Source organism: Pseudomonas sp. 3MA1 (genome assembly GCF_029237275.1).
Taxonomy (GTDB): domain Bacteria; phylum Pseudomonadota; class Gammaproteobacteria; order Pseudomonadales; family Pseudomonadaceae; genus Aquipseudomonas; species Aquipseudomonas fluorescens_AP.
Genome location: NZ_JAACFX010000010.1, coordinates 56,625 through 168,095, shown reverse-complemented (window position 1 = coordinate 168,095; position 111,471 = coordinate 56,625). Strand labels below are relative to the sequence as shown.

At 64.7% G+C, this 111,471-nt stretch carries 106 protein-coding genes and 1 pseudogene (2 of these 107 running past the window's edge); 72 read left to right on the top strand and 35 right to left on the bottom strand.

Features of this window, described 5'->3' with window-relative positions; genetic code table 11:
- Positions 1-1,003: the 3' portion of an iron ABC transporter permease gene (locus tag GWQ44_RS24595; RefSeq protein ID WP_275928451.1), read on the top strand. It extends 602 nt beyond the left edge of the window; only the last 1,003 of its 1,605 coding nucleotides appear in the window; the start codon falls outside the window, past its left edge; its stop codon occupies positions 1,001-1,003.
- Positions 1,000-2,061, top strand: coding sequence for an ABC transporter ATP-binding protein (locus GWQ44_RS24590; protein WP_275928450.1), 1,062 nt, complete (start codon positions 1,000-1,002; stop codon positions 2,059-2,061). Before GWQ44_RS24595 ends, GWQ44_RS24590 begins: the two co-directional genes overlap by 4 nt.
- Before the next feature lie 37 nt (positions 2,062-2,098).
- Here GWQ44_RS24590 and GWQ44_RS24585 read toward each other — a convergent pair whose 3' ends face one another.
- Positions 2,099-3,025 (bottom strand): tyrosine-type recombinase/integrase, encoded by a 927-nt coding sequence (locus GWQ44_RS24585; RefSeq protein ID WP_042940820.1) that lies wholly within the window; start codon positions 3,023-3,025, stop codon positions 2,099-2,101.
- A gap of 460 nt (positions 3,026-3,485) precedes the next feature.
- Here GWQ44_RS24585 and arnB point away from each other — a divergent pair, with 460 nt between their 5' ends.
- The 11 genes from arnB to GWQ44_RS24530 all read left to right on the top strand — a co-directional run bounded on the left by arnB (position 3,486) and on the right by GWQ44_RS24530 (position 15,380).
- Entirely contained in the window at positions 3,486-4,625 is a 1,140-nt protein-coding gene (arnB, locus tag GWQ44_RS24580) for a UDP-4-amino-4-deoxy-L-arabinose aminotransferase (protein WP_016964248.1), read from the top strand.
- A gap of 5 nt (positions 4,626-4,630) precedes the next feature.
- Positions 4,631-5,650: an undecaprenyl-phosphate 4-deoxy-4-formamido-L-arabinose transferase gene (gene arnC, locus GWQ44_RS24575; protein ID WP_047304458.1), complete on the top strand. Its 1,020-nt coding sequence runs from the start codon at positions 4,631-4,633 to the stop codon at positions 5,648-5,650.
- On the top strand, positions 5,647-7,653 hold the full coding sequence (arnA, locus tag GWQ44_RS24570; protein WP_016964213.1) for a bifunctional UDP-4-amino-4-deoxy-L-arabinose formyltransferase/UDP-glucuronic acid oxidase ArnA: 2,007 nt from the start codon (positions 5,647-5,649) through the stop codon (positions 7,651-7,653). Before arnC ends, arnA begins: the two co-directional genes overlap by 4 nt.
- Complete coding sequence (gene arnD / locus GWQ44_RS24565) at positions 7,653-8,537, top strand: 4-deoxy-4-formamido-L-arabinose-phosphoundecaprenol deformylase (protein ID WP_016964214.1); 885 nt, start codon at positions 7,653-7,655, stop codon at positions 8,535-8,537. Before arnA ends, arnD begins: the two co-directional genes overlap by 1 nt.
- On the top strand, positions 8,534-10,183 hold the full coding sequence (arnT, locus tag GWQ44_RS24560) for a lipid IV(A) 4-amino-4-deoxy-L-arabinosyltransferase (RefSeq protein WP_275928449.1): 1,650 nt from the start codon (positions 8,534-8,536) through the stop codon (positions 10,181-10,183). Before arnD ends, arnT begins: the two co-directional genes overlap by 4 nt.
- Positions 10,180-10,524 carry a 4-amino-4-deoxy-L-arabinose-phosphoundecaprenol flippase subunit ArnE gene (gene arnE, locus GWQ44_RS24555; RefSeq protein ID WP_016964216.1) on the top strand — a complete coding sequence of 115 codons (345 nt, stop codon included), beginning with the start codon at positions 10,180-10,182 and terminating at the stop codon, positions 10,522-10,524. The genes arnT and arnE overlap by 4 nt, the downstream gene beginning before the upstream one ends.
- Positions 10,521-10,934, top strand: a complete 414-nt coding sequence (gene arnF, locus GWQ44_RS24550; RefSeq protein WP_016964217.1) for a 4-amino-4-deoxy-L-arabinose-phosphoundecaprenol flippase subunit ArnF — start codon at positions 10,521-10,523, stop codon at positions 10,932-10,934. Before arnE ends, arnF begins: the two co-directional genes overlap by 4 nt.
- Positions 10,931-12,295, top strand: coding sequence for a UDP-glucose/GDP-mannose dehydrogenase family protein (locus tag GWQ44_RS24545; RefSeq protein ID WP_047304460.1), 1,365 nt, complete (start codon positions 10,931-10,933; stop codon positions 12,293-12,295). The genes arnF and GWQ44_RS24545 overlap by 4 nt, the downstream gene beginning before the upstream one ends.
- A complete protein-coding gene (locus GWQ44_RS24540; RefSeq protein ID WP_275928448.1) occupies positions 12,296-13,921 on the top strand; it encodes a glycosyltransferase family 39 protein in 1,626 nt (541 codons plus the stop codon). It begins immediately after the preceding gene.
- Between the two features lie 42 nt (positions 13,922-13,963).
- Entirely contained in the window at positions 13,964-14,479 is a 516-nt protein-coding gene (locus tag GWQ44_RS24535) for a GNAT family N-acetyltransferase (protein WP_275928447.1), read from the top strand.
- A 196-nt stretch (positions 14,480-14,675) separates the two neighbouring features.
- Entirely contained in the window at positions 14,676-15,380 is a 705-nt protein-coding gene (locus GWQ44_RS24530) for an HPP family protein (RefSeq protein ID WP_275928446.1), read from the top strand.
- A gap of 107 nt (positions 15,381-15,487) precedes the next feature.
- Here GWQ44_RS24530 and GWQ44_RS24525 read toward each other — a convergent pair whose 3' ends face one another.
- The 8 genes from GWQ44_RS24525 to GWQ44_RS24490 form a co-directional block, all read right to left on the bottom strand.
- Entirely contained in the window at positions 15,488-16,351 is an 864-nt protein-coding gene (locus tag GWQ44_RS24525) for a LysR family transcriptional regulator (RefSeq protein WP_275928445.1), read from the bottom strand.
- Positions 16,352-16,410: 59 nt separating this feature from the next.
- A complete protein-coding gene (gene astA, locus GWQ44_RS24520; RefSeq protein WP_275928444.1) occupies positions 16,411-17,445 on the bottom strand; it encodes an arginine N-succinyltransferase in 1,035 nt (344 codons plus the stop codon).
- Entirely contained in the window at positions 17,442-18,380 is a 939-nt protein-coding gene (locus GWQ44_RS24515) for an arginine deiminase-related protein (RefSeq protein WP_275928443.1), read from the bottom strand. Before GWQ44_RS24515 ends, astA begins: the two co-directional genes overlap by 4 nt.
- Before the next feature lie 252 nt (positions 18,381-18,632).
- The gene (locus GWQ44_RS24510; RefSeq protein ID WP_011061344.1) at positions 18,633-19,112 is read right to left on the bottom strand and encodes an Lrp/AsnC family transcriptional regulator; all 480 of its coding nucleotides are present in this window, start codon (positions 19,110-19,112) and stop codon (positions 18,633-18,635) included.
- 12 nt (positions 19,113-19,124) lie between these two features.
- Positions 19,125-19,886 (bottom strand): ATP-binding cassette domain-containing protein, encoded by a 762-nt coding sequence (locus GWQ44_RS24505; protein ID WP_016964224.1) that lies wholly within the window; start codon positions 19,884-19,886, stop codon positions 19,125-19,127.
- A gap of 64 nt (positions 19,887-19,950) precedes the next feature.
- Positions 19,951-20,661, bottom strand: coding sequence for an ABC transporter permease (locus GWQ44_RS24500; RefSeq protein WP_047304474.1), 711 nt, complete (start codon positions 20,659-20,661; stop codon positions 19,951-19,953).
- Entirely contained in the window at positions 20,658-21,383 is a 726-nt protein-coding gene (locus GWQ44_RS24495) for an ABC transporter permease (protein WP_047304580.1), read from the bottom strand. Before GWQ44_RS24495 ends, GWQ44_RS24500 begins: the two co-directional genes overlap by 4 nt.
- Positions 21,384-21,456: 73 nt before the next feature.
- Positions 21,457-22,236 (bottom strand): transporter substrate-binding domain-containing protein, encoded by a 780-nt coding sequence (locus GWQ44_RS24490; RefSeq protein WP_275928442.1) that lies wholly within the window; start codon positions 22,234-22,236, stop codon positions 21,457-21,459.
- Positions 22,237-22,696: 460 nt separating this feature from the next.
- Between GWQ44_RS24490 and GWQ44_RS24485 the strand changes: the two genes are divergently transcribed.
- Both GWQ44_RS24485 and GWQ44_RS24480 read left to right on the top strand, forming a co-directional pair.
- Positions 22,697-23,803 (top strand): enoyl-CoA hydratase/isomerase family protein, encoded by a 1,107-nt coding sequence (locus tag GWQ44_RS24485; RefSeq protein WP_275928441.1) that lies wholly within the window; start codon positions 22,697-22,699, stop codon positions 23,801-23,803.
- 3 nt (positions 23,804-23,806) lie between these two features.
- Positions 23,807-24,958, top strand: coding sequence for an acyl-CoA dehydrogenase family protein (locus GWQ44_RS24480; RefSeq protein WP_016964231.1), 1,152 nt, complete (start codon positions 23,807-23,809; stop codon positions 24,956-24,958).
- Between the two features lie 205 nt (positions 24,959-25,163).
- On the opposite strand, the gene GWQ44_RS24475 is transcribed toward GWQ44_RS24480, so the two are convergent.
- The gene (locus GWQ44_RS24475) at positions 25,164-25,571 is read right to left on the bottom strand and encodes a hypothetical protein (protein ID WP_235436997.1); all 408 of its coding nucleotides are present in this window, start codon (positions 25,569-25,571) and stop codon (positions 25,164-25,166) included.
- Between the two features lie 399 nt (positions 25,572-25,970).
- Here GWQ44_RS24475 and GWQ44_RS24470 point away from each other — a divergent pair, with 399 nt between their 5' ends.
- Complete coding sequence (locus GWQ44_RS24470; protein ID WP_275928440.1) at positions 25,971-26,735, top strand: SDR family oxidoreductase; 765 nt, start codon at positions 25,971-25,973, stop codon at positions 26,733-26,735.
- Positions 26,736-26,796: 61 nt separating this feature from the next.
- Here GWQ44_RS24470 and GWQ44_RS24465 read toward each other — a convergent pair whose 3' ends face one another.
- The 7 genes from GWQ44_RS24465 to GWQ44_RS24435 all read right to left on the bottom strand — a co-directional run bounded on the left by GWQ44_RS24465 (position 26,797) and on the right by GWQ44_RS24435 (position 35,185).
- Positions 26,797-27,570, bottom strand: coding sequence for an enoyl-CoA hydratase (locus GWQ44_RS24465; RefSeq protein ID WP_110725593.1), 774 nt, complete (start codon positions 27,568-27,570; stop codon positions 26,797-26,799).
- Between the two features lie 20 nt (positions 27,571-27,590).
- The gene (locus tag GWQ44_RS24460; RefSeq protein ID WP_275928439.1) at positions 27,591-28,718 is read right to left on the bottom strand and encodes an acyl-CoA dehydrogenase; all 1,128 of its coding nucleotides are present in this window, start codon (positions 28,716-28,718) and stop codon (positions 27,591-27,593) included.
- Between the two features lie 12 nt (positions 28,719-28,730).
- Entirely contained in the window at positions 28,731-29,921 is a 1,191-nt protein-coding gene (locus tag GWQ44_RS24455; protein ID WP_275928438.1) for an acetyl-CoA C-acyltransferase, read from the bottom strand.
- Positions 29,922-29,933: 12 nt separating this feature from the next.
- Complete coding sequence (locus GWQ44_RS24450) at positions 29,934-30,695, bottom strand: SDR family NAD(P)-dependent oxidoreductase (RefSeq protein ID WP_275928437.1); 762 nt, start codon at positions 30,693-30,695, stop codon at positions 29,934-29,936.
- A 14-nt stretch (positions 30,696-30,709) separates the two neighbouring features.
- Positions 30,710-32,374, bottom strand: a complete 1,665-nt coding sequence (locus GWQ44_RS24445) for an AMP-binding protein (RefSeq protein WP_103740399.1) — start codon at positions 32,372-32,374, stop codon at positions 30,710-30,712.
- Positions 32,375-32,596: 222 nt separating this feature from the next.
- Positions 32,597-33,613: an AraC family transcriptional regulator gene (locus tag GWQ44_RS24440; protein WP_179601616.1), complete on the bottom strand. Its 1,017-nt coding sequence runs from the start codon at positions 33,611-33,613 to the stop codon at positions 32,597-32,599.
- Positions 33,614-33,883: 270 nt separating this feature from the next.
- A complete protein-coding gene (locus GWQ44_RS24435; RefSeq protein WP_016964241.1) occupies positions 33,884-35,185 on the bottom strand; it encodes an OprD family porin in 1,302 nt (433 codons plus the stop codon).
- Between the two features lie 646 nt (positions 35,186-35,831).
- Here GWQ44_RS24435 and GWQ44_RS24430 point away from each other — a divergent pair.
- The 17 genes from GWQ44_RS24430 to GWQ44_RS24350 all read left to right on the top strand — a co-directional run bounded on the left by GWQ44_RS24430 (position 35,832) and on the right by GWQ44_RS24350 (position 54,181).
- Positions 35,832-37,184 (top strand): UDP-glucose/GDP-mannose dehydrogenase family protein, encoded by a 1,353-nt coding sequence (locus tag GWQ44_RS24430; RefSeq protein WP_275928436.1) that lies wholly within the window; start codon positions 35,832-35,834, stop codon positions 37,182-37,184.
- A complete protein-coding gene (locus GWQ44_RS24425; protein ID WP_016964243.1) occupies positions 37,181-38,200 on the top strand; it encodes an NAD-dependent epimerase in 1,020 nt (339 codons plus the stop codon). The genes GWQ44_RS24430 and GWQ44_RS24425 overlap by 4 nt, the downstream gene beginning before the upstream one ends.
- Before the next feature lie 57 nt (positions 38,201-38,257).
- On the top strand, positions 38,258-39,010 hold the full coding sequence (locus GWQ44_RS24420) for a sugar transferase (RefSeq protein ID WP_016964244.1): 753 nt from the start codon (positions 38,258-38,260) through the stop codon (positions 39,008-39,010).
- Position 39,011: 1 nt separating this feature from the next.
- Positions 39,012-39,656, top strand: coding sequence for a CpsD/CapB family tyrosine-protein kinase (locus GWQ44_RS24415; RefSeq protein WP_275928435.1), 645 nt, complete (start codon positions 39,012-39,014; stop codon positions 39,654-39,656).
- A gap of 22 nt (positions 39,657-39,678) precedes the next feature.
- Complete coding sequence (locus GWQ44_RS24410) at positions 39,679-40,698, top strand: polysaccharide biosynthesis/export family protein (RefSeq protein ID WP_275928434.1); 1,020 nt, start codon at positions 39,679-39,681, stop codon at positions 40,696-40,698.
- Between the two features lie 11 nt (positions 40,699-40,709).
- Positions 40,710-42,302 (top strand): lipopolysaccharide biosynthesis protein, encoded by a 1,593-nt coding sequence (locus tag GWQ44_RS24405; protein WP_275928433.1) that lies wholly within the window; start codon positions 40,710-40,712, stop codon positions 42,300-42,302.
- Positions 42,299-43,414 carry a glycosyltransferase family 4 protein gene (locus GWQ44_RS24400; protein WP_275928432.1) on the top strand — a complete coding sequence of 372 codons (1,116 nt, stop codon included), beginning with the start codon at positions 42,299-42,301 and terminating at the stop codon, positions 43,412-43,414. The genes GWQ44_RS24405 and GWQ44_RS24400 overlap by 4 nt, the downstream gene beginning before the upstream one ends.
- Positions 43,411-44,772 carry an O-antigen ligase family protein gene (locus GWQ44_RS24395; protein WP_275928431.1) on the top strand — a complete coding sequence of 454 codons (1,362 nt, stop codon included), beginning with the start codon at positions 43,411-43,413 and terminating at the stop codon, positions 44,770-44,772. The genes GWQ44_RS24400 and GWQ44_RS24395 overlap by 4 nt, the downstream gene beginning before the upstream one ends.
- Before the next feature lie 27 nt (positions 44,773-44,799).
- Positions 44,800-45,765, top strand: a complete 966-nt coding sequence (locus tag GWQ44_RS24390) for a glycosyltransferase family A protein (protein WP_103740406.1) — start codon at positions 44,800-44,802, stop codon at positions 45,763-45,765.
- Positions 45,758-46,894, top strand: a complete 1,137-nt coding sequence (locus GWQ44_RS24385) for a glycosyltransferase (RefSeq protein ID WP_275928430.1) — start codon at positions 45,758-45,760, stop codon at positions 46,892-46,894. Before GWQ44_RS24390 ends, GWQ44_RS24385 begins: the two co-directional genes overlap by 8 nt.
- 1 nt (position 46,895) lies before the next feature.
- Positions 46,896-47,894 (top strand): polysaccharide deacetylase family protein, encoded by a 999-nt coding sequence (locus tag GWQ44_RS24380; protein ID WP_275928429.1) that lies wholly within the window; start codon positions 46,896-46,898, stop codon positions 47,892-47,894.
- Positions 47,891-49,198: an oligosaccharide flippase family protein gene (locus GWQ44_RS24375; protein ID WP_253128722.1), complete on the top strand. Its 1,308-nt coding sequence runs from the start codon at positions 47,891-47,893 to the stop codon at positions 49,196-49,198. Before GWQ44_RS24380 ends, GWQ44_RS24375 begins: the two co-directional genes overlap by 4 nt.
- Positions 49,198-51,126 carry a hypothetical protein gene (locus tag GWQ44_RS24370; protein WP_275928428.1) on the top strand — a complete coding sequence of 643 codons (1,929 nt, stop codon included), beginning with the start codon at positions 49,198-49,200 and terminating at the stop codon, positions 51,124-51,126. Before GWQ44_RS24375 ends, GWQ44_RS24370 begins: the two co-directional genes overlap by 1 nt.
- Entirely contained in the window at positions 51,123-51,824 is a 702-nt protein-coding gene (locus GWQ44_RS24365; protein WP_047304503.1) for a GNAT family N-acetyltransferase, read from the top strand. The genes GWQ44_RS24370 and GWQ44_RS24365 overlap by 4 nt, the downstream gene beginning before the upstream one ends.
- A complete protein-coding gene (locus tag GWQ44_RS24360) occupies positions 51,821-52,945 on the top strand; it encodes a GNAT family N-acetyltransferase (RefSeq protein WP_275928427.1) in 1,125 nt (374 codons plus the stop codon). The genes GWQ44_RS24365 and GWQ44_RS24360 overlap by 4 nt, the downstream gene beginning before the upstream one ends.
- On the top strand, positions 52,942-53,721 hold the full coding sequence (locus GWQ44_RS24355) for a ChbG/HpnK family deacetylase (RefSeq protein WP_016965461.1): 780 nt from the start codon (positions 52,942-52,944) through the stop codon (positions 53,719-53,721). Before GWQ44_RS24360 ends, GWQ44_RS24355 begins: the two co-directional genes overlap by 4 nt.
- 196 nt (positions 53,722-53,917) lie before the next feature.
- Complete coding sequence (locus GWQ44_RS24350; RefSeq protein ID WP_016965462.1) at positions 53,918-54,181, top strand: DUF2790 domain-containing protein; 264 nt, start codon at positions 53,918-53,920, stop codon at positions 54,179-54,181.
- Between the two features lie 57 nt (positions 54,182-54,238).
- On the opposite strand, the gene GWQ44_RS24345 is transcribed toward GWQ44_RS24350, so the two are convergent.
- Positions 54,239-54,505: a DUF1652 domain-containing protein gene (locus GWQ44_RS24345; RefSeq protein WP_016965463.1), complete on the bottom strand. Its 267-nt coding sequence runs from the start codon at positions 54,503-54,505 to the stop codon at positions 54,239-54,241.
- Between the two features lie 325 nt (positions 54,506-54,830).
- On the opposite strand from GWQ44_RS24345, the gene GWQ44_RS24340 reads away from it, so the two are divergent.
- On the top strand, positions 54,831-55,136 hold the full coding sequence (locus GWQ44_RS24340; RefSeq protein WP_047304508.1) for an NIPSNAP family protein: 306 nt from the start codon (positions 54,831-54,833) through the stop codon (positions 55,134-55,136).
- 99 nt (positions 55,137-55,235) lie between these two features.
- Here the strand turns inward: GWQ44_RS24340 and ilvA are convergent.
- Positions 55,236-56,204 (bottom strand): annotated as a pseudogene (gene ilvA, locus GWQ44_RS24335) (threonine ammonia-lyase, biosynthetic); the annotation flags it as partial.
- A 367-nt stretch (positions 56,205-56,571) separates the two neighbouring features.
- Between ilvA and GWQ44_RS24330 the strand changes: the two are divergent.
- Positions 56,572-56,772 carry a ParD-like family protein gene (locus tag GWQ44_RS24330; RefSeq protein ID WP_047304509.1) on the top strand — a complete coding sequence of 67 codons (201 nt, stop codon included), beginning with the start codon at positions 56,572-56,574 and terminating at the stop codon, positions 56,770-56,772.
- Complete coding sequence (gene map / locus GWQ44_RS24325) at positions 56,769-57,533, top strand: type I methionyl aminopeptidase (protein WP_016964547.1); 765 nt, start codon at positions 56,769-56,771, stop codon at positions 57,531-57,533. Before GWQ44_RS24330 ends, map begins: the two co-directional genes overlap by 4 nt.
- Positions 57,534-57,536: 3 nt before the next feature.
- On the opposite strand, the gene GWQ44_RS24320 is transcribed toward map, so the two are convergent.
- Together GWQ44_RS24320 and GWQ44_RS24315 are read right to left on the bottom strand one after the other, a co-directional pair.
- Positions 57,537-58,478, bottom strand: coding sequence for a magnesium transporter CorA family protein (locus GWQ44_RS24320; RefSeq protein WP_016964546.1), 942 nt, complete (start codon positions 58,476-58,478; stop codon positions 57,537-57,539).
- A 7-nt stretch (positions 58,479-58,485) separates the two neighbouring features.
- Complete coding sequence (locus tag GWQ44_RS24315) at positions 58,486-60,072, bottom strand: RimK family protein (protein WP_275928426.1); 1,587 nt, start codon at positions 60,070-60,072, stop codon at positions 58,486-58,488.
- A 93-nt stretch (positions 60,073-60,165) separates the two neighbouring features.
- On the opposite strand from GWQ44_RS24315, the gene GWQ44_RS24310 reads away from it, so the two are divergent.
- Positions 60,166-61,269: a GNAT family N-acetyltransferase/peptidase C39 family protein gene (locus tag GWQ44_RS24310; protein WP_047304512.1), complete on the top strand. Its 1,104-nt coding sequence runs from the start codon at positions 60,166-60,168 to the stop codon at positions 61,267-61,269.
- Between the two features lie 99 nt (positions 61,270-61,368).
- Here the strand turns inward: GWQ44_RS24310 and GWQ44_RS24305 are convergent, their stop codons facing one another.
- From GWQ44_RS24305 to lpxO, 3 genes are all read right to left on the bottom strand, one after another.
- Positions 61,369-62,520: a PQQ-dependent sugar dehydrogenase gene (locus GWQ44_RS24305; protein WP_275928425.1), complete on the bottom strand. Its 1,152-nt coding sequence runs from the start codon at positions 62,518-62,520 to the stop codon at positions 61,369-61,371.
- Between the two features lie 74 nt (positions 62,521-62,594).
- Positions 62,595-62,975, bottom strand: coding sequence for a hypothetical protein (locus tag GWQ44_RS24300; RefSeq protein WP_047304514.1), 381 nt, complete (start codon positions 62,973-62,975; stop codon positions 62,595-62,597).
- A gap of 258 nt (positions 62,976-63,233) precedes the next feature.
- Positions 63,234-64,133, bottom strand: coding sequence for a lipid A hydroxylase LpxO (gene lpxO / locus GWQ44_RS24295; RefSeq protein ID WP_016965370.1), 900 nt, complete (start codon positions 64,131-64,133; stop codon positions 63,234-63,236).
- A gap of 291 nt (positions 64,134-64,424) precedes the next feature.
- Here lpxO and GWQ44_RS24290 point away from each other — a divergent pair, with 291 nt between their 5' ends.
- From GWQ44_RS24290 to GWQ44_RS24280, 3 genes are all read left to right on the top strand, one after another.
- Positions 64,425-65,228 (top strand): alpha/beta hydrolase, encoded by an 804-nt coding sequence (locus GWQ44_RS24290; RefSeq protein ID WP_345894551.1) that lies wholly within the window; start codon positions 64,425-64,427, stop codon positions 65,226-65,228.
- 249 nt (positions 65,229-65,477) lie between these two features.
- Positions 65,478-67,064: an ABC-F family ATPase gene (locus tag GWQ44_RS24285; protein WP_016965368.1), complete on the top strand. Its 1,587-nt coding sequence runs from the start codon at positions 65,478-65,480 to the stop codon at positions 67,062-67,064.
- A gap of 246 nt (positions 67,065-67,310) precedes the next feature.
- Positions 67,311-68,498, top strand: a complete 1,188-nt coding sequence (locus GWQ44_RS24280; RefSeq protein ID WP_275928423.1) for an MFS transporter — start codon at positions 67,311-67,313, stop codon at positions 68,496-68,498.
- Between the two features lies 1 nt (position 68,499).
- Here the strand turns inward: GWQ44_RS24280 and GWQ44_RS24275 are convergent, their stop codons facing one another.
- Both GWQ44_RS24275 and GWQ44_RS24270 read right to left on the bottom strand, forming a co-directional pair.
- Positions 68,500-69,537 carry a dienelactone hydrolase gene (locus tag GWQ44_RS24275; RefSeq protein WP_275928422.1) on the bottom strand — a complete coding sequence of 346 codons (1,038 nt, stop codon included), beginning with the start codon at positions 69,535-69,537 and terminating at the stop codon, positions 68,500-68,502.
- Between the two features lie 264 nt (positions 69,538-69,801).
- Positions 69,802-70,413 (bottom strand): FMN-dependent NADH-azoreductase, encoded by a 612-nt coding sequence (locus GWQ44_RS24270; protein ID WP_275928421.1) that lies wholly within the window; start codon positions 70,411-70,413, stop codon positions 69,802-69,804.
- 131 nt (positions 70,414-70,544) lie between these two features.
- Between GWQ44_RS24270 and GWQ44_RS24265 the strand changes: the two genes are divergently transcribed.
- Together GWQ44_RS24265 and GWQ44_RS24260 are read left to right on the top strand one after the other, a co-directional pair.
- Positions 70,545-71,453, top strand: a complete 909-nt coding sequence (locus tag GWQ44_RS24265) for a LysR substrate-binding domain-containing protein (RefSeq protein WP_047304517.1) — start codon at positions 70,545-70,547, stop codon at positions 71,451-71,453.
- On the top strand, positions 71,450-71,809 hold the full coding sequence (locus GWQ44_RS24260; protein WP_016968591.1) for an MmcQ/YjbR family DNA-binding protein: 360 nt from the start codon (positions 71,450-71,452) through the stop codon (positions 71,807-71,809). The genes GWQ44_RS24265 and GWQ44_RS24260 overlap by 4 nt, the downstream gene beginning before the upstream one ends.
- Here GWQ44_RS24260 and GWQ44_RS24255 read toward each other — a convergent pair.
- Both GWQ44_RS24255 and GWQ44_RS24250 read right to left on the bottom strand, forming a co-directional pair.
- Positions 71,806-72,228 (bottom strand): DUF1294 domain-containing protein, encoded by a 423-nt coding sequence (locus GWQ44_RS24255; protein ID WP_016968592.1) that lies wholly within the window; start codon positions 72,226-72,228, stop codon positions 71,806-71,808. The two genes, GWQ44_RS24260 and GWQ44_RS24255, sit on opposite strands and share 4 nt — an antisense overlap.
- The gene (locus tag GWQ44_RS24250) at positions 72,225-73,055 is read right to left on the bottom strand and encodes an undecaprenyl-diphosphate phosphatase (RefSeq protein ID WP_016968593.1); all 831 of its coding nucleotides are present in this window, start codon (positions 73,053-73,055) and stop codon (positions 72,225-72,227) included. Before GWQ44_RS24250 ends, GWQ44_RS24255 begins: the two co-directional genes overlap by 4 nt.
- Positions 73,056-73,350: 295 nt before the next feature.
- On the opposite strand from GWQ44_RS24250, the gene GWQ44_RS24245 reads away from it, so the two are divergent.
- From GWQ44_RS24245 to GWQ44_RS24205, 9 genes are all read left to right on the top strand, one after another.
- Positions 73,351-74,985, top strand: a complete 1,635-nt coding sequence (locus GWQ44_RS24245) for a methyl-accepting chemotaxis protein (protein WP_042942318.1) — start codon at positions 73,351-73,353, stop codon at positions 74,983-74,985.
- Between the two features lie 88 nt (positions 74,986-75,073).
- Positions 75,074-75,637, top strand: a complete 564-nt coding sequence (pnuC, locus tag GWQ44_RS24240; RefSeq protein WP_016968595.1) for a nicotinamide riboside transporter PnuC — start codon at positions 75,074-75,076, stop codon at positions 75,635-75,637.
- Positions 75,634-76,158, top strand: a complete 525-nt coding sequence (locus GWQ44_RS24235) for an AAA family ATPase (RefSeq protein ID WP_016968596.1) — start codon at positions 75,634-75,636, stop codon at positions 76,156-76,158. Before pnuC ends, GWQ44_RS24235 begins: the two co-directional genes overlap by 4 nt.
- Before the next feature lie 329 nt (positions 76,159-76,487).
- Positions 76,488-76,931, top strand: a complete 444-nt coding sequence (locus GWQ44_RS24230; protein ID WP_047304520.1) for a hypothetical protein — start codon at positions 76,488-76,490, stop codon at positions 76,929-76,931.
- Between the two features lies 1 nt (position 76,932).
- Complete coding sequence (locus tag GWQ44_RS24225) at positions 76,933-77,511, top strand: hypothetical protein (protein WP_042942316.1); 579 nt, start codon at positions 76,933-76,935, stop codon at positions 77,509-77,511.
- Positions 77,512-77,574: 63 nt separating this feature from the next.
- Positions 77,575-78,564, top strand: a complete 990-nt coding sequence (locus tag GWQ44_RS24220) for a heme utilization protein (RefSeq protein WP_199009988.1) — start codon at positions 77,575-77,577, stop codon at positions 78,562-78,564.
- 63 nt (positions 78,565-78,627) lie between these two features.
- Positions 78,628-79,308 (top strand): C39 family peptidase, encoded by a 681-nt coding sequence (locus GWQ44_RS24215; RefSeq protein WP_016964704.1) that lies wholly within the window; start codon positions 78,628-78,630, stop codon positions 79,306-79,308.
- A 51-nt stretch (positions 79,309-79,359) separates the two neighbouring features.
- The gene (locus GWQ44_RS24210; protein ID WP_047304522.1) at positions 79,360-80,100 is read left to right on the top strand and encodes a hypothetical protein; all 741 of its coding nucleotides are present in this window, start codon (positions 79,360-79,362) and stop codon (positions 80,098-80,100) included.
- 47 nt (positions 80,101-80,147) lie between these two features.
- Entirely contained in the window at positions 80,148-81,449 is a 1,302-nt protein-coding gene (locus GWQ44_RS24205) for a hypothetical protein (RefSeq protein ID WP_275928420.1), read from the top strand.
- A gap of 67 nt (positions 81,450-81,516) precedes the next feature.
- Here the strand turns inward: GWQ44_RS24205 and GWQ44_RS24200 are convergent, their stop codons facing one another.
- Positions 81,517-82,842, bottom strand: coding sequence for a sigma-54 dependent transcriptional regulator (locus GWQ44_RS24200; RefSeq protein ID WP_275928419.1), 1,326 nt, complete (start codon positions 82,840-82,842; stop codon positions 81,517-81,519).
- 354 nt (positions 82,843-83,196) lie between these two features.
- Here GWQ44_RS24200 and GWQ44_RS24195 point away from each other — a divergent pair, with 354 nt between their 5' ends.
- Entirely contained in the window at positions 83,197-83,463 is a 267-nt protein-coding gene (locus GWQ44_RS24195; RefSeq protein ID WP_042941674.1) for a hypothetical protein, read from the top strand.
- Positions 83,464-83,717: 254 nt separating this feature from the next.
- On the opposite strand, the gene paaX is transcribed toward GWQ44_RS24195, so the two are convergent.
- Positions 83,718-84,641: a phenylacetic acid degradation operon negative regulatory protein PaaX gene (gene paaX / locus GWQ44_RS24190; protein WP_047304584.1), complete on the bottom strand. Its 924-nt coding sequence runs from the start codon at positions 84,639-84,641 to the stop codon at positions 83,718-83,720.
- Between the two features lie 82 nt (positions 84,642-84,723).
- A complete protein-coding gene (gene paaY, locus GWQ44_RS24185) occupies positions 84,724-85,317 on the bottom strand; it encodes a phenylacetic acid degradation protein PaaY (protein ID WP_275928418.1) in 594 nt (197 codons plus the stop codon).
- A 387-nt stretch (positions 85,318-85,704) separates the two neighbouring features.
- Here paaY and paaF point away from each other — a divergent pair, with 387 nt between their 5' ends.
- The 15 genes from paaF (at position 85,705) to nhaB (ending at position 101,578) form a co-directional block, all read left to right on the top strand.
- Positions 85,705-86,478, top strand: coding sequence for a 2,3-dehydroadipyl-CoA hydratase PaaF (paaF, locus tag GWQ44_RS24180; protein WP_275928417.1), 774 nt, complete (start codon positions 85,705-85,707; stop codon positions 86,476-86,478).
- A gap of 46 nt (positions 86,479-86,524) precedes the next feature.
- Positions 86,525-87,316: a 2-(1,2-epoxy-1,2-dihydrophenyl)acetyl-CoA isomerase PaaG gene (gene paaG / locus GWQ44_RS24175; protein ID WP_047304527.1), complete on the top strand. Its 792-nt coding sequence runs from the start codon at positions 86,525-86,527 to the stop codon at positions 87,314-87,316.
- 2 nt (positions 87,317-87,318) lie between these two features.
- Positions 87,319-88,845: a 3-hydroxyacyl-CoA dehydrogenase PaaH gene (gene paaH / locus GWQ44_RS24170; RefSeq protein ID WP_275928416.1), complete on the top strand. Its 1,527-nt coding sequence runs from the start codon at positions 87,319-87,321 to the stop codon at positions 88,843-88,845.
- The gene (gene paaI / locus GWQ44_RS24165; RefSeq protein ID WP_275928415.1) at positions 88,832-89,281 is read left to right on the top strand and encodes a hydroxyphenylacetyl-CoA thioesterase PaaI; all 450 of its coding nucleotides are present in this window, start codon (positions 88,832-88,834) and stop codon (positions 89,279-89,281) included. The genes paaH and paaI overlap by 14 nt, the downstream gene beginning before the upstream one ends.
- Entirely contained in the window at positions 89,274-90,479 is a 1,206-nt protein-coding gene (gene pcaF / locus GWQ44_RS24160) for a 3-oxoadipyl-CoA thiolase (protein WP_275928414.1), read from the top strand. Before paaI ends, pcaF begins: the two co-directional genes overlap by 8 nt.
- Positions 90,480-90,559: 80 nt before the next feature.
- Positions 90,560-91,879: a phenylacetate--CoA ligase PaaK gene (gene paaK / locus GWQ44_RS24155; RefSeq protein ID WP_275928413.1), complete on the top strand. Its 1,320-nt coding sequence runs from the start codon at positions 90,560-90,562 to the stop codon at positions 91,877-91,879.
- A 177-nt stretch (positions 91,880-92,056) separates the two neighbouring features.
- On the top strand, positions 92,057-93,046 hold the full coding sequence (gene paaA, locus GWQ44_RS24150) for a 1,2-phenylacetyl-CoA epoxidase subunit PaaA (protein ID WP_016965132.1): 990 nt from the start codon (positions 92,057-92,059) through the stop codon (positions 93,044-93,046).
- Positions 93,047-93,076: 30 nt separating this feature from the next.
- A complete protein-coding gene (paaB, locus tag GWQ44_RS24145; protein ID WP_047304531.1) occupies positions 93,077-93,358 on the top strand; it encodes a 1,2-phenylacetyl-CoA epoxidase subunit PaaB in 282 nt (93 codons plus the stop codon).
- 8 nt (positions 93,359-93,366) lie between these two features.
- Positions 93,367-94,128, top strand: coding sequence for a 1,2-phenylacetyl-CoA epoxidase subunit PaaC (gene paaC / locus GWQ44_RS24140; RefSeq protein WP_275928412.1), 762 nt, complete (start codon positions 93,367-93,369; stop codon positions 94,126-94,128).
- Positions 94,115-94,645: a 1,2-phenylacetyl-CoA epoxidase subunit PaaD gene (gene paaD, locus GWQ44_RS24135; RefSeq protein WP_047304533.1), complete on the top strand. Its 531-nt coding sequence runs from the start codon at positions 94,115-94,117 to the stop codon at positions 94,643-94,645. Before paaC ends, paaD begins: the two co-directional genes overlap by 14 nt.
- 28 nt (positions 94,646-94,673) lie before the next feature.
- Positions 94,674-95,750, top strand: a complete 1,077-nt coding sequence (gene paaE / locus GWQ44_RS24130) for a 1,2-phenylacetyl-CoA epoxidase subunit PaaE (protein WP_103740436.1) — start codon at positions 94,674-94,676, stop codon at positions 95,748-95,750.
- A gap of 50 nt (positions 95,751-95,800) precedes the next feature.
- Positions 95,801-96,109: a DUF485 domain-containing protein gene (locus GWQ44_RS24125; RefSeq protein ID WP_016963258.1), complete on the top strand. Its 309-nt coding sequence runs from the start codon at positions 95,801-95,803 to the stop codon at positions 96,107-96,109.
- Positions 96,106-97,752, top strand: coding sequence for a cation acetate symporter (locus GWQ44_RS24120; protein WP_179601555.1), 1,647 nt, complete (start codon positions 96,106-96,108; stop codon positions 97,750-97,752). Before GWQ44_RS24125 ends, GWQ44_RS24120 begins: the two co-directional genes overlap by 4 nt.
- Before the next feature lie 63 nt (positions 97,753-97,815).
- A complete protein-coding gene (paaZ, locus tag GWQ44_RS24115; RefSeq protein WP_275928411.1) occupies positions 97,816-99,870 on the top strand; it encodes a phenylacetic acid degradation bifunctional protein PaaZ in 2,055 nt (684 codons plus the stop codon).
- 205 nt (positions 99,871-100,075) lie between these two features.
- A complete protein-coding gene (gene nhaB, locus GWQ44_RS24110; RefSeq protein WP_016963256.1) occupies positions 100,076-101,578 on the top strand; it encodes a sodium/proton antiporter NhaB in 1,503 nt (500 codons plus the stop codon).
- A 91-nt stretch (positions 101,579-101,669) separates the two neighbouring features.
- Here nhaB and GWQ44_RS24105 read toward each other — a convergent pair whose 3' ends face one another.
- Genes GWQ44_RS24105 through gnd form a run of 3 tightly spaced genes read right to left on the bottom strand, consistent with a single transcriptional unit; the run spans position 101,670 to position 104,982 of the window.
- Entirely contained in the window at positions 101,670-102,491 is an 822-nt protein-coding gene (locus GWQ44_RS24105) for a Cof-type HAD-IIB family hydrolase (protein ID WP_016963255.1), read from the bottom strand.
- Complete coding sequence (gene zwf, locus GWQ44_RS24100; RefSeq protein WP_275928410.1) at positions 102,488-104,005, bottom strand: glucose-6-phosphate dehydrogenase; 1,518 nt, start codon at positions 104,003-104,005, stop codon at positions 102,488-102,490. The genes GWQ44_RS24105 and zwf overlap by 4 nt, the downstream gene beginning before the upstream one ends.
- The gene (gnd, locus tag GWQ44_RS24095; protein WP_016963253.1) at positions 104,002-104,982 is read right to left on the bottom strand and encodes a phosphogluconate dehydrogenase (NAD(+)-dependent, decarboxylating); all 981 of its coding nucleotides are present in this window, start codon (positions 104,980-104,982) and stop codon (positions 104,002-104,004) included. Before gnd ends, zwf begins: the two co-directional genes overlap by 4 nt.
- Before the next feature lie 409 nt (positions 104,983-105,391).
- On the opposite strand from gnd, the gene GWQ44_RS24090 reads away from it, so the two are divergent.
- The 5 genes from GWQ44_RS24090 (at position 105,392) to GWQ44_RS24070 (ending at position 110,552) form a co-directional block, all read left to right on the top strand.
- Positions 105,392-105,574, top strand: coding sequence for a DUF6026 family protein (locus tag GWQ44_RS24090; RefSeq protein WP_103740442.1), 183 nt, complete (start codon positions 105,392-105,394; stop codon positions 105,572-105,574).
- Positions 105,575-105,803: 229 nt separating this feature from the next.
- Positions 105,804-107,546 carry a phosphoethanolamine transferase CptA gene (locus tag GWQ44_RS24085; protein ID WP_275928409.1) on the top strand — a complete coding sequence of 581 codons (1,743 nt, stop codon included), beginning with the start codon at positions 105,804-105,806 and terminating at the stop codon, positions 107,544-107,546.
- Positions 107,547-107,909: 363 nt separating this feature from the next.
- Entirely contained in the window at positions 107,910-108,134 is a 225-nt protein-coding gene (locus tag GWQ44_RS24080) for a hypothetical protein (RefSeq protein ID WP_016963250.1), read from the top strand.
- 319 nt (positions 108,135-108,453) lie between these two features.
- Complete coding sequence (locus GWQ44_RS24075; protein WP_060839400.1) at positions 108,454-109,128, top strand: heavy metal response regulator transcription factor; 675 nt, start codon at positions 108,454-108,456, stop codon at positions 109,126-109,128.
- Positions 109,125-110,552, top strand: coding sequence for a heavy metal sensor histidine kinase (locus GWQ44_RS24070; protein WP_275928408.1), 1,428 nt, complete (start codon positions 109,125-109,127; stop codon positions 110,550-110,552). Before GWQ44_RS24075 ends, GWQ44_RS24070 begins: the two co-directional genes overlap by 4 nt.
- Here the strand turns inward: GWQ44_RS24070 and chrA are convergent.
- Positions 110,549-111,471 carry the 3' portion of a chromate efflux transporter gene (gene chrA / locus GWQ44_RS24065; protein WP_275928407.1) on the bottom strand. It continues 271 nt past the right edge of the window, so 923 of the gene's 1,194 nt are visible here — the last part of the coding sequence; the start codon falls outside the window, past its right edge — the gene reads right to left on this strand; its stop codon occupies positions 110,549-110,551. The genes GWQ44_RS24070 and chrA overlap by 4 nt on opposite strands.

The following is a 111,471-nucleotide window of genomic DNA, read 5'->3' as shown; positions in this document are numbered from 1 at the left end:
CGGTGGCGCGTTGCTGGTGGGCCTGCACCTGCTGGCGGAGTACGGCCTGTACGCGATGATTCGCTTCGACACCTTCACCACCGCCATCTACGACCAGTTCCAGTCCACCTACAACGGCCCGGCGGCGAACATGCTGGCGGGGGTCCTGGTGGTGTGCTGCCTGCTGCTGCTCAGTGCCGAGTCGGCCTGCCGGGGGCAGGCGCGCTACGCCCGGGTCGGCTCGGGCAGTCCGCGTGCCCAGCCGCTGCAGGTACTCTCCGGCACCGGGCGCTGCGCCGGCCTGTTGCTGGTGGGGTTGAGCAGCGCGCTGGCCCTGGGCGTGCCGCTGCTGACCCTGGGTAACTGGTTGCTGGCCGGCGGCAGCGAAGCCTGGCAAGTCCCGGAACTGCTGCCCAGCCTGGGGCAGACCCTGGAGTTGGCCTGTCTCGGCGCCCTGCTCACCACCTGCGCGGCGTTTCCCCTGGCCTGGTTGTCGATCCGTGCGCCGGGGCGCCTGCTGCGGCTGCTGGAAAGCGCCAATTACATCGCCAGTTCGCTGCCGGGAATCGTCGTCGCCCTGGCCCTGGTGACCGTCACGGTGAGGTACGCCCGGCCGATCTACCAGACCAGCCTCACGGTGCTCCTGGCCTATGGGCTGATGTTCCTGCCCCGGGCCCTGGTCAGCTTGCGGGCCGGTATCGCCCAGGCACCGGTGGAGCTGGAAAACATCGCTCGCAGCCTGGGGCGCACGCCGTTCCAGGCGCTGTGGCGGGTCACCCTGCGCCTGGTGGCCCCTGGGGCGGCGGCCGGGGCGGCCCTGGTGTTCCTGGCCATCAGCAATGAGCTGACCGCCACCCTGCTGCTGGCCCCCAATGGCACCCGGACCCTGGCCAGCGCGTTCTGGGCCCGGACCAGCGAAATCGACTACGCCGCAGCCGCGCCCTATGCCTTGCTCATGATCCTGATCTCACTGCCGTTGACCGGCCTTCTCTACCATCAATCCAGACGCACGGCGGGCCGATGAACAGCCTTGAACTCCAGCAACTGCACAAGTCCTACGGCACGCTGAGCGCGGTGCACGACGTCAGCCTGAACCTGCCCGCCGGCAGCCGCACGGTGATTGTCGGGCCCTCCGGCTCGGGCAAGACCACCTTGCTGCGGATGATCGCCGGTTTCGAATTTCCCGACCGGGGCCGTATCAGCCTCAATGGCCAGGTCCTGGCGGATGAGCAAGGCGCTCTGCCGGCCCATCAGCGCCTGATCGGCTACGTGCCCCAGGACGGCGCCTTGTTCCCGCACATGAACGTGGCGGCCAATATCGGCTTTGGCCTGCCGGGCAAGATGGCGGCCAAACAGACGCGCATCGATGAATTGCTCGACATGGTGGCCCTCGATCGCGCCATGGGCACGCGCTGGCCCCATGAACTGTCCGGCGGCCAGCAGCAACGGGTGGCCCTGGCCCGCGCCCTGGCTCAGCGTCCGCGGCTGATGCTGCTGGACGAGCCCTTCTCGGCCCTCGACACCGGCCTGCGGGCCTCGATGCGCAAGGCCGTGGCCCGCCTGCTGGCGGACGCCGGGATCACCACCATTCTGGTCACCCACGACCAGGCCGAAGCCCTGTCCTTTGCCGACCAGCTGGCGGTGATGCGCCAGGGACGCCTGGTGCAGAGCGGCACCCCGCTGGAGCTGTACCGGCATCCCCGAGATGCCCAGACCGCGCTGTTTCTCGGCGATGCGCTGGTGCTGCCGGCCCGCCTGGAACAGGGCCTGGCCCACTGCGACCTGGGGCCGCTGCCGATTGCCGACCCCGGGCGCCAGGGAGCGGCGCAGATCATGCTGCGCCCCGAGCAACTGCAATGGTCGACCGGCATCGTGCAAAGCGGCGCGGCCCCCGGCTGCTCCGGGGTGGTCAAGGACTGGGATTTTGCCGGCAACCACTGCACCTTGAGCGTCGCCATTACCACCGTCGATGGCCGCCAGCAGCTGCTACCGGTACCGGCCGCCGGCCTGCAGGCCCCGGCGCCCGGCAGCCGGGTCTGGATCAGCATTTCGGGCCAGGCCCACGTGCTACCCGGGAGCTGAACGGGCGACTGCCGGCGCTGCCGTGACCGGGGGCGGCTCACAGGTCGAAGCGATCGATGGCCCGGCGCCGTTCATTGTCGTCGCGCATGTCATAGCTGGCGGTGGTCTGGATATTGGTGTGGTGCGCCAGTTTCTGGGCAATCGACAGGTCGTGTTCCTCGATCACCCGGGTGATGAATGAGCGGCGGAAATCGTGGGGCATGATGCGCACGCCGACCTGGGCGCCGCGCTGCCGGGCGATGTAGTAGATGGCGTGCTTGGTGATGCGCTCGCGGGTGATATGCCCGCCGCGACGGATCCGGTTGAACAGGAAAGGGTCGTCCTCAAGGCCCGCCGGCAAGTCGGCGCGACGCAGGTCCAGCCAGGCCTGGAGCTTGTCGAAGGCCCAGGCCGGGGCGTACTTGATCAGCTGTTTGTTGCCCTTGGCCAGCACCTGCAGGCTGCGCTGGGCGAAGTCCACCTGGGCCAGGTCCAGGTTCACCGATTCGGATTTGCGCATGCCCGAGCCGTAGAGCACGGCAATGATCGCCGCGTCGCGCACGCCCTGGGGACGCGGGTCCGCGGCACACACGGCCATCAGCTCCTGGATCAGCCCGCGCCTGAGGTTGCGCCCGCGGGACAGGCGCGTGCCGCCCATGGCCTTGACCGAGCGCATCTTCAGCAGGTGGTCCTGGCTGATCAGGCTGGCGCGCCAGGCTTCGTTCAGCACTCCGCGCAGAGCATTGACATACAGCGAGGAGGTGCTGGGTGCATAGCCGTCGCGGCGCAGGGTCGCCACCAGGGCCGTGACGTGCTCGGGCTGCAACTGGTGCCAGGGAATGTCCTCCAGGTTGAGGTCTTCATAGCCCAGGCGGTCGGCGGCGTCCTGCAACACGTAGCGCAGGGTGGTTTGGCTGGAGGGGGCCAGGCGCGTCAGGTACAGACTGAGGGGGTTGGCGCTGCGCGGGCCAGGGACGGACGGCATCAGGATCGCCCCCAAGCAGCGGGTTGCACCGGGTAGCACCCAGGACCTGGAAAAAAAAGTCTCTGGTCGCCCTCTTCAACATCCGCCGAAAACCGGCTAAAACAATGGCCCGCACTCAGTTGATCCACAGGCTGGCAAAAAAACTGAACGCTGGCTGTCTGGCTCGCAGAAAAACGGACTTTTACCTTATTTTTCATATTCGTTTCACATTTTTCCGCTTAATCTCAGCCCCCGACGGCTCGCCCTCCGAGTGCAGTTTTTTCTCAGGTTGCAAAGATAACACCTTGATCCGCATTTACTTTTCACAAACATAGTCTTTACTCATGTGCTGCATGGAATGCCCCGCTGGCTCAATGACTGGATGTGCCTTAATGACCGCATGACCTCCCCCGCTTTCCATGAACCGTCCGTTCACTCGCAAGACCCCGTATTTCCGGCATCAGCTAAACCCGAGGTAACCATGAACCAGGCTTTCCTTCCCTTCTCGCGTCCGAGTATTGGCGACGAAGAGATAGCTGCAGTGGAGCAGGTTCTGCGCTCCGGCTGGATCACCACCGGCCCGAAAAACCAGGAACTGGAACAACAGTTCGCCGAACGCGTCGGCGCCCGCCATGCTGTGGCCCTGTCCTCGGCCACCGGCGCCATGCACATCACCCTGCTGGCCCTGGGCATCGGTCCTGGCGACGAGGTGATCACCCCGTCCCAGACCTGGGTTTCCACCGCCAACATGATCTGCCTGCTGGGGGCGACCCCGGTGTTCGTCGATGTCGATCCCGACACCCTGATGAGCGACGCGGCGACCATTGAAGCGGCCATCACCCCACGGACCAAGGCGATCATTCCGGTGCATTACGCCGGCGCCGCCTTCGACCTGGATCCGCTGTATGCCCTGGCGGACAAGCACGGTATCCCGGTGATCGAAGACGCCGCCCACGCCGCCGGCACCACCTACCGCGGACGCGCCATCGGCGCCCGGGGCACGGCGATCTTCTCCTTCCACGCGATCAAGAACATGACCTGCGCCGAGGGCGCGATGTTCGTCAGCGACGACCAGGCCCTGGCCGACCGGGTGCGCATGCTCAAGTTCCACGGCCTGGGTGTCGACGCCTACGACCGCCTGACCCACGGGCGCAAGCCCCAGGCCCAGGTCATCGAGCCCGGCTTCAAGTACAACCTGGCGGACATGAACGCCGCCATCGCCCTGGTGCAACTGCAGCGCCTGGACGAGATCAACGCCAAGCGCGAAGTGCTGGCCAAGGCTTACCTGGAGCGCCTCCAAGGCCTGCCGGTGCAACCCCTGCACCTGCCCCAGTACCCGCAACAGCACGCCTGGCACCTGTTCATCCTGCGCATCGACGCCGAACGCTGCGGCCTGGACCGCGACGCCTTCATGAAGGGCTTGCAGGAGCAGAACATCGGCACCGGCATCCATTTCATCGCGACTCACCTGCATACCTATTACCGACAGCGCTTCCCCGAAGTGCACCTGCCCCATACCGAATGGAACTCGGCGCGGCTATGCTCGATTCCACTGTTTCCGGACATGACCCTCGACGATGTCGAACGGGTTGCCGGTGCCATTGAAAACCTCCTGGACTGAAGCCTTTGAAACCTTACCCAATCCAGTTCGTGTCGATCGTGATTCCGGTCTACAACGAAGAACAGAGCCTGCCTGAGCTGCTGCGTCGCACCGAAGCGGCCTGCCGCCAACTCAAGCACGAGTTTGAAATCGTCCTGGTGGACGACGGCAGCCGCGACCAGTCGGCGAACATCCTGCAAGAAGCCGCCGAACGCGAAGGCAGCCCGGTGGTGGCGGTGATCCTCAACCGCAACTACGGCCAGCACGCGGCGATCATGGCCGGCTTCGAGCAATGCCGTGGCGATGTGGTGATCACCCTCGACGCCGACCTGCAGAACCCGCCGGAAGAAATCCCGCGCCTGGTGGCCCAGGCCGAGCTGGGCTACGACGTGGTCGGCACCGTGCGCAACAACCGCCAGGATTCGGCCTTCCGCCGCTGGCCGTCGAAGCTGATCAACCTCGCCGTGCAGCGCTCCACCGGTGTGGCCATGAGCGACTACGGCTGCATGCTGCGGGCCTACCGCCGGACCATCATCGACGCGATGCTGGCCTGCACCGAGCGCAGCACCTTTATCCCGATCCTGGCAAACAGCTTCGCCCGGCACACCACCGAGGTGCTGGTGGAGCACGCCGAGCGCGAGCACGGCGACTCCAAGTACAGCCCGATGCGCCTGATCAACCTGATGTTCGACTTGATCACCTGCATGACCACCACCCCGCTGCGGCTGCTGAGCATCATCGGTTTCGCCATGGCCGGGGTCGGCGCGCTGTTCGCCCTGATGCTGATTGTCCTGCGCCTGATCTTCGGCGCTACCTGGGCCGGCGACGGCACCTTCGTGCTGTTCGCGGTGCTGTTCGTGTTCACCGGTGGCCAGTTCATCGGCATGGGGCTTCTGGGTGAATACCTGGGACGCATGTACAGCGACGTGCGGGCCCGCCCGCGCTTCTTCATCGAAAAAGTCTTGCGCAGCCAGCCCGCGGCCCCGGCCCCGGTTGTGACTGTCGACGGTTTAACTTCCACTCATACAGATCAGGTTTCGCCATGAGCAATAAAGCTGTTGTCTTCGCCTACCACGATATTGGCTGTGCTGGCATCGAAGCCCTGCTCAACGCAGGTTACGAGATCGCCGCCGTGTTCACCCACGCCGACGATCCCAAGGAAAACACCTTCTACGGCTCCGTGGCCCAGCTCTGCGCCCGCAAAGGCATTGCCGTGCACGCCCCGGAAGATGCCAACCACCCGCTGTGGATCGAGCGCATCGCCAAGCTCAACCCCGACTACCTGTTCTCCTTCTATTACCGCAATATGCTGAGCGAGCCGCTTTTGGCCACCGCCAGCAAGGGCGCGTTCAACCTGCACGGTTCCCTGCTGCCGCGCTACCGTGGCCGCGCACCGGCCAACTGGGTACTGGTCAAGGGCGAAACCGAAACCGGCGTGACCCTGCACCGCATGGTCAAGCGCGCCGATGCCGGCGCCATCATTGCCCAGGAACGCGTGGCCATCGAGCGCAGCGACACCGCCCTGACCCTGCACCACAAACTGCGTGACGCCGCCGCCAGCCTGCTGCGCGACACCCTGCCGGCACTGGCCCAGGGCAAGTTCACCGAAACCGCCCAGGACGAATCCAAGGCCAGCTACTACGGCCGTCGTACCGCCGCTGACGGCAAGATCGAGTGGAAGCGTCCCGCCGAAGAGCTGTTCAACCTGGTCCGCGCAGTGACTCAGCCTTATCCGGGCGCCTTCTGCGCCGTGGGCGAGCACAAGCTGATCGTCTGGAGCGCCGAAGTCGCCAAGGGCAATGAAGGCCAGGCCCCAGGCCGGGTCATCAGCGTCGACCCGCTGCGCATCGCCTGTGGCGAAGACTCGCTGGTGATCACCTCCGGCCAGCGCAACGCCAATGGCCTGTACCTGGGTGGCCCGCAACTGGCTGCCGAACTGGGCCTGGTGGACGGTTCCCTGCTGCGCGGCGCCGAGTCTGGCCGCAAGCCACGTCGCACCCGCGTGCTGATCCTCGGCGTCAACGGCTTTATCGGTAACCACCTGTCCGAGCGCCTGCTGCGTGACGACAAGTACGACGTCTACGGCCTGGACATCGGCTCCGACGCCATCGAGCGCCTGCGCAGCCATCCCAACTTCCACTTCGTCGAAGGCGATATCAGCATCCACTCCGAGTGGATCGAATATCACATCAAGAAGTGCGACGTGGTCCTGCCGCTGGTGGCCATCGCCACCCCGATCGAATACACCCGCAACCCGCTGCGCGTGTTCGAACTGGACTTCGAAGAGAACCTGAAACTGGTTCGCTACTGCGTCAAGTACAACAAGCGCGTGATCTTCCCGTCGACCTCGGAAGTCTATGGCATGTGCCAGGACAAGAACTTCGACGAAGACAGCTCCAACCTGATCGTCGGCCCGATCAACAAGCAACGCTGGATCTACTCGGTGTCCAAGCAGCTGCTGGACCGGGTGATCTGGGCCTACGGCGCCAAGGGCCTGAACTTCACCCTGTTCCGTCCGTTCAACTGGATGGGCCCGCGCCTGGACCGTCTGGACTCGGCCCGTATCGGCAGCTCCCGCGCCATCACCCAGCTGATCCTCAACCTGGTGGAAGGCACGCCGATCCGTCTGTTCGACGGTGGCGAGCAGAAGCGCTGCTTCACTGACATCGCCGACGGCATCGAAGCCCTGGCGCGCATCGTCGACAACGAAAACGACTGCTGCAACGGCCAGATCATCAACATCGGCAACCCGGACAACGAAGCCAGCATCCGTCAGCTGGGCGAAGAACTGCTGCGTCAGTTCGAAGCTCACCCGCTGCGTAGCAACTTCCCGCCGTTCGCCGGTTTCCGCGACGTTGAAAGCAAGGCCTTCTACGGCGCTGGCTACCAGGACGTGGAACACCGCAAGCCGAGCATCGAAAACGCCAAGCGCCTGCTGAACTGGGAGCCGACCGTGGAGATGAGCGAAACCATCGGCAACACCCTGGACTTCTTCCTGCGTGAAGCCATGCTGGAAATCGCCGACCGCTCGAAAGAAGAAGCTCGCTGATGCAGGCAGGTCTGCGCATTGATGTCGATACCTACCGCGGCACCCGGGAGGGGGTGCCACGGCTGCTCGAATCGCTGGACGAAGCCGGGGTCAAGGCCACCTTCTTCTTCAGCGTCGGGCCGGACAACATGGGGCGCCACCTGTGGCGCCTGATCCGTCCGCAGTTCCTCTGGAAAATGCTGCGGTCCAATGCCGCGGGCCTGTACGGCTGGGACATTCTCCTGGCCGGCACGGCCTGGCCGGGTAAACCCATTGGCCGGGACCTGGGGCACTTGATGCGCCAGACCCTGGCCGCCGGCCACGAAGTCGGCCTGCACGCCTGGGATCACCACGGCTGGCAGGCCAACACCGGGCGCTGGAGTCAGGCACAGCTGATCGAACAGATCCGCCGTGGCGTCGACAGCCTCAACGATATTCTCGGGCAAGCGGTGAGCTGCTCGGCGTCCGCCGGTTGGCGCGCCGACGAACGCGTCATCGAAGCCAAGCAACAATTCGGCTTTCGCTACAACAGCGATTGCCGCGGCCAGAGCCTGTTCCAGCCACGCCTGGCGGACGGCAGCCTGGGCGCCCCGCAGATTCCGGTGGACCTGCCGACCTTCGACGAAGTGGTCGGGCCGGTGGTGGCCGCCAAGGATTTCAACCACTACATCCTCGACCGGTTCAGCCCGGACAAGCTCAATGTCTACACCGTGCATGCCGAAGTAGAAGGGATTCTCATGGCCAACGATTTCCGCCAGCTGCTGGCCGATGCCAAGCAGCGCGACATCCACTTCCAGCCCCTGGGCGACATGCTCCCCGCGGACCTTTCCAGCCTGCCCGCAGGCCAGGTGGTGCGTGGCGCGCTGGAAGGCCGCGAAGGCTGGCTGGGAGTGCAAAGCGCATGATCAGACGTTGGGCCCTGCCGCTGCTGTTGATCGCTTTCGGTCTGTTCTACCTGTTGCCCATGGCCACCCATGGCCTGTGGATTCCCGATGAAACCCGCTACGCGCAGATCAGCCAGGAAATGCTCCTGAGCGGCAAATGGGCGTCGCCGCACTTCATGGGCATCCGCTATTTCGAAAAACCGGTGGCCGGCTACTGGATGATCGCCATCGGCCAGGCGCTGTTTGGCGACAACCTGTTCGGCGTGCGCGTGGCCTCGGCCCTGAGCACCGGCCTGAGCGTGGTCCTGGCCTATCTGCTGGCCCGCCGGCTGTGGAGCGATCCGCGCAAGAGCCTGGCCAGCGCCCTGCTCTACATGAGCTTTACCGTGGTCGCGCTGCAGGCCGGCTACGCCAACCTCGATCCGCAGTTCACCTTCTGGGTCAACCTGAGCCTGGTGGCGCTGTGGTTCACCTTCGATTGCCGCAGCGTGCGCGGGCAGCTCATCGCCTGGGTGGTCCTGGGCCTGGCCTGCGGCATGGGTTTCATGACCAAGGGCTTTCTCGCCTGGCTGCTGCCGGTGCTGGTGGCCCTGCCCTACGCCATCTGGCAGAAGCGCCTGCGCTCGCTGCTGATCTATGGCGGCCTCGGTGTGCTGGTGGCGATTCTCATCAGCCTGCCCTGGGCCCTGATGGTGCATGCCCAGGAACCGGACTACTGGCGCTTCTTCTTCTGGCACGAGCACATCCGGCGCTTTGCCGGTGAAGACGCCCAGCACGCCTCGCCCTGGTGGTATTACCTGCCGTTGCTGGTGGGCTTCTCGGTGCCTTGGGTACTGCTGCTGCCGGCCAGCCTTAAACAGGCCTGGGAACAGCGACGCCTGAACAGCAGCGGCTTCCTGCTGCTGTGGCTGGTGCTGCCCCTGGCGTTCTTCAGCCTGAGCAAGGGCAAGCTGCCGGCCTATATCCTGCCGTGCCTGCTGCCCCTGGCCTTGCTGATGGGCCACACCCTGGTGGAGCGCCTGGCCGCCGGCAAGACCCGGCTGCTGGCCTTCAACGGCGTGCTCAACCTGGTGGCTGGCCTGCTGGGGCTGCTGGCCCTGGTGTATTTCCAGATGAAGAAGCCAGTGTACGTGGACGAGCCGCAGCACCTGGTGCTGGTCTATGTCCTGCTGCTGGGCTGGATCCTCAGCAACCTGCTGCAAGCCATGCGGCCGCTGACCCTGTGGGCGGCGCCGGCCCTGGGCAGCTTCCTGCTGGTGGCGCTGGCCCCGGCGGCGCTGCCCAATTCGGTGGTCTACAACAAGATTCCCGACCAGTTCATCATCGATCACGTGGCCGAACTGGGTCAGGCCAAGGCCCTGCTGAGCAACGACCTGGGCGCGGCCTCGGCGCTGGCCTGGCGCCTGCGTCGCCCCGACGTGACCCTGTACAACACCGAAGGCGAAGTGAAATACGGCCTGGGCTACGCGGACACTGCCGCGCGCAAGGTCGACCTGAACCAGGTCCAGCCGTGGATCGAGCAGGCCCGCAAGCAAGGCTCGATCGGCGTGGTGATGCGGGTCAAGAGCAGCGACGAAGTGCATGAAGTCGAGCTGCTGCCCAAGGATGCCAAGCGCTACGAGCAAGGCAATATCGTGATCTTCATCATTCCCCAGAGCCAGCCATGAGCCTGTTGCTGCTACTCCTGGCCTGCGGGCTGACCTGCCTGGGCCAGGTGGCACAGAAGTTCGCCGTGGAAAGCTGGCGCGACCAGCCTTCCAGCGCCCTGCAGAAACTGCGCTCGGGCTGGCTGTGGCTGGCGCTGTTCAGCCTCGGCCTGGGCCTGCTGGTGTGGCTCCTGGTGCTGCAGCGCATGGAGGTCGGCGTGGCCTACCCCATGCTCAGCCTGAATTTCGTGTTCATTACCCTGATCGCCCGTTTCGTCTTTCATGAGGCCATCGACCGCCGCCACTGGCTCGGCGTGGCCCTGGTGATCGGCGGCGTGCTGCTGTTGAGTCGCCACGCATGAGCCGGGTCAAGGGCTTTGCCTTCGCCCTGGGCAGCGTGGCCCTGGTCAGCGGCGCCCAGCTGGGCATGCGCTGGAGCATGACCCGCCTGCCCGCCCCGGATCAGTGGCTGTCGGCCCTGAGCGCCGGCAGCATCGACCTGGCCGCCCTGGCACTGGTGATCGCGGCCATCGGCGCCTACGCGCTGTCGATGCTCTGCTGGCTTTTGGCGCTGCGCGACCTGCCCCTGGGCCGGGCCTATTCGCTGCTCAGCATCAGCTACGCCCTGGTCTACCTGCTGGCCGCCAGCCTGCCGCTGTTCAACGAACCGTTCACGCTTTCCAAAAGCCTCGGGGTGGCCTTGGTCATCCTCGGGGTCATCACCATCAACTCTCGATCTGCACCCGCGACAAGTCCCAGGAATACCCCATGAAAATCAGTGTATTTGGAAGTGGTTACGTCGGCCTCGTACAAGCCGCCGTATTGGCTGAAGTCGGCCACGATGTCATCTGCATGGACATCGACGAGCAAAAGGTCAAGCAGCTGCAACAAGGACACGTGAGCATCTTCGAGCCCGGGCTGGCCAGCCTGGTCAAGGAAAACCTCGAAGCCAAGCGCCTGCACTTCACCAGCGACGAAAAACTCGCGGTGCAACACGGCCAGGTGCTGTTCATCGCCGTGGGCACGCCGTCCAGCGAAGACGGCTCGGCGGACCTGCGCTACGTACTGTCGGTGGGCGATGCGGTGGCACGCCACCGTGAGCAACCGGTGATCCTGGTGGAAAAATCCACCGTACCGGTGGGCACCGGCGACACCTTGAAGGCGCACATCGAAAAGGTCCTGAATGGCCGCCCGCTGCAATTCGATATCGTCTCCAACCCGGAATTCCTCAAGGAAGGCTCGGCCGTCACCGACTGCCGCCGTCCGGACCGGATCATCATCGGCTGCGAGCGCGAAGAAGTGCGCGACGTGATGCGCGACCTGTATGCGCCGTTCAACCGCAACCATGACCGCATCATGTTCATGGACCTGCGCAGCGCCGAGCTGACCAAGTACGCCGCCAACTGCATGCTGGCGACCAAGATCAGCTTCATCAACCAGATCGCCGAGCTGGCCGAGCACCTGGGCGCCGACATCGAATCGGTGCGCCTGGGGATCGGCGCCGATACCCGCATCGGCTACCACTTCATCTACCCGGGCTGCGGCTACGGCGGTTCGTGCTTCCCCAAGGACATGCGCGCGCTGATCCACAGTGCCCAGGAAGCCCATTGCTCCAGCGACCTTTTGCAAGCGGTGGAAGCCATCAACGAACGCCAGAAGCACAAGCTGTTCGAGCGCATCAAGGCTTTCTACAAAGGCGACCTGAAGGGCAAGACCTTTGCCTTGTGGGGCCTGGCCTTCAAGCCCAACACCGACGACATGCGCGACGCCCCGAGCCGGGTGCTGCTCGATGCGCTGTTCGCCGCCGGCGCCGAGGTGCGCGCCTACGACCCGGAAGCCATGCAGGAAACCCAGCGTCTGTACCCGGACGAATCGCGCCTGATGCTCATGGGCACGCCGGAATCGGTGCTCACCGGCGCCGACGCGCTGATCATCTGCACCGAATGGCAGCAGTTCAAGGCACCGGATTTCGACCTGATCCAACAGCGCCTCAAGGCGCCGGTGATCTTCGACGGCCGCAACCTGTACGACGCCGAGCGCCTGGCGCGCAATGGTTTCACCTACTTCCCGATCGGCCGCGGTGAATCGCGCAACCTGCCGATTCCTCACCAGCAGTGGTCCACCGAGGCTTGAATGAACCCGCACTCCAGCTCCCCTTCGAACACACTTTTCTGGCAATCGTTGGGGCTGGGGCTGCTGGCCTTGCTGCTGTTCTGCATCGGCACCGGTCACGATTCGGCCATTGGCTTCGATTCGCGCTTCGTGCTGTTTGCCAAGGAGATGCTGCGCCATGGGCCGGGGTTCTTCCCCACCACCTATGGCCAGCCCTATGCCGACTATTCCAGCGCATCGACTTTGCTGGTCTGGCTGTTCTCACTGCCTTCCGGGCAGGTCAGCAGTTTTACCGCCTGGCTGCCCACGGCCATCGCCTCGGCCGTGATCGTCAGTCTGATCTATCGCCTGTTGGCGCCCTATTCCCGGACCTGGGCCCTGCTCAGCGTCGCCCTGTTGTTGCTCAGCAACACCTTCATCAGCGAAACCCGCGCCGTGTCCCTGGACCAGATGCTCGCCGCGGTGTCCCTGGCGGTGTTCTACCTGGGCTATGCCCATGACCACTTCGGCGCCCGCCGGCACCTGGGCTGGATCTTCCTGCTGCTGGTGCTGGGCTTTGCCATTCGCGGGCCCATCGGCCTGGTGATCCCCACCGGCATGCTGTGCAGCTATTACCTGCTGGGCGGTCAATGGCGCCGCTTGTTCAGCGTCGGTTTCAGCGCGCTGTTGCTGCTGGTGGCCTGCGTCGGCCTGCTGCTGTGGCTGGCCAAGCTCAGCGGTGGCCAGGCCTTTGTCGACGATGTGATCCGCATGCAGTTCATGGGACGCATGGACGGCAGCGAAGGCTCCAGCGACGTCTTCTATTACTTCACCAGCTCCCTGGGCAACTACGCCCTGGCCTATCCCCTGGCGATCCTCGCCTGGGTCGCGGTGCTGCTCAGTCGCCCCGCGGACCAGGGCCCGGGGCTGAAACTGCTGCGCCTGTGCACCGCCGCCGGGCTGATCGTGATGATCGGCCTGTCGATTCCCCAGGCGAAAAAGGCCCGCTACCTGCTGCCGATGCTGCCCATGGCGGCGATCATCGCGGCCTATCCGTTCCACGCCGTTCGCGGGCGCGTCATGGGCTGGCTGCGGGTGCTGATCCAGGGCATCTGGCTGCTGCTGCCCGGGCTGCTGATCGTCGGCTTGCTGGTGCTGCGGCGCAAATTCCCCGAGCAGCTCGATTCTCTGACGCCGATGCTGCTGATCCTTGGGCTGCTGCAACTGCTGTCCCTGGGGCTCTTGTTCAAGCGCCAGTGGCGCGCCGTGGGCCTGGCCTACAGCGCGGTGCTGGCGGTCTGGGCCAGCTACATCGGGGTCTTCGAGCCGGTCGAGCACCGTCTCTATGACACGCGCACCTTCAGCCACGGCGCCATGCAACTGATCGAGGCCGACCCGGCACCGGTGATCCTGCACCGCATGGGCAAGGACGCCAAGGCGATCAAGTTCATGGTCAACCTGGACCGTGACCTGCAGCCGCAGTTCAGCGAAACCCCAGACGCCCTGGCCCAGATCCCCGGCCCGGCCTGGGTGATCCTTGATCAGGGCGACCTGGCCAGCCTGCAGGGCACGCCCCTGGCCGGGCTGACTCCGGTGCTGAGCGGGCGTTTCGACAAGAACGACTTCGTCTTGCTGCACCTGCCCAAGAGCGCCGCTGCGCAGCCCTGAAAGCGTTGCGCAGCCCCCTGCCGGCTCCTTACACTCGCGCCCATGACCATTCAGATCCGCCGGGCGCGGGTGGCCGACGCCGCCTTCCTCCCCGCCATTGAAACCTCGGCTGCCGAACTCTTTCGCAGCGATCCGCAACTGGCCTGGCTGGCCGACGCCGAAGTCGCCGATGCCCAGAGCCAGCGCGACAACATCCGCCGGCACCCGGTGTGGGTGGCGCTGACCGCCGACGGCACCCGCTGCGCCTTTCTCAACGCGCAAATCTGCGAGCGCGAGCTGCATGTGTGGGAAATCTCGGTTGCCACTGGCCACCAGGGCCAAGGCATTGGCAAGCGCCTGTTGCAGGCGGCGCGCGAGTTCGCCCTGGAGCAGCAGCTCACGGCCCTGACCCTGAGCACCTTCCGCGAACTGCCCTGGAACGAACCTTTCTACCAGCGCCAGGGCTTTGTCACCCTGCAGCCGGCCCAACTGAGCCCGCGCCTGCGTCAGGTCCTGGCCGATGAAACCCAACACGGCCTGCCCGCCGCCCGCCGCTGCGCCATGCGCCTGGCCTTGTAGAACCCTGGCGGCTCCTAGCGGCGCTCAACAACAAAATAAATGCACTAAACCAGCATTATTATGAATTTGTCAGCTGCTTGAAGGCTCGGCACACTGTGCCCGTTCCTCCCCCAAATGTTGGAACGTTCAAGGGCTTTCTGGTGATCCAGACAAGCCCTTCTTTTTGCCCGTCGTTTAGCCATGGACCCCGTAGCCGATGCTTGCCCGCTGGAAACCCGCCGCCATCAATACCCGCCCCCTGGAATGGAGCCGCGCCGCCATCGGCATGGCCCTGGGCACCCTGTTCAGCGTCTGGCTCTGCGCCCAGGTGTTCGGCATGCCGGTGGCGCTGCACCTGATCGGTCCGCTGGGGGCCTCGGCGGTGCTGCTGTTTGCCGTGTCTTCCGGCGCCCTGGCCCAGCCCTGGTCGATCCTGGGCGGTTACCTGTGCGCCGCGGTCGTGGCCTTGCTGGTGGCCCATGTGCTGGGGCGCAGCCTGGGCAGCGCCTGCCTGGCGGCGGGCATGGCCCTGGTGCTGATATGCTGGTTGCGTTGCCTGCATCCGCCGGCCGGCGCCCTGGCCCTGACCCTGGTGCTGGCCGATCCGGCCAGCGTGGCGCTGGACTGGCGGGAGCTGGGCCCGGTGATGCTGGCGGCGGCCAGTCTCCTGGGCAGCGCCCTGGTCTACAACAACCTGACGCGGATCCGTTACCCCAAGGGGCCCGGCGATGCCCCGGCGATCCTGCCATCGCCCACCCCGAGCGACAGCCTGGCGATCACCGCCGACGACCTGAAGCAGGCCCTGGCCGAGATGGAGGAATTTTTCGACGTCACACCCGAAGACCTCGAACAGCTGATCCACGCCAGCCAAGTCCACGCCCGCCGCCGCAGCATCGGCCAGGTCCTGTCCTCACGTCCGTGACGCCCCAGCCGCCCATCCCCCTTCGTAGGAGCTGGCTTGCCAGCGAAGGCGTCCTCGGGAGCGTTGCCTGATTGGCGGGCCCATTCGCCCGCAAGGGGCGCCGGAGTTCAGATCATCGGTGACCAGCGCTGGGACCAGTCGTGGTCTTGTTCGATAACCTCGCGCAACACCGCAAAAGCCTGCTGCAGCTCTGTCGAGTCGCGCTCCCGGGCATACAGCAGATAGGTGGGAAAGTTGAATTCCGGGGCCTTTTCCACCCGTTCCAGCACGCCGCTGTCCAGGTAGCTCTGCACCACCCGGGTGCGAAAATAGCCGCTGCCGCCGGCGTCGAGGATGAACTGCAGGGCCAATGGCCCGAGATTGAAGCCCACTGCGGCCCTGGCCTGCTCCGGCAAGGCGGCGTCATGCTGGCGCCGGAAATCCTCGCCCCAATCGATGTAGACATAGGGCTCCGGCCGCCCCGCCAGGCGCACCTGGATCAGCTTTTCCTCCAGCAATTGCTCCACCTGCAAGCCCGGGGAATACAGCGGCTGGAACACCAGCGCCGCATCCAGCACCCCCAGCTCCAGTTGCCGCTGCAAGCTGACGCCTTCGCCGATCTGGGTGCGCAGGGCATGGTTGGGCAACGCCTGGCGCAGGCGCTGCACCCAACTGAGCATCAGCGGGTTGCACAGGCTCGGCTCGCCGCCGATGTGCAACACGTTGCGGTAGCCGTCGAGCAGCGGCAGGTCGCGCTGGGCCGCCTCCCAGGTCTGCACCAGCTGGTTGGCGTAGGCGATGAAGGCCTCGCCGTCGGCGGTGGGCCGGGCGCCGGCGCGGTTGCGCACCAGCAGCTTGCAGTTGAGCTGGCCTTCCAGGTTCTGCACCCGGGCGCTGATGGCGGTCTGGGTCAGGTGCAGGCGCTCGGCGGCGGCGATCAGGCTGCCGCTGCGGACGATTTCCAGGAAGGTGCGCGCCAGATCGATGTCCATGGTGCCTCGCCGGCAAAAAAATCGAGCGCCATTGTAGCGGCGCTCGCTATCCCGCGCTGCTAGGCCGCGGACATTTGCCGCGCCGGCACTGCCAGGCTCACCGCCCGCACTGAGGCCCCGGGCGCAAGCCCCAGAGCCTTGGCGCTCTCGGCGCTGACAATCAGGGTGCCGGCCGCCACCCGCGCCGGCGCTGCGCTGATCCGGCAGTCGGCGAACTGGCGGTTGTGAATCAGGTAGGGCTCGGCCTGTTCCCCCGGCGTGCCGATGCTCAGCTGCAGCACCTGGCTGTCGCGTACCGCGCGGATCTCGCCGGTGGCGCATTCGATCAAGGGCCCGCCATCGAAGATGTCGATGTAGTCCTTGAAGGCGAACCCTTCGGCCTTGAGCATGCCCAGGGCCGGTTCGGTATTGGGGTGCACGCGGCCGATCACCGCCCGCGCCGCTGCCGGCAGCAGGCAGGTGGGCAGCGGGAACTTGGGCATCAGCTCGGCGATGAAGGTCTTGTTGCCAAGTCCGGTGAGATAGTCGGCCTCGGCGAAATCCATCTTGAAGAAGTGCCGCCCCAGCCCCTCCCAGAACGGCGACACGCCGTGCTCGTCGGAATAGCCGCGCATCTCGGCGATCACCTTGTCGCCGAAATGCTCGCGAAACTCGGCCAGGAACAGGAAACGCGCCTTGGACAGCAGCCGACCATTGAGGCCCTGGCGGTGATCGGCATGCAGGAACAGCGAGCACAGCTCCGACTGGCCGGTCATGTCGTTGCCGAGAAACAGGGTCGGCAGTTGCTGGTTGATGCCCAGGGTCTTGGAGGCGGCGACAAACAGCCCCAGGCGGTAGTTGTACCAGGGCTCGCGCAGGCCCACGGCGCCGGCCAGGGCACAGATGCCCACCGCCTCGCCCTGCGCGCTTTCCAGCACGAACAGGTAGTCGGCGTCGGCCCGGGAGGCCTGCCCGGCGAAGGTCCGCTCGGCCCATTGCAGGCGCGAGCGCAAGCGCCCGGCGTCGGCCGGCAAGGTGGTCAGGCCGGCACCGGCGCTGTGGGCCAGGGCCAGCAGCGCCGGCAAGTCGGCTTGGGTGGCGGGACGGACGATCATTGCGAGAGCTCCAGTCGAGGTTGACGTTCGGGCAGGTAGATTTCCGCCAGCATGCAGCGGGCGCTGCCGCCGCCGATGCGTTCGATGGTGTCGATGTTCACCGGCAGGGGCTGCACATGGCGCTCGATCAAGCGGCGTTGCTCGGCGTCCAGGGAGCGCCAGGCACTGCGGGACATCACCAGCAGCGGCTCGCCGGCGCTGTTGTGCACTTCGAGCATATTGCCGGCGAAGGATTCGAGCTGGGCCCAGGTCAAGGGCAGCAGCTGTTTGCCGCTGCTTTCCAGGCGCTGGCGCAAGGCCGCGCGCTCGCCGCCATCGTCCAGGGCCAGCAGGCAGGCCAGGGCCAACTGGCTGCCGACGCTCATCATCACGTTGGTGTGATAGATCGGCACGCCCTGGCGGTCCCGGGCATGAAAGGCGCACAGCTCATAACCCAGGTGCTCCACCAGTTGGTCCAGGGCCCGGGCGTGGGTGCGGGTCGAGTAGCCCGCGTAGCAGATTCGCTGCTGGCGATCCAGGACCATGCTCCCGGTGCCTTCGAGAAACGACTCCTGCTGCTCCAGCGGCGTCAGGTCCAGGGTGCGGGTCACCTGATACTGCGCGTGCAGGTGCGCCAGCACACCCTTGTAGCGTTCCAGTCGGCGGTTGCGCCCCTGCATCGGGTACAGCACCAGCGTGCCATCCGGGTGGCTGCTCCAGCAGTTGTTGGGAAAGATCGAATCCGGGGTATGGGGCGCCGCGCTGTCCTCGTGGACCAGCACCCGGACCCCGTGCTCGCGCAGCGTCGCGACGTAGCCGTCGAACTCCTGCTGGGCCTTGGCCTGCACGTCTTCGGCGGCACCCGGAGGGCGTTGGAAATGATTGTTGTCGGCGGTGTCCTGGTTGAAGGCGAAACGCGTGGGGCGAATCATCAAAACGCTGTCAGTGGTCTGCATGGGGCACGCAATCAATGAGTTTTCAGAGGCGCTCATTGTGATTTTTTGCAGGGGCAAAACCCGGCTGAACGACGGGTTTGCACAGCAGGAAATGGCTGAAAGCACAGGTGGCCCCAGCCGATTTCGCCCCCCTGAACACAGCGGCATGCTGGCCGTAGCAGCTGGCTTGCCAGCGACGGCGTCTAATGGACGGCGCCAGGCTTGCGGAGCGCTTAGCCGGCAAGCCGGCTCCTACGCAGGGCGCTGGCGGGGTTATTCCATGCCGGTCTTGACCATGGCCAGCTCGGGGTGGCTGACCAGTTTGTCGATGTGCAGGTCCGGGTCGTCGAACCAGACTTCGGTCAGTACCCGGTAGTGCTCCATGTCGCGGCAGCGCATGCGCAGGCTGTAGTCGAAGGCGCCGCTGATCAGCCGGCACTCCAGGACCTGGGGACAGGCGCGGACCTTGGCTTCGAAGGCTTTCTGCGCCGCGCGCCCGCTCTGGTTGGACAGCGCCACCAGCACCAGCAGCGACAAGCCCGGGGTGAGTTTCTTTTCATCGAGGATCGCTCCGTAGCCACGGATGACCCCGAGCTGCTCCAGCTTGCGCACCCGTTCCAGGCACGGCCTGGGCGTCAGGTGCACGCGCTCGGAGAGTTTCTGGTAGGTGATGCGCCCTTCGTGGCGCAGAACCTCGATGATCGCCTGGTCGATTCGATCAAGCACGATCGACAAGTCGCGGATGTCCGCCATGGATGCCTTCCTTTACTTCAAACGGCCGGATAGAAACTGCTGTAAACGTTCACTCTGCGGCTGGTCGAGGATGCTCGCGCTACCCTGCTCCTCGACCCGCCCTTGATGCAAGAACATCACCTGACTCGACACCTGCCGGGCAAAGCCCATTTCGTGGGTGACCATGAGCATGGTCCGCCCCTCCTCCGCCAGCGCCTGGATCACCTTGAGCACCTCCCCCACCAGCTCCGGGTCCAGGGCCGAAGTCGGTTCGTCGAACAGCAGAATCTGCGGTTCCACCGCCAGGGCCCGGGCAATCGCCACCCGCTGCTGCTGGCCACCGGAGAGGAACGCCGGGTACTGCTCGGCGACGCGCTGTGGCAGGCCGACCTTGTCCAGGTAGGCCCGGGCACTGGCTTCGGCCGCCTTGCGGCCAATGCCCAGCACCTGACAGGGCGCGAGCATGATGTTCTCCAGCACGCTCAGGTGGCTCCACAGGTTGAAGTGCTGGAACACCATGGCCAGGCGCGTGCGCAGGCGCTGCAACTGGGCCGGGCTGGCCACCTGCATGCCGCCTGGGGCATCGCGGGTGACAATCGCCTCGCCGTCCAGGGCAATGGCCCCGGCATCGGCTCGCTCCAGGAAGTTGATGCAGCGCAGCATGGTGCTCTTGCCCGAGCCACTGGCGCCGATCATGCTCACCACGTCACCGGCCCGGGCTTTCAACGAGACGCCCTTGAGCACTTCGTTGTCACCAAAACGCTTGTAGAGATTTTCAACGGTCAATTTGTACATCGCGGACTCCTGGAACCCCGCCGCGGGCAGCAAGGTTCTGGATAGGAAAAAGAGGAAAGGAGCGTCAGTGAGCCGGGCCGAGAAAGCTCAGCCAGCGCCGCTCCGCCAGGCGGAAGACAGCCACCAGGCCGAAGGACAGCCCCAGGTACAACAGGCCGGCGATGCCGAACGCCTGGAAGGTCAGGAAGGTCGCGGCATTGGCGTCCCGGGCCACCTTGAGGATGTCCGGAATGGTGGCGGTGAAGGCCACCGAGGTGGCGTGCAGCATCAGGATCACTTCGTTGCTGTAGTACGGCAGTGCCCGGCGCAGCGCCGAAGGCAGGATCAGCCGCCGGTACAGGCGCCAACCCCTGAGGCCATAGGCGTGGGCCGCCTCGATCTCGCCGTAGGGAATGCTGCGGATGGCCCCGGCGAAGATCTCCACGGTGTAGGCGCAGGTGTTGAGGGTGAAGGCCAGCAAGGTGCAATTCATGGCGTCGCGGAAGAAGGCTTCCAGCAACGCTTGCTGGCGAATCGCGGCGATCCCGTACAGGCCGCTGTAGCAGATCAGCAGCTGGATATACAAAGGCGTGCCACGAAACACGTAGGTGAACAGCTGCACCGGCCAGCGCAGCGGGGCCCAGTGGGAGGCGCGCATGATCGCCAGGGGCAGCGACAGGACAAAGCCCATGGCCAGGCTGGCCACCAGCAACCACAGGGTCATGGCCAGGCCGGTCAGGCTCTCGCCGTCACTGAACAGAAAGGGACGCCAGTATTCCTGAATCAGCTCGATCATCGCGACAGCCCTCGCACGCCTTGGTTGTAGCGCCGTTCCAGCAGGCGCAGCAGCTGGTTCGAGGCGCTGGTGATCAGCAGGTACAGGGCCGCCGCCAGCAGCAGGAAGTCGAGCATGTTGAAGGTGCTCTTGCCGGCTTCCTGGGCCACCTTGACCAGATCCGAAAGGCCGATGATCGACACCAGGGCCGTGGCCTTGAGCAGCACCAGCCAGTTATTGCCCAGGCTGGGCAAGGCGTAGCGCATCATTTGCGGGAACACCACGTGGCGAAAGCGCTGCCAGCGACCGAGGCCGAAGGCCGCCGCCGCTTCCTGCTGGCCCCTTGGCACGCTGAGCATCGCCCCGCGAAAGGTCTCGGTGAAATAGGCGCCATAGATGAAGCCCAGGGTGATGATCCCGGCGACGAAGGGGTCGATCTCCATGTAGGGCCAGTCCAGCAGCTCGGTCAGGGCCGTGAGCCAGCCCTGCAGGCTGTAGAAGATCAGCAGCATCAGCACCAGGTCCGGCACCCCGCGAATCAGGGTGGTGTAGCAGGTCGCCGGCAGGTTCAAGAGGCGCAGGGGCGAGAGCTTGGCGGCCGCCCCCAGCAGGCCCAGGGCCATGCTCACCAGCAGCGCCAGGGCCGAGAGTTTCAGGGTCACCCAGGTGCCGTGCAGCAACAGCGGGCCGTAGCCTTGCAGGACCGACAGGTCCAGGCCAAAGAGAGTTGTCGAGGTATTCACGCCAATCACCTTGTCGCCACCACCGCCGGACCCGGGACGGATCGCGCCTGTCCCGGGGCCGGCCAAGGGGCGATCAGTTGTTGTAGAGGTCGAGGTCGCCGAAGTACTGGCGCTGGATCTGGGCGTAGATGCCCTTCTCATGCAGGGCCTTGATGGCGCCATTGAGCATGGCCTTGAGCTCGTCCTGGTCCTTGCGCAGACCGATGGCGATCTCCGCCGGCACCAGCGGGTCGCTGATGCCGGCGCTGTTCTCGAAGTCGGCGCCCTGGGGCGATGCGAGGAAGCTCATCTGCGCCTGCAGCTTGTCCTGGATCGAGGCGTCCAGGCGGCCGTAGACCAGGTCGGCGTAGACCTGATCCTGGTTCTGGTAGGCCCGCAGCTTGACCCCGGCCGACCCCAGCTTGGCCCTGGCGTAGGTTTCCTGAATGGTGCCCTGCATGTAGCCCAGGGTCTTGCCCTTGAGGGATTCGCCGGTGGGCTCAAGGCCCGAGCCCTTGCGGGTGACGATGGCGGTCGGGCCGGCGTACAGGCGGTCAGTGAAGTCGATCTGCTTGCGCCGCGCATCGGTGACCGTCATCGAGGATTCGATGGCGTCGAACTTGCCGGCCTTGAGCGCCGGGATCAGGCCGTCGAAGTCGTTGCTGATCCACACGCACTTGAGCTTGAGCTCGGCGCAGATGGCGTTGCCCAGGTCGACGCCAAAGCCTTGTACTCCGCCGTCGGCGGTGCTGGATTCAAAAGGCGGATAGCTTGGATTGACGCCAAAGCGCAGCTCCTTCCATTCCTTGGCGCTGGCGCCCATGGACACGCACGCGATTGCCAGTAACGGCACGGCCAGCCATTTTCTTGTCATCTTCAGAGTCCCGGATTATTTGGATTTATAGCGGTCCGGCGCGAGCGTCGGACCCCACTTGTGACAGGGGCAGAGAGTGGGTGCGGGTTCGCCGCAGTCGGTTTCTTGTTGTTATTGGAAAGGTTCGGCGTGCAGCGCCGGACCCGTTCCTGGTTGCCGCGGTCTACGCTGCAACGGAGCGCCAGAATGCCAACAGCCAGAGCGTCCCAGGTGTCGTAAGGGGCGTCCGAAACAGCGTGGATCGGCTGATAACGGCTATTTCACAGCCGATTCTGTCGTCAGGGCTCTAGACCTTGGCCCAGCGCCGCTGCGCAAGCTCCTGCGGGGATTTTTCATCATGCAAAAATGCACAGTCGACCTGCAGCTTTCTGGGTTGTAATCGGCAAATTTGCACTGTTACGATCCGCCGACGCTCGCGCGCGAGCCTCAGACAAAAAACAATAAAAGCAGGGAGTTAGTGATGACTGCTCAGGTTTCATCCCAGACGACACGGGACCTCGATGCCACCTCGGACGAGGTGCTGGTCGAGGTGCGCAACCACATCGGTCACCTGACCCTCAACCGCCCCGCCGGACTCAACGCCATCACCCTGTCGATGGTGCGTACCTTGCAACGCCAGCTCGATGCCTGGGCCCAGGACCCGCTGATCCATGCGGTGGTCCTGCGCGGCGCCGGTGAAAAGGCCTTCTGCGCCGGCGGCGACATTCGCTCGCTGTACGACAGCTATCAGGGCGGCGATACCCTGCACCAGGCGTTCTTCGTCGAGGAGTACGCCCTGGACCTGACCATCCACCACTACCGCAAGCCGGTGCTGGCCCTGATGGACGGCTTTGTCCTCGGCGGCGGCATGGGCCTGGTGCAGGGCGCCGACCTGCGGGTGGTCACCGAACGCAGCCGCCTGGCCATGCCGGAAGTGGCCATCGGTTACTTCCCGGATGTCGGCGGCAGTTACTTCCTCTCGCGGATACCCGGCGAGCTGGGGATCTACCTGGGCGTCAGCGGCGTGCAGATCCGCGCCGCCGATGCCCTGTACTGCGGCCTGGCCGACTGGCACCTGGACAGCAGCAAGCTGCAACTGCTGGACCAGCGCCTGGATCGCCTGCACTGGAGCGACTCGCCGCTCAAGGACCTGCAGGGCCTGCTGGCCAAGCTGGCGGTGCAGAGCCTGCCCGACGCGCCGCTGGAAGCCCTGCGCCCGGCCATCGATCACTTCTTCGCCCTGCCGGACGTACCGAGCATCGTCGAGCAACTGCGCAGCGTCACGGTGGCCGACAGCCACGAGTGGGCCAAGGCCACCGCCGACCTGCTGGAAAGCCGCTCGCCCCTGGCCATGGCCGTGACTTTGGAGATGCTGCGCCGCGGTCGCCACTTGAGCCTGGAGCAATGCTTCGCCCTGGAGCTGCACCTGGACCGCCAGTGGTTCGAACGTGGCGACCTGATGGAGGGCGTGCGCGCCTTGATCATCGACAAAGACAAGACCCCCCGCTGGAATCCACCGACCCTGGCCGCCCTGGAGGCGGAACGGGTGGCGAGTTTCTTCAGCGGTTTCGACGACAGCGGGAGCTGAATCATGCACGACATCGAACTGAGCGAAGAACAAGTGATGATCCGCGACATGGCCCGGGACTTTGCCCGCGGCGAGATCGCGCCCCACGCCCAGGCCTGGGAAAAGGCCGGCTGGATCGACGACGCCCTGGTGCGCAAGATGGGCGAGCTGGGCCTGTTGGGCATGGTGGTCCCCGAGGAATGGGGCGGCAGCTACCTGGACTACGTGGCCTACGCCCTGGCGGTGGAGGAAATCTCCGCCGGCGACGGCGCCACCGGCGCCTTGATGAGCATCCACAACTCGGTGGGCTGCGGGCCGATCCTCAACTACGGCAGCCAGGAGCAGAAACAGCAATGGCTGCCGCGCCTGGCCGCCGGCGAAGCCATCGGCTGCTTCTGCCTGACCGAACCCCAGGCCGGCTCCGAGGCGCACAACCTGCGCACCCGCGCCGAACTGCGCGATGGCCAGTGGGTGATCAACGGCGCCAAGCAGTTCGTCAGCAACGGCAAGCGCGCCCAGCTGGCCATCGTCTTTGCGGTAACCGACCCGGAACTGGGCAAGAAAGGCCTCTCGGCGTTCCTGGTGCCCACCGACACCCCGGGTTTCATCGTCGACCGCACCGAACACAAGATGGGCATCCGTGCCTCCGACACCTGCGCGGTCACTCTCAACCAATGCACCATCCCCGAGGCCAACCTGCTGGGTGAACGGGGCAAGGGCCTGGCCATCGCCCTGTCCAACCTCGAAGGCGGGCGCATCGGCATCGCCGCCCAGGCCCTGGGCATCGCCCGCGCCGCCTTTGAAGCGGCCCTGGCCTACGCCCGGGAACGGGTGCAGTTCGACAAGCCGATCATCGAGCACCAGAGCATCGCCAACCTGCTGGCCGACATGCACACCCGGCTGAATGCCGCGCGCCTGCTGATCCTCCACGCCGCGCGCCTGCGCAGCGCCGGCCAGCCGTGCCTGTCGGAGGCGTCCCAGGCCAAGCTGTTCGCCTCGGAAATGGCCGAGCAGGTCTGCTCCTCGGCGGTGCAGATCCATGGCGGCTACGGGTATCTGGAGGACTACCCGGTGGAGCGCTACTACCGCGATGCGCGGATCACCCAGATCTACGAAGGCTCCAGCGAGATCCAGCGCCTGCTGATCGCTCGCGAGTTGAAGCATTACCAGCTGTAGGCATTGACGCCGAAAACAAAAAATCGCAGCCCAGGCTGCGATTTTTTTGGCTGTTCCCTCGTATGAGCCGGCTTGCCGGCGAAGAGGCCCTTGAGTCATGCACTGCCCTTGCGGGCGCCGCCAGCTCCTACATCAAGCAGAATGCTCCCGCTCGCGGTTTTAATCTCATCAAGCGCGACGGCAATGCTCCAGATATCCCGCTCTTTTACCGAACGTACTGATCCTGGGTTCTGACAAAGGTGTCAAATTCCTGGGAGTTGTAAACCTCCAGACATCCATAAAACACCATCTTCTGAGACGAGTGCTGACTCAAGGCTGAAGTCTTCTGATAGGCATCCAGAATGAACTTCTCAGTGGATGCATAAGGGTCATGGAGGGTTTCTTGTGTGTCCTCATTCTGCACAATCCTGTGCATTCCCTTGCCCATGAAATGGTAGGCGCCAATGGCCAAGGAAATATCGTCCTTGATTGGGGACTGCTCCTTGAACTGACTGTCGATGCAATTAGCCAACCCATAGTTCTTGAGCATTTCACGGGCCTTGGGTAAATCAGCAGCAGTTACGACAAAAGAGCACGAAAAAGACAGAAAAAACGCCAAAATAAAACGCATCATTCTTTCAGTTCCCAAAAATAAATGGCTACGAGCCTTACCCTAGGATTCTTATATTCAGGGCTATCCAAGCGATGGTAGTCGCTACCATCTTCTGTAATTTTTCCATTCCATAAAGTTGCGTGCCCCCGTTGCGTCCCCCCAACCAGATATCACCATGATCAGAACACCTTGCTGATCATTGATATCAGCGCCGGCCATAAAAATCGCATGGCCGCCCTCCTCGCTAAGCGCGATCTGCAGTGCAAGGCCCCCATAAGCCCTGTTGAGTGCTGTCGAGCAGGTGGATAGGCGGCGGTTGTCACGGCGCGTTCGAAAACATATTCAACGCAAGATCCGGAGTTCAGCGCCGTTCGCAGCGGCCTATGGTTGGCTCAACACTCATGCAAAGGAAGGTCGATCATGAAACAACTGCAAGACAAAGTCGCGATTGTGACGGGAGCCACATCGGGAATCGGCCAGGCCGCCGCCCGGCTGTTCGCCCAAGAGGGTGCGCGCCTGATAGTGACCGGCCGCCGGGGCGACGCACTGGATGCGTTGGTCGCACAGATCCAGCAAGCCGGTGGCGAGGCGCTCGGGGTTGCCGGTGACATTCGCAGCGAGACACTGGCCGAGCGTCTCGTGGCGCTGGCGCTGGAGCGTTTCGGTGGTTTGGATATCGCCTTCAACAACGCCGGAATGACCGGTGAAACCCGGTCCGTCTCCGAGCTGACCCTGGACCAGTGGCAGGCCGTGCTCGACTGCAACTTGACCAGTGCCTTTCTCGGGGCCAAGTACCAGTTGCCTGCTCTGCGCAGTCGGGGCGCAGGGTCGATCATTTTCACGTCCAGCTTTGTCGGGCACCACGTCGGTTTTCCCGGTATGGCGGCATATGCCGCGAGCAAGGCCGCGCTGATCGGCTTGACCCAGGTGATCGCCGCTGAAGAAGGCCCCCACGGCATTCGCGCCAACGCGCTACTGCCCGGAGGCACCGACACGCCAATGGGCCGTGCAGCCACCGACACCCCTGAGAAACGCGCCTTTGTCGAAAGCCTGCATGCCCTCAAGCGCCTCGCCCGTCCCGAGGAAATTGCCCGCGCGGCGCTGTTCCTCGCGTCGGACGCCGCCAGTTTCGTCAGCGGGACGGCGATGCTGGTTGAGGGAGGAGTTTCCATCAACCGCAGCTAAGCGCTGCGGTTGAGGGTGCAGGGACGCTGGTGAACACCGCGTCCTGCCGGGAGCGGTGCGGTTACTGATCCTTGAACTGCGGATCACGCTTGGCAATGAAGGCGGCCATGCCCTCTTTCTGGTCCTGGGTGGCGAAGGCGGCGTGGAATACCCGGCGTTCGAAGCGCACGCCTTCGGACAGGCTGACTTCGAAGGCGCGGTTCACGCTTTCCTTGATCATCATGCTCACCGGGATCGATTTTGCGGCGATCACGGCGGCAACTTTCAGGGCTTCTTCCACCAGTTCGTCCGCCGGCACGATGCGCGCGACGATGCCGCAACGCTCAGCTTCCACGGCGTCGATAAAGCGTCCGGTCAGGCACATTTCCATGGCCTTGGCCTTGCCCACGGCGCGGGTCAGGCGCTGGGTGCCGCCCATGCCCGGCAGCACGCCGAGGTTGATTTCCGGCTGGCCGAACTTGGCGTTGTCGCCGGCCAGGATGAAGTCGCACATCAGCGCCAGCTCGCAACCACCGCCGAGGGCGAAACCGTTGACCGCGGCGATGATCGGCTTGCGCCGGTTGGCCACGCGGTCACTGTCACTGAACAGGTCGTCGAGGTAGATCTGCGGGTAGCTCAGCTCGGCCATTTCCTTGATGTCGGCACCGGCGGCGAAGGCTTTCTTGGAACCGGTAATGACGATGCAGCCGATCTGCGGGTCGGCTTCCAGGCGATCCAGAGCCTGGTTCACTTCACTGACGATCTGCGCGTTGAGGGCGTTCAGCGCCTGGGGCCGGTTGAGGGTGATCAGGCCGACCCGATCCTTGATGTCCAACAAAATGGTTTCGTAGCTCATGAATCAGCTCCTGCTAAAAGTCAGAGATTGCGCGAAATGACCATGCGCTGAATGTCGCTGGTGCCTTCGTAGATCTGGCAGATGCGCACGTCGCGGTAGATCCGCTCCACCGGGAAGTCGCTCAAATAGCCATAGCCGCCCAGGGTTTGCAACGCCGCCGAGCAGACCTTCTCGGCCATTTCCGAGGCGAACAGTTTGGCCATCGAGGCTTCCACCAGAGCCGGCTTGCCGCTGTCACGCAAGGTCGCGGCGTAATGCACCATTTGCCGCGCCACGGCGATCTGGGTGGCCATGTCCGCCAGGCGAAACGCCACGGCCTGGTGCTCGATGATCGGCTTGCCGAAGGTCTCGCGCTCACGGGCGTAATCGCGCGCCGCTTCAAACGCGGCCCGGGCCATGCCCACCGCCTGCGAGGCAATGCCCACGCGGCCGCCTTCGAGGTTGGCCAGGGCGATCTTGTAGCCTTCGCCCTCCTCGCCCAGGCGGTTGGCCAGTGGCACCTTCACGTCCTCGAAGAGGATCTGGCAGGTGTCGCTGGCGTGCTGGCCGAGCTTGTCCTCGATACGCGCGACCTGATAGCCCGGCGAGTCGGTGGGCACGATAAAGGCGCTGATGCCGCGCTTGCCGGCCGCCGGGTCGGTGACCGCGAACACAATCACCACCCCGGCGTTCTGCCCGGAGGTGATGAACTGCTTGCAGCCGTTGAGCACGTAGTGGTCGCCATCGCGCCGGGCCCGGGTTTTCAGGCTGCTGGCGTCGGAGCCGGCCTGCGGTTCGGTCAGGGCAAAGGCGCCGAGCATGGCGCCGCTGGCCAGGGGCTTGAGAAAACGCTCCTTCTGTTGATCGTTGCCGAAGTTGAGGATCGGCACGCAGCCCACCGAGTTGTGCACGCTCATGATGGTGGAGCAGGCGCCGTCACCGGCGGCGACTTCCTCCAGGGCCATGGCGTAGGCCAGGTAGCCGGTGTCGCAACCGCCCCACTGCTCGGGCACCAGCATGCCGAAGAAGCCCAGCTCGGCCATCTCGGCGACGGCTTCCCGGGGAAAGCGGTGCTCGCGGTCCCAGTCGGCGGCAAAGGGCTTCAGACGCTCCTGGGCAAATTGCCGGGCGGCGTCGCTGATCTGCAGTTGTTCGTCATTGGGCAACATCGGGATTCCTCGTTACAGGCATTCAACGGCGATGGCCGTGGCTTCACCACCGCCGATGCAGATCGCGGCCACGCCACGCTTGAGGCCCTTCTGGCGCAGGGCCGAGAGCAGGGTCACCAGAATTCGCGCGCCGGAGGCTCCGATCGGATGGCCCAGGGCGCAGGCGCCGCCGTGGACGTTGACCTTGGCGTGAGGGATGTCGAGCTTGTGCATGGTCACCAGGCTGACCACGGCGAAAGCTTCGTTGATCTCGAACAGATCGACCTCGTTCAGCGACCAGCCGGTCTTTTTCATCAGCCGCTCGATGGCGCCCACCGGCGCCACCGGGAACAGCCCCGGGGTATCGGCGAAAGCCGCGTGGCCGTGGATCACCGCCAGGGGCTTGAGGCCGCGCTTGTCGGCTTCGGAGCGGCGCATCAGCACCAGGGCCGCGGCGCCGTCGGAGATCGAACTGGCGTTGGCCGCGGTCACGGTGCCGCCGTCGCGGAACGCCGGCTTCAAGGTGGCGATCTTGTCCAGCTTGGCCTTGGGCGGCTGTTCGTCATCGCTGATCAGCTTGGACTCCTTGCCGATCATCACTTGCAGGGGAACGATCTCGTCCTTGAACAGGCCGTCCTTGATCGCCTGCTGGGCGCGGGTCAGGGAAGCCACGGCAAATTCATCCTGGGCCTGGCGGGTAAAGCCGTTGGCCTCGGCGCAGTCCTCGGCAAAGGTGCCCATCAGGCGGCCCTTGTCGTAGGCGTCTTCCAGACCGTCGAGGAACATATGGTCCAGCACCTTGCCGTGGCCCATGCGGTAGCCGCTGCGGGCACGGTCCAGCAGGTACGGCGCGTTGGACATGCTTTCCATGCCGCCGGCGATCACCACTTCGGCGCTGCCGGCCAGCAGCATGTCGTGGGCCAGGATGGTGGCCTCCATGCCGGAACCGCACATCTTGTTCAGGGTGGTGCAGCGGGTGCCCTTGTCCAGGCCGGCGCCCAGGGCGGCCTGACGCGCCGGAGCCTGGCCGAGGCCGGCGGACAGCACGCAGCCGAACAGCACTTCTTCTACCGCGTCAGCCGCGATGCCGGCGCGCTGTACCGCGGCGCGGATGGCCTCGCTCCCCAGTTGCGGGGCGCTGAGGCCTTTGAGTTCACCCTGGAAACCGCCCATGGGGGTGCGGACGGCGCTGACAATGACGATGGGATCGTGGGCAATGGACATGAGAATTCCTCCTTACTTGGCGGCCATGCGCAAGGCGCCGTCGAGACGGATCACCTCGCCGTTGAGCATGCTGTTTTCAATGATATGCCGCACCAGCGCGGCGTACTCGGCGGGCTTGCCCAGGCGCGGCGGGAACGGCACACCCGCGGCCAGGCCGGCGCGTACTTCATCGCTCATGCCGGCCATCATCGGGGTTTCGAAAATCCCCGGGGCGATGGTCATCACGCGGATGCCGAAGCGCGCCAGTTCGCGGGCCACCGGCAGGGTCAGGCTGGCGATGGCGCCCTTGGAGGCGGCATAGGCGGCCTGGCCGATCTGCCCGTCGAAGGCGGCGATGGAGGCGGTGTTGATGATCACCCCACGCTCGCCCTCGGCATCGGCGGCGCTTTCGGCGATGGCCGCCGCGGCCAGGCGCAGCAGGTTGAAGCTGCCGATCAGGTTGACGTTGATCACCTGGCTGAAACTGGCCAGGGCATGCGGGCCGTTCTTGCCGAGGATCTTCTCGCCGCGCACGATGCCGGCACAGTTGACCAGGCCGTTGAGTCCGCCAAAGGCCTTGACCGTGGCCTGCACCGCCGCTTCGGCGGCGGCTTCCTGGCTGATGTCGGCGACCACGCTGTGGCAGCCCAGTTGCTGGGCCTTGGCCGCCACGGCCTCGGCGTTGAGGTCCACCAGCATCACCTTGGCGCCGGCGGCCACCAGCATTTCAGCGCTGGCCGCGCCGAGGCCGGAGGCACCACCACTGACGAGAAAAACCTTGTTTGCGATCTGCATCATTTCAATCCTGTTTACGCGGTAGCTGTTGACGCCGCGGCCTCTTGAGCCTTGGCGATTTCCTGGTTGCGCAAGATAAAGCGCTGCAATTTGCCGCTGGGGGTCTTGGGCAAATCACTGACAAATTCGATTTCACGGGGGTAGGAATGGGCCGCCAGGCGCTTGCGCACATGCTGGCGCAGCTCCTCGGCCAACTCGGCCGTGGCGCGGTACTGCTCGCTGAGCACCACAAAGGCTTTCACCAGCTCGGTGCGCTCCGGATCGGGCTTGCCCACCACCGCCGCCTCCACCACCGCCGGGTGTTCGATCAGCGCGCTTTCCACGTCGAACGGGCCGACCCGGTAGCCGGAGGTGGTGATCACATCGTCGCTGCGGCCGACGAAGCTGATGCTGCCGTCCTGGTTCAGCTCCACGGTGTCGCCGCTTAAGTAGTAGTCACCGACGAAGGCCTTGGTCGGCACCCCGGCGTAACCGGCGAACCAGCACATCGGCGACTGGCGGCGGTCGATGGCGAGGATCCCCGGCTGGCCGACGCCCAGCTCCCGGTACTCTTCGTCCAGCACCACGATGCGGTGGCCCGGCGAGGCGAAACCGGCGGCGCCGACATGCACCGGATGCTCCAGGCCGTGGTGGTTGCACAGCACCATGCCCAGCTCGGTCTGGCCGTAATGGTCGTGGATCACCACATCCAGTTGCTCGGCGAACCAGCGGATCACTTCCGGGTTCAGCGGCTCGCCGGCGCTGCTGACGATGCGCAGGCGGCCCTTGATCGACCGGGCGAACTGGTCGCCGCCGGCGATCAGCAGGCGGTAGGCGGTGGGCGAACCGGTGAGGTTGGTGATGCCGTACTTGTTGATCACCCGGCAGGTGCTTTCCAGGGTGAAGGGGCCATCGTAGAAGGTGATCGGGTGGCCCAGGCCCAAGGGCCCGGTGACGCCGAAGTAGATGCCATAGGCCCAGCCCGGATCGGCGACGTTCCAGAAGGCATCTTCCGGGCGCAGGTCCACGGCGTCGCGGGTGTAGGCCTGGAACGCGACAATCGCCTTGAGCGGCACTTCCAGGGCTTTCGACGGACCGGTGGTGCCCGAGGTGAACATCAGCAGGAACGGGTCTTCGCCGGTCAGCAGCACCGGCTCGCACTGGGCCGGGTACTGCTCCAGCTCGGCCCAGAAACTGAAGTCACCGCGCACGATGCCCTGGCCCTTGGCGCCTGCGACCGTAACGACGGTCGGGCACTCGGCGACTTCCGCCAGCTTCGGCCGGTTCACCGCGTCGCAGATCACCAGCTTGGCTTTTGAACTGTTGAGGCGGTGCTCGATGGCCTTGGGGCCAAAGGCGGTGAACAGCGGCTGGTACACCGCGCCGATGCGCCAGGTGGCCAGCACCGTGATCAAGAGTTCAACGTTGCGCGGTAGCAGCCCGGCGACCTTGTCGCCCTTGCCAACCCCCTGGGCCAGGAAGAAGTTGGCCAGGCGCCCGGCCTTGTCCTGCAACTCGGTGAAGGTATAGCTGGCGCTACTGCCGTCGCGGCCCTCCCAGAACAGCGCGATGCGCCCGGGCAACGCATGCCGGTCACAACATTCGACACAGGCATTGAGGGCCGACAGCGAACCCGCCAGGGCGGCGTCGACACAGTGCTGATAATTGAAATCCTTGATGGCGGACAGGTAATTGCGCATTGCCAGAATCCCTCACTGTTCTTATTAGGATGGGAACCTCATGAAAAGCAGGGAAATACTGGCGCCAGAGCCCTCGCGGGACAATGGTCAAAGCTATCAAGTTGCGTGACCGGTTTGGCCAAGAGTCCGCCTCAGGCTTGCCAGCGCAGACGGCGGCCGGGGTGATGCAAGGCTTGCGGGCCCCTTCGCCGGCAAGCCAGCCCCCAACGGGCGGGGCTGGGGTCAGGACGGATCGTTGAGGATCAGGCTGCGGTAATGCCCGGGGTTGGAGCCGGACCATTTGCGAAAGGCCTTGTAGAACGAGCTGGTGTCGGCAAAACCCAGGCGCTCGGCAATCTCGGCGAAGCTGATCTGCGGCTCGGCCAGCCAGACGATCGCCAGTTCCTTGCGCACGCTGTCCTTGAGCCCCTGGTAGCTCTGGCCCTCCTCCGCCAGGCGCCGACGCAGGGTCGAGGCCGAGATGCACAGGCTGTGGGCCAGGCTTTCGCTCTCCGGCCATTGTTCCGCGGGTAGTTGCCGCAGTTGCTGCTTGATGCGGCTGGCCAGGCTCTCGGGATCGCGGTACTTGACCAGGATGTTGGCCGGGGCATGGGCCAGAAAGCGCTTGAGCTCTTCCTCGCTGCGCTTGATCGGCAGGTCCAGGCAATCGGCGGCGATGATCATCCGCGTGCGCGACCGGGCAAAGCGCAGGTTGTCGGAGAACATCACCCGGTAGTCGTCGCAGAAGTCCGGCTGCGGGCAGCGCAGTTCGATGGCCAGGATCGGAATCCGCCGCCCCGCCAGCCAGCAGGCCACGCCATGCACGATCATCCAGTAGGTGAAATAGGTGAAGGCCCGGCCCGGTGCCTGTTCGTCCTCCTGCAGGACGATTTCCGCCAGGCTCTGCTGGCGCACCAGTTGCGCCGGCAGGCGCTCGAACATCAACGACAGAAAGCCCAGCAGCGAATCCAGCCCCGCCGCCAGGGTCGGCTGGGCCATGGCCGAGCGGCAGAGAAAGGCCAGGCTGCCGGACTTCAGCCGACGCGGATCCATGCCGAAAAACTCATCGTCCAGACGCCGCGCCAGCAAGCGCCAGAGCCGCGCATAGGCACTGGCCGGGACTCGCGCGGTGCTCTGCTGCAAAAGCCGCGGATCGATGCCGACCTTGTTCAGCACTTCAACGGTGGCCGCCCCCGGCGCACAGCTTTGCAGCAGCGCCTCGCGCACCAGTTGCATGGAGATGGTGTCTTTTTCCGCCATCGTGACCAACGTTTTCCTAAGGATCCCGGGATCGCCATCTTAGGCAGTGACCGGGAAAAAGCCAGTAGACGTTGGCCTTGGTTACCGCCTTTGCGCGCGCCCTGGAAAGCGCCACGGATTCGTCCACCCCACCAGCCGGACCATCAAGCTCGGCCCCCCCTTTCTCTGTAGGAGCCGGCTTGCCGGCGAAAGGGCCCGCAAGCCTTGCCCCCGCCAGGAAACCCCTTGGCTGGCAAGCCAGCGCCTACGGGGCGCGGGGCGGTTGTCGGGTCAGAGCAGGGAGAAGTTGTAGCTGACGATCAGCCGGGTTTCGTCCATGTCGCGGGCGATCTTCTGGTAGTTGCTGCGATAGGTGGCGTTGCGCAGGCGCAGGCTGAGGTCCTTGAAGGTGCCGCTCTGCACCACGTACTTGAGTTCGCTGTCACGCTCCCACTCGCGACCTTCGCGCAGGCTGCCCGGGACCTTGATGTGGTCGCCGCTGACGTAGCGGGTCAGGAAGCTCAGGCCATTGAGGCCCACGGCCTTGAAGTCGTAGTCATAGCGCAGTTGCCAGGACCGCTCCTGGATCGCCGCGAAATCGTTGACCTGCACGTAGTTCACCAGGTAAGGGTTGCTGCCATCCAGGTAGGGCATCGAGTTGTCGCCGTACATGCGCTGCCAGCCGGCGCTCACTGTGTGACCAGCGAGGCTGTAGCCGAGCATGCTGCTCAGGGCGCGGTTGTCGATGCCGCCGGCGCGCTCGGCGCCGGTGTCGGCACTCTTGAGCAGGCGCAGGTCGCCCTTGAGCACGCCCGGCCCCAGGGGCTGGTTGGCCAGCAGGCCGACAAAATGCTGACGGTAGATGTCCTGCAGCTCGGCGTAGTGGTACTGGCCGGTCAGCCGCTCGTTGAACTTGTAGTCCAGGCCGTAGGTGTCGAAGTGATCCGCCGTGGTGTTGCAGGCATAGCGCTTGTTCTTGCAGTGCACGCGGATGTCCTGGGCGTCGGTGGAATCCCGGGCGGTGTAGCGGTTGAGTCGGGCGGCGGTCAGAGTCAGGTCCTTGACCTCGCGGGAGGTCAGCACCGCGCCGTTGAACATCGTCGGCAGCAGGCGCCCGTCGTTGTACTTGAGCAACGGCAGGTCCGGTAGTTGCGCGCCGTATTTGAACACGGTCTGCGAGACCCGGACCTTCGCGGTCAGGCCCAGCTTGGCGTACTGGTCCGCCGAGCCCCGCGGGTCATGCCCGCTGGAAGGCAGCAGGCCGCTGTTGCTGCGATCGGGGCTGGAGTCGAGCTTGAGCCCGAGCATGCCCAGGGCATCCAGACCGAACCCGACGGTGCCTTCGGTGTAGCCCGACTGCAGGTTGAGGATGAAGCCCTGGGCCGATTCCTCACGCTTGGAAGCGCCCTGCTCGGTGCCGGTATGGCCGTCACGAAAATCCCGGTTGAAGTAGATCGTGCGTGATTCCAGCTTGGCACTGCTGTCCTCAAGAAAGCCGTCGGCTTGAACCGACGGGGCAAATCCTGCCCACAGGACAGCGGCTCCGAGGCCCAGCAGCGGGCACGGATTGATCAGGGGAAAAGGGGGACGCATGAACAGGCTCCAGCACAAATCTGTGACGCAAGGTCGGTAAGAGAGACCCAGGACTCATTCACCCTGCAAATCAAAGACTGCAAGTTGAATTGATTGAATCAATGAGGGGCGCAAATGATGGCAGATGGCCAAAACCCTCCCAACCCGACTTTAGTCTGACTCGCCGGTCGAACAATACCGTGAGGCGGCGAGCGGCGCCGCACCGGCAAAAGCAAGAATAAACCTGTCATTTTTGTCAACTTTTCATCAGGCCGGCAGCGTCGAAAAAACCGTCCAATCGATCAGAAAAGTGCGCGGCTGGAGTAGCAAGAATTCAATGCTGGCAAAAAAGCATTATTTTTTTATCGCGCAGACATACCGTTCGTCGGATTTTTTGCCTCTGAAAAATGGAAAAACAACTATTTGACGCTTTTCATTACGACCCTAATGAGATCATCTATCTCATTGTTCTATATAGGTTTTTGCATTTAACAAGCATCAGATAAAACCCCGGCGTCATTTATGCAACACCGCAAAACGTCAATTAAACGTCTCGTCCTTGTGGTAGTGTCAAAAAAAGAGCGCGATGGCGGCAATGTGCCATATGCCTTTTGCGGAAGGTGAGCTACAGCCTCACCCAACACTTATCATGGACGAGGTCGTTCCCTTGGAAGTCAGCGTTTTCGGTACTGGTTATGTCGGCCTGGTGCAAGCAGTTGCCCTCGCCGATGTTGGGCATAACGTGATCTGTGTCGACATCGACAGCCAGAAAATCGCCCAGCTGCAACGTTCTATTCCACCGATTCACGAGCCGGGTCTGGCGACCCTGATCGAGGAGAATCAAAAGGCCGGCCGACTGCACTTCACCACCCAGGCCAGCGATGCCGTGGGCCATGGAGAGGTGATCTTCATTGCAGTCGGCACGCCGTCCAACGAAGACGGCTCGGCGGACCTCGACCATGTCCTGGCGGTGGCGCGCAATATTGCCTGCCTGATGCTCAGCGACAAGACCCTGGTGATCAAATCCACGGTCCCGGTGGGCACCGCCGATCTGGTGATCGAGACCGTCGCCGAACAACTGGCGGACCTGGGCAAATCCCAGCTGCGGGTGCACGTGGTGTCCAACCCGGAGTTCCTCAAGGAAGGCTCGGCCGTGGCCGACTGCATGCGCCCGGACCGGATCATCGTCGGCTGTGCCCACGACCTGCCCCGCCAGCAGTTGAGCGAACTGTACGCACCGTTCAACCACAACCATGACCGCCTGATGTTCATGGACAACCGCAGCGCCGAGCTGGTCAAGTACGCGGCCAACGCGATGCTCGCCACCCGCATCAGCTTCATGAACGAGATGGCCAACCTGGCGGAACGCCTGGGAGTGGACATCAACGCGGTGCGCAAGGGCATCGGCGCCGATCCGCGCATCGGTTATCACTTCATCTATCCCGGCGCCGGGTTTGGCGGCTCGTGCTTCCCCAAGGACCTGCGGGCGCTGATCCACACCGCCGAAAGCCACGGGCTGGAGCCGCACATGCTCAAGACCGTGCGCGACGTCAACGAGCAGCAGCGCCATGTGCTGTTTCGCAAGCTCAAGGCGCACCTGGGGGACAACCTGCAGGGCAAGGTCATCGCCCTCTGGGGCCTGGCCTTCAAGCCCAACACCGACGACATGCGCGAAGCCACCAGCCGCTACCTGATGCAGGCGCTGTGGGACGCCGGGGCCAGGGTCCAGGCCTACGACCCGGAAGCCATGACCGAATGCCGGCGCCTATACGGCTACCGCGACGACCTGCAGCTGTGCGCCACCCGCGATGACGCCTTGCAAGGCGCCGACGCGCTGGTGATCTGCACCGAATGGAAGGCCTTCCGCGTGGTGGACTTCAAGTTGCTGCGCGACACCCTCAAGGACCGCCTGATCGTCGACGGGCGCAATCTCTACAACCCGCAACAGGCAGCGGACTCCGGTCTGCACTATCTGAGCATCGGCCTGCCCTACCGTGTACCCGAGGCCCTTGGCGCATGAATATCCTGATCACCGGGGCCGCCGGTTTTATCGGCGCCCATACCGCACTGCGTCTGCTCAAGGATGGGCACCAGGTCACCGGGCTGGATAATTTCAACGACTACTACGACCCCCGGCTCAAGCACGACCGGGTGCGCTGGGTGGAACGGCAAGTGGGGCACTTCCCGCTGCAACGCCTGGACCTGGCGGACAGCGCCGGCCTGGAGCGACTGTTCGCCGAGATCCGGCCTCAGGTGGTGATCAACCTCGCCGCCCAGGCCGGGGTGCGCTACTCCCTGGAGAACCCCAAGGCCTACCTGGACAGCAACCTCTCGGGCTTCCTCAACCTGCTGGAAATGTGCCGGCGCTACCCGGTGCAGCACCTGATCTATGCCTCGTCCAGCTCGGTGTACGGGGCCAACCAGCAGACCCCGTACAAGGTCAGCGACAACGTCGACCATCCGCTGTCGCTGTACGCGGCGAGCAAGAAAGCCAACGAGCTGATGGCCCACAGCTACAGCCACCTGTTCGGCGTGCCGGCCACCGGCCTGCGCTTCTTTACCGTGTACGGCCCCTGGGGCCGGCCGGACATGTCGCCGATCCTGTTCGCCGACGCCATCAGCCAGGGGCGGCCGCTGAAGCTGTTCAACTACGGCATGCACCAGCGCGACTTCACCTACATCGACGACATCGTCGAATCCCTGGTGCGCCTGCTGGACAAGCCTCCGACGCGCGACCCGCTGTGGGATCGCGAGCAACCGGACCCGTCCACCAGCATGGCGCCCTGGCGCCTGTTCAACATCGGCGGCCAGCGCCCGGTGGAGCTCAAGGACTACGTCAGCACCCTGGAGCGACTCCTCGGCCGCCAGGCCCAGGTGGAATACCTGCCCCTGCAGCCCGGTGACGTGCTCAACACCTGTGCCGACGTCAGCGCCCTGGAAAACCTCACCGGCTTCGGCCCCCAGGTGCCGCTGGATGAAGGCCTGGGCCATTTCGTCCAGTGGTACCGCAGCTACTACAGCGGCGCCCGGTCCTGAGTCGGCGCCCCGGCGCCCTTTACCCAACCCTTTGCAATGGAAGTACTCCCGGTGGATATGGAAAGACCCTTCTCATCGCCCGCAACCGAGGTGCCGGCCCCGGCGCGCATCGACCGGCGCAACGACCCGTTCCGGCGCAAGGTCCAGGCCGCCATCGATCTGCAGCATCACGGCTGGATCACCGGTCGCGAAGGTGGCCGGCCCTGGACCCTGTCGCGCAGCAAGCGCCTGACCTCGGCGCTGCTGGCCGCCCTGCTGCTGGTGCTGCTGTCGCCGCTGCTGCTGGTGGTGGCGCTGGCGATCAAGCTCACCAGCCCGGGGCCGGTGTTCTTCGTGCAGCTGCGCACCGGTTTTCGTGGCCGGCGCTTCGGCATGTACAAGTTCCGCACCATGGTGGTCAACGCCGAAGCCCTGAAGGACTCGGTGCGCCACCTGAACAAGCACGGTCCGGACTCGGTGGACTTCAAGATCGACCGCGACCCGCGGATCACCGGGATCGGCGGCTTCCTGCGGCGCACCAGCCTCGACGAGCTGCCGAACCTGATCAACGTGGTGCTGGGCCAGATGCGCATCGTCGGGCCGCGTCCGACCTCGTTTCACGCCCAGACCTACAAGGAACACCACCTCGGGCGCCTGAGCATCTACCCCGGGATCACCGGCCTGTGGCAGGTGTCCGGGCGCAGCGACGTGGACTTCGACGGTCGGGTCACCCTCGACATGACCTACATCTTCCAGCAGAGCCCCTGGCTCGACCTGAAGATCCTGATCAAAACCCCTTTCAAGGTCCTCAATGGCCATGGAGCAAGTTGAAATGGCGGCAGCAACCCTAGCCAGTCTGAAGATCCAGCCTCCCAGCGAAAGCAACCTGGCGGTCACCGTGCTCGACCAAGAGCTGCGGGTGATCCTGCTGACCGCGGCCAACCGCAACAGCGGCATCACCAGCAGCAGCCTGAGCATGGCCAGCGAACTGGCGCGCACCAGCCGCGGCCGGGTGCTGCTGGTGGACACCAGCCTTTCGGACAACAGCCTGACCCGGCGCCTGGACCTGGGCGAACGCCCGGGCTTTCTCGACCTGGCCCTGGCCGATACCCCGCCACTCCTGGCGCAGTGCATCGAAAGCAGCGAAGAACTGGGCTTCGATTTCCTGCCCCTGGGCCGCCGCCAGCAATACGCCGAGCGCCTGACCCCGGAACTGCTGCAGGAACTGTTGCAGGCCCTGGCCGCGGACTATCGCTTCGTGATCATCGACGGCGACCCGGTGTACAGCAGCGGCGACATCCTCACCCTGAGCACCCAGGTGGACGGCGTGGTGCTGGTGGTGCGCAGCGAGGAAACCCGCTGGGAAGTGGCCCAGGCCGCGGCGCAGCGCTTGATCCAGGCCGAGGCCAAGTTGATCGGCAGCGTGTTCAACGCCCGCAAGTACTACATGCCCAAGTGGGTTTATGACCGTCTCTGACCGGCACAAGGACCGTGTAACCATGAACAAGCCAAGACTCTCCCTGCTGGGCCTGTCGCTGCTGGCCGCCCTCGGCGGTTGCGTCAACCGCGAGCCGCAGCAGATGCCGGTGCAGATCCTCAGCGCCCCGGCCGACCAGGCCCAGCTCACCGAAGTCATGCCCATCGAACAGGTGCTGCGACCCCAGGACGTGCTGGACGTGATCTTCCATATCGGTACCACCAGCCAGCAGCGCTACCGGGTGCAGCCCGGCGATCAGGTGGACGTCAGCTTCCTCACCGCCCCCGAGCTGGGCGGCAGCAAGCTGGTGCTGCCCGACGGCAGCATCGACATGCCCTACGTGGGCAACATCCAGGTCGCCGGACTGTCCGCCGAACAGGCGCGCCAGACCCTGGAAGCCCAGTACGCCAAGGTGCTGAAGAAGCCGCAGATCACCTTCTCGATCTCCCACGCCATGGCCCAGCTGGACAACCTGCGCACCAGCCTGACCAACCCGGCCACGGGCCTGAGCCGCGAGATCGTGGTGGGTTCCGATGGCCGCGCCAGCTTCCCGCTGCTGGGCAGCCTGTCGTTGCAGGGCAAGAGCCTCAGCGAGCTGCAGACCCTGGTCAACCAGCGCTACGCCAAGGAAGTGGGCCAGGTCAGCGTCGACGTGCTGCTCAAGACCACCGCCGCCAACGAAGTGTTCGTGATGGGCGAAGTCGGCCAGCCCGGGGCCTACCCGATCCGCCGGCCGATCTCGGTGCTCGAAGCCCTGACCCTGGCCAAGGGCGCCGGCCCCACCGCGCGCCTGGACTCGGTGGTGATCATGCGGCGCAAGGGCAATCAGGTCGAAGCCCGGGTCTATGACGCCGATGCGGCGCTGGACGGCAAGGCCCTGCAGTTCGCCTACCTGCAGCCGGACGACATGCTCTACGTGCCCAAGACCCGCCTGGCCAAGGCCGGGGCCCTGAGCAAGCAGCTGGCGGACGTGATCATGTTCCAGGGTGTCGGGTTCAGCTTCGGCTACCGCGTCGACAACAAAGAAACGAACAACAACTGAGTTCCCTCTTGATGACCAAGATCGAAAACTACCTGCATGAGTTCCTGCTCGTGTTCTTTGTCAATCGACGCCTGATCAAGCGGGTGTTCCTGGGCTTCGCCCTGATTGCGCTGCTGCTGCCGCTGGTGCTCAAGCAGAGCTTCGAGATCACCGCCGAAGTCATTGTGCAGTCCAAGAAACTGTCGCAGACCGACGCCAACACCGTGCTCACCCCGGACAGCGACAAGTTCATCCCGCCGTCGCTGGCGGACATGGAAACCGAAAGCAATATCCTGCGTTCGCCCACGCTGATCCGCGACACCATCGACCAGCTGCGCCGTGAAGGCCAGTTCGGCGGCAACGAGGGCCTGTTGACCCGGCTGATCGTCAAGCCGATCCGCAATGGCCTGATCGACCCGCTGCGCAACCATGTCATCAACCCGCTGCGCGGCTTCTTCGGCCTGGCCGTGGACCCGGTGCGCGACACCAGCCTGGATGCCTTCACCGAGCAGGCGGTCAAGGACCTGAAGATCGGCACCCTGCCCGGCTCCAACGTGATCTCCATCGTCTACGCCAGCCCCAATGCCGCCGAGGGCACGCGCTTTGTCGAACGCCTGCTGGCCAACTACCTGAAAAACCGCCAGGACCTGCAATCCAACGAACTGCCCGAAGCCTTCTATGAACAGAAGAAGGCCCAGTACCAGTCGCGCCTGGATGACCTGGAAGGCAAGCGCCAGGCGCTGCTGGAAGCGGCCCACGCCTCCGATCCCAAGGAGGAGATCACCTTCCGCCTGAACGCCATCAACACCGAGGAGCAGTCGCTCAACGGCTACCGCGACCAGGCCCTGGAGAACCAGCGCCGCCTGGACTATCTGCAAAAGAACCTGGCTGCCGCGCGCAAGGCCGGGATCACCGACTACACCTTCCCCTTCGCCTTCGCCAACACCGTGGACAACGTGGCTTACGAAGATCGCGAGATCAAGCAGCTGGGCGAGCAACTGACCAATCTGGTCAGCCAGTACGGCACCACCGCCGACACCTACCGCGCCGACAGCGTGCCGATGCAGCAGCAGCGCGAACAGATCGTGCGGGCCCGGGCGCAGTTCCTCAAGGTGGTGGAAAACCGCGTGCGCGAGCGCAGCAGCGACTTGCAGATCACCCAGTCGGTGATCGCCCAGAAGACCGCGCGGATCAACGACTACAAGGCCCGGGTGCGCGACCTGCAAGAGGTGCTGAGCAAGCTGCGCCAGCTGGACACCGAGATCGATGCCTTGCACAAGGCCTTCTTCACCTACACCCAGCGCTATGAAGAAAGCCGTGGCGAACGCCTGATCAACGGCGAATTGTCCAACGCCCGGGTGCTCAGCCAGCCTTACGAACCCAGCGAGGCTGCGTTCCCCAAACCCATGCTGATCATTCCCCTGGGCCTGCTCACCGGCCTGCTGCTGGCGATTGCCCTGGGGTACGTCTACGAGTTTTTCGATCACCGCTTCAAGCATCCGGCCCAGGTCAGCGATCACCTCGGCCTGCCGGTGCTGATGGTGCTCAACGCGCCGTCGGAACAGCCGGTCAACCCCTTCCCGCGCTGGACCTGGCGCTGGGCCTGGCATTGGGCCAAGCAATGAGCGACCTGAGCATGGCGGCGCAACCGGTTGTGCACCTGATCCACAGCGGCGGTTTCTACGGTGCCGAACGCATGCTGCTGGATCACTGCCGGGTGACCCCGGGGCAGCATCGGGTGGTGTTCATCGACGCGCCCGAGACCTTGTTGCAGCGTTTTGCCCAAGCCGGGGTCGCCAGCCACAACTGCCACGGCCTCAAGCAGCTGCTGAGCCATCTGCGGCAGCAGCCGGGGCTGCTCAACGCCCACAACTTCAAGGCCCAGGTGTTCGCCTGGATCTGCGCCCGGCGCCTGGGCCTGCCCCTGGTGCTGACCCAGCACGGCTTCACCCCGCGCAGCTTGAAACAGAAGCTCTACACCTGGATCAGCCTGCGCCTGTGCCGCAGTTCCCGGGTGCGCCGGGTGGCCTGCGTGGCCCAGAGCATTGCCCAACTGCACCTGCAGGCCGGAGTGCCGGCGAACAAGCTGCGGGTGATCGCCAACGGCCTGCCGGAGCCGCAACGGCTGCCGCCGGCGAGCAAGGAAGGACCGCCCTTGCCGGAAACACGGATCCGCCGCGACGAGGCGGCGCCGCTGGTGGGTTTTGTCGGCCGCCTGAGTGCGGAAAAAGGCCCGGACCTGTTTCTCGACGCACTGATCGGGCTGTGCCGCCAGCGCCCCACCCTCAAGGCCGTGCTGCTGGGCGACGGTGAACAGAACCTGGCGCTGCGCCAGCGTATCGACGAGGCCGGACTGACCGCGCGCATCCTGCTGCCGGGCTACCAGAACGACATGCAGCCCTGGCTCAAGCGCCTCAACGTGCTGGTGCTCAGCTCGCGCACCGAAGGCACGCCAATGATCCTGCTGGAAGCCATGCAGGCCGGCACCCCGGTGGTGGCCTTTGCCGTGGGTGGGATTCCTGATGTCCTGCAACACCGGCAGAACGGTTTGCTGGCCAAGCCCCTGGACAGCGCCGATCTGGCGCGCTGCATCGGCCGCCTGCTAGATGACCCGGCCCTGGCCGCAGATTTGGCCGAGGCCGCCCGCGTCACCCAGCGCAAGCACTATCACTTGCCGACCCTGGCGCAGAGCTGGGATGAGCTGTACCGCGTTGCCAGAGAGAGCGTCCGGGTATGATCGCCGCTCCTGTTCTCGGCCTCCTCCTGGGTCTGGCCAGCCTGCTGCTGCTGGCCAGCCCCTGGCCGTTTCTGGCACCGCTGGTGGTGCTCGGTCTGGTGGGCCTGGCGGTGCTCTATCGCCGCCCGGGTTGGGGTCTGTTGGGAATCTGTGCCCTGGTGCCGTTCGAGGGCCTGTTCAAGGACAGCGCGTTCTCCGGGGCCAAGCTGCTGGGGGCCTCGCTGATCCTGATCATGCTGTTCAAGCTGCTGTTGCGGCAGATCCCCGACACCCGCCTGCGCAGCAATTTGTGGCGAGCCCTGGGGCCGTTCCTGCTGTGCCTGCTGCTGAGCCTGCTGTACAGCGAGAACCTGCTGGTGTCCCTGGACAGCCTGCGGGAACTGGCGGTGGGCCTGGTGCTGTTCTTCGTCACCTTGCTGATCGCCCGGGAAACCCACCTGCTGATGCTCTGCCGCCTGCTGGCGGTCAGCGTGGCCATCACCTGTGTGATCGCGCTGATCTCCGCCAAGTATCAGGTCGGCGGTCGGGCCATCGGCCTGCTGCAGGACGCCAACTACTTCGCCCTGCTGATCGCCATGGCGGTGCCGCCGGCGATTCTCCTGGCGCTGCGCTCGCCCCATTGGCCGGTGCGGCTGTTCTGGGTCGGCATCAGCCTGACCCTGATGGCCGGGATGACCAAGACCGACTCGCGCTCGGGCCTGTTGGTGGTGCTGTTCACCCTCGTCATCGGCGCCTGGCACTACCGCGACCGACTCAAGGGCCTGCGGCCCAAGCACATGGGGTTCGCCATGTTCGCCGTGGCGATCGTCGTGCCCCTGGGGATCGCCGTGCTGCCGGCGGACTATGTGGCGCGCATCCAGTCCCTGAGCCTGCTCAAGTCCGGCGCCCATTCGGCGGACACCTCCCTGGGCCGGCGCACCTCCTACCTGGTGGTGGGCGGCCAGATGATCCGCGACAACCCGTTGCTGGGCTCGGGCCTGGGCACCTTCCCGATCCACTACGCGCAGACCGGTTTCGCCAGCAGCTTCTCGGAAAACATGAACGAGCCGGACCTGTTCCGCCGGGCCCACAACACCTACCTGGAGCTGTTCAGCGAGCTGGGGATTCCCGGCGGCTTGAGTTTCGTGGCGCTGATGCTCATGGGCCTGCGCAACTTCGAGCGGGCGCGCCAGGGCTTTCTCGCCCGAGGCCAGCGTGAACAGGCCGACATCGCCACCCACCTGGGCCTGAGCCTGCTGGCGCTGGCGGTGTTCCTGCTGTTTCTCAGCGCGCCCAACCACAAGTACCTGTGGATCTTCCTGGCCCTGTCCAGCGTGCTGCGGCTCGAAGCCGAAGCAGATCCGCTGCCCACCTCATAAATGCAAACCTGGCCAAGGGAGGCAAAGATGCAAAGGATCAGCGTGATCGTGCCCATGTACAACGAGGCCCGTCACATCACCCGCACCCTGGACAGCGTGATCCTCGCGGCCCGGGTCGCGGCCATCGACTACGAGTTGATCGTGGTCGACAACGGCTCCACCGACCAGGGGCCGCAACGTGCCCGCGAGCTGGGGGCGCGGGTGCTGCTGTGCCCGGGGATCGGCATCGGCGCCCTGCGCAATCGCGGCGCCGCGGTGGCCACCGGCGATTGCCTGGCGTTTGTCGACGCCGACATCGAGGTGCCCGGCAACTGGCTGCAACTCTGGCAGCAGGTCCTGGCCGAGCAGCGGGCCGAGGTCTTTGCCCTGGATTGCGCCGCGCCGCGCTGCGCGCCCTGGTTCGCCCGGGCCTGGCAACGACGCAGCCTGGCCGGCGGCCGCCAGGCCCGGCAACGGCAATGGTTGCCCAGCGCCAATCTGTGCCTGCAGCGGGCCTGGTTCGAGCGGGTCGGCGGTTTCGACGAGCGCCTGCGCACCGGCGAAGACAAGGATTTCGGCCTGCGCCTGCACGCCGCCGGCGCCCGTCAGATCAGCCTGCCCGAGCCCCAGGTGCTGCACTGGGGCTTTGAAGGCAGCTGGGGCGAATGGGCCGGCAAGGAACGCTGGCGCCAGGGCAGCCACGGGCAATTGCTCAAGGCGGCGGGACTCAATGTGCGCCTGTTGCGCTTCCCCTTGCTGTGCCTGGCCTGCGCCCTGCTCAGCGCGGCGGCGCTGCTGGCCCTGGTCGCGGGCCGGCCGGGGGCGGCCGCCCTGTGTCTGTTGCTGGGCGCCCTGGCGCCGCTGCTGCTGGCCCTGCGTCAGGGCTGGCGCCAACGCGATCCGCTGTTCGTCCTGCAACTCTGGCTGCTGCACGGGGTGCGCCTGCACCTGGGTGCCGTGGTCCTGGTGCAGGGTCTGTTCAACCGTACTGCCGTGAGACCTGACCGTGGCTAAGACCCTTTTCTGGCTGTGCCTGCTCCTGCCCTTCTACGCCTGGATCGGTTACCCGCTGCTGCTGGCCCTGCTCAGCCTGTTCGTGCGTCCGCGCCCGCTGCAGGCGGGTGAGCCGCTGTCGGTCAGCGTGATCATCGCCGCCCACAACGAAGGCCCGCACATCGAACACAAGCTGCGCACCCTGCTGCAACAGGATTACCCGGCCACGGACCTGCAGATCATCCTCGCCAGCGACGGCTCCAGCGACGACACCGTGGCCACCGCCCTGGCCGTGCGCGACTCGCGGATCGTGGTCCTGGACCTGCCTCGGGTGGGCAAGGCCGGGGCCCTGAACACCGCGGTGGAGCTGGCGCGCAACGACATCCTGGTGTTCACCGACGCCGACAACCAATGGTCCGGCGACACCCTGGGCAAGCTGCTGGCGCCCCTGGCCGACCCGCAAGTGGGCGCCTGCGGCGGGCACATGATCATCCCCAATCCGGGGCACAACCTGAGCCTGGGCGACAGCCTGTACCGGCATTACGAAGCCTGGTTGCGCCAGGCCGAGAACCGCACCGGCTGCATGGTGTCCGCCGACGGCGCGCTGCTGGCCCTGCGCCGCGAGTTGTTCCAGCGCATTCCCGCCGAGGTCAACGACGACTTTTTCATCAGCACCTGCGCCCCGGTGGCGGGCAAGCGCATCGTCTATGTCGAAGAGGCCCAGGTCCTGGACCAGGGCGTGGACGACGCCGACAAGCAGTATCGCCGGCGCCTGCGGGTCACGGTCGGCGGCCTGCAGAGCCTGGCCCAGCGCAGCGAGCTGATGAACCCGCTGCGCCACGGCGCCTACGCCATCGCCCTGATCAGCCACAAGCTGATCCGCCGCCTGGCCCCGGTGCTGTTGCTGCCCTTGCTGCTGAGCAACCTGTGGCTGTGGAACGCCGGGGTCTTCTACAGCCTGTGCCTGCTGGCCCAGTTGCTGGGTTACGGCGCCGGGCTGCTGGGCCTGCTGGACCGGCGCGGGCGCCTGCCCAAGGTGTTTCGTCTCGCCGGCTTCGTGCTGGTGACCCTGGCCGGCATGAGCATGGGCCTCTGGCAGTTTCTCCGCGGGCGGCGCTACGCCCTGTGGAACCCACAACAGAATCGCTGACATGAACCTCAAACAATCCCTCAAGCGCCTGCTCGGCAGCGCTTACCTGCACAGCCTGGCCCGGGTGCGCCTGAGCGACGCCGGCGTGGTGCTGATGCTGCACCGGGTGCTGGCCGACGGCAGCGCCGCCAGCCTGCCCCATCGCGCCCCGCTGTGCGTCGGCCAGCAGCACTTCGAGCAATTGCTGCGCTGGCTGCGGCGGCACTTCGACTGCGTGCCCCTGGAGCAGCTGCTGGAATTTCCCGGTGGCGCGCGCCCCAGGCTGGCCCTGACCTTCGACGACGGCTGGCGCGACAATGCCGAGCTCGCCTACCCGTTGCTGGAGCGCTACGAGATGCCGGCGAGCATCTTCCTGTCTACCGACTTCATCGGCAGCCGCCAGGGCTTCTGGTGGGAGTCCATCGGCGAAACCCTGTGGCGACAGGCCGACAGCGCCGCGTCCCAACCGCTGCTGGCGCAGTTGCGGGCGCTGGCCCTGACGCCGCCCACCGCGCTTTTGCAAGCCGGCCCCGAGCATGCCCGCAGCCGGCTGCTGGGCGAGTACCTGCAACGCCTCAAGGGGCTGGCCCCGCAGAGCCTGCAGGCCCTGGCCGACAGTTGCCCGAACGACCACCCGCCGCACAGCCTGGACTGGGCGCAGGTCAAGCGCCTGGAGCGCTCGGGGCTGGTGCGCTTCGGTCCCCATGGCGCCAGTCACGGGATTCTCACCCGCCTGGACGGCCCGGCGTTGCGCGCCGACCTGCAACGCTCCCACGCCGCCCTGCAGCAGCATTGCCAGGCGCCGCTGGGGGTGTATTGCTACCCCAACGGCGATCACAACCCCGAGGTCCGCGCGGCGGTGGCCGAGCTGGGTTATCGCTACGCCCTGGGCACTCGTCCGGGGCTGATCGAGGCCGAGGGCAATCCGTGGCTGGCCCTGCCACGCATCGATGTCAGCCAGGCCAGCGCCGCCCGCCCGGGCTTGCTGGCCTGGCGCCTGCTGCAAGGGGCCCGGGCATGAAGCGCGGCGGCTACCTCTGGCACCTGGTCCTGAGCATGGGCACGCGGCTGGCGATGATCGGCCTGCGCCTGTTGCGCAACGTGTTGCTGGCGCGCCTGCTGGGCCCGGCGGATCGCGGCCTGTTCGCCCTGCTCAGCACCCTGCCGGACCTGATCGCGGCCCTGACCAGCGGCGGCCTCAACACCGCCGTCGGTTATGAGGCCGCGCGCCAGCGGCCCATGGGCCTGCTGCTGACCCAGGTGCTGGTCTACGGCTGCCTGCTGGCCAGCCTGCTGACCCTGGCCGGACTGTGCCTGATGCAGACCCTGGGCAGCCACTGGGAACTGAGCCTGCAACTGGGGGACCTGGCCTGGCTGTTGCTGCTGGCGGTGCCGCTGAGCGTGCTCAAGAGCGGTCTGCTGACCCTGCACAACGCCGACGGCCGGGTCGAGGCCTTCAACGCCCTGCGCCTGCTGGAATCCCTGGTGCCGCTGCTGCTGTTCGTCGGCCTGTGGTGGATCTGGCGCGACCAACCGCTGTCGGCGGCCCTGGTCAGCTGGCTGGGCGGCACCTTGCTGGTGGTGGTGGTCGGCGTGTTATGGCTGCGGCGCTGGCATGACCTGCGCCTGCGCTGGCAGACCGGGGAGCAAGGCAAGCTGCTGCGCTACAGCGCCCAGAGTCATCCCGGGGTGCTGTCGCAACAGTTGATGCTGCGCTCGGACTACCTGTTTATCGGTGCCCTGCTGGACCCCGCCGCCCTCGGCTGGTACGCCATGGCCAGTGCCGCCGCCGAACTGCTGCTGATCATTCCCGAGGCGGTGACCACGCCGCTGATGAAGCGCCTGCTGCAACAGGGCCACGGCATCGAGCAGCTCACCGCCCTGGCCTTGCGCCTGACCGCCACGGTGATGCTCGGCGCCTGCCTGGGCATGGCGCTGATCGGCCAGTGGCTGATCGTCACCCTGTTCGGCGCCGCCTACGCCCCGGCCTACGGCGCCCTGCTGGCCCTGCTGCCGGGGCTGTTCGGCCTGTGCTACGCGAGCATCCTGCGCCTGGACCTGCTGGGCAAGCAGCGCCCCGGCAGCCTGTCGCTGCTGCTGGCCGGCGGCGCCCTGCTCAACCTGCTGCTCAACGCGCTGCTGATCCCGCCACTGGGCATCGTCGGCGCCGGCCTGGCCTCGTCCATCGCCTACCTGGCGGTGAGCCTGGTGATGCTCGGCCTGTACTGCCGGCTCAGTGGCGTGCCCTGGTACCGCACCCTGCTTCTGCTGCCCGGAGACATTGCCCACGTGCGCCAATGGTTGCGCCCTAAGGAAAAGACCTGATGAAACCCCGTTACCTGTTCGCCCTGATGCTGATCACGGCGACCCCTTCGCTGCACGCGGCGCCCATGCAATGGGCCGATATCCGCGACGGCAGCCTGTACCTGCAGGTCGACACCCCCGACACCCTGCAACTGCGCTGGAGCCCGGCCTGGCAAAGCGATGCCAACCAGGAGCAGCTGTACCTGCTGCAACCCGATGGTCAGTTGCTGCAACAGCTGGACATTCGCGCCGATCAACCCTACGGCCAGCGCGAGATCCAACTGCCCGCCGCCCGGGGCGACTATCGGCTGCAGGTGCCGGGCTACAGCTTTCGCAACTTCAAGGTCAGCCACGACAGCTCGACCCTGGCCCAGTTCGAACCGGCCAAGGTGCATTTCAGCGCCGATGTGCCCAGCGGCGTCGAGCTGTACTTTCGCGTGGCCGCCGGCGAACAGGCACAACTGGCCGGCAAGTATTACGGCGGGGTCAGCGTGCTCCAGGCCACACGCCTGAGCGACGGCGAGCAGCGGCGCCTGGCGTTGGTGGAGCATCCGCAGTACGGGCAGTTCGACCGGATTGCCCTGCCCGTGGCCGGGCAGGACGAAATCTGGCGCCTGTCCCTGGGCGGCTCGGGCAAGGTGGCATTCTGGCTCGACGGCAGCGCCAACCTGTTCGCCCAGGACCTGCGCCAGTTGCACCCGCTGCAATGGACCCCGAGCCGGGTCGAACTGACCCTCAAGCCACAAGGGCGCGGTCCCAGCCCGCAGTTGGGGATCGCCCTGCCCTATGCCGAACCGCCGCCATCGACCTTCGACCTGCTGCGGGCCCTGGGGCCGCGGGCGGCCAACTTCTACAGCTTCGTCGATGTGATCCGCCAGGAGCCCGGACGGGAGCTGAGCTTCCGCCGTCTGTACCGCGAGACGTTCAACATCGAGCGTGACATCACCCTGCTGGCCGGCACCGGGCGCCGCGCGGTGCTGGAGGCGGACAGCAGCAGTTTCGCCGGGCTCGACGCCTGGCTGGCGGACAGCGTGCAGCTGGGCAACCAGGGCCTGCACTACCTGGCGTTCGCCGACGAACCCAACCTCAACTACCCCAGCTATGGGGTGTTCGCTGACTATTTCGCGCGGATGCTGGAACACACCAAGGCCAACCCCGAGGCCCGGGCCGCCGGGGTGCGCATCGCCATGCCGGTCAGCTCGCGACTGCTGGACGGCCCCTTTCGCGTCGGCGCCGGGCAGCGCCGGGGCATCGACTGGGCCCGCCAGCTGCTGGCCGAGCACGCGGCCGACATCGACGCCCTGGCCTGGCACGAGTGGATGGTCCGCGACCTGCTGGCCACCCGTCGCTATCGCGCCAGCGTGCGCGCCGCCGCGGATCTGGTGGGCCTGGACCAGCAAGGCCGGCCGCGCAAGGCGTTGCTGCTGAGCCAGACCAATATCTCCAGCGGCCCGGACCTGAGCCCCTACCAGCAGGACACCCACTACGCCGCCCTGTGGTGGACCTCGGTGGTGATCAACGCCTCCCAGGACGGCCTGCTGGACATGCTCAACTGGTTCCAGGCCGCCGACGAACCGGAATACCCCAAGGGCATGCTGGCCCAGCAGGATGCCCAGCGCTTCAGCCTCAAGCCGGTGGCCGTGGCCCAGCAGTTCATCCAGCAACACTGGCTGGGCGAGGTCCAGTCCCTGGACAACCCGGCTTTTGAAGTGGATGCCCTGGCCCTGCGGGACGGCCCGCGCCACAGCCTGCTGGGGGTGGCCAAGACTCCGCGGGAGCAGACCATCGATCTGGGGGGCGCGCCACAGCTCTGCGAGTCCGCCCCCAGCCTGCAACTGCTCGGGGCCGATGGCCGCGCCCGCGCCGGCCAGTTGCAGTGCAGCCAAGGCCGGGCCAGCTTCCAGCTGCCCGGTGAAACCCTGTTCGCCTTGACCTGGAACACCCTATGAGTCGCTTGACCGGCCTGTTGGCCAAAATCCGCCGCAAGGGCCTGCGGGGCAGCCTGCGGGTAGTGCGTGAACGCTTCTTCTATTACCACTGGGAACTGCTGACCCTGGAACGCACCCTGGCCCTGCCGGTGCCCTGCCCCATCAGCCCCAGCCGCTGGCCCCAGGTGCCTATTACCCGGGACCTGCTGCCGGCCTTCGACAAGTACTTCAAGGCCCAGTTGCCAGCCATTCGCGGCCTGCTGGACAAGGGCAGTCGCGGCAGCGCGCACCTGGATGAAGACGGCAACGTGATGATGATGGTCTGGGTCAGCGAGCGCGATTACTACGACGATCAACTGTACCGCTGCTGGATGCGCCTGCCGCCGGGCTGCCTGTACCAGTTCGCCGGTGAATGCGCGCCGCCCTTTCGCGGCTCCGGGGTGGTGATCCTGGCGCAGAAGATGCTCTGGGACGAGTACCGCGAACGGGGCTTCAAGGCCACCCGGGCCCTGGTCAACGTGCGCAACGAGCCGGCGCTGAAGATGCACATGCGCCTGGGCTTTCAGGAAGTCGGCGAATCCCTGCACGTGCACTGCCTGTTGCGCTGCCTGCACTGGCACCGCCGCCGGCCCTACCACCAGCCCCGTCTGCAGCACTTGCGCCGCGGTCGTCTGGCCCAATCCCCGGCCGCCACCGGCCATGACAAGGAGCGCTCGTGAAGCTGCGTTGGCAATGGTGCGCCAGCCTTGGCGCGCAAGACTTCCCCGCCGGGGCCTATGAACAACTGCGCCAGAAGGTCGAGGGGGCAACGCCGTTCAATCGCCTGAGCTGGCTGCGGGGCGCGGAACAGGCCCTGCAACAGCAGCAGTTGCAGATTCTCCTGGGCTGGCAGGGCGAACAGTTGCTGCTGTGCCTGCCACTGATTCGCGGCCGCGAATCCAGGGCCGGACTGACGCTGCAGGTGGTACGCCACCTGGGCCATCCCCTGAGCGACCGACTGGCGCTGCTGGTGGCCGAGGCCGGCCAGCACGCCATGGGCGAAGCGCTCGGGCACATCCGCCGCCGCCTGCCCCACGACCTGCTGCAACTGCATGAGCTGGTGGACGCCGAGCGCCTGCTGGCGCCCTGGCGCCGGGCCAGCAGCTACAGCCAGCTGGCCCTGAGCTGTCGCGTGCCGGAGCACCTGATCGTCGCCGCCGACCGCGAAGAACCCAGCGGCAGCCTGCGCTATGAACTGCGCCGGGGCCGCAAGCGCTGTGGGGAAATCGACGCCCGGGTGGTTCGCCTGAACCCCGGGGCCGAGGACATCGACCAGCTACTGCAGCGCCTGCGCGAGGTGGAGCAAGCCAGCTGGAAAGGCGCCGACGGCCTGGGGATCTTCTCCGGGCCTCAGCGACAGCAATGGATGGGCACCGCGTTGCGCGGGCTGGCCGCCGAGGGCGGTGTGCGGGTGGTGATGCTGGAGCACCAGGGACGCTGCATCAGCTATCGCCTGGGCCTGCTGGAACGCGGGCGCCTGTATGACTACAACATCGCCTTCCTCGCCGACTACGCCAATCTGGGCAGCGGCCGGCTGCTGCTGGACGAGTGGATTCGCTGGGGGCTGGAGGATGGCTGGCAGTGGGTGGACGCCTCGCGGGTCAGCCTCAGTCGTTCCAGCCATCAACTGCACGAACGCATGAGCGGCGTGGTCCTGCAGCAGCGCTGGAGCTTTTATTCCTGGCGCCCCCGGGGCCTGTTGCTGGGGCTCGTCGAACGCCTCTGGCTGCTGCTCAAACCGCGTCTCAAGGCCTGGCGCGAACGCCGCCAGGCCGGCAAAGCACAAGGAACCTGCCCATGAAACAGACCCTCAGGGTGACCCGCGCGAACCGGGTCATCGTCAACGCCGACGATTTCGGCCTCGACCCGGATTACAACCAATTGACCCTGCGCGCCTTCCAGCGCGGGGTGATCAGCTCGGCGACCCTGATGGCCAACATGCCGGCCTTCGAGGATGCCTGTCGCCTGAGCCATGAGCACGGGTTGCTGGGGTGCATCGGCCTGCATTTCAACCTGACTTACGGCGCGCCCCTAAGCCAGGGCATTGCCCGCCAGCCACTGTTCTGCAACGCCCAGGGGCAATTCGAGCTGGGCCTGTCGCGCTCGGCCCTGCGCCTGCCGAAAGCGGCGGCCGAGGCGGTGTGGCAGGAGCTTCAGGCGCAGTGGCAACGCTGTGTCGACCAGGGCCTGCGGCCCAGCCATATCGATTCGCACCAGCATGTGCACAACCTGTGGCCGGTGGCGCCGATCGTCGCCCGCTTCGCCGCCCGGCAGGGGGTGCCTGTGCGCCTGGCGCGCAATGTCGGCGGCAATATCGGACCGCTCAAGCGGCTGTTCAAAAGCGCCTTGAACCGGCGCATCGCCTGGCTGGCGGGAGGCGCGGTGCGTTGGGTGTGCACGCCCAGGGACCTGCAGCAGGGCTTTCGCCCGGCCGGCGTGGTGGAAGTGGTGGCGCATCCGACCCGGTTGGCCGATGGCGATTTCGGCGACGACTACCTGCCACCCGGGCAATCCCTGGAGCAGTTGCTGAACCACGCCCTGCCCCAGCATCGACGGATCGCCTACAGCGAACTGTGAAGGCGGGCCAGCGAGCGCCGACGGTATATAGGACAGGAACGAAATATTTCAAAATCTATCAACAAGCTCTTAATGATAGATTAATCCTAAATAAGCACTCTGTTTCGGAGCGCACTGGCCCGCAACGCTTTTAGGGCTTCGTGCAGCGGGTTCGGTCCCCAGACCGAACCGTCATTGTCTGTAATGGAGAACCAGTATGAACACACGCAAGCGCTTTGCCCTGGCCGCCCTGGCCCTGTGCGGATTCACCGGCCTGGCCCAGGCCTCGGATGTCAATGTGGAGGTGGTGCCTTATCAGTACGGCATGCGCCTGGACGTCGCCAAGGTCATCTCCATGACCGAGCCGCCGACCAGCCGCTGCGAGATAGTGACCGCCAATATGCGCTACATCAACAAGGCCGGAGAACTGGCGGAAATCTCCTACCAGAAGCACGCCCACGCCTGCATGTACGAAAACTGATACGGCGTGCCGCAGGCACAGGGGCCCGCGCGGCTGAGCGTTGCCGGGGGAGCGCGCTCAATGGGCCCTGCGCTTGAGGCCTGACACCCCCCCCGGGGCATTGGCCAGGTCGTAGCGCAATTCGGCGATCAGTTCGTTGATTTCCCGGCAGCCATTGAGCCGCGCGGCGTCAATGCCGCTGACCACCAGTTCGACCCGGTCGGTTTCATGGTCGCCATAGACCTTGACCGTCATCGACAGGTCCGGACTCAGGGTGCATTGGCAGCGTTTGGGCAGAAAGCTGCTCTCAATGATGTTGCGCAGTTCCAGGGCAGATAAAAACATGCTGACGCTCTCCTTTTATTCAACACGACCAATCAATGGGCAGATCCCTGCTGGCCGCGACGTCCGTGTTCGCTAGTGATCCTGGCTTGGATCGGTTTTGTCCTGACAGACCCAGCCAGGTTACAGAGTAAGCCGCTTTGGCGAGCTTGCTTAATTCGATTTCGCTCTCAGTACCCAGGGTTTTGACGTAAGCCGGCAATGGCTGGCGGTTGCGCTGCTGGTTTGCCGCCCCGCAGAATGCCCGGGTCTTGGTCCACAGCGTGGCCCGCTCAAAGAGTCGCACCTGATACAACGCTGATCCTTGCCCTCGCCCGGAGTTCCCTCCTTGATTACCTGCCATGTCAAATATGTGATCGATCCCTACCAACTGGCCGAGTTCGAAGCCTATTCCAAAGCCTGGATCGCCGTGGTCAGGCGTCTGGGCGGCACCCACCATGGGTATTTCCTGCCCTCGGAAGGGGCAAGCAACATTGCCTATTGCCTGTTCAGCTTCCCGTCCCTGGCCGATTACGAAGCCTATCGCCAGCGCGCTCTGAGCGATCCGGACAGCGTGGCCCTGGTGGCGTCGGTGATGGAGAAGAAGTTCATCCTCAGTTACGAACGCAGTTTCCTGCGCCCACTGCTGTCCTAGGAATCGGCCGGGCGGCGCGGCGCTTAGCCGGCGAAGAGGCCTGGAAGGCGGGGGGCTTGGCTGGCAAGCCCGCTGCTAGGCCGAAAGGCTGCTCAAGGCGGCGCGCTCGGCGACGTGGCGCAAGCTGTCGAAATTGATGTTGGCGCCGGAGTCGATGGCCACCAGGGTCTGGCCACGGATGCCGCTCTGGGCCACGTACTGCTTGATCCCGGCCACCGCCAGGGCGCCGGAAGGCTCGGTGATCGAGCGGGTGTCGTCGTAGATGTCCTTGATCGCGGCGCACAACTGATCGTTGCTGACGCTGATCACCTGATCCACGTGATGCCGGCAGATCCGAAAACCATGCTCGCCGATCTGCGCCACTGCGACACCGTCGGCAAAGGTTCCCACTTTGGGCAACACCACCCGCTCCCCCGCCGCCAACGCCTGCTGCAGGCAGTTGGAATGTTCCGACTCAACCCCGACGATGCGGATCTGCGGCCGCAGGTATTTGACGTAGGCGGCGATCCCGGCGATCAACCCGCCACCGCCCACCGGGACGAAGATCGCGTCCAGCGGCCCCGGCTGCTGGCGCAGGATCTCCATGGCCACGGTGCCCTGCCCGGCAATTACCTGGGGATCGTCAAAGGGCGAGACGAAGGTGCTGCCGGTGCGCTCGGCCAGGCTCAGGGCGTGGGCCAGGGCAAAGGGAAAGCTCTCGCCATGCAAAATCGCCTCGGCGTCGCGGCTGCGCACCCCCAGCACCTTGAGTTCCGGGGTGCTGGCAGGCATCACGATGCTCGCCTTGATCCCCAGTTCCCGCGCGGCCAGGGCCACGCCCTGGGCATGATTGCCGGCGGACGCGGTGATCACCCCCCGCCGCTTCTGCTCCGGGGTGAGTTGCGCCAGGCGGTTGTAGGCACCACGGATCTTGAAGGAAAAGGTCGGCTGCAGGTCCTCGCGCTTGAGCAGGACCTGATTGCCCAGCCGCTGCGACAAGGCGGGCGCCGCCTGCAACGGCGTGCAGATCGCCAGGTCGTAGACCGGCGCGGCGAGGATCATCTTCACGTAGCGTTCCAGCAAGGCCATGTCGGCGCTGGGCAAAGGGGTGCTGGCAAGACGGCTGGGGTGATTCATGAAGGTGCTCCTGGCTGTGTTCGGAGCCCGGGAGACAGAGAGAAAAAACCCGCCTCCAGGGCGGGTTGGGTGCAGTCGTCAGCAAGCCCGCCAATCGGTAATGGCGGTAATAATGCTTGGCTGGGAACGATCGGCAGAAAAAGTCATGGACCGGAAACTAACCGCGCCAGCCCCTGGCGGTCAACGCTTTTCTCCCAGGCTCACACAAAGCAACCCCACTCCCCCACCTGCTACCCGCTTGCCGCTTGCCGCTTGCCGCTTGCCGCTGATTATACGAAACATATACGATTCATATATTTGCTCAAGGGAGCCCCCAGACATGGGCATCGTCAAGATCTCCGATGAACTGCACCAGCAGATCCGCGTGGCCAGCGCCGCCATGGATCGCTCGATCAACGCCCAGGCCGAGTTCTGGATCAAGATCGGCCTGCTGGCCGAGCTCAACCCGCACCTGGCCTACAACGACCTGATCAACAAGTTGCTGCTCAACAAGACCGATCTGCTCAGGGGGCAGGCATGACCCAGGCCCTGATCAAGACCCCGGAACAACTGGCGCTGATGCGCGAATCCGGGCGGCTGCTGGCCGAGGTATTCACCTTTCTCGACGGCTTTGTCGCCTCGGGCCTGTCGACCCTGGAGCTGGACAGCGCGGTGGAACACTTTATCCGCCACCAGCTCAAGGCGCGCCCGGCGAGCAAGGGCCAGTACAACTACCCCTATTGCATCAACACCTCGATCAACGAGGTGGTGTGCCACGGCATGCCCCACGCCAAGGCCGTGCTCAAGGACGGCGACATCGTCAACATCGACATCACCCTGGAAAAGCACGGCTACATCGCCGACGCCAGCAAGATGTACCTGATCGGCGAGGTCGGCCCCAAGGCCCGGCGCCTGGTGGACACCACCTTCGAGGCCATGTGGGCGGCGATCAAGGTGGTGCGCCCCGGCGCTCGACTCGGCGATATCGGCCATGCCATCCAGGCCCACGCCGAGGCCAAGGGCTACAGCGTGGTGCGTGAATACTGCGGCCACGGTATCGGCCGGCAGATGCACGAGGAGCCGCAGATCCTGCACTTCGGTCGCCCCGGCACCGGCCTGGAACTGCGAGAAGGCATGGTCTTCACCATCGAGCCGATGCTCAACCAGGGCAGCGCCCGGGTCCGCGGGCTCAAGGACGGCTGGACCGTGGTGACCCGCGACAACGGCCTCTCGGCCCAGTGGGAACACACGGTGGCGGTGACCCGCGACGGCTTTGAGGTGCTGACCCTGCAGCCGCAGTAAGACTCAGCAGGCCTTCTCGCTGTGCCCGCTGAGCCGCCGCAGCCCCAGGGACATGCCGGCCGCCGCCAGCAGCATGGCCAGCAGCAACAGCGAATAGGCGATCCACCACGGCGTGCCGGCGGTCATCATGCTGAATTCGGACATGCCGCCGATGCTGGCAATCAGGTTCAGCGGCAGGAACACCACGTTGATCAGGGTCAGCTTGCGCAACAGCTTGTTGGTGCTGTTGTTCATTAGGTTGCCCCGGGCGTCCATCAGCCCGGCAAACACCGTGGAGTAGATTTCCGCCTGCTTGTAACACTGGTTGTTCTCGATGATCAGGTCGTCGATCAGGCCAACCGCCTGCGGGCCGAAGCACTCCTTTTGCGCATGGTTGCGCAGCCGGGTCAGCAGCGCGCCATTGCTGTGCAGGGCGTTGAGGTAATAGATCAGGCTCTCGCTGAGGTTGAACATCTGCATCAGGTGGCGGTTTTCCATCGAGCTGTTGAACTTGTCCTGCAGCTCGCGGGCCACCAGCTTGATCACCTTGAGGTGCCCCAGGTAGTGATGGATGTTGTTGAGCAGCAGATCCAGCAACACATCCAGCGGGGTATGCAGATTGTGCCGCGCGCCCAGCCCCTGCAACGGCGTGTGGTCGGGGGCGATCACCAGCAGCCGGTCCGGGGAAAACAGCAGGCCGCAGGACGACACCTCGAAGGACAGGCTGCCGCCGCCGGAATAGTTTTCCGGACGCTTCCAGATCAGGAACAGGTAATCGGGGTGGAATTCGATGCGCGACACCTCGTCCGGGTCCAGCGCCGAGGCCAGGGCGTGCTCGTCGAGCTTGAAGGCGCTGTGCAACAGGTCGCGCTCCGCCAGGTCCGGGTTGCTGAACAGCATGACCTGGGCGTCCAGCTCAGGCACTGCTTGCAGGCTGCCGTGGGCCAGCCGATAGCTGTGGATCATCGGCGCCTCACCAGGCCTGGCCGCGACGCTTGAGTTCCAGGCGCCGGACGAACTCCTCCAGCACCAGGGAATACAGGTCGTCCTGCAGGTAGGCGTCCTCGATGCCGGCATCGAGGTTGGGGTTGTCGTTGACCTCGATCACCACCACCTTGTCCCCGGACTGCTTGAGGTCGACCCCGTACAGCCCGTCGCCGATTAGGTTGGCGGTCTTCACCGCCAGCTCCACCACCGCTCGCGGCGCTTCGTGGACCGCCAGGGTGCGGCACTCGCCGTTGATGTCCTGGCCCTTGGCCTTGTGGTTGTAGATCTGCCAATGGCCCTTGGACATGAAGTACTGGCAGGCAAAGATCGGCTTGCGATTGAGCACGCCGATGCGCCAGTCGTACTCGGTGTAGAAGAATTCCTGGGCCAGCAGCAGCACCGAGTGCTCGAACAGTTCGGCGGTGGCCGCAAGCAGCGCCTGCTGGCTTTCGACCTTGATCACGCCTCGCGAGAAACAGCCGTCGGGGATCTTCAGCACCAGGGGAAAGCCCAGGCGTTCGCCGACCCGCTCGAAGTCTTCCGGTCGCTCCTTGTAGAGGATCTCGGTGGCGGGCATGCCCAGTTGATGGCCCTTGAGCAGATCGGTGAGATAGACCTTGTTGGTGCAGCGCAGGATCGAGGTCGGGTCGTCCATCACCACCAGCCCTTCGCTCTCGGCCTTCTTGGCAAAGCGGTAGGTGTGGTTGTCGACGCTGGTGGTTTCGCGGATCAGCAACGCGTCGTATTCGGCCAGCCGCGAGTAGTCCTTCTTCTCGATCAGTTCCACGTCGATGCCCAGGCCCTTGCCGACCCGGATAAAACTCTCCAGCGCCCGGACATTGGAAGGCGGTAGCGCTTCATGGGGATCGTGGAGTATCGCCAGGTCATAACGGGCCAGTTGCCGGGATCGCGGCACCCGCCAGACTTTGCGGCTGAAACTGTCCAGCGAGTTGGCAAACTGATCTTCCTGATCATCGCGCAACTTGTGCAAGGCACCGGACTTCACGCCTTCGATATGCCAACTGTCGGTTCTCTTGAAATCAACTAACAGAATCGGACAGGGAAACAGTTCAAACAACTGGCGGGCCAACTCCTGCAATGGCTCGATATGCGTCCGGCCAAAGTAAAGAGTCAAGGTGAAACCTTCGGTATCACTGTAAAGATGATTGCTCAGGGCTTTTTCCAGGGTCTTGTCCAGGTCGTCCAGAGCCAGCCCGTAAAGGGCCTTGCGGGTCAGTTCGCTGATCGTGCGCACCGAGGGAATCACCCGGTGGCCGCGGGCCTCGGCCAACAGCGAGCAGTAGTAACCGTGCCCCAGGTACTTGTAGCTGCGGCACAGGTTGATCACCTGAACGCGTTTTCCCGGCACGCTTTCGCGGCTCTGTTCGAGGTATTCCTGGGCCGTGAGAATGTCTTCGCTGGGAAAGTAGGACGCCCAGTCTTCCTTGCGTTCGACAATGATGATGACTTGACTTGAAGTTCTGCCCAGTGGGGAAAAATAACTTGCCGAAGTGATTGTCGCCGGCAAACTTTGCTCGGATACTTCTCGCCAATGACCTTGTACCGCTGACATAAAGTTCGCTCTCGCTGAAGAACCTGACCCTTTCTATTAAGCACGAACTTTTTTTGAAGTCTCGTTTCGTTACGCAACTTTTACGGCGGTTATATGGATCTTGTCTTTCGCACTGCAACCCCCGACGATCTGCCGGCGCTGGTGGCCCTGGAACAGCAATGTTTCACCAGCGACCGGCTGACCCCGCGCAGCTTCTTGTGGATGATCAACCGCGCCCACGGCCAACTGCTGGTGGCCGAGCATCAGGCACGCTTGCTCGGCTATGCCCTAGTGCTGTTTCATCGCGGCACCTCGCTGGCGCGCCTGTACTCCATCGCCATTGCCGAGGACGCCCGCGGGCTGGGCCTGGGCAAACGCCTGCTGCAACGGATCGAGGCCTGCGCCCTGGCCCATGACTGCGCCTATCTGCGCCTGGAGGTACGCACCGACAATCCGGCGGCGCTGGCCTTGTACGAACGCCATGGCTACCGGCGCTTTGCCCGGATCCACGATTATTACGAAGACCACGCCGATGCCCTGCGCCTGGAAAAGCGCATCCTTCAGCACCGCGAAACCCGCTCCATCCGCGTGCCTTACTACCAGCAGACCACCGACTTCACCTGTGGCCCGGCCTGCCTGCTGATGGCCATGGCCGCCCTGCAACCCTCGCGCTCGCTGGAGCGGCGCGAGGAACTGCAGATCTGGCGCGAAGCCACCACGGTATTCATGACTTCCGGCCACGGGGGCTGCAGCCCCCAGGGCCTAGCGCTGGCGGCCTGGCGCCGCGGCTTTGCCGTGCGCCTGCAGGTCAACAGCGCCGGGCCGCTGTTTCTCAATGGCGTGCGTGACGAGCATAAAAAGGACGTCATGCGCCTGGTCCACGACGAGTTCTGCAAGGAGCTGGACGCCAGCGAGGTGCAGCAGGTGCTGGGCGGACCGCTGGACCTGCCCAGGCGCCTCAGTGAAGGCGGCCAGCCCCTGGTCCTGATCAGCAGCTACCGCCTGACCCGTTCCAAGGCCCCCCACTGGGTGATAGTCACCGACTGCGACGACGACTTCGTCTACCTGCACGATCCGGATGTGGACCACAGCCAGCACCGCCAGCCCATGGACTGCCAGCACTTGCCGGTGAGCCACGGCGAGTTCGACAAGATGTGCAGTTTTGGCAGCAGCAAGCTGCGCGCCGCGGTCATCCTCTCCTCGCGCCCCCAGGCGTAGGAGCCGGCTGGCCGGCGAAGCGGTCCTTGAGCCTGGTGCTGTGCTCGCCGACGCTTTCGCTGGCAAGCCAGCTCCTACGGCTGTGGGTGTTGGGGCGGGTTATTCCAGGCCAACCTTGTACAGGCCGCCCTGATCCTCGTCGGTGAGCAGGTACAGATAACCGTCCGGCCCCTGGCGCACGTCGCGAATGCGCGCCTTGAGGTCCCCCAGCAGACGCTCTTCATGGGTGACACGGTCGCCGTCGAATTGCAGGCGGATCAGCTCGCGGTCGGCCAGGGCGCCAATGAACAGGTTGTGCTGCCAGGGCTTGAAGCGCTCGGCGTCGTAGAAGGCCATGCCGCTGATGCCGGGAGATTTCTCCCAGACGTGATGCGGGGCCAGGGTACCCGGGACCGTCTGGCCCGTGGCCTCGGGAATCGGCTGGCCGGAATAGTCGACCCCGTGGGTCGCCAGGGGCCAGCCGTAGTTCTTGCCCCGCTCGATCAGGTTGATCTCGTCACCGCCCTTGGGCCCGTGCTCGTTCTCCCACAGGGTGCCGCTCCAGGGGTTGAGCGCCGCGCCCTGGGGGTTGCGGTGGCCGAAACTCCAGATCTCCGGCCGCACCCCGGCCCGGCCAACAAAGGGGTTGTCCTCCGGCACCCGGCCATCGGCATACAGGCGCACGATCTTGCCCTGAAGCTTGTCCAGGTCTTGGGCGGTGGCGCGGTTGTTGTTCTCGCCCAGGGTGATGAACAAGTAACCGTCGCGATCGAACACCAGCCGAGAACCGAAGTGATTGCCGGTGGACAGCTTCGGCTCCTGGCGGAAGATCACCTGGAAATCCTTGAGCCCGCTCAGGTCATCGCTCAAGCGGCCGCGACCCACCGCGGTGCCGGCAGTCCCGCCCTCGCCACCGCCCTCGGCATAGGACAGGTACACCAGGCGGTCCTGCTGGAAGTCCGGCGACAGCGCCACGTCGAGCAAGCCACCCTGGCCATTGGCCCAAACCTTGGGCACACCGCTCAAGGGAGCCGAAAGTTTGCCGTCCGGGCTCACCAGGCGCAGGTTGCCGGGACGTTCAGTGACCAGCATGCCCTGGCGATCCGGCAGGAATGCCAGGGCCCAGGGATGCTGCAAGCCTTGCACCACCGGGGTCAGGCTGAGACGGCCCTGCTCACTGGCAAAGGACTGGGCACTGGCCGCCGAAGCGGGCAAGGCACTGCCCAGCAGAACGCTGGCGCACAAGGTGGCCAATAGGGTTTTACGCAACATGCTCGCTTCCTTCTATGGCTCAAGAGAATCCCTGGCGACCCGCGCGGCGGCGGCCGCCCATCCAGCAAGGCACCTCAGCGCCGGTTGCTGTTGTCGCTATCGTTGTTTCGGGGACTTTGCACCCGCGGATCGGGGTTTGGCCGCTGCACCCCGCCACGGGGATAGCCATTGCCGATACCGCCATTCTCCAGGCTGGGCGGCCGGCCAATGGGCGCGGTGCTGGGGCCGCGCACCGGCGGACTGGCGCTCCGGGTGCCCTGCATGCTGTTGGGATTGGCCCGGCGAATGGGGTTGCTGTAGGGGTCGTTGTTGCCGCTGTTGGGCAGGTTTTGCGCCAGTTGCATGGCACCTGGCAGCGGATTGAAAGGAGGCGTTTCAGGGCTGGCGGCCCAGGCCGCGCCACTGGCCCAGGCCAGCGTGATCAATGCGGCAAGGCCGCGAGCCAGACGGTTCATGACAAGCCTCCTGAGGAGCGACAAGGTATCGAATACGATTCCACGCTACGCCCAGGGTTCGGCTTTGTTAATTAAATAATCCGCTAGAACCTGTAACACCCGGTGTCCGCGGCCCGCCTTAGACGCCGCCGCGTAGGAGCCGGCTTGCCGGCGAAGAGGCCGCTAAGCCCTGCATCGCCCGGGCTCGCGCAGGCAAGCCAGCCCCTGCGCAGGCCCGCCTCCAGATGCAGGAGCAGGCCAAGAGGCGGGCTGGGCCGGTCAGATATAGATGAACAGCAGCAGCAAGGCGGCGAAGATCGCCCACTTTTCCAGGTAGTAGCGGGTGCGGTTGCGCTTCTTCAGTTCCTTGCCCCGCAGGCGGATCTTGTACAGCTTGTTGAAGGCGCGGTTGAGGCCACCAGTCTTGTCCCCGGCGTCGTTGGGCGAGCCGGCGGCGGACATCACGGTGCGGCTGAACCAGCGATTGAACGCTGCCGCCCAGCGATACTGCATCGGCCGCTCGACGTCGCAGAACAGAATGATGCGGTTCTGCTCGGTGGTGTTTTCCGCGTAGTGGATGTACGTCTCGTCGAACATCACCGCTTCGCCGTCGCGCCAGTGGTAGCGCTCGCCGTCGACTTCGATGAAGCAGCCTTCGTTGTTCGGCGTGGACAGCCCCAGGTGATAGCGGTAGGACCCGGCATAGGGGTCGCGGTGGCGAACCAGGCGCGAACCGGGCGGCAGCTCGGCGAACATCGCCGCCTTGATCGAGCCGATGCTCTGCACCAGCTCGGTGGTGCGCGGACACAGCTTCATCGCCGAAGGATGGCTGTCGCCGTACCACTTGAGGTAGAAACGCTTCCAGCCGGTCTTGAAGAACGAGTTGAAACCCACGTCGTTGTACTGGTCCGAGCGCTTGATCTCCCCGGCCTGCAGCAACTGCTGACCTTCGGCGCGGATCTCTTCCCAGTGCTCCTGCAGCTTGTTCATCTCGGGGAAGTCGGCCGGGTCCAGGTAGGGCCGGTTGGGAAACTTGGAGAACAGATAGAGGAAGCAGTTGATGGGCGCCAGGAAGGTCGAGTGATCGCTGAGTTGGCGTCCCAGTTTATGGCGCACGCGCCCCCGCAGGTGTACGTACGCAATGGATAAAACGTATACAGCGGCAATGATGAGTTTCACGGAAATCGTCACACGTCAGAAGAGAACATGCTGCGCCCCTGAAAGCCCGGAGGGCCAAAGGCAAATGGCAGCGTCTGAGTTGAAAAAAACATGATCGGCGAAGGCTTGCATCGCCGATCCGGCCCTCGGCATCTGGCCGTCGGCTGGCATTTTAGCCACAGTTTGTAACCAAGGGTTAACTCAAATTTGTGAAAAGCTGCGTGACTTCTGGAGAAAATTGCCGGTATCGGGTGAGGTTTTGATTCAGCTCAACAAAACCCTCTGCAGCCCTCTGGTCTGCCTCTATGGGCTGTGTCGAACGAGTGGCTGCGCTATGCTGCGCGCCGCCCACTTCCCTTCCACCCCGCAAGGACAGCGCCACTGATGGCCACCCCTCTTTCGCCGACCCTGGTGCTGCTGCCGGGGATGGACGGCACCGGCACCCTGTTCGAACCGCTGCGCCAGGCCCTGGACCCCAGCCTGCCCGTGCAAGTGCTGGATTACCCCGCCGATCAGGTGCTGGGCTACTTCGCCCTGGTGGAACGCGTATGGCAACAACTGCCGACGGACCGCCCGTTCGTGTTGCTGGGCGAGTCGTTTTCCGGCCCGGTGGCCGTGAGCCTTGCCGCCCGGCGTCCGGCGGGCCTGCTGGGGCTGGTGCTGTGCTGCAGTTTCGTGCGCAACCCACGGCCGGCGCTGGCGCCCCTGGCGCCGCTGCTCAGACTCATGCCCGTGCAGCGCTTGCCCTTATGGCCGATGGACGCCCTGCTGCTCGGCGGCTTTTCCACGCCATCGCTGCGCCAGGCCTTGGCGACCGCCATTGCCCAGGTGGCGCCGTCCGTATTGCAGGCCCGGCTGCAGGAGGTGATCGCGGTGGACGCGAGCCGGGCCCTGAGCGAAACCTCAGTGCCGCTGCTGTACCTGCGGGCCTCCCGCGATCGGCTGGTGCCGGCCTCGGCGGCGGCGCTGGTCCGCCAGTTGCGCCCGGATGCGCACCTGGTGGACATCCACGGGCCGCACTGCCTGCTGCAGGCCGCGCCGCAAGAAGCTGGCGCACCGTTGCAAGCCTTTATCCAAGCGTTGATTCCTGCCCACAACGCAGCCGGTGACCACTGAACATTGCGCCCACAGGGTAAATTCCCTACCCGAGCGTCATACAACTGCTCGTTTACATATGCGACAATGCGCACAAATTCCAACACGCACCCCGCACTTTTTGCTCAGCAACCCGGCCCTGGCGCCGGAATGTTGCGCTCGACGTACGCCCGCTGGCTCAGCTCCACACTCAGACCGGCCCGACCTGGAAGGCTCCAGATCGCGCTTTGTGGATTCAAGGTCGGCGCTAAATCATTGGTAGGTAAGTAATTGATCTCCACAGCTAACATCACCATGCAGTTCGGCGCCAAGCCACTGTTCGAGAACGTTTCGGTCAAGTTCAACGGTGGCAACCGTTACGGTCTGATCGGCGCCAACGGTTGCGGCAAGTCGACCTTCATGAAAATCCTCGGTGGCGACCTTGAGCCGTCCGGCGGCCAGGTCATGCTGGAGCCCAACGTGCGCCTGGGTAAACTGCGCCAGGACCAGTTCGCCTACGAAGAATTCACCGTGATCGACACCGTGATCATGGGTCACGAGGAGCTGTGGAAGGTCAAGGCCGAGCGCGACCGCATCTACTCGCTGCCGGAAATGACCGAAGAAGACGGCATGGCCGTGGCCGAGCTGGAAACCGAGTTCGCCGAGATGGATGGCTACACCGCCGAATCCCGCGCCGGTGAATTGCTGCTGGGCCTGGGCATTCCCCTGGAACAGCATTTCGGCCCGATGACCGAAGTCGCGCCAGGCTGGAAACTGCGGGTGCTGCTGGCCCAGGCGCTGTTCTCCGATCCGGAAGTGCTGCTGCTGGACGAACCGACCAACCACCTGGACATCAACACCATCCGCTGGCTGGAAAACATTCTCACGGCGCGTAACAGCACCATGATCATCATTTCCCACGACCGGCACTTCCTGAACAGTGTCTGCACCCACATGGCCGACCTGGACTACGGCGAGCTGCGCCTGTTCCCGGGCAACTACGACGAGTACATGATCGCCGCGACCCAGTCCCGCGAGCAGCTGCTGTCGGACAACGCCAAGAAGAAAGCCCAGATCGCCGAGCTGCAGACCTTCGTCAGCCGCTTCTCGGCCAACGCCTCGAAAGCCAAGCAGGCCACGTCCCGGGCCAAGCAGATCGACAAGATCCAGCTGGCCGAAGTCAAGCCGTCGAGCCGGGTCAGCCCGTTCATCCGCTTCGAACAGACCAAGAAGCTGCACCGCCAGGCAGTGACCCTGGAGCGCATGTCCAAGGGTTTCGATGGCAAGACCCTGTTCCAGAACTTCAGCTTCACCGTCGAAGCCGGCGAGCGCGTGGCGATCATCGGTCCCAACGGTATCGGCAAGACCACTCTGCTGCGCACCCTGGTGGGCGAGCTGACCCCGGACGCCGGTTCGGTGAAATGGACTGAAAGCGCGGAAATCGGCTACTACGCCCAGGACCACGCCCACGACTTCGAAGACGACGTCAGCCTGTTCGACTGGATGGGCCAGTGGACCCAGGGCGAGCAGATGATCCGTGGCACCCTGGGCCGCATGCTGTTCTCCAACGACGAGATCCTCAAGTCGGTGAAGGTGATTTCCGGTGGTGAGCAAGGCCGCATGCTGTTCGGCAAGCTGATCCTGCAAAAGCCCAACGTGCTGGTGATGGACGAACCGACCAACCACTTGGACATGGAATCCATCGAGGCCTTGAACCTGGCCCTGGAGAACTACCCGGGCACCCTGATCTTCGTCAGCCACGACCGTGAGTTCGTTTCGTCCCTGGCCACTCGCATCATCGAGCTGAGCCCAAGCGGGGTGACCGACTTCAGCGGCACCTACGACGACTACCTGCGCAGCCAGGGCGTCATGTTCTAAAGGCAGCGGTAAGCGGCAAGAAGAAAGCCCCGTCCAGTGTGACGGGGCTTTTTCGTATGCACGCCCCCATTCGTAGGAGCCGGCTTGCCGGCGAAAAGGCCCTTGAGTCGGCATTGCCCCTGAGAACGCCTTCGCTGGCAAGCCAGCTGCTACGGGGCGGAGGGGAAAGATCGTTAGCCTGCTTCCTTTTATAATCGCGTCACGCGATGATGCGGATCTCTAACCGCCGCACGCGAACGAGCCTTCATGCCAGAGCCACAAAGCCCCGCTCAAAGCTCCATGGCGATCACCCTGCAGATCGTCTCGATCGTCTTCTATACCTTTATCGCCTTCCTCTGCATCGGCCTGCCGATTGCCGTATTGCCCGGGTATGTGCACGAACAATTGGGTTTTAGTGCGGTGGTTGCTGGCTTGACCATTGGCTCGCAATACCTGGCCACCCTGCTCAGTCGGCCCATGGCCGGGCGCATGTCGGACACCGTGGGCACCAAGCGCTCGATCATTTACGGCTTGCTGGGGATTTTGCTCAGTGGCCTGCTGACCCTGGGTTCGGTGCTGCTGCAGGACTGGCCGCTGGCGAGCCTGAGCGTGCTGCTGGGGGGACGCCTGCTGCTGGGCGTGGCCCAGGGCCTGATCGGGGTCGGCACCATCAGTTGGTGCATGGGCCAGGTGGGCGCGGAGCACACCGCGCGCTCGATTTCCTGGAACGGCATCGCGTCCTATGGCGCCATCGCCATGGGCGCGCCGCTGGGGGTGGCGATGGTGCAGCAGTACGGCTTCGCCAGCCTGGGGATCGCCCTGTCGCTGTTGGCGGTACTGGCGCTGCTGCTGATCCGCAACAAACCCTCGGTGCCGGTGATTCGCGGCGAACGCCTGGCGTTCTGGGCGGTGTTCGGACGCATCGCCCCGTTCGGCGCCAGCCTGTGCCTGGCTTCCATCGGCTACGGCACCCTGACCACCTTTATCACCCTGTTCTACCTCAGTCGCGGCTGGACCGGCGCGGCCTATTGCCTGACGGTGTTCGGGGTGTGCTTTATCTGTGCGCGCCTGCTGTTCATTTCCAGCATCAGCCGCGTTGGCGGCTTTGTCGCGGCCATTGCCTGCATGTGCATCGAGACTATTGGGCTGGTCCTGCTCTGGCTGGCGCCGTCCACCGCCTGGGCACTGATCGGCGCCGGACTTGCCGGCTGCGGTCTGTCGCTGGTGTACCCGGCCCTGGGGGTGGAAGCCATCAAGCAGGTGCCCAACAGCAGCCGCGGTGCCGGCCTGAGCGCCTATGCGGTGTTCTTCGATCTGGCCCTGGCCATCGCTGGCCCCTTGATGGGCGCCGTGGCGCTGAACCTGGGGTATGGGTGGATCTTCTGCTGCGCCGCCCTGCTCTCGATCAGCGGTCTTGGCCTGACCCTGTTGCTCAAGCGCCGGGCCGGCGCCTGAATCACTGGTCGGCGGTCTGCATCCCGGCCCGGCTTGGGCGACCCAGGGTATGGGCGAAGAACTTGCCGGCCTCGGCAATCAGGTTGCGATGGATATCCTCGCGGTCGACACCGTCGGCATCGGTGCACAGGGCCGGCATGGCCGCCAACTGCTCGGCGGTGCACGGCGCCATGAACACGAAGTGCCCGGCGCCGGCCAGCAGTTTGAACTCCGGCGCCACCGGCAGCTTGCGGGCCAGGGCCGCGGCGTTCTTGTCCAGGGCCACCAGTTGGTCGCCATCGCCGCTGTAGAGCAGCACGGGCACATGCACCCCGGCCAGGGTGTGGCGGCCGAACTTCAGGCTCAGGGGCGCCATCAGCATCAGCGCATGCACCCGCGGATCGGCCACTGGCTGCAGGTCGTCGCGGTCGACGATCAACTCGCCCCGGGTGTTGCAGGCATCACGGTCATCGGGACGTTCCTGGCAATAGCGCCGCAGGCGATCCAGGTCGGGGGTGGCGCCGGACAGGATCAAAGCCGTCTCGCCGCCGGCGGAATAGCCAATCACCCCGACCTGCTCGGCATTGACGAAGGGCGACAGCATCGGATCGCCCAGGGTCGCGGTAATGGCTTCGGAAATCTGGATCGGCCGGCCATACAGATTGCTCAAGGTGCCCAGGCGGCTGTGGTCCTTGGAGTTGTCACCGGGATGAATCACCGCCACCACCACGAACCCCTTGCGCGCCAGGGAGGTGGCCAGGTCGTGCAGGGCCAGGGGCGTACCGGTATTGCCGTGGGACAGCATCAGCATCGGAAAGCGGCCAATGGCGATCTTGGCGTCCCGCGAGGCGGCGATTTTGTAGCCTTCGAGCACACTGGCGTGCTCGATGCCGGTGGACGGATAAAAGGCAATGGCGCGCATCGGCTGCAGGTCCAGGGGATCGAGAAAGCTCATCTCATGAAAGCCCACGCTCCAGTGCGGATGGGGCCCAGGGGCGGCCTGCACCGAAATCAGGCTGCTGAGCAGGCAGATCAGTAACATTGCACTAAGACGTTTCATGACACGCCCACCTTTGCCGCTGGATCGAGAAAGCCCTTTGCTCCTGCCATCCCTTGCCGCCAAGGCCTTGAAGCGAGATCGGCCCGACACCCGGTATGCACAGCGAGGAAACACCCCTGCGCTTTTCCCGAAACCTGCATAACCTGGGCCAGAAAGACTGAAAACCAGCAATAAAAAAACTCCGCATCCTGATCACTTTGAACAGTGATCAGAATACAGAGTCTAGTGCTGCCTGCCGTGCAGGAAAGCGTCTTTACACAAGTCTTACGCGGCGGCGAAGAGTTGCTCGCTGATCTGCGCCTGGGCATCGCTCAGGGCTTTGTTGCGCACTTCTTCACCGTAGGCCAGGCCCTGGGCACGGACGAACTCGATGTCGGTGATGCCGAGGAAGCCGAACAGCAGCTTGAGGTAATCCTCGTGGGCGACGCCAGTAGCCTGACCCGCATGCAGGCCGCCGGCGGTGGAAACCACTATCACTTTCTTGCCACCGCACAGGCCTTGCGGGCCGGCTTCGGTGTAGCGGAAAGTCTGGCCGGCCACGGCAATGCGGTCGATCCAGGCCTTGAGCTGGGTCGGAATGGTGAAGTTGTACATCGGCGCGGCAATCACCACGGCATCGGCGGCCTGGAACTCGGCCAGGGCCTGGGCGCTGAGCTGGGCTTCGTGCTGCTGCGCGGCATCGCGCAGTTCGGCGGCGGTGCCGGCGGCCACCAGGGTAGCGGCGGAGAAGTGGCTGATGGCATCCGCGGCCAGGTCGCGGTAGGTCACGGTCAGGTCAGGCTGGGCGGCTTTCCAGGCCTCAACCACGCTGTGGCTCAGCTGGCGGGAGGCCGAGTTGTCACCAAGGATGCTGGAATCGATATGCAAGAGTTTCATCTGGGATCTCCAAGTGAGGACCGCCACTGGGCGATCGGATGTGCGCAATCCTACAGATGAATTCAATGGCTGATTAGCCAGTACAAATGCGATAGTTCGTCCCATCAGCAGGACAATCGAGCCCTCCTCTCATGCAAGACCTCAACGATCTGTATTACTTCGCCAAGGTGGTGGAAGCCGGTGGCTTCGCCGCCGCCGGGCGTTTGCTGGGCATTCCCAAGTCGCGGCTGTCGCGGCGCATTGCCGAACTGGAAGAGCGGCTCAAGGCCCGGCTGCTGCAACGCACCACCCGCCAGCTCAAGCTCACCGCCGTGGGCGAGCGTTACTTGCGCCATTGCCAGGCGATGCTGCTGGAAGCGGAAATGGCCGACGAAGCCGTGGCCAGCATGGCCAGCGAACCCCGGGGACGCCTGCGGGTGTCGAGTCCGGTGGGGCTGGCCCATGAGTTGCTGACACCGCTGGTCAGCAGCTACCTGCAGAAATACCCCCAGGTGCAGCTGGAGATGCTCTTGCTCAACCGCCGCGTCGACCTGGTGACCGAAGGCATCGACGTGGCCCTGCGGGTGCGTGAACACGGCGATGAAGATCCGCTGCTGGTGACCCGCCGCCTGCGTCCGGCGCAAACCGTAATCGTCGCCACTCCCGACTTCCTCAAGGAGCACCCGGTGCAGCATCCGCAAGACCTGCGGCAGGTGCCCATTCTTGGCGCCCTGGAGGCCGATCGGCTGGTGCACCTGCGTCTACTGGACCAGCAGGGCAATGCCTGCGACCTGGCCCTGGAAGCGCGCCTGGGCATCGATGACTTCATCATGCGCCGCGCCTGTGCCCTCGCCGGCCTGGGCTGCACCGTCCTGCCGATGATGTATTGCGAGGCCGAACTGGCCAGCGGCCAACTGGTGCAGATGCTGCCGCAATGGTCATTGCCCGGCGGCTGGCTGCAAGCGGTGTATCCTCACCGCCGCGGTGTGTTGCCGGCCGTGCGGGCCTGGATCGAGCACCTGAGCCAATCCTTCGAAGGTTGTGGAGAACGACTGCTGTGAAAGATGCAATCCTCACTGAACAACAAGTGGCGCAATTCTGCCTGGACCTGCCCGGAGCGCGGGAGGACTATAAATGGGGCGGTGTGCGGGTGTTTTCGATTGCCGGCAGCAAGATGTTCGCCCTGCAGAACCTGCGGGGCAGCTCCCTGGCGTTCAAGGTCGACCAGGAGCTGTTTCTCGGTCATGTCGACCGTCCGGGCATTGCCCCGGCGCCCTATCTGGCGCGGGCCCACTGGATCATCATGCAAACGCCCTACCCGCTGGGTGCCGAGGAACTCCGGGCACTGCTGCAACGCTCCCATCAATTGGTGGTGGGCAAGTTGCCCAAGCGGGCGCAGGTCGGGCTGCTGCTCTAGAACAGGCTCAGCAGGCTGTTTTCCAGGAACAGCCGGTCAATCCAGTAGACCTGATGCACGGCCACGATCAGCCAGAACAAGGTCTGATAGGACAGCTTGCGGGTCTTGTGCCGCAGCAGTTGCTGGGCCAGCAAGGCCCCGGGCCAGCCGCCGGCCAGCTCCAGGGCGTGCAGCACGTTCTCCGGCGTGCGCTGCCCCTCTGCCCTGGCCCGGCGCTTGTCGTGCCAGTACAGCAGGAAGGTCAACAGGCTGACGGCGCCATAGGCGACCAGGGGGATGATCGAAATTGCTCGCCACCACAGGGACAACGAGCCGAACAATGGCAATGCGCACAGCAGGACAAATACCAGCAACTTGAGCTTCAGGTGGTGGATACGCGCGCCACTGCCGACGCGCGCTTCGCTACGGCCCGTCGTCACGATTTGGCCGCCGTCCAGTCGACCCAGCCGAACTGCCAGGTCGCCAGGATCAACAGGCCGAAGGCGATGCGGTACCAGGCGAACGCCGCGTAGCTGTGGCTGGCAATGAACTTCAGCAGGCCCTTGACCGCGATCATGGCGAAGATGAAGGCGGTGACGAAGCCGATGGCGAACACCGGAACATCATCGGGCTGGAACAGGTGCCGGTACTTGTAGCCCGAATACACCGCGGCCCCGACCATGGTGGGCATGGCCAGGAAGAACGAAAACTCGGTGGCGGTCTTGCGCGACAGGCCGAACAGCAGCCCGCCGATGATGGTCGAGCCGGAGCGCGAAGTCCCCGGGATCATTGCCAGGCACTGGGCACAACCGACTTTCAGTGCGTCCTTCCAGGTGATCTCGTCCACGCTTTCGGCGTGCACCCGATGCTCACGCCGCTCGGCCCAGAGCATGATGACCCCGCCGATCACCAGGGCCGTGGCCACGGTGATGGGGTTGAACAGGTAGGCATGGATCAGGTCGGCGAAGATCACCCCCAGCACCACCGCCGGGAGGAAGGCGATCAGCAGGTTGACCGTGAAGCGCTGGGCCTTGGGCTGGCTCGGCAGACCGATCACCACCTCGAGGATCTTGCGTCGAAACTCCCAGACCACGGCCAGGATCGCTCCCAGCTGAATGATGATGTTGAAGGCCATCGCCCGCTCGCCACCGAAGTCGAGCAGGTCAGCGACAATAATCTGGTGTCCGGTACTGCTGATGGGCAAGAACTCGGTCAAGCCTTCGACAATCCCGAGTATCAATGCCTGTGCGGCGCTCCAAAAATCCATCAATCCCCCAATAAGGCGATGCTCCAGGCATGCCTCTTTTTTAAGTAGTCGACTCAGTCACTGCGCTTGGCGCGGGTGAATTTTCCCCGGCCGCCAGTTCAACACAAGCCCATGAAAATTCTGTGAAAAAGGCAGAAAGGTTCAGGTTTTGCGCGAAAGCGCCGAAATCCTAGCAGACAGGCGCAAAATACACCGCGATGTTATTGGACTTCCGTAGGGTAGGCGCTCGAAGGCCGGCGTGCTTGGATGCTCACGGCCTTTTATGACAAGTACAAGAATCAGGAGTGACCGGATGATGAATAGCTTGCGCAAGATGTCCATCAGTCAGCGTTTGTGGCTGATCCTGATCGTGGCGGTGCTGACCCTGGTGACCCTGGGCGTAATGATGCTCGGACAGATTCACGGTGATCTGTACCAGGCCAAGGCACAGAAAACCCAGCATGTGGTGCAGACCGCCGCCGGGGTGCTCAATTACTACCAGGGCCTGGAAGCCGCCGGCAGCCTGAGCCGCGAACAGGCACAGCAACAGGCGCTGCAAACCATCCGCGGGTTGCGCTACAACCAGAACGACTACTTCTGGATCAACGACCTGACGCCGGTGATGATCATGCACCCGGCCAACCCCAAGCTCGACGGACAGAACCTGGCGGCGGTCAAGGACCCGGACGGCTTCCAGGTGTTCAACGAAATGGTCGCCCTGGCCAAGGCCAAGGGCGCCGGCATGGTGGATTACCGCTGGCCCAAGCCCGGGGCCGAGCAGCCGGTACAAAAGACCTCCTATATACAGCTGTTCCAGCCCTGGGGCTGGATCATCGGTTCCGGGGTGTACATCGACGACCTGCAACAGGAGTTCTATGCCCAGGTCCTGCAGGCCTCTTCCATTGGCCTGGTGATTGCGCTGCTGATGACCGCCCTGGTGGTGCTGATCGTGCGCAGCATCGTCAACCCGCTGCGCGAAACGGTGCACGCCATGGCCAACATCGCCAGCGGCGAAAGCGACCTGACCCGGCGCCTGGATACCCACGGCCAGGACGAAGTCACCGAGCTGGCCCGGCACTTCAATGGCTTTACCGCCAAGTTGCGCGGGGTGGTGACCCAGTTGCAGTCCAGCGCCGCCGCGCTGGCGCAATCCTCCAGCGAGCTGGGCAGCAACGCCAGCGAGGCCCAGGAGCGCAGTCAGCAGCAGTCCCAGCAGATGGAACAGGTGGCCGCAGCCATCAGCCAGGTCACCAGCGGCGTGCAGGACGTGGCCAGGAACGCCGAACACGCGGCCAGCGAAGTGCGCGAAGCCGAAGCCCAGGCCCAGCAGGGCCAGCTCAACATCGACGGCAGTCTGCAGCAGATCGATCAGTTGTCCACGACCATCGACCAGGCCGTGGAAGTGATCCGCACCCTGGCGACGGAAAGCACCCAGATCGGCACCGTGCTGGAGGTGATCCGCTCCATTGCCGAGCAGACCAACCTGCTGGCCCTGAACGCCGCCATCGAAGCCGCCCGGGCCGGGGAACAGGGCCGGGGCTTTGCCGTGGTGGCCGACGAAGTGCGCCTGCTGGCTCAGCGTACCCAGCAGTCCACCGCGGAAATCCAGGGCATGATCGAACGTCTGCAGAGTCACTCCGAAGCCGCGGTCAAGGTCATCGGCGACAGCAGCCGGGCCTCGCAGTCGACCATCGAACAGGCCGGGCTGGCCGGCACCAGCCTCAACGCCATCGGCCAGGCCCTGCGCACCCTCAACGAACTGAACGCCTCGATCGCCAGCGCCACCCTGCAACAGGCCCATGTGGTGGAAGACATCAACCACAACGTCGGTCAGGCGGCGGGCCTGTCCCAGGGCACGGCGCTGGCCGCCCAGCATTCCAGCGCCGCCAGCCGGCACCTCAAGGAACTCTCGGAACAGCTCAACGGCCTGCTGCGCCAGTTCCGCGTCTAGTCGCCACCGCTTGCGCGGCTCCGGGCTAACGTCCGGGGCCGACTCTGGGTACAATCCGCCCCCTCCTCCACTTCCCCAAGGAACCGCCATGTCCGGGCTTGAACTGTTTGCCGCTGCGCTAGGCGTGATCGCCGTCTGGCTGACGGTCAAGCAGAACCCCTGGTGCTGGCCCATCGGCCTGGTCATGGTGCTGCTCTACAGCTGGATCTTCTACGAGGTCAAACTCTATTCCGACATGCTCCTGCAGGTGGTCTACGCCGTGCTGCAGCTCTACGGCTGGTGGCAGTGGACCCGGGGCGGCGATCAGCATCAGGGGCGTCCGGTCAGCCAGTTGCGAACCGCCGGCCTGCTCCAGGGCCTGGCCCTGGGCGCGCTGGGCAGCCTGTTGCTGGGGGCGGCCATGGCCCACTGGACCGACGCCGCGCAACCCTGGCTCGACGCTGCCCTGACCGCCTTCAGCCTGGTGGCCCAGTGGTGGATGGCACAAAAGCGCGTGCAGTGCTGGCCGCTGTGGATTGCCGTGGACGTGATCTTCGTCGGCCTGTTCCTCTACAAGGCGCTGTACCTGACCGCCGCCCTCTACGCCCTGTTCACCCTGCTGGCGGTCCAGGGCTGGCGCACCTGGCGCGCCGATCCGGCCCTGCAATCGTGAAGGTGCTGGTCCTCACCGGCCCCGAATCCAGCGGCAAGAGCTGGCTGGCGGCCGAGCTGCAAGCGCATTTTGGCGGCCTCCAGGTGGGCGAGTACGTGCGTCACTTCATCGAAGAGGAACGCCGCGACACCTGCCTGGCGGACATCCCTGTGATCGCCCGCGGCCAGTTGGCCTGGGAGGATCAGGCGCGCTCGCAGCAGCCGGCCCTGCTGATCCTCGATACGCACCTGTTGAGCAACCTGCTGTGGAGCCAGACCCTGTTCGGCGATTGCCCGGCCTGGCTGGAGCCGCAACTGCTGGCCCGCCACTACGACCTGCACCTGCTGCTATCGCCGGAGGATGTGGACTGGAGCGATGACGGTCAGCGCTGCCAGCCGCAGCTGGCGCAGCGCCTGGCCTTCTTTGCCGACACCCGGCAGTGGCTGGAGCGCCATGGGCAAGCCTATCGGGTGATTCGCGGGGACTGGCAGGCGCGCCGGCAACAGGCCTTCGCCGAGGTCCGGCAACTGCTGCAGGACTGATCCGGCAAGGCTGGCCGGGCGCCAGAGTGTCCATTTCTGAAACACCCGGCGGCGGGTCAGGCCGCTAATTAAGGGGCCTGCGCCACGCACGGGGAAAACTGTTAAGTCACTGATACACCCCCGCAGCAACCCCTGTTCCAGAGCATTTGCAAGGTTATGGCTAGTGGCCGCTATGGCGAACTGTCTCAAGCATGAAACAGTCAGGCCGCCAAACGCCGGGACGTATTCGCAAGCCCTTGAATCAGCAAGACAAATCAAAAGCGGCACGGCTTCTGCTCTCTCCCTGTCAACGCTGACTAGGGCCAGCACTGAGAAGAAGGAATGCCGCCGTGGGGACTCTGAAGCAAGGTTTCACCCGCCTACTGCTGATCGGCTGTGCCGTCAGCGCGGTGCACTGCCTTCCGGTCCTGGCGGCAGGCAATGGCCAGATCGTTCTGGAACGCCAGGTGCATCCGACCCCTGCCGGTCGTCCCCTGAATCTTGATCCCAATCCGACCACGGTCAACGCCAATCCGTCGGGGCCGGTCACCGGCACACTCAACAACGAAATGAGCGACAGCGAGTTCGCCGGTATCAACAGCGGCTCGCTGGTTCGCGGCGCCGTGATGCCCAACGGCAGCGGGGTCGCCGGCCTCAATGTGGTGACCAACCCCAATGGCCTGCCCGGCATGAGCGCTGGTCACGGTGGCGGCTCCGGGTCGTCGATCTCCGGGTCGATCAACCGCTCCATCAGCTCCGGCATGGCGCCATTGAGCAACATTGGAGGCCATTGAGATGAAGCCCTCACTGCTCTTTCTCGCCCTGCTGGCCTGCACTTCGGCCATGGCCGATAGCGCCACTCAGGTCCAGGACACCGCGACCCTGATCAACTCCGGCTCGAGCTACACCGGCAACCTCAACGTCAACCAGGCCGCCGGCGACCAGCAACAGCAGACCAACGTGCGGGCCATCGCCATCGGCACCAATGCCAAGGCCAGCACCAGCGTGACCCAGAAGATCACCACGCCAGCCGACCGCTCGGTCAATGCCAGCAGCACCATCGGCGGCCACTCTTTCAGCAACGGCAACGGCGCACTGGGTGTCAACCAGTCCTCCGGGGCCAACAACCAGATGGTCAATGCCTTGCGGATCAGCATCAGCGCCAATCCGCAAAGCATCGACGACAGCGCGCTCTCGCAGCAGAACGTCGCGCTGTTACCAAGCTCGGGCGCATCTGACCCTCAGCAAGGCAGCCGCCAGGTCGTTACCAGCGACCAGGCCTTCACCGGCAGCCGTGGGGTGATTCAGGTGAACCAGAGTGCCGGGGTGGGGAACCGCATGGCTAACACCCTGAGCATCCGGGTCGCCGATTGACCCGTCGTAGTGCAATTAGAAAGTACCAACACTTAACCAACTAATAAGCACCGGAGAAACACCATGAAACCTACAATGGCTCTCAAACCACTGGTTTTCGCACTGGCCGCAGTCATGGCAATGGCCGCTCAGGCAGGTGGTAACGAACATGGTAACAACGGCGGTCATGGCAATGGCCATGGCGATCACAACCAAGGTCCGGATCTCAACACCCTGCTGCAAATCACCGCTGGGGCCGGTGCTGCAGTAATCGACGTGCAGAACAGCAACACCAACGTGGTGAAAAATCAGGGCACCAACAACAACGCCAAGATGGACAACTCCCTGAACAACTCCAACGGCAACATGGGTGCCAACGTCGCCGCCGGCGACGGCAACCAACAAGACAATGCCGCTGCCCTGGCAACCGCTGACGAAAGCTTCATCTTCGGCAGCGCCGTGGCCGCCTCCAGCGCCACCCAGGTCAACAACAACAACTACGTGAAAAACTCGTCGACCCAAAACAATGCGACGCTCAACAGCTCCGGCAACAACGGGTCCGGCAACATCGGCATCAACGTCACCGCTGGCGACTTCAACCAACAGAAAAACAACCTGGCCATTGCCGTCTCCGGTGGTCGCGTAGCCACCGCCGCCGCCTCGGCCAACCAAGCCTCCACCAACCTGGTGGTGGATAACAAAGGTGTCCAAGCCTACAAAAAAGACACCCTCACTGGCGGCTTCGTGGCCTCCGGCACCTACAAAGGCACCGGCAGCGGCAAGATCGAAGGCGGCGACGATCACAGCGGCCATGGCTATGGCGACAACAGAGGCCACGGCAACGACGATCAAAAACTCACCTTCAAGGAACAAGGCACCATCGAACTGGCCGGCTACTGGACCCAGCAAGTGCTGACCAAAGACGGCTGGAAAAACCCAGTGGTCAACAACGCCAGCATGACCAACTCGATGAACGGCTTCTCCGGCAACGGCGGCGCCAACGTCTCGGCCGGTGTGGGCAACCAACAAAGCAACTCGCTGTCCATCGCCGCCGGCTGCAAAGCCTGCATGTAGTAGCGATCGTAACGAAAGCCCCGGAAACGGGGCTTTTCCACAGTCTCACCAGGCGTAACGATCATGCGTACTGCGATCATCATTCTACTGTTGAGCCTATGCGGCCCCGCTTACTCCGCGCAGATGGCCGTGGCCGGGCTCGCGGGCGGCGGCCTGATCTTCAAGCAAGTGCAGAGTGTGCGTGAGCGCAAATTCAGCGACATCGTCGAACAGAAGACCGACTTCAGTTGCGGTGCTGCGGCACTGGCAACCATCCTGCGTCAGGCCTACTGGCTGGACGTCAACGAAGAACAAGTGATCAAGGGCATGCTGATGAATTCGGACCAGAAGCTGGTCCAGACTCAGGGCTTCTCGATGCTTGACATGAAACGCTACGCGGAAAGCATCGGCATGCGCGCCAGGGGCTACCGGATTCCTCCGGAAAAGCTCGAGGCGGTGACCATCCCGGTGGTCGTACTGATGGAAATTCGCGGCTACAAGCACTTCGTGGTGATGCAGCGGGCCCAGAAAGACTGGGTCTATATCGGTGATCCGGTGCTGGGTCACAAACGCTACACCCATGAAGACTTCGTCAAGGGCTGGAACGGCATCGTCTTTGCCATCATCGGCCCGGGCTATGACAAGGCCAATGCCCTGCTCGACCCGCCCGCCCCGCTGACCGCGAAAAACAAGCTCGACACCTTCTATCCAGTCAAAGATGCGGAACTGATGGATTTCGGTTTCATCCAGAGCGACTTCTTCTAGGAGGAGCGCGCAACGATAAAAAAGGGGGGCAGGACGCTCCGGGAGCAGCAGATGAAGACTACATACTGGCTGGCAGCGGCCTGTCTGGCAGCAGCGCTTCCAGCCCATGCTGGTTTCAAACCCATCGAAGTTCAGGACCAGGAACTCTCACAACTGCGTGGCCGCTATGTGATGCCGGGACGGATCATCAGTTTCGGCATCGTCATGAGCAGTACCTGGCGCAATGCCAGCGGCGACCTGATTGGCGCCACCAGTACCCTGCAGATCCAGCAATCCACCGTCACCCCGCAATTCTACGTCACCACCATCAGCCAGACCGGCAACGGCAGTACCCCCTCTCAAGGCTCCGGCAACGTGATCGGTGGCGCCGGCCTGGGCACCGGCCAGGGCGTGACCCAGGTGGTGCGCGCCGCCGGCGACGGCAACAGCGCCTACAACAACGTCAGTATCAATGTCAGCGAAGCCAACCAGGCGCCCGGCCTGAGCAGCAACCCCGGCCAGGCCCTACTCAGTGGCCAGACCATCTCCGGCAGCAATGCCGCTGGCAGTGTCTCGGTGTCGGCGATCAATGGCGGGATCCAGATGGCCATTCTGGCCAGTGCCAACCAGGGTGGCACCTTGCAGCAGGTGGGCCAGGGCAACGTCCTGCAGAACACCCGGCTGCTGGGCAACAGCAACCTGGTCAACAACCTGACCCAGCTCAACGTGGTCCTGCAAAACAACGGCCCCAGCAAAGGCGCGCTGGACTGCAACCTGACCACCCTAAATGGACTACGCAATATGAAATTCTGAACTACGCTACTTTCGACCATTGGGGTTCACAAGGGACGGTTTATTTCATGTATCGATCGGTTTCACTGCGCGCGGTTGTATGTTTGAGCACTCTATTTCCGGCGGCGGCCTTGCAAGCGGCGCCCGATGCGGACGTAGAGACCCTGAAACAAGAACTTCTGGAGCTGAAGCAACGTTACGAAGTGCAGCAGAAGGCGCTGGCAGTGCTGGAACAACGGGTACGCCAAGTCGAGGACCAGCCCGCGGCGCCGCCACCCAGGCGCCTGGCAAAATCACCCGCCGACCTCAAGGGCAATCAGCAGGTTGCCGGCAGAGGGGCCGCAGCAGCGTCTGGGGGCGCTGCGGGTGGTGCCAGCTATGGCCAGTCGCTCAAGGATGACTCGACGCCGGCGCAAAGCGTGACCAACCTCTACGACGAGGCCAGCGGCTTCTTTGGCGGAGGCAAGTTCAGCGTTGAAACGGGCATCAGCTATGCCCGCTACGACACCCGCCAACTGACCCTCAATGGCTTTCTGGCCCTGGACTCGATCCTGCTGGGCACCGTCAACCTGGACCGGATCAAGTCCGACACCTGGACCCTGGACTTGACCGCCCGCTACAACCTGGACAACCGCTGGCAGTTCGATATAAACGCGCCGGTGGTCTATCGCGAGTCGACTTACCAGTCCGGTGGCGCCAACGGCGGCAGCAGCCAATCCATCTCGGAAAGCACCGTCACTCGCGATCCGACGCTGGGTGACGTCAACGTCGGGGTGGCCTACAAGTTCCTCGACGAGTCCGACTCCCTGCCTGACGCCGTGGTCAGCCTGCGGGTCAAGGCGCCCACCGGCAAGGACCCATTCGGTATCAAGTTCATCAATCCGGACCCGGGCAACAACAACCTGGTGGTGCCTGAAAGCCTGCCGACCGGTAATGGTGTGTGGTCGGTGACTCCCGGGATCTCGCTGGTCAAGACATTCGACCCGGCGGTGCTGTTCGGCAGCCTGTCCTACACCCACAACCTGGAAGAATCGTTCGGCGACATCAGCTCCAATGCCGGGCAGAAGATCCCCGGCAAGGTGCAATTGGGCGACAGCTTCCAGATTGGCGCCGGTGTAGCCTTCGCCCTCAACGAAAAAATGAGCATGGCGTTCTCGGTATCGGATCAGATCCAAAAGAAGAGCAAGATCAAGTACACCGGCCAGGACTGGCAATCGGTGGAATCCAGCGACGCCAACGCTGCCTACTTCAACGTCGGCATGACCATTGCTGCCACCGAGCACCTGACCATCGTGCCCAACCTGTCCCTGGGCATGACCCAGGACGCACCGGACTTCACCTTCAGCCTGAAATTCCCGTACTACTTCTGATCCACCCAAAACAACAAGGCCCGCGGCGATTCCCCAATCGCCGCGGGCCTTGGCGTTTCTCCCCGCCCTAGCGGATCTGATGCTTGTGCAGCAACCGGTAGAAGGTCGGGCGCGAGATGCCCAGCACCCGGGCCGCAACGCTGAGGTTGTCGCTGTGCCGGTTAAGCACATCGCACAGGGCCTCGCGTTCGGCGCGATGCTTGTAGTCCTCCAGGGTGCCCATGGGCAGATCGTGGGCCTGGAGGCTCTGCAGCCCCAGATCACTGGCCTGAATCTGCCGCCCCTCGGCCAGCACCAGGCCCCGGCGCACCCGGTTGGCCAGTTCACGGACATTGCCCGGCCAATCGTGCTTGCCCATGGCCACCAGGGCATCCTCGCTGAAGCTGCGGGGCCGGCGGCCGGTTTCCTGACTGTAGAAATGGGCAAAGTGACTGGCGAGCATGCCCAGGTCGCCGTGACGCTCGCGCAGTGGCGCGGTGATCACCTGCAACACATTCAGCCGGTAGTACAGGTCTTCACGGAAGCGGCCAACGGCGATGGCCGCCTCCAGATCGACGTGGGTCGCCGCCAGGACTCGCACATCCACTGGAATCGGCTGGCTGCCGCCAACCCGCTCGATGTGTTTTTCCTGCAGAAAACGCAACAGATTGGCTTGCAGCTCCAACGGCAAGTCGCCGATCTCATCGAGAAACAAGGTGCCGCCATGGGCCGCCTCGATGCGCCCGACCTTGCGCTGATGGGCCCCGGTAAAGGCGCCCTTTTCATGGCCGAAGAGCTCGGACTGGATCAGGTGCTCGGGAATCGCCCCGCAGTTGATCGCCACAAAGGGCTTGTCATGACGCTGGGACTGGCGATGCAGGGTGCGCGCCACCAGCTCCTTGCCGGTGCCGCTCTCACCGCGGATCAGCACCGGCGACTCGGTGGGCGCCAATTTGCTCAGCAACTTGCGCAAGTCACGGATCGGCCGGCTGTCGCCAAGCAACTCGTGCTCGGGTTGATCCACATGAATCGAACCCTGGCCGCGCAGGCGAGCCATGCCAAAGGCCCGGCCCAGGGTGACCTGAACCCGGGACACGTCGAACGGCAGCGTATGGAAATCGAAAAACCATTCGCAGACGAAGTCGCCGACCTTCTGCAGGCGCAGCACTTCAGGACTCAACACCGCGATCCACTCGGTGCCGCTGTGGCTGATCAACTCCTTGACCGCCTCCGGACGCTCCAGATGAAAGGGCTGCAGGCGCAGCAGGCCGACATCGCAGGAACGCTCGCGGGCCGCTTCCAGGTCACAGCTGTCGACATCCCAACCTATGGTGCGCAATCCGGGTAACAGGCGATGACAGTCGTCACAAGGATCGACCACCAGCAAGCGACGCTGCACAGGAGCTTCGAGCATGAGTATTCCTTGACGCCAAAAGTTCGAAAAAGTTATTAGAAACAGTGGTTTGGCCAACCTGGCTGTAACATTAGCAAGAACTTGACGCCCGAATGTATCAATTGCTTATAGCGTCGATTACCAAAAGAACTAAGGCGCCGGCGAACGGGCTCTGCGAGCGACTGATTGTCGCAGTAGTTTTTAAAAAGCGCCGCAACTAATGGCCGGCACACAACCGCGCAGCACGAAAGTTGTAAAAACTTGTTTTCCGGTGTGACCCGATCCCCACCTCAGTGCATCAGTACACATAACCAGCCGAACGGTAAGCCCAACCGACGGCACATCATCTGATTGGGCACACAGAGAGAAGACCCCATGAACGCCCCGCTCCGTAGAAACGAAGCACTTTTGATCGCCGACCGCGCATTCAAGCCATTTCAATGCGTGGCCTGGGCCCCACAGGACGGGAACGGCGAACTGAGCCTGACCGTCATCGACCGTACCAGCACTCGTATCGGCCAGACCCGTATTCCCACCAGCGCCTACTCCGATCCGGCCCAGCTCGAAGACCTGCTCAAGCAAGCCCGGGCTGAACTGAGCCAGGAAGGTTATATCTTGCAGTCCTGGGCCATGCCCAAGTAAGCGATGCGATTAACGGATCACCCCAAGGGGTGATCCGTTATTCAAGACAAACAACTAAGCACCCTATCTATTCCCACTCCCGCGACAACTTCCACGCCCTGCCCCTGATTGTTTCTGCTGTTATGAACCGCGCATCGCGAAACATGTTTCTGGCAACTAGCCAGCGCACTTTGCGCGCATTTGCCCCGTGACCGCCAGCCCCGCCCCATCGACGAATTACTGAGACTGGCGGAACCGGTCAGCGCCTGTTGCGGCTAGAGCAAGCCGCCAAAACGCCGGTAGTAACTCTCGCCGACATCGGGAAGCGGACCGTCGGCGTTCTCCAGGGCGCTGGCCAGCCATTGCTCGGCCCTGGCCTGGATCAGGCGGTAGATGTTGCGGCACAGCTGGCGGGCCGCCCGTCCCTCCCAGTCCCCGGGAAGCAGCTCGTCCGGCAACTGCGGATCACGCAGCAACAGTTTGCGGTACTCGTGGATCAGCAGCAGGCGGGCCAGGAAACAGTCGGCCGGCTGCAGGTGCTCCTGCTCGCGCAGGGCCTGCCAGAGCGGGCGGAACAGCTGGATGAACTCGCTGTAATGGGCCGCCAGTTCATCGATGTTCCAGCTCTCGCGCACTTGCAGGCGCAAGGCCCTGGAACCCAGGACATCCTCGGCCGTGGTGCTAAAGACAATGGTGTCTTCCTGGGCGCCCAGTTCCAGCAAGGTGGCATTGACGTCGGCGCGATCGCTGCGCGGACAGGCCAGCAACAGCGGCGACATCGCGGCGAAGCCTTGCCACTCCAACTCCTCCCGCACCTGCTTGCGCAACTCCGGCTGCAACTGCGAGAGCATCACCAGGCACCAGGAGCCATCCCAGGCCGGCACGGCGGCGCTGTACACCCGCTTGAAGGCCTTGTCGAAACGCCGGCGACCGCTGAGGGTCAGGCTGTAATAGCTGCGACGCCCGACCTTTTCAGCGCTCAGCCAGCCCTCCTTGCTCAAACGGAAGATCGAGGTGCGGATCAGCCGCTCATTGATCCCCATGGGTTCCAGCAGTTGAATCAGGCTGCCCAGCCAGACCGTGCCGCCGTGGGGCTCGATGGCATCGCCATACAAGGTGATGATCAGCGAGCTGGCGCGGATCGGGGTCTGTTCCTGAAAGCGTTTGATCAGATGGTTCAGTGGCGCGAGGGACGACATGGACGTACCGGAAAAAAAGGAAGAAATATAGCGGGTTTCCAGGGCCAGCAGCGGCCCGAACTGTTGATGGTCGCGCTTTGCCTCATTGGCCGTGCTTGGGCCGCACCTGGCTGCCGGCAAACCGTGGCCGGTCGGCCTCCACCTGCGGCAGCGGCTCACAGACCTGCATCTGCTCCAGGCAGCGTCGGGTCAGGTGCTGGTATTCGCGGGTGCCGGCCTGTTTCCAGGCCACTTCCTGATCACTCAAGGTCCGCGTGACCCGGGCCGGCGCGCCCATCACCAGCGACTGCGGCTCGCACGCGAAGCCGGCCTTGACGAACGCCGCCGCCGAAACGAAAGAGCGCGCCGCGATCACCGCGTTGTCCATCACCACCGCGTTCATGCCCACCAGCGCATCGGCGCCGATCCGGCAACCATGCAACACCGCGCCATGGCCGATATGGCCGTTGCGCTCGACCACCGTATCGCTGTCAGGAAAACCATGCATGACGCAGGTGTCCTGCAGGTTGGCGCCCTCTTCGAGGATGATCCGCCCGAAATCCCCGCGCAGGCTGGCCAGGGGCCCGACGTAGCAGCGCGGACCGACGATCACATCACCGATCAGCACCGCCGAAGGATGGACATACGCACTGGGATCGACCACTGGAGTCAATCCATCGAGGCTGTAACACGTCATGCTCTCTCCCTGCCCTAACACTCAAAGACCATCGTTGTCGGAGCCGGCTTGCCGGCGAATGCACCAGCGCAACAGCGCGACGCGACTCAAGCCCATTACAAACCAACAGTGCCGGCATTCTGTATCAGATCATTCTCAGCACACAAGAAGGCGTGGCTGACCAGCACGCCACACACCAAGAACAGCCATGCCCCCTCATTCATCGCCTGAGCAAGCCAGCCCCTCTGCCCAGTCACACCCCCATCCTCGGCAAACAATGAGACACATTAATCTCAATCACTATTGTTTTTATGTATCGCATTGACGATATACTCGGCGAAAACCGGCTCCCCAGCCGATCCAATAATCGAGCCGGCAACCGGCCGCAACCTCCCGAAGAGGTTCACCATGCCTCAACACCTTGCAGTCCAAACCCTGAGCGGCGGCATTCGCCTGATCACCCTGCAACGTCCGCAAGCCCTCAACGCCCTGACCACCGCCCTGCTGGCGGAGCTGGCGCAGAGCCTGGCAGAGGCCGAGGCAGACCCGCAGACCCAGGTCGTGGTCCTGACCGGCAACCGCAAGGCGTTTGCCGCCGGTGCCGACCTCAAGGAAATGGCCGAACGCGACCTGATCGGCATCCTCAACGATCCGCGCCAGTCGAGTTGGGAACAGATCCGCGGTTTCCGCAAACCGCTGATTGCCGCGGTCAACGGCTTCGCCCTCGGCGGCGGCTGTGAACTGGCCATGCACGCCGACATCATCATTGCCGGCGAGGACGCGCGCTTCGGCCAACCGGAAATCAACCTCGGGATCATCCCCGGCGCGGGTGGCACCCAGCGCCTGCCGCGCACCGTCGGCAAGTCCCTGGCCATGCAGATGGTGCTCACCGGCGAAGCCATAGATGCCCGGCACGCCCTGCGCGCCGGCCTGGTGAGCGAAGTCACCCCGCCGGAGCTGGTGGTCGAACGCGCCCTGCAACTGGCCCAGCTGATCGCCAGCAAGGCGCCGCTGGCGCTGCGCCTGGCCAAGGAGGCGCTGCTCAAGGCCATGGACACCGACCTGGCCAGCGGCCTGCGTTTCGAACGCCACGCCTTTACCGTGCTCGCCGGCACCCGCGACCGCGAGGAAGGCATCGCCGCCTTTCAGGAAAAACGCCCGGCGCAGTTCTCGGGCCACTGAGAACAACCCGCACCGTCCCCTTTGCCTTGCACAGAGTGTCCCGACCATGAACTTCGCCACCATCCTGTTCTCCATTGACCAGGGCGTCGCCCTCCTCAGTCTCAACCGCCCCGAACAGCTCAACAGCTTCACCCCGCAGATGCATGGCGAGGTGCGCAGCGCGCTCAAGCAAGTGCGCAACAACCCTGAAGTGCGAGTGCTGCTGCTGACCGGTGAAGGCCGCGGCTTCTGCGCCGGGCAGGACCTGGGCGAGCGCAACGTCGCCCCCGGCGAGACCGCGCCGGACCTGGGGCAATCCATCGAACAGTTCTACAACCCGCTGGTGCGCGAGCTGCGCGACCTGCCGCTGCCGGTGATCTGCGCGGTCAACGGCGTGGCCGCTGGCGCCGGCGCCAACCTGCCCCTGGCTTGCGACCTGGTGCTGGCGGCGCGCTCCGCGAGCTTTATCCAGGCGTTCTGCAAGCTGGGGCTGATTCCCGATTCCGGCGGCACCTGGCTGCTGCCCCGGCTGGTGGGCATGGCCCGGGCCAAGTCCCTGGCCCTGCTGGGCAATCGCCTGAGCGCCGAACAGGCCGAACAATGGGGGCTGATCCATCAATGCGTGGACGACGCCGCGCTGCGGGACGAAGCCCTGCGCCTGGCCCGCCACCTGGCCAGCCAGCCCACCTATGGCCTGGCCCTGATCAAGCGCAGCCTGAATGCCAGCCTGAACAACAGCTTCGACCAGCAGCTGGATCTGGAGCGCGACCTGCAGCGCCTGGCAGGCCGCAGCGCGGACTACCGCGAGGGCGTCAGCGCCTTCATGGAAAAACGCAGCCCCGTCTTCAAGGGGTGCTGAACATGGACCCACTCAGCCAAAACGCACGCATTGCCGTGATCGGTGCCGGGGCCATGGGTGCCGGTATCGCCCAGGTCGCGGCCCAGGCCGGGCATCCGGTGCTGCTGCTGGACAACCGGCCGGGAGCCGCGGCCCAGGCCATTGCCGCGATCGACCAGCGGCTCGGCCAGCGAGTCCTCAAGGGCAAGCTTGAACAGAGCGCCCTGGAGGCCATTCGCCAACGCCTGCAGCCGGCGCAAAACCTGGAGCAACTGGCAGACAGCGACCTGATCATCGAAGCCATCGCCGAACAGTTGCCGGCCAAGCAGCAACTGTTCGCCGAACTGGAAGCCCTGTGTCGCGCCGATTGCATCCTTGCCAGCAACACCTCTTCCTTGTCGATCACCGCGATGGCCGCCGGCCTGCGCCATCCACAGCGCCTGCTGGGCCTGCACTTCTTCAACCCCGCGCCGGTCATGGCCCTGGTGGAAGTGGTGCACGGCCTGGCCAGCGATCCGGCCCTGGCCCAGTGCCTGTACCGGACCATGAGCCGCTGGGGCAAGCATCCGGTGCATACCCGCTCGACCCCGGGTTTTATCGTCAACCGCGTGGCCCGCCCCTTCTACGGCGAGAGCCTGCGCCTGCTGCAGGAAGGCGCCGGAGACTGCGCCACGCTGGATGCGCTGCTGCGCGAGGCCGGCGGCTTCGCCATGGGCGCCTTCGAACTCACCGACCTGATCGGCCAGGACATCAACTACGCGGTGACCTGCTCGGTGCACTCGGCCTACTACGGTGATCCACGCTTCCAGCCGTCGCTGATCCAGAAGGAACTGGTGGACGCCGGCTACCTGGGACGCAAGACCGGCCGCGGCTTCTACGCCTACGCTGAAGACGCGCCGCGCCCGGCCGCCGCCCGACTGAGCAGCGACAGCGCCGTCGAACACTGCGTGCTGGAGGGCGACCTGGGCTGGGCCGCGCCCCTGGTCCAGCGCCTGGAAGCGCATGGCGTCCAGGTGATCCGCCGCGACGGCCGCAGCATGCTGCGGGTCGGCGAGGCGATCCTGATGCCGAGCGACGGGCGCCTGGCCGGCCAACGGGCCCGAGACGAAGGCCTGGGCAACAACCTGGTGCTGTTGGACCTGGCGCTGGACTATCGCCAAGCCAGCCGCCTGGCCATCAGTTGCTCCAGCGCGATCGCCCCCCAGGCCCTGGATCAGGCGGTTGCCCTGCTGCAGCGGGCTGGACTGCAGGTCAGTCGGCTCAGCGATACCCCGGCCCTGGCGGTATTGCGCACCGTGGCCATGCTCGCCAACGAGGCCGCCGATGCCGTGCTGCAGGGCGTGGCCTCGGCCGCGGACATCGATCTGGCCATGCGCAGCGGCGTCAACTACCCCCTGGGGCCCCTGGCCTGGGCCGACCGGCTGGGCCTGGAACCGCTGCTCAAGGTGCTGGAACACCTCCAGGGCGCCTATGGCGAGGAACGCTACCGGCCGTCCCTGCTGTTACGCCGCCATGCGGCTCAAGGGAGGGGCTTTCATGACTGCGCATGAAGCCATGGAACTGGCTCGACGCTGCGCCCAGCGTCTTTTCGAACGCGACCGGGCCAGCAACGCCATGGGCATGCGCCTGCTCTCGGTGGCCCCCGGCGCGGCGCGCCTGGGCATGACCGTCACCCAGGACATGCTCCAGGGCCACGGCACCTGCCACGGCGGCATGCTCTTCGCCCTCGCCGACTCGGCCTTCGCCATGGCCTGCAACAGCTACGACCAAGCCACGGTGGCCATGGGCTGCAGCATCGACTACATCGCACCGGCGCAGTTGGGAGACACCCTGACAGCCGACTGCCATGAACAGAACCGCAGTGGACGCACAGGGCACTATGCGGTTCGCATCGAAAACCAGCAGGGACAGCTGATTGCCCTGTTTCAAGGCAAATCCTACAAAGTGCGCGGCCCAGTGCTGACACAGGAGACAGACCATGAATGACGCACTGATCATCGACGCCGTCCGAACCCCCATCGGCCGCTACGCCGGAGCACTGAGCAGCGTGCGCGCCGACGACCTGGGGGCGATCCCCTTGCGCGAACTGCTGCGCCGCCACCCGCAGATCGACTGGAGCGAGGTCGACGACCTGATCTACGGCTGCGCCAACCAGGCCGGCGAAGACAACCGCAACGTGGCGCGCATGTCGGCGCTGCTGGCCGGGCTGCCCACCGGGGTATCGGCGGTCACCCTCAACCGCCTGTGCGGCTCCGGGCTGGACGCCGTCGGCAGCGCCGCCCGAGCGATTCGCAGCGGCGAGGCCGGGCTGGTCCTGGCCGGCGGCGTGGAATCCATGTCCCGGGCGCCGCTGGTGCTGGCCAAGGCCGAAAGCGCCTTCTCGCGCCAGGCCGAGCTGTACGACACCACCCTGGGCTGGCGCTTCGTCAACCCCTTGATGCAACAGCAATACGGCATTGACTCAATGGCGGAAACCGCCGAGAACGTCGCCGAACAGTTCGGCATTTCCCGCGCCGACCAGGACGCCTTCGCCCTGCGCAGTCAATTGCGGGCCAGCGCGGCCCAGGCCAGCGGCCGCCTGGCCCGGGAAATCGTTCCGGTAAGCATTGCCCAGCGCAAAGGGCCGCCACTGGAGGTCACCGTGGATGAGCACCCGCGGGCCGCAACCACCCTGGAACAGCTGCAGAAACTGCCGACGCCCTTCCGCCCTGAGGGCAGCGTCACCGCTGGCAACGCCTCGGGACTCAACGACGGCGCCTGCGCCCTGCTGCTGGCCAGCCCGGCCCTGGCCCAGCGCCATGACCTGCGGGCCCGGGGCCGGGTGGTGGCCATGGCCACCGCCGGGGTCGAGCCCAGGATCATGGGTATCGGCCCGGTGCCGGCCAGTCGCAAGGTACTGGAGCTGGCCCAGCTCAGCCTGGCGGACCTGGACGTCATCGAGCTCAACGAGGCTTTTGCCGCCCAGGCCCTGGCGGTGCTGCGCGAACTGGGGCTGGCGGACGACGACCCGCGGGTCAACCCCAACGGCGGCGCCATTGCCCTGGGGCATCCCCTGGGCATGAGCGGCGCGCGCCTGGTGACCACCGCCCTGCACGAACTGGAGCAGCGTCAGGGGCGCTATGCCCTGTGCACCATGTGCATCGGGGTCGGCCAAGGCATTGCCCTGATCATCGAGAGGCTGTAACTACTTCAGGAATTCCCCCTGCATGCACTCAGAGCCCGCTGACCGGCGGGTTGCACGACAACAACAATTCGAGTGAAACCATGAACATGCCGATTGCCCGAAGCGTGCCCGAAATACAGCTGGACCCCATGGAAACCGCCAGCATCGACCAGTTGCGCCAGCATCAGCTGGAGCGCCTGCGCTGGAGCCTGAACCACGCCTACGAGCGGGTGCCCCTGTATCGCCAGCGCTTCGACGCCCTGGGCGTGCACCCCCAGGACATCCGCCACCTGGAGGACCTGGCCCAGCTGCCCTTCACCACCAAGTCCGACCTGCGGGACCACTATCCCTACGGCATGTTCGCGGTGCCGATGCAGGAGGTGGTGCGCCTGCACGCCTCCAGCGGCACCACTGGCAAACCCACGGTGGTCGGCTACACCCGCAACGACATCGACACCTGGGCCCAGGTGGTGGCGCGCTCGATCCGCGCCGCCGGCGGCCAACCGGGGGACAAGGTGCACATCTCCTACGGCTACGGCCTGTTCACCGGCGGCCTGGGAGCGCATTACGGCGCCGAGCGCCTGGGCTGCACGGTGATCCCCATGTCCGGCGGCCAGACCGAAAAGCAGGTGCAACTGATCAAGGATTTCCAGCCGGACATCATCATGGTCACGCCCTCCTACATGCTCAACATCGCCGACGAGATCGAACGCCAGGGCGTGGATCCGCAGCAACTGGCACTGCGCCTGGGGATCTTCGGCGCCGAGCCCTGGACCGATGAGCTGCGCGGCGCCATCGAGCGGCGCCTGGGCATCAGCGCCCTGGACATCTATGGCCTGTCGGAAATCATTGGTCCCGGGGTGGCCATGGAATGCGCCGAAACCCGCGACGGGCCGACCCTGTGGGAAGACCACTTCTATCCCGAGATCATCGATCCGCTGACCGGCCAGGTCCTGCCCGATGGGGAAATGGGCGAACTGGTGCTCACCTCCCTGACCAAGGAGGCGCTGCCGATGATCCGCTACCGCACCCGCGACCTGACCCGCCTGCTACCGGGAACGGCACGCCCCATGCGGCGCATCGACAAGATCACCGGCCGCAGCGACGACATGCTGATCATTCGCGGGGTCAACGTGTTCCCCACCCAGGTCGAGGAGCTGGTGCTCAAGGCCGAGCACCTGGCGCCCTGCTACGAGATCCACCTGTACCGCCACGGCAACCTCGACAGCGTCGACATCCACGTCGAGCTCAAGGGCGAGCACCAGCACCTGGGGGACCAGCAGCAGCGGGCCATCTGCAGCGAGCTGAGTCGCCACATAAAGAACCATATCGGCATCAGCTCGCGTATCGTTTTGCAGCCGCCTTTCAGCCTGAAACGTTCCGAAGGCAAGGCCTGCCGAGTGATCGACAAGCGCAAGTAGCGTTCATTTATTGCCAACAGCCCCGTGATCACGGGGCTTTTTTTCGCCTGAAAGCCCGGCTGGCCGGCAAAGCGACACACAAACAAAATATGACACGTTATTTTGTGTTTGATATTTATTTGTGTATCACATATAAACATCACAGCCTCACCCACACCTCAACCCGGGAGACACTGCATGTACGCACAGCTGGTAGACACGGGGGTCAAGCGCATCACGCCGCTGGCAGAAATGTCCGAGCAGGAGCGCACCTTCCAGGAAAAAATCGATGGCGAAATCAAGATCGAGGCCAAGAACTGGATGCCCGACGCCTACCGCCAGACGCTGATCCGGCAGATCTCCCAGCACGCCCACTCGGAAATCGTCGGCATGCTGCCCGAAGGCAACTGGGTCACCCGTGCCCCGACCCTCAAGCGCAAGCTGCAACTGATGGCCAAGATCCAGGACGAGGCCGGCCACGGCCTGTACCTGTACAGCGCCATGGAAACCCTGGGCGCCGACCGCGACGAGGAAATCGCCAAGCTCCACAGTGGCCGCGCCAAGTATTCGAGCATCTTCAACTACCCGACCCTGAACTGGGCCGACATGGGCGCGGTGGGCTGGCTGGTGGACGGCGCCGCCATCGTCAACCAGGTGGTGCTGCAGCGCACCTCCTACGGCCCCTACGCCCGGGCCATGGTGCGCATCTGCAAGGAAGAGAGCTTCCACCAGCGCCAGGGCTACGAAATCCTCCTGACCATGATGCGCGAGGGCAACCAGGCGCAGAAGGACATGGTCCAGGACGCCATCAACCGCCTGTGGTGGCCGGCGCTGATGATGTTCGGCCCCAGCGACGAACACTCCCCCAACAGCGCCCAGTCCATGGCCTGGAAGATCAAGCGCCAGAGCAACGACGAACTGCGCCAGCGCTTCATCGACCAGACCATCCCGCAGCTGGAGCTATTGGGCTGCACCTGCCCCGACCCGGACCTGAAGTGGAACGCCGAGCGCGGCCACTACGACTTCGGCGAGATCCAGTGGCAGGAATTCTACGAGGTGCTCAAGGGCAACGGCCCATGCAACCAGGAGCGCCTGGAAACCCGCCGCCGGGCCATCGACGACGGCGCCTGGGTGCGGGCCGCCGCCGTGGCCCACGCACAAAAGCAAAGCAACAAGAACGCCGCCTGAGCGCGCCCAGCCTGATCCGGAGTCAATGCCATGTCTGAATGGACCCTTTACGAAGTCTTCGTGCGCAGCAAGCACGGCCTCAATCACAAGCATGTCGGCAGCGTGCACGCCGCCGACGACGCCATGGCCATGACCAACGCCCGGGATCTCTATACCCGGCGCAGCGAAGGCGTGAGCCTGTGGGTCGTACCCTCGGCGCAGATCGTCGCCTCCTCCCCGGACGACAAGGACCCGCTGTTCGATCCCGCCGACGACAAGGTCTATCGCCACGCCAGCTTCTACCAGCTGCCCCCCGAAGTCGGACACATGTGAGGCTGGCCATGAACCCTGCAAACGATCTGATCAACTCCCTGCTGCGCCTGGGCGACAGCGCCCTGATCCAGGGCCAGCGCCTGTGCGAGTGGTGCGGCCGGGCCCCGGCCCTGGAAGAAGAGCTGGCGCTGATGAACGTCGGCCTCGATCTGGTGGGCCAGGCCCGCAACTGGCTGGACTACGCCGCCGAACTGCTGGCCGATGGGCGCGACGCCGATCACCTGGCGTTTCGCCGGGACGAGCGGGCCTACCGCAACCTGCTGCTGGTGGAGCAGCCCAATGGCGATTTCGCGGTGACCCTGCTCAAGCAGTTCTTCTATGACGCCTGGCACCTGGAAACCCTCAAGGGCCTGAGCCAGTCGGCGGACGCGCGGATGGCCGGGATCGCCGCCAAGGCCGTCAAGGAAGTCACCTATCACCTGCGGCGCTCCAGCGAATGGGTCGAGCGCCTGGGAGACGGCACCGAGGAAAGCCACCAGCGCATGCTGCAGGCGCTCCCGCGGCTGTGGCGCTTCACCGGCGAGCTGGTCGATATCCACGCCACTGAAGTCGCGCTGCACCGGGCCGGCCTGTGGGCCGATCCGGCCCAGGTCGCCGAGGCCTGGCGGGCCAAGGTCGAGAGCCTCTTCGCCCGGGCCACCCTGCCCGTGCCCGAGGCGCCGAGCCATTTCTATCTGGATGCACGCCGGGGCCTGCACACCGAACACCTGGGCCCGCTGCTGGCCGAGATGCAATTCCTGCCGAGGGCCTACCCCGATGCGGTCTGGTGAACTGATCGGCAGCGACCAGGGCGCAAGGGGCCTGCAACAGGGCGACCTGGACCTGGCCTGGAGCACCCTGGATCAGGTCATGGACCCGGAGGTGCCGGTGGTCAGCGTGCTCGACCTGGGCATCGTCCGCGACCTGGACTGGCAGGCCGGCCATCTGCAGGTGGCGCTCACCCCCACCTACTCCGGCTGCCCGGCCACCGAGGTGATCGAAAACGACATTCGCCAGGCCCTGGAACAGGCCGGCTTCAAGGCCCCGCGCCTGGTGCGCCAACTGACCCCGGCCTGGACCACCGACTGGATCACCGAGCGCGGTCGCCAGCGCCTGCGGGCCTACGGCATCGCGCCGCCCTCGGGCAGCAGCAAGCGCAGCCTGCTGGGGGACGCGCCCCAGGTGCTCTGCCCGCAATGCGGCAGCGCCCACAGCGAACGCCTCAGCGAATTCGGCTCCACCGCCTGCAAGGCCCTGTACCGCTGCCGTGACTGCCTGGAACCCTTCGACTATTTCAAGTGCATCTGAGCCGCCCGCGCCTCAGAGGAGAATCAGCATGAGCCAGTTCCACCGCTTGACCATCAAGGACGTTCGCAGCGAAACCCGCGACGCGGTGTCCATCGCCTTCGACATTCCCCAGCACCTGCAAGCGCAGTTCCACTTCACCCAGGGCCAGCATCTGGTGCTGCGCGCCGAGCTTGAGGGCGAGGAAGTACGGCGCTCCTATTCGATCTGCAGCGGCGTCAATGACGGCGAACTGCGCATCGCGGTGAAGCGCGTCGTCGGCGGGCGTTTTTCCGCGTTTGCCAACGAACAGCTCAAGCCCGGGCAGTCGCTGGAAGTCATGCCTCCGGCCGGCCGCTTCCATGTCGAGCTGGAGCCGAGCCGGCGCGGCCACTACCTGGCGGTGGCCGCGGGCAGCGGCATCACGCCGATCCTGTCGATCATCAAGAGCACCCTGGAAGGCGAGCCTTTGAGCCGTTTCACCCTGCTCTACGGCAACCGCTCCAGCGCCTCGGCGCTGTTTCGCGAACAGCTGGAAGACCTGAAGAACCGTTATCTGCAGCGCCTGAACCTGGTGTTCGTGTTCAGCCGCGAGCAGCAGGACATCGACCTCTATAACGGCCGCATCACCCAGGACAAATGCCAGCAACTGTTTTCCCGCTGGCTCGACGTCCAGAAACTGGACGCGGCCTTCATCTGCGGCCCCCAGGCCATGACCGAAACCGTGCGCGACAGCCTCAAGGCCGCCGGCATGGGCGCCGAGCGCATCCACTTCGAACTGTTCCACGCCGCCGGTGACAGCCAGAAGCGCCAGGCCCGGGAAGCCGCCCGCGCCCAGGACCCGCAGGTCAGCCAGATCACCGTGATCAGCGATGGCCGGGCCCTGGCCTTCGATCTGCCACGCAACAGCCTGAGCCTGCTGGATGCCGGCAACGCCCAGGGCGCCGAGCTGCCGTATTCGTGCAAGGCCGGGGTCTGCTCCACCTGCAAGTGCAAGGTCATCGAGGGCGAGGTGGAAATGGACAGCAACCACGCCCTGGAAGACTACGAAGTGGCGGCCGGCTATGTGCTGTCCTGCCAGTCCTTCCCCCTCAGCGACAAGGTGGTCCTGGACTTCGACCAGCCCTGAGCAGACCCGCCGCACGCGTGCCCCAAAACAACAACAAGAGAGAAGTGCTCATGAGCCCGCAAGAAATAGACCGCATCACCCGCCACCCGGACTTTATCCAGCTGGTCCGGCGCAAGCAGCGACTCTACTGGTCCCTGACCCTGGTCATGCTGCTGGCCTACTACGGCTTCGTGTTGCTGGTGGCGTTCCATCCCGGTCTGCTGGGCCGCTCGCTGTCCGGCGGGGCCACCAGCGTTGGCATGCCGGTGGGGGTGGCGATGATCGTCCTGGCCTTTGCCCTGACCGGTTTCTATGTCTATCGGAGCAACCGGCTGCTGGACCCGCTGAACGACAAACTCAAGCGCGAGTGCCGGTCATGAAGCGCCTCGCAGGAGCCTTCCTGCTGCCCGGCCTGCTGGCCTGGGACCTGGCCCTGGCGGCCGACGACAGCGCCCGCCCGCTGAACTGGAACGCCATCGGCATGTTCCTGGCGTTCGTCCTGCTGACCCTGGGGATCACCCGCTGGGCCGCCCTGCGCACCCGCTCGGCCAAGGACTTCTACACCGCCGGCGGCGGCATGAGCGGCCTGCAGAACGGCCTGGCGATTGCCGGCGACATGATCTCCGCCGCGTCCTTCCTCGGCATCTCGGCGATGATGTTTCTCAATGGCTACGACGGCCTGCTGTATGCCCTGGGGGTTCTGGCCGGCTGGCCGATCATCCTGTTTCTGATCGCCGAGCGCCTGCGCAACCTGGGCACCTACACCTTCGCCGACGTGGTGTCCTATCGCCTGGCCCAGACCCCGGTGCGCCTGACCTCGGCCTTCGGCACCCTGACCGTGGCCTTGATGTACCTGGTGGCGCAGATGGTCGGCGCCGGCAAGCTGATCGAACTGCTGTTCGGACTCAGCTACCTCCACGCGGTGATGCTGGTGGGCCTGCTGATGGTCTGCTACGTGACCTTCGGCGGCATGCTGGCCACCACCTGGGTGCAGATCATCAAGGCGGTGATGCTGCTCTCGGGCACCAGCTTCATGGCCTTCATGGTGCTCAAGCACTTCGGTTTCAGCACCGAGGCGCTGTTCGCCCGAGCCAGCCAGGTACACGCCAAAGGCAGCGCGATCATGGCCCCCGGCGGGCTGCTGTCAAACCCCATCGACGCCATTTCCCTGGGCCTGGGGATGATGTTCGGCACCGCCGGGCTGCCGCATATCCTCATGCGCTTCTTTACCGTCAGCGACGCCCGGGAAGCGCGCAAGAGCGTGCTCTACGCCACCGGGTTCATCGGCTACTTCTATCTGCTGCTGATCATTGTCGGCTTCGGCGCGATCGTCATGGTCGGCAGCGAGCCTGAGTATCGCGACGCCAGCGGCGCCATCATCGGCGGCGCCAACATGATCGCGGTGCACCTGGCCCAGGCGGTGGGCGGCAACCTGTTCCTGGGGTTCATCTCGGCCGTGGCCTTCGCCACCATCCTCGCGGTGGTCGCCGGGCTGGCGCTGTCCGGTGCCTCGGCGGTGTCCCACGACCTGTATGCCTGCGTGATGCGCCAAGGTCAGGCCAGCACCCAGCAGGAAATGCGCGTCTCGAAGATCGCCACCCTGTGCATCGGCGTCCTGGCGGTGCTCTTGGGGCTGTTGTTCGAATCGCAGAACATCGCCTTTCTCTCGGGGCTGGTACTGGCGATTGCCGCGTCGGTGAATTTCCCGGTGCTGTTTCTTTCCATGTTCTGGAAAGGCCTGACCACCCGGGGCGCGGTAGGCGGCAGCCTGGCCGGGCTGATTTCGGCGATTGTCCTGCTGATCCTCAGCCCGGCGGTCTGGGTCAATGTGCTGCACCACCCGCAGGCGCTGTTTCCCTACGCCAACCCGGCGCTGTTCTCCATGAGCCTGGCGTTCTTCACCGCCTGGGCCTTGTCCGTCAGCGACCGCTCGCCCCGGGCCGCCCTTGAGCGCGGCCGCTACCTGGCGCAGTTCATCCGTTCCATGACCGGCATCGGCGCTGGCGGCGCCAGCCATCACTGAGTCGCCTTCCGGCGCCCGGTACGGTGCGCCGGCCCTCAATTGACCCTTCGGAGCCTTTCTCCCATGCCACAGTCTTCTACCCTGCAAAGCTTTATCGGCGGCCGCTGGATCGGCCAGCACCCGGCCCAGGCCTTGCGCAGCGCCATCGACGGCCATGAAGTAGCGCGCACCCATGAAGAGCCCCTGGACTTTGCCGAAGCCCTGCAACATGGGCGCGTGAACGGCGCACGGGCCCTGCTGGCCCTGGATTTCCAGGAGCGCGCCCGGCGCCTCAAGGCCCTGGCGCTGTACCTTGGCGAACGCAAGGAACAGCTGTACGCCCTGTCCCACCACAGCGGCGCGACCCGGGCCGACAGCTGGATCGACATCGAGGGCGGCAACAGCACCCTGTTCAGCTATGCCGGGCTCGGCGCCCGCGAGCTGCCCTCGGGCAACCTGCTGCACGAAGGCCCGGCGCAGTCCCTGAGCAAGCTCGGCAGCTTTGCCGGCACCCATATCCTGGTGCCCCGGGGCGGCGTGGCGGTGCACATCAACGCCTTCAACTTTCCCATCTGGGGGATGCTGGAAAAGTTCGCCCCGTGCTTTCTCGCCGGCATGCCCTGCATCGTCAAGCCGGCCAGCGCCACCAGCTACCTGACCGAGGCCGCGGTACGCCTGATGCATGAGTCCGGCCTGTTGCCCGAAGGCAGCCTGCAACTGGTGATCGGCGGCACCGGCGACCTGCTGGATCGCCTGCAAGGCCAGGACCTGGTGACCTTCACCGGCTCGGCGGCCACCGCCGCCACGCTGCGGGCCAACCCCAACCTGATCCGCCACTCGGTGCCCTTCAACGCCGAGGCCGACTCGCTGAACTGCGCGATCCTGGCCCCGGACGTGACCCCGGACGACCCGGAATTCGAGCTGTTCATCAAGGAAGTGGTGCGGGAAATGACGGTCAAGGCCGGACAGAAATGCACCGCCATCCGCCGCGCCATCGTTCCGGCCAGACAGCTGGACGCGGTGGCCACAAGCTTGCGCGAGCGCCTGGCGAAGGTGGTGGTCGGCGATCCGTCGGTGGAAGGCGTGCGCATGGGCGCCCTGGCCTCCCACGCGCAACAGCGCGATGTGACCGAGCGCCTGGACAGCCTGCTGCACAGCAGCGACCTGCTGTTCGGCGCCCGGGACGGCTTCGAGCCCCGGGGTGACAACGTCAGCCAGGGCGCGTTCTTCGCCCCGACCCTGCTGCTGTGCCGCGATCCCCTGGCCCAGGGCGGCGCCCACGATATCGAGGCCTTTGGTCCGGTCAGCAGCCTGATGGCCTACGACGATCTGGATCAGGCCCTGGAGCTGGCCGCCCGTGGCAAGGGCAGCCTGGTGGCCAGCCTGGTGACCAAGGACCCGGGCATCGCCGCCCAGGTCATTCCCCGGGCGGCCAGCTGGCACGGCCGCCTGCTGGTCCTGGACCGCGAGTGCGCCGGCGAATCCACCGGCCACGGCTCGCCCCTGCCGCAACTCAAGCACGGCGGCCCGGGTCGCGCCGGTGGCGGTGAAGAGCTGGGTGGCCTGCGGGCGGTCAAGCACTACCTGCAGCGGGCCGCGGTGCAGGGTTCGCCCAGCATGCTGGCGGCAGTGACCGGTGAACACGTGCGTGGCGCCAAGGTCATTGAAACCGAGGTTCACCCGTTCCGCCGGCACTTCCAGGACCTGCGCATCGGCGAATCCCTGCTGACCCACCGGCGCACTGTGACCGAGGCCGACCTGGTGAACTTCGGCTGCCTGTCGGGGGACCACTTCTATATGCACTTCGACGAGATCGCCGCCAAGGAATCGCAGTTCGGCAAGCGCATTGCCCACGGCTACTTCGTGCTCTCGGCGGCGGCCGGCCTGTTCGTCTCCCCGGGCCCGGGGCCGGTCCTGGCCAACTACGGCCTGGACACCCTGCGCTTCATCAGCCCGGTGGGCATTGGCGACACCCTGCAGGCGCGCCTGACCTGCAAGCGCAAGATCGACCAGGGCAAACAGAGCCCCCAGGGCACGCCGCAAGGGGTGGTGGCCTGGGACGTGGAAGTGACCAACCAGCTGGGTGAACTGGTGGCCAGCTACGACATCCTGACCCTGGTCGCCAAGCGCACACACTGACCGCAGGCGCCGGCTTGCCGGCGAATGGCACCCGCGACGCAGTCGGACTTGGGAACGCCTTCGCCAGCGAGCTGGCTCCTACGAGAGGTGCCGGCGCCTTTGCGGAGGCTTGGGTCGGGCAGATTGTGGCAAAAGATTTCATCAATTCTTGATTCTCAATTCGCCATGCGGCAAGTTGCGCGCTTCTCAACACAAGGAGCAGCCCATGTCCGGCTCAATGGCCCAGGCGTTTGCGCACAATTTTCTCGGCCAGTCCCCACGTTGGTACAAGGCCAGCATCCTCGCCTTCCTGCTGCTCAATCCCCTGCTGTACTTCTGGGTCAGCCCGGCGGCGGCCGGCTGGTGCCTGGTGATCGAGTTCATCTTCACCCTGGCCATGGCCCTCAAATGCTACCCGCTGATGCCCGGGGGCCTGTTGCTGGTGGAGGCGCTGCTGCTGGGCATGGCCACGCCCCAGGCCCTGTATGACGAACTGGTGCACAACTTTCCGGTGATCCTGCTGCTGATGTTCATGGTGGCCGGCATCTATTTCATGAAGGAGTTGCTGCTGTTCCTGTTCTCCCGGCTGCTGCTGGGGGTGCGTTCCAAGGCGCTGCTGGGCTTGCTGTTCTGCTTTCTGTCGGCTTTTCTCTCGGCCTTTCTCGACGCCCTGACCGTCACCGCGGTGATCATCAGCGCCGCCGTGGGCTTCTACTCGGTGTATCACCGGGTGGCTTCCGGCAACGACCCGCGCCAGGACAGCGCCTTTGCCGATGACCAGCATCTGCCGACCCTGCATCACGACGACCTGCAGCAGTTCCGGGCCTTTTTGCGCAGCCTGCTGATGCACGGCGCCGTGGGCACGGCCCTGGGCGGCGTCTGCACCCTGGTGGGTGAACCGCAGAACCTGTTGATCGGCCATGAAATGGGCTGGCACTTCGCCGAGTTCTTCAGCCAGGTGGCGCCGGTGTCGATGCCGGTACTGGCCGCCGGCCTGGTGACCTGCGTGCTGCTGGAGAAACTGCGCTGGTTCGGCTACGGCACCCTGCTGCCGGACAACGTGCGCCGGGTGCTGGCCAACTACGCCGCCGAGGACGATGCCCAGCGCACCTCGCGCCAGCGCGCGGCGCTGCTGGTGCAGGGGCTCGCGGCCTTGATCCTGATTGTCGGCCTGGCCCTGCATGTGGCCGAAGTCGGCCTGATCGGGCTGCTGGTGATCGTGCTGATCACCGCCTTCACCGGAATTACCGATGAGCACCGGCTGGGCAACGCCTTCAAGGACGCCATGCCCTTTACCGCCCTGCTGGTGGTGTTCTTTGCCGTGGTGGCGGTGATTCATCAGCAGCAGCTGTTCGTGCCGCTGATCCAGTGGGTGCTGGCGCTGCCGGCGGAGCAGCAACCGGGCATGCTGTTCATCGCCAACGGCCTGCTGTCGGCCATCAGTGACAACGTGTTCGTCGCCACCATCTACATCACCGAGGTGAAACGGGCCTTCGTCGCCGGACAGATGAGCCGCGAACACTTCGAGACCCTGGCGATCGCCATCAACACCGGGACCAACCTGCCCAGCGTGGCCACGCCCAACGGCCAGGCGGCGTTCCTGTTCCTGCTGACGTCGGCGATTGCGCCGCTGGTGCGCCTGTCCTACGGCCGCATGGTGTGGATGGCCCTGCCCTACACCCTGGTCATGGGCCTGCTGGGCTGGTACGCGGTGAGCTACTGGCTGTAGGCAGCGCCGGCCACCCCCGGGACGGGAGGTGGCCGCCTACTCGAATCAGCAAGCTGGGGGCCGTGGCCCGGCGCAACGCCGGCCATGGCCCTCAGCGCATGAGGATGTAGCGCTCGATGGCCTCGGCCGCGCCGTCTTCCTGGTTGCTGCCGGTGATCACGTCGGCCTCGCCCTTGACCTGCTCCGGCGCCTGGCCCATGGCAATCGACAAGCCGGCCCGGCGGAACATCGCCGAATCATTCCCGCCATCCCCCAGCGCCGCCGTGCGCTGCAGCGGCACGCCCAGGTACTCGGCCAGGGTACTCAGGGCCTGGCCCTTGTCCGCCTCAAGGGCGGTGACATCAAGGAACCTGGGCTGCGAACGGGAAGCCTGGGCCTGTCCCGCGGTGCTGGCGTGCAGGCGCGCCTCCAGCTCCGCCAGCAAACGATGGTCGCCACTGGCGGCAACGATCTTGTCGATGCGCGGCAGGTACTCCTCGAAACTGTCCACCACTTTCGGCGCATACCCCAGCGCCTGGCGCTCCTGGGGCATCAAGGCGCCATCGAGGTGGCGCAGCAGCCACTCGTTGTCGGCAAACACCCAGGTCTCGATCTGCGGCAACGCTTCGAACAGCAGCAAGGCGGTCACCGCCGCTTGCACGGGAACAGGGTGGCGAACCAGAAAACGGCCATCGGGCCCAACGATGCTGCCGCCGTTGAACCCCGCCGTCGGCAGGTCCACGCCCAGGGCTTCGATCTGCTGCTGCATGGCCCGCGGCGGCCGACCGGTGGCCAGGCTGAACGCCACTCCGGCCTCGCGCAGGGCACGAACCGCGTCGAGGGTACGGGGGCTGATGCTGTGGTCGGGACGCAACAGGGTGCCGTCCATGTCGCTGAGCAGGAACTGGATCGACGACGCCTTGGGCACACTCATCCCAGGGGCCGCCAGACCCGCCCGTCCCGCGCCAGCAGCGCGTCGCCGGCTGCCGGGCCGTCGGTGCCGGCAGGATAAGGCTGGACACTGGCGTCCTGCTTCCAGGCATCGAGAAAGGGTTGCACCGCGCGCCAGCCGTTCTCGATGTTGTCGGCGCGCTGAAACAGGGTCTGGTCGCCGATCAGGCAGTCATAGATCAGGGTTTCGTAGCCGGTGGACGGCTGCATTTCGAAGAAGTCGCGGTAGGCAAAGCCCAGTTCGATATTGGCCATGTCCAGGCTCGGCCCGGGCCGCTTGGCCAGCAGGTCGAACCATACGCCCTCGTTGGGCTGGATCTGGATCAGCAGGTAGGTCGGCGACAGGCGTTCGACCTCGGTGTCACGGAATTGCGCATAGGGCGCTGGCTTGAAACAGATGACGATCTCGGTGTCGCGCACGCTCATGCGCTTGCCGGTACGCAGGTAGAACGGCACCCCGACCCAGCGCCAGTTGTCGATCATCACCTTCAGCGCGACATAGGTTTCGGTGTTGCTGTCCGGCGCTACATTGGCCTCCTCGCGATAGCCCGGCACCGGCTTGCCGTCCACCATGGCGGTGCTGTACTGACCGCGCACCGAGTTGGCCCGGGCCTCTTCCACGGACCAGGGGCGGATCGCCCCCACCACCTTGGCCTTCTCGCCGCGCACCGCATCGGCGCCAAAGGCCGCCGGGGGCTCCATCGCCACCATCGCCAACAGCTGGAACAGGTGATTGGGCACCATGTCCCGCAGGGCGCCGGTGTGTTCATAAAAGCTGCCACGGGTTTCGACCCCGACGGTTTCCGCCGCGGTGATCTGTACGTGGTCGATGTAATGATTGTTCCAGAACGCTTCGAACAGGCTGTTGGAGAACCGGCTGACCAGGATGTTCTGCACGGTTTCCTTGCCCAGGTAATGGTCGATGCGATAGATCTGCTTCTCGCTCATGACCTTGAGCAAACAGGCGTTGAGGGCTTCGGCGGTCTGCAGGTCGGAGCCGAAGGGCTTCTCGATCACCACCCGGCGAAAGCCGTCCTCGCGCTCTTCCAGCAGCCCCGCCGCCCCCAGCCGTCGCACCACTTCACTGAAGAAGCGCGGCGCGGTGGCCAGGTAGAACACCGCGTTGCCGGTGCCGCTGGCGGCAATCCGCGCTGCCAGCTCGACATAGGTGGCGTCGTCGAGGAAATCGCCCTGCACGTAGCTGATGCCACGGGTCAGGCGGGCCCAGACGGCGGCGTCCACGGACGCCCCCTGGCCTTGTTTGCTCAGCACTTCATCGCGAAGGAAGTCTTCCAGCAGGGTGGCGAACTCGGCGTCGCTCACCGCGTTGTGGTCGACGCCGACAATCCGCAGTCCCTCATCCAGCAAGCCGTCGCGGCTCAGGTTGTACAGCGCCGGGGTCAACAGACGCTTGACCAGATCACCGCGGGCGCCGAACAGGAACAGCGTGGTCGGCGGCGCCGGCAACGCCTTGGACTTCTTTCGCGTGGCGGTCATTTCTTACCAGTCTCCACATGGCCGCCAAAGCCGAAGCGCATGGCCGAGAGCAGTTTGTCGCCGTAGGTGCCCTGGCCGCGGGAGCGGTAGCGGGAGAACAGCGAGTTGGACAGCACCGGCACCGGCACCGCCTGCTCCATGGCCGCCTCGATGGTCCAGCGCCCTTCGCCGCTGTCGGCCACGGAACCGGAAAAGCCCTCAAGCTTCGGATCACCGGCCAGGGCATCGGCGGTCAGGTCCAGCAGCCAGGACGACACCACGCTGCCGCGACGCCAGACTTCGGCGATGTCTGCAACGTTGAGGTCGAAACGCTGATCCTCCGGCAGGATCTCCGACGACTTGGTCTTGAGAATGTCGAAGCCCTCGGCGAAGGCCTGCATCATCCCGTACTCGATACCGTTGTGGATCATCTTGACGAAGTGTCCGGCACCGGCAGGACCGGCATGGATGTAGCCGCGCTCGGCGCGGTCGTCCTCGGCGACCCGGTCCTTGGTCCGTGGAATCGAGCCCAGGCCCGGGGCCAGGGCCGCGAACAGCGGATCCAGGCGCAGCACTTCATCGGCATCGCCGCCGATCATCATGCAGTAGCCGCGCTCCAGGCCCCAGACACCGCCGGAGGTGCCGACGTCGATGTATTTCAGGCCCTTTTGCGCCAGATCCCGGGCGCGACGGATGTCGTCCTTATAGTAGGTGTTGCCGCCGTCGATGATCACATCACCCGGCTCCAGCAACTGGCTCAGGGTGTCGATGGTGTCTTCGGTGGGCGCGCCGGCGGGCAGCATGACCCAGACCGCGCGGGGTTTTTCCAGGCCGGCCACCAGGGCCGGCAGATCGGCGACGCCCTGGGCGCCTTCGGCGGCCAGGGTGCTGACGAACTCGGTGTTGCGGTCAAAGACTACGGTTTGGTGCCCATTGAGCATCAGGCGCCGTGCAATGTTACCGCCCATGCGGCCCAGTCCAATAATCCCCAGTTGCATGTGCTGATGCTCCTACTGCAAAAAATTCAGATCAAAAAATGTATAGCCCAATGGGCCGGTACCTACTTCAAGGGGCGCAACTATACAAGGCAAGACGCTCCAAGACAGCGCAATCTTCAGGCATCAGCGCAGTTTTTGCGGTCAACGGCGCCTGACACGTCCCGCCCGGTGCTGATCCACGTCCCAACGGGCAGGCAATGCGTGAAGATTAGTCCAGGCACCCGGGACGAAGTTTCGCAGAGACTGGGCGCATCACGACAGAAAACCCCAGGAAGACACGGCGAAAGCGAAAAATAAAAAAGTTCCCATTGCCCGAAAAAGAAATAAAATCGCCGCCTGCGAGAGTGCTCCGCGTCAGGCATGGGCAGAGCACAGCATAGTTGAGGCACGCCATTTGCGAGGTGAAGCAATGGGCACAGTACAACCGGCACGACCTGCACAAACCCTTTATGTGACCATTCGTCGCGATGAATGGCGCGAGCTCAAGGAACAACGCGATCAACTGCAACAAGAGGTCGCACAACTGCGCCGGATGTTGCAGGGCCAGGCTCAAGACGCCGTCGCCGCGCTGGACCTTCCTTCCGCCAGCTGAACCCGCCCCTCGACGCAGGCCCGGCCTGCGTTTTTTGTCCGGCGGCGCATCCGCCCAAACACCGCGCCAGCGGCGGCTAGCCGGACAAAACTCCCACACCTGCCTCACAAACTTTTCACACTTGCCATTCGATACTCCAGGCCATTGTGGCCGTCTTGTGACAGACGGCCGGCTTCATTTGCGGCGCTTAACGGGCGACCAATGATCTTGGAACGGTGGGGAGCACTGAATGGCTTTGTTCAAACGCAGTAACACGTCTGCGGCAGGTTTCGACTGGATGGGCCTGCTCTGGCTGTTCCTGTTCTTCTGGTATTTCTCCGGCATCACTCAACTGCTGATCCAGCTGACCGACACGTCCGGCTTCGCCGGTTTCCGCCAGGCGTTCTTCATGAGTGCCATCTGGCTGGCGCCGATGCTGCTGTTCCCGGCTCGCACCAAAGTCTTGGCAGCGGTGATCGGCGTGGTGCTCTGGGCCTGTTCCATGGCCAGCCTGGGCTACTTCTTCATCTACCAGCAGGAGTTCTCGCAAAGCGTCATTTTCATCATGTTCGAGTCCAACCCCTCGGAAGCCGGTGAATACCTGACCCAGTACTTTGCCTGGTGGATGGTGGCGGCCTTCCTGGCCCACACCGCCTTCGCCATCTTCCTCTGGACCCGCCTGCGCCCGGTCTACCTGCCCCGGGGCCAGGCCCTGGTCGCCGCCGTGGCGATCCTGGTGGCGATTGTCGGCTACCCCCTGGTCAAGCAGATCTCCCGTGCGGACAACCTGGCCGACGGCCTGGAAAAATTCGAAACCCGCATCGAGCCGGCCGTGCCATGGCAGATGGTGGTCGCCTATCGCCGCTACCGTCAGCAGCTGGACGGCATGCAAGGCATGCTCGACAGCGTCAGCAAGATCCCGCCCCTGACCAACCTCAAGGACAGCATGGCCAACCAGCCGGCCACCCTGGTGCTGGTGATCGGCGAATCCACCAACCGCCAGCGCATGAGCCTCTACGGCTACCCGCGCCAGACCACTCCGGAGCTGGACAAGCTCAAGGACCAGCTAGCGGTGTTCAACAACGTCATCACCCCGCGCCCCTATACCATCGAGGCGTTGCAACAGGTGCTGACCTTCGCCGACGAAGAAAACCCCGATCTCTACCTCAAGACCCCATCCCTGGTCAGCGTGATGAAGCAGGCCGGCTACAAGACCTACTGGATCACCAACCAGCAGACCATGACCAAGCGCAACACCATGCTCACCACCTTCTCCGAACAGGCGGACGAGCAGGTGTACCTGAACAACAACCGCAACCAGAACGCCCGTCAGTACGACGGCGATGTACTGGAGCCCTTCTCCAAGGCCCTGGCCGACAGCGCCCCGCGCAAGTTCATCGTGGTGCACCTGCTGGGCACCCACATGAGCTACCAGTACCGCTATCCGCCGACCTTTGAAAAATTCACCGATCGCCAGGGCGTGCCGGCCGGCGTGCACGACGATCAGGTGTCGACCTACAACAGCTATGACAACGCCGTGCTGTACAACGACTTCGTGGTGTCCAGCCTGATCAAGGACTACGCCAAGACCGACCCCAACGGCTTCCTGCTGTACCTGTCGGACCACGGCGAAGACGTCTTCGACTCCGCCGGGCACGACACCCTGGGACGCAACGAGGGCAAGCCCACCGCGCCGATGTACACCATTCCGTTCCTGGCCTGGGCTTCGCCGAAATGGCGCGAAACCCATGACTGGAACTTTGCATCCGACCTCAGCCGGCCTTACATCAGCTCCCAGCTGGTGCATACCTGGGCCGACCTGGCGGGCTTGAGCTTCGACCAACTGGACCACAGCCGCAGCCTGGTCAGCGACAGCTTCAAGCCACGTCCCCTGCTGATTGGCAACCCCTACTCGCGCCAGAGCAAGCCGCTGATCGACTTCAGCCTGATGAAGCCCAAAGCCCCGGCCGACGCTGCCGTGGTGCAGCAGTAAGGCTCCGCCTCGGGGGCCGCCACGGCCCCCATCCCGCAAGCTCCGGCTTACTGGCGCAAAGGCCATCGCGCCTTGCGCCAACCTCAGCCACGCCTTCTCCGACACGCCGCTACGCAATAGCCCCCTCCCCCGTAGCCGGCTTGCCGGCGAAAGCGCCATCGCCTCTTGCGCCGACCTGACCCACACCTTGGCCACCGGTTCATGGCCGCCCGCACTTCGCCACGGACACATGTTGTCAAGAATGCAATTGTGCATTCAGGCTGACGTTAACCCTCACTTAATACACTTCGCTGAAACTTGCCCCATCACTTCTTGTACAGGGATGAAACAAGTGACCGAACACTCTTAAGTAGGAAACGCAGTATGAAACTTTCAACTTTGGTATTTAGCGGTTTGATTCTCGCCACTTCCAGCGCAGCCTTTGCCGAAGGCGGAGCCGAGCATATGCAACGCTTCTACGAGAACTTCCGGGTCAATCAGCAGCAAATTCACGGCGATAAAAACCAGAACCTCGCCAAGACCGAGCAAGACAAGGCTGGTACTCACTATTCCGCGCCGGACGCCAAGAAACAACAGCCCGACGCCTGATGCAAGTTCGACGCAGTACCCACTCTGGACATTGTGCTCCTGTGACAGAGATGGACGTTTGGCGCCCTATCGGGCGCCTTTTTTATATCCGCTGAAAAAGACTTCATGTCACTAGCATGGCCCCTGCATTACAACTTTGTCATTTGCCAGCGTGCTTGTTGCAATTCAATTAGCATGCCTGCGCCCGATTACTCGGCGCTCATCGACTCAACGGCTAATCGTCTGAATCAATTGCATATTTTTATTGACCCTGTAGTGACTACAGGCTTCATCCTCCGCTCATTCGATACTTCCCAAGCACTCTGAAGAGAATCCGATAATGCGCATCCTGGTGGTTGAAGACGAACCCAAAACAGCGGACTACTTGCACCAAGGCCTGAGTGAAAGTGGTTATGTGGTCGACCGCGCCAACAATGGCGTGGACGGCCTGCACCTGATTCAACAACAGCCCTACGAGTTGGTCATCCTGGATATAAACCTGCCGGGCAAAGATGGCTGGCAAGTGTTGCAGGATATGCGCGGACAATCTCAGGCACGGGTCATGATGTTGACCGCCCGCGGTCGCCTGGAAGACAAGGTCAAGGGGCTGGATATGGGCGCCGATGATTATCTGGTCAAACCCTTTCAGTTTCCCGAGTTGTTGGCGCGAGTGCGTACCCTGATACGTCGTGCCGAACCGGCAGCCCCCTCGCAAGTATTGCAAGTGGCCGATCTGCAACTTGATCCGCGACGTCATCGGGCTTATCGCGGCGATCGGCGTATTGATCTGACCACCAAGGAATTCACCCTGCTGCATGTATTGATGCGCCACTCGGGGGAAGTACTGACCCGCACGCAAATCATTTCCCTGGTCTGGGACATGAACTTCGACTGCGACACCAATGTGGTGGAAGTGTCCATTAGCCGCCTGCGGGCCAAGATCGACGAGGCCCATGAAGTGCGGTTGATCCACACCCTGCGCGGTGTCGGCTATGTGCTGGAAGTGCGCCCATGAAAACCTCGCCCGCGCCCGCCACCCAGAGCAGCCTGTCCATGCGCCTGGGGCTGACCGTCAGCCTGATGGGCGCGGCCCTGGTCCTGCTGCTGGCGACCCTGGCCTACCTGGCCCTGAGCCACGAGCTGGACAACCTGGCGCGCAAGGGCCTGGACAGCAAGCTGGAGCAGATCCGCCACAGCCTGACCAGCGATCTCAAGAGCAGCGATCTGGCCGCCCGCCCCCACTCCCTGCTGGACCTGGTGCTGGGCCACGACAACCTGCAATTGAGCATCCTGGGCAGCGACCCGCTGGCCGAACCCTTGCTCAATGTCGGCGGCGATCCCCGGCAATCCCTGCCCGAGGCCCTGAAGAAAGTGCCCGACAGCGGCTACTTCGACTGGCGCGACCACCGCGGCACTCAGTTGCTGGGCGCCGCCCGAGCGATGAGCCTGCGCAACGGCGAACAGGTGCGGGTGATCCTCAGCCTGGACCGCAGCAACGATCAGGCCCTGCTCAGCGCTTACCTGCGCTCCACGGTGATTGCCCTGCCGCTGTTGCTGCTGCTGATCGGCATCGGCGCCTGGCGCCTGGTGCAGCGCGGCCTGCAACCCCTGCAGCAGTTCACCCGGGTGGCGGCCAAGGTCACCACCCAGGACCTGACCCATCGCTTGAACCTGGAGCGCCTGCCTCGGGAGCTGGCGGAACTGGGCCAGGGCTTCAACGTCATGCTGCACCGCCTGGATGGCGGGGTGCAGCGCCTGTCGCAGTTCTCCGACGACCTGGCCCATGAACTGCGCTCGCCCATCAGCAACCTGATGGGCAAGGCCCAGGTGACCCTGTCCCGGGAACGTCCACCGGAGCAATACAAGGCCGTGCTGGAGTCGAGCATCGAGGAACTGGAGCGGGTCACGCGGATCGTCGCCGACATGCTGTTTCTGGCCCAGGTCAGCCAGCCGGCCTCCCAGGCCCGCTTCACCCGGGTGTCCCTGGCCGAAGAAGCACGCCGGGTCATGGACCTGTTCGCCCTCAGCGCCGAGGACAAGCACCTGGCGCTGGAGTTGAGCGGCGACGCCTGGGTACAGGGGGATCGCCTGATGATCCAGCGGGCGATCTCCAACCTGCTGTCCAACGCCATTCGCCATTGCCCGGAACAGGGACGGATCAGCCTGCGGATCGAACGCCAACTGCAAAACGTCAGCCTGACTGTGGGCAACCCGGGACCGGGCATCGCCGCCTGCCACCTGCCCCATCTGTTCGAGCGCTTCTACCGGGTCGACAGCAGCCGCACCCGGGCCGAAGGCGGGACCGGCCTGGGCCTGGCGATCGTTCGCTCGATCATGAACCTGCATCAGGGACACACCGAGGTCGCCAGCGATGCACAGCACCTCACCGAGTTCCGCCTGGTGTTTCCCAAGCCCGACCCGGCCTTGCACGAGGCCTAGAGCAGCCAGCCGCCCAGCGCCGCCCCCAGCAGCACCAGGGCCCAGGGCGGCACCCGGCCGCTGCGCAGCAACACCAGGGCCAGCAGCACCGCCAGCAACTCTGCCGGCCCGGTCACGCTGCTGGTCCACAGCGGCTGGTACAGCGCCGCCGCCAGCACCCCCACCACCGCGGCATTGACCCCGGCCAGCGCCGCCTGGATGCGCCGGCGTTGGCGCAAGGTCTGCCAGAACGGCAGCACTCCGATCACCAGCAAAAAGCCCGGCAAGAAGATCGCCAGCAGACAGATCAAGGCCCCGGGCCAGCCGTCGATGGCGGCGCCGATGAACGCCGCGACACTGAACAACGGCCCCGGCACCGCCTGGGCGCTGGCATAGCCGGTCATGAACAGGGGATCGCTGATCCAGCCGGACGCCACGACCTGACTCTGCAACAGCGGCAACACCACGTGCCCGCCACCAAAGACCAGGGCGCCGATGCGATAAAAGCCGTCGAACAGGCGCAGCCAGGTGTTTGGCCACAGCGCCGACAGCCAGGGCAGCACCAGCAACAACAGCGCTGCCAGTGCCAGTAGCAGCCCACCCAGGCGCCGGCTGCCCCAGGGCGCAAGGGCATCGACCTCGCTCCGGGCCGCCGGGGTGATCAGCCAGGTCCCGGCCAGCGCCGCCAGCAGCATCACCAGCAACTGGGCGCCCAGGCCCGGCCAGCGCAGCACCAGCCAGGCGGCCAGCAAGGCAATGGCGATGCGCAAGGCACCGCGACACAGGTTGCGGGCCATGCCCCACAGCGCCAGGGCGACCACGGCGACCGCCACCATTTGCAAGCCCTTGAGCACCCCGGGAGGCAAGCCGCTGCCGATGCCCAGCGCCAGCAAGGCCAGCGCCAGCGCCGACGGCAGGGTGAAACCGAGCCAGGCGCACA

What these genes read in the sequence shown, in the direction of transcription:
- GWQ44_RS24590 (WP_275928450.1), top strand. Translation starts at nt 1,000, where the DNA reads ATGAACAGCCTTGAACTCCAGCAACTGCACAAGTCCTACGGCACGCTG.
- GWQ44_RS24585 (WP_042940820.1), bottom strand. Translation starts at nt 3,025, where the DNA reads ATGCCGTCCGTCCCTGGCCCGCGCAGCGCCAACCCCCTCAGTCTGTAC.
- arnB (WP_016964248.1), top strand. Translation starts at nt 3,486, where the DNA reads ATGAACCAGGCTTTCCTTCCCTTCTCGCGTCCGAGTATTGGCGACGAA.
- arnA (WP_016964213.1), top strand. Translation starts at nt 5,647, where the DNA reads ATGAGCAATAAAGCTGTTGTCTTCGCCTACCACGATATTGGCTGTGCT.
- arnD (WP_016964214.1), top strand. Translation starts at nt 7,653, where the DNA reads ATGCAGGCAGGTCTGCGCATTGATGTCGATACCTACCGCGGCACCCGG.
- arnT (WP_275928449.1), top strand. Translation starts at nt 8,534, where the DNA reads ATGATCAGACGTTGGGCCCTGCCGCTGCTGTTGATCGCTTTCGGTCTG.
- arnE (WP_016964216.1), top strand. Translation starts at nt 10,180, where the DNA reads ATGAGCCTGTTGCTGCTACTCCTGGCCTGCGGGCTGACCTGCCTGGGC.
- arnF (WP_016964217.1), top strand. Translation starts at nt 10,521, where the DNA reads ATGAGCCGGGTCAAGGGCTTTGCCTTCGCCCTGGGCAGCGTGGCCCTG.
- GWQ44_RS24545 (WP_047304460.1), top strand. Translation starts at nt 10,931, where the DNA reads ATGAAAATCAGTGTATTTGGAAGTGGTTACGTCGGCCTCGTACAAGCC.
- GWQ44_RS24540 (WP_275928448.1), top strand. Translation starts at nt 12,296, where the DNA reads ATGAACCCGCACTCCAGCTCCCCTTCGAACACACTTTTCTGGCAATCG.
- GWQ44_RS24535 (WP_275928447.1), top strand. Translation starts at nt 13,964, where the DNA reads ATGACCATTCAGATCCGCCGGGCGCGGGTGGCCGACGCCGCCTTCCTC.
- GWQ44_RS24530 (WP_275928446.1), top strand. Translation starts at nt 14,676, where the DNA reads ATGCTTGCCCGCTGGAAACCCGCCGCCATCAATACCCGCCCCCTGGAA.
- GWQ44_RS24525 (WP_275928445.1), bottom strand. Translation starts at nt 16,351, where the DNA reads ATGGACATCGATCTGGCGCGCACCTTCCTGGAAATCGTCCGCAGCGGC.
- astA (WP_275928444.1), bottom strand. Translation starts at nt 17,445, where the DNA reads ATGATCGTCCGTCCCGCCACCCAAGCCGACTTGCCGGCGCTGCTGGCC.
- GWQ44_RS24515 (WP_275928443.1), bottom strand. Translation starts at nt 18,380, where the DNA reads ATGCAGACCACTGACAGCGTTTTGATGATTCGCCCCACGCGTTTCGCC.
- GWQ44_RS24510 (WP_011061344.1), bottom strand. Translation starts at nt 19,112, where the DNA reads ATGGCGGACATCCGCGACTTGTCGATCGTGCTTGATCGAATCGACCAG.
- GWQ44_RS24505 (WP_016964224.1), bottom strand. Translation starts at nt 19,886, where the DNA reads ATGTACAAATTGACCGTTGAAAATCTCTACAAGCGTTTTGGTGACAAC.
- GWQ44_RS24500 (WP_047304474.1), bottom strand. Translation starts at nt 20,661, where the DNA reads ATGATCGAGCTGATTCAGGAATACTGGCGTCCCTTTCTGTTCAGTGAC.
- GWQ44_RS24490 (WP_275928442.1), bottom strand. Translation starts at nt 22,236, where the DNA reads ATGACAAGAAAATGGCTGGCCGTGCCGTTACTGGCAATCGCGTGCGTG.
- GWQ44_RS24485 (WP_275928441.1), top strand. Translation starts at nt 22,697, where the DNA reads ATGACTGCTCAGGTTTCATCCCAGACGACACGGGACCTCGATGCCACC.
- GWQ44_RS24480 (WP_016964231.1), top strand. Translation starts at nt 23,807, where the DNA reads ATGCACGACATCGAACTGAGCGAAGAACAAGTGATGATCCGCGACATG.
- GWQ44_RS24475 (WP_235436997.1), bottom strand. Translation starts at nt 25,571, where the DNA reads ATGATGCGTTTTATTTTGGCGTTTTTTCTGTCTTTTTCGTGCTCTTTT.
- GWQ44_RS24470 (WP_275928440.1), top strand. Translation starts at nt 25,971, where the DNA reads ATGAAACAACTGCAAGACAAAGTCGCGATTGTGACGGGAGCCACATCG.
- GWQ44_RS24465 (WP_110725593.1), bottom strand. Translation starts at nt 27,570, where the DNA reads ATGAGCTACGAAACCATTTTGTTGGACATCAAGGATCGGGTCGGCCTG.
- GWQ44_RS24460 (WP_275928439.1), bottom strand. Translation starts at nt 28,718, where the DNA reads ATGTTGCCCAATGACGAACAACTGCAGATCAGCGACGCCGCCCGGCAA.
- GWQ44_RS24455 (WP_275928438.1), bottom strand. Translation starts at nt 29,921, where the DNA reads ATGTCCATTGCCCACGATCCCATCGTCATTGTCAGCGCCGTCCGCACC.
- GWQ44_RS24450 (WP_275928437.1), bottom strand. Translation starts at nt 30,695, where the DNA reads ATGCAGATCGCAAACAAGGTTTTTCTCGTCAGTGGTGGTGCCTCCGGC.
- GWQ44_RS24445 (WP_103740399.1), bottom strand. Translation starts at nt 32,374, where the DNA reads ATGCGCAATTACCTGTCCGCCATCAAGGATTTCAATTATCAGCACTGT.
- GWQ44_RS24440 (WP_179601616.1), bottom strand. Translation starts at nt 33,613, where the DNA reads ATGGCGGAAAAAGACACCATCTCCATGCAACTGGTGCGCGAGGCGCTG.
- GWQ44_RS24435 (WP_016964241.1), bottom strand. Translation starts at nt 35,185, where the DNA reads ATGCGTCCCCCTTTTCCCCTGATCAATCCGTGCCCGCTGCTGGGCCTC.
- GWQ44_RS24425 (WP_016964243.1), top strand. Translation starts at nt 37,181, where the DNA reads ATGAATATCCTGATCACCGGGGCCGCCGGTTTTATCGGCGCCCATACC.
- GWQ44_RS24420 (WP_016964244.1), top strand. Translation starts at nt 38,258, where the DNA reads ATGGAAAGACCCTTCTCATCGCCCGCAACCGAGGTGCCGGCCCCGGCG.
- GWQ44_RS24415 (WP_275928435.1), top strand. Translation starts at nt 39,012, where the DNA reads ATGGCGGCAGCAACCCTAGCCAGTCTGAAGATCCAGCCTCCCAGCGAA.
- GWQ44_RS24410 (WP_275928434.1), top strand. Translation starts at nt 39,679, where the DNA reads ATGAACAAGCCAAGACTCTCCCTGCTGGGCCTGTCGCTGCTGGCCGCC.
- GWQ44_RS24405 (WP_275928433.1), top strand. Translation starts at nt 40,710, where the DNA reads ATGACCAAGATCGAAAACTACCTGCATGAGTTCCTGCTCGTGTTCTTT.
- GWQ44_RS24400 (WP_275928432.1), top strand. Translation starts at nt 42,299, where the DNA reads ATGAGCGACCTGAGCATGGCGGCGCAACCGGTTGTGCACCTGATCCAC.
- GWQ44_RS24395 (WP_275928431.1), top strand. Translation starts at nt 43,411, where the DNA reads ATGATCGCCGCTCCTGTTCTCGGCCTCCTCCTGGGTCTGGCCAGCCTG.
- GWQ44_RS24390 (WP_103740406.1), top strand. Translation starts at nt 44,800, where the DNA reads ATGCAAAGGATCAGCGTGATCGTGCCCATGTACAACGAGGCCCGTCAC.
- GWQ44_RS24380 (WP_275928429.1), top strand. Translation starts at nt 46,896, where the DNA reads ATGAACCTCAAACAATCCCTCAAGCGCCTGCTCGGCAGCGCTTACCTG.
- GWQ44_RS24375 (WP_253128722.1), top strand. Translation starts at nt 47,891, where the DNA reads ATGAAGCGCGGCGGCTACCTCTGGCACCTGGTCCTGAGCATGGGCACG.
- GWQ44_RS24370 (WP_275928428.1), top strand. Translation starts at nt 49,198, where the DNA reads ATGAAACCCCGTTACCTGTTCGCCCTGATGCTGATCACGGCGACCCCT.
- GWQ44_RS24365 (WP_047304503.1), top strand. Translation starts at nt 51,123, where the DNA reads ATGAGTCGCTTGACCGGCCTGTTGGCCAAAATCCGCCGCAAGGGCCTG.
- GWQ44_RS24355 (WP_016965461.1), top strand. Translation starts at nt 52,942, where the DNA reads ATGAAACAGACCCTCAGGGTGACCCGCGCGAACCGGGTCATCGTCAAC.
- GWQ44_RS24350 (WP_016965462.1), top strand. Translation starts at nt 53,918, where the DNA reads ATGAACACACGCAAGCGCTTTGCCCTGGCCGCCCTGGCCCTGTGCGGA.
- GWQ44_RS24345 (WP_016965463.1), bottom strand. Translation starts at nt 54,505, where the DNA reads ATGTTTTTATCTGCCCTGGAACTGCGCAACATCATTGAGAGCAGCTTT.
- GWQ44_RS24330 (WP_047304509.1), top strand. Translation starts at nt 56,572, where the DNA reads ATGGGCATCGTCAAGATCTCCGATGAACTGCACCAGCAGATCCGCGTG.
- map (WP_016964547.1), top strand. Translation starts at nt 56,769, where the DNA reads ATGACCCAGGCCCTGATCAAGACCCCGGAACAACTGGCGCTGATGCGC.
- GWQ44_RS24320 (WP_016964546.1), bottom strand. Translation starts at nt 58,478, where the DNA reads ATGATCCACAGCTATCGGCTGGCCCACGGCAGCCTGCAAGCAGTGCCT.
- GWQ44_RS24315 (WP_275928426.1), bottom strand. Translation starts at nt 60,072, where the DNA reads ATGTCAGCGGTACAAGGTCATTGGCGAGAAGTATCCGAGCAAAGTTTG.
- GWQ44_RS24310 (WP_047304512.1), top strand. Translation starts at nt 60,166, where the DNA reads ATGGATCTTGTCTTTCGCACTGCAACCCCCGACGATCTGCCGGCGCTG.
- GWQ44_RS24305 (WP_275928425.1), bottom strand. Translation starts at nt 62,520, where the DNA reads ATGTTGCGTAAAACCCTATTGGCCACCTTGTGCGCCAGCGTTCTGCTG.
- GWQ44_RS24300 (WP_047304514.1), bottom strand. Translation starts at nt 62,975, where the DNA reads ATGAACCGTCTGGCTCGCGGCCTTGCCGCATTGATCACGCTGGCCTGG.
- GWQ44_RS24280 (WP_275928423.1), top strand. Translation starts at nt 67,311, where the DNA reads ATGCCAGAGCCACAAAGCCCCGCTCAAAGCTCCATGGCGATCACCCTG.
- GWQ44_RS24275 (WP_275928422.1), bottom strand. Translation starts at nt 69,537, where the DNA reads ATGAAACGTCTTAGTGCAATGTTACTGATCTGCCTGCTCAGCAGCCTG.
- GWQ44_RS24270 (WP_275928421.1), bottom strand. Translation starts at nt 70,413, where the DNA reads ATGAAACTCTTGCATATCGATTCCAGCATCCTTGGTGACAACTCGGCC.
- GWQ44_RS24265 (WP_047304517.1), top strand. Translation starts at nt 70,545, where the DNA reads ATGCAAGACCTCAACGATCTGTATTACTTCGCCAAGGTGGTGGAAGCC.
- GWQ44_RS24250 (WP_016968593.1), bottom strand. Translation starts at nt 73,055, where the DNA reads ATGGATTTTTGGAGCGCCGCACAGGCATTGATACTCGGGATTGTCGAA.
- GWQ44_RS24245 (WP_042942318.1), top strand. Translation starts at nt 73,351, where the DNA reads ATGAATAGCTTGCGCAAGATGTCCATCAGTCAGCGTTTGTGGCTGATC.
- pnuC (WP_016968595.1), top strand. Translation starts at nt 75,074, where the DNA reads ATGTCCGGGCTTGAACTGTTTGCCGCTGCGCTAGGCGTGATCGCCGTC.
- GWQ44_RS24225 (WP_042942316.1), top strand. Translation starts at nt 76,933, where the DNA reads ATGAAGCCCTCACTGCTCTTTCTCGCCCTGCTGGCCTGCACTTCGGCC.
- GWQ44_RS24220 (WP_199009988.1), top strand. Translation starts at nt 77,575, where the DNA reads ATGAAACCTACAATGGCTCTCAAACCACTGGTTTTCGCACTGGCCGCA.
- GWQ44_RS24215 (WP_016964704.1), top strand. Translation starts at nt 78,628, where the DNA reads ATGCGTACTGCGATCATCATTCTACTGTTGAGCCTATGCGGCCCCGCT.
- GWQ44_RS24210 (WP_047304522.1), top strand. Translation starts at nt 79,360, where the DNA reads ATGAAGACTACATACTGGCTGGCAGCGGCCTGTCTGGCAGCAGCGCTT.
- GWQ44_RS24205 (WP_275928420.1), top strand. Translation starts at nt 80,148, where the DNA reads ATGTATCGATCGGTTTCACTGCGCGCGGTTGTATGTTTGAGCACTCTA.
- GWQ44_RS24200 (WP_275928419.1), bottom strand. Translation starts at nt 82,842, where the DNA reads ATGCTCGAAGCTCCTGTGCAGCGTCGCTTGCTGGTGGTCGATCCTTGT.
- GWQ44_RS24195 (WP_042941674.1), top strand. Translation starts at nt 83,197, where the DNA reads ATGAACGCCCCGCTCCGTAGAAACGAAGCACTTTTGATCGCCGACCGC.
- paaX (WP_047304584.1), bottom strand. Translation starts at nt 84,641, where the DNA reads ATGTCGTCCCTCGCGCCACTGAACCATCTGATCAAACGCTTTCAGGAA.
- paaY (WP_275928418.1), bottom strand. Translation starts at nt 85,317, where the DNA reads ATGACGTGTTACAGCCTCGATGGATTGACTCCAGTGGTCGATCCCAGT.
- paaF (WP_275928417.1), top strand. Translation starts at nt 85,705, where the DNA reads ATGCCTCAACACCTTGCAGTCCAAACCCTGAGCGGCGGCATTCGCCTG.
- paaG (WP_047304527.1), top strand. Translation starts at nt 86,525, where the DNA reads ATGAACTTCGCCACCATCCTGTTCTCCATTGACCAGGGCGTCGCCCTC.
- paaH (WP_275928416.1), top strand. Translation starts at nt 87,319, where the DNA reads ATGGACCCACTCAGCCAAAACGCACGCATTGCCGTGATCGGTGCCGGG.
- paaI (WP_275928415.1), top strand. Translation starts at nt 88,832, where the DNA reads ATGACTGCGCATGAAGCCATGGAACTGGCTCGACGCTGCGCCCAGCGT.
- pcaF (WP_275928414.1), top strand. Translation starts at nt 89,274, where the DNA reads ATGAATGACGCACTGATCATCGACGCCGTCCGAACCCCCATCGGCCGC.
- paaK (WP_275928413.1), top strand. Translation starts at nt 90,560, where the DNA reads ATGAACATGCCGATTGCCCGAAGCGTGCCCGAAATACAGCTGGACCCC.
- paaA (WP_016965132.1), top strand. Translation starts at nt 92,057, where the DNA reads ATGTACGCACAGCTGGTAGACACGGGGGTCAAGCGCATCACGCCGCTG.
- paaB (WP_047304531.1), top strand. Translation starts at nt 93,077, where the DNA reads ATGTCTGAATGGACCCTTTACGAAGTCTTCGTGCGCAGCAAGCACGGC.
- paaC (WP_275928412.1), top strand. Translation starts at nt 93,367, where the DNA reads ATGAACCCTGCAAACGATCTGATCAACTCCCTGCTGCGCCTGGGCGAC.
- paaD (WP_047304533.1), top strand. Translation starts at nt 94,115, where the DNA reads ATGCGGTCTGGTGAACTGATCGGCAGCGACCAGGGCGCAAGGGGCCTG.
- paaE (WP_103740436.1), top strand. Translation starts at nt 94,674, where the DNA reads ATGAGCCAGTTCCACCGCTTGACCATCAAGGACGTTCGCAGCGAAACC.
- GWQ44_RS24125 (WP_016963258.1), top strand. Translation starts at nt 95,801, where the DNA reads ATGAGCCCGCAAGAAATAGACCGCATCACCCGCCACCCGGACTTTATC.
- GWQ44_RS24120 (WP_179601555.1), top strand. Translation starts at nt 96,106, where the DNA reads ATGAAGCGCCTCGCAGGAGCCTTCCTGCTGCCCGGCCTGCTGGCCTGG.
- paaZ (WP_275928411.1), top strand. Translation starts at nt 97,816, where the DNA reads ATGCCACAGTCTTCTACCCTGCAAAGCTTTATCGGCGGCCGCTGGATC.
- nhaB (WP_016963256.1), top strand. Translation starts at nt 100,076, where the DNA reads ATGTCCGGCTCAATGGCCCAGGCGTTTGCGCACAATTTTCTCGGCCAG.
- GWQ44_RS24105 (WP_016963255.1), bottom strand. Translation starts at nt 102,491, where the DNA reads ATGAGTGTGCCCAAGGCGTCGTCGATCCAGTTCCTGCTCAGCGACATG.
- zwf (WP_275928410.1), bottom strand. Translation starts at nt 104,005, where the DNA reads ATGACCGCCACGCGAAAGAAGTCCAAGGCGTTGCCGGCGCCGCCGACC.
- gnd (WP_016963253.1), bottom strand. Translation starts at nt 104,982, where the DNA reads ATGCAACTGGGGATTATTGGACTGGGCCGCATGGGCGGTAACATTGCA.
- GWQ44_RS24090 (WP_103740442.1), top strand. Translation starts at nt 105,392, where the DNA reads ATGGGCACAGTACAACCGGCACGACCTGCACAAACCCTTTATGTGACC.
- GWQ44_RS24085 (WP_275928409.1), top strand. Translation starts at nt 105,804, where the DNA reads ATGGCTTTGTTCAAACGCAGTAACACGTCTGCGGCAGGTTTCGACTGG.
- GWQ44_RS24080 (WP_016963250.1), top strand. Translation starts at nt 107,910, where the DNA reads ATGAAACTTTCAACTTTGGTATTTAGCGGTTTGATTCTCGCCACTTCC.
- GWQ44_RS24075 (WP_060839400.1), top strand. Translation starts at nt 108,454, where the DNA reads ATGCGCATCCTGGTGGTTGAAGACGAACCCAAAACAGCGGACTACTTG.
- GWQ44_RS24070 (WP_275928408.1), top strand. Translation starts at nt 109,125, where the DNA reads ATGAAAACCTCGCCCGCGCCCGCCACCCAGAGCAGCCTGTCCATGCGC.